This window comes from Streptomyces sp. CB02959 (assembly GCF_002803155.1).
Classification (GTDB): Bacteria; Actinomycetota; Actinomycetes; order Streptomycetales; family Streptomycetaceae; genus Streptomyces.
The window spans coordinates 279,440-368,447 of sequence record NZ_NNBP01000006.1; the positions used below are offsets into that span (position 1 = coordinate 279,440).

Genomic DNA, 89,008 nt, shown 5'->3' on the forward strand with positions numbered 1-89,008 from the left:
CAGATCACCCTGATCGCGCTGGTGCTGCTGCCGGTGTTCGTGCTGCCCGCCCGCCTGGTGGGCCGGCGGCTGGCGGCCCTGCGGCGGGAGGGCGCCGACCACAACGCCGCGATGGGCACCCAGATGACCGAGCGGTTCTCCGCGCCCGGCGCCACGCTGGTGAAGCTGATGGGCCGCCCGTCCCGGGAGTCCGCGGAGTTCGCCGCCCGGGCCCGCCGGGTGCGCGACATCGGCGTCCGCTCGGCGATGGTGCAGACGTACTTCGTCACCGCGCTCACCCTGGTCTCCGCGCTGGCGCTGGCCGTGGTCTACGGGCTTGGCGGATTCCTGGCGCTGCGCGGACAGCTGGAGGCGGGCGCCATCGTCTCGCTGGCCCTGCTGCTGACCCGGCTCTACGCCCCGCTGACCGCGCTGTCCGGTGCGCACATCGAGGTGATGAGCGCCCTGGTCAGCTTCGAGCGGGTCTTCGAGGTGCTGGACCTCGAACCGCTGATCACCGAGCGGCCGGACGCCCGGCCGGTGCCGGCGGGCCCGGTGGCGGTGGAGTTCGACGCGGTGCGCTTCGGCTACCCGGCCGCCGACAAGGTGTCGCTGGCCTCTCTGGAGGAGGTCGCCACCCTCGACACCCGGGGCGGCGAGGAGGTCCTGCACGACGTCTCCTTCCGCGCCGAGCCGGGCCAGATGGTGGCCCTGGTCGGCTCCTCGGGCGCCGGCAAGTCGACCATCGCCCAGCTGCTGCCGCGGCTCTACGACGCGGATTCCGGCGCGGTGCGGCTGGCCGGGGTGGACGTCCGTGAGCTGACCGCCGCCTCACTGCGGGACACCCTGGGCATGGTCACCCAGGACGGCCACCTCTTCCACGACTCGATCCGGCAGAACCTGCTGCTGGCCAACCCGGAGGCGACCGAGGACGAGCTGTGGGACGCGCTGCGCCGGGCCCGCCTGGAAGCGCTGATCGCCTCGCTGCCCGACGGCCTGGACACCGTCGTCGGCGAGCGCGGCTACCGGCTCTCCGGCGGCGAGCGGCAGCGGCTGACCATCGCCCGGCTGCTGCTGGCCCACCCCCGGGTGGTGATCCTGGACGAGGCCACCGCCCACCTGGACAACACCTCGGAGGCGGCCGTCCAGGAGGCACTCACCGAGGCGCTGGACGGGCGGACCGCCCTGGTCATCGCCCACCGGCTGTCGACCGTCCGGGCCGCCGACCTGATCCTGGTGGTCGAGGGCGGGCGGATCGTCGAGCGGGGTACCCACGACACGCTGCTGGCGGCGGACGGCCGGTACGCCGAGCTGTACCGCACGCAGTTCGCCGCCGGGCCGTCCGGGACGGCGGACACCGCGGACGCGGCGGACTCGCCGGTGCCCGCCGGCGCCGCACCGGACGGCGGCCCGGACCTGTCCGCCGAACCTTCGCTGGTGAACTGACGGCACCGGCCGTCCCACGGGCCGCGGCCCCCGTCCTCCCGGGCGGGGGCCGCCGCGTGCCCCGGGCGGGACCGGCAAGACGGGTGCACGAGAAGTGGCGGGAGCCGGGGACGCCTGACAACCCTTGAGCGTGGCAAGAGATATCGACGGGACACCTCGGCGGACGAGGGGACAGGCACGACGACAGGGAGCCCGTATGGACATACCGCTCGGCCACCGGACGCGCCGGTCCGACTCGCTCTGGACGCGCGGCCCGGCCGCCGCGCTCGCCGGTGCGCTGCCGGCCCTCGCCTTCCCCGAGCCGTCCTGGTGGTGGCTGGCGTACGTGGCGCTGGTGCCGTGGCTGCTGCTGGTCCGGTCGGCGCGGACCGCCCGGCGGGCGGCGGTGTACGGCTGGCTGGGCGGCGCCGGGTTCATGCTGGCGGTGCACCACTGGCTGCTGCCGAGCCTGCACGTCTTCATCCTGGTCCTGGCGCTGCTGCTGGGTGCGCTGTGGGCGCCCTGGGGGGTGTTGGTGCGGGCGCTGCTGGGCGGGGCACCGGGTCCGGGGCGGGCCGCCGCCGCGCTGGTGCTGGTGCCGTCCGGCTGGCTGATGGTCGAACTGGTCCGGTCCTGGGAGTACTTGGGCGGGCCGTGGGGGCTGCTGGGCGCCAGCCAGTGGCAGGTGCCGCCCGCGCTGCGCATGGCCTCGCTCGGCGGGGTGTGGCTGCTGAGCCTGCTGATCGTGGCGGTGAACACCGCGCTGGCCGGGCTGATCGCCGTCCGGGCGGCCCGGCTCCCCGCGGTGGCCGGGCTGCTGGTGTGCGCGCTGGCCGGTACCGCGGTCTGGCTATGGGCGCCGCTCCCCCCGCCCGCCGGGACGGTGCGGATCGCGGTCGTCCAGCCGGGCCCGGGCGGCACACCCACCCAGCGGCTCGCCCGCAGCGAGGCACTTACCGGCGCGCTGGCCGGCCGCGGGGTGCGGTTGGTCGTCTGGGGCGAGAGCAGCCTCTACCAGGACCCGGCGGACCATCCGGCGCTCGCCGCCCGGCTGGCCGCGCTGTCCCACCGCACCGGCGCCGACCTCCTGGTGAACGCCGACGCGCCGGACTCCGGCAGGAGGGGCATCTCCAAGAGCGCGGTGCTCATCGGCCCGCAGGGCCCGACCGGGGACCGCTACGCCAAGATGCGGTTGGTGCCGTTCGGCGAGTACATACCGGCCAGGTCCGTACTGGGCTGGGCGACGAAGGTGGGCAAGGCCGCCACCAGCGACCGGCGGCGCGGCACCCGCCAGGTGGTGATGGCGATCCCCGCCGCGGCCGGTCTGCGGGTCGGTCCGCTGGTGTGCTTCGAGACGGCGTTCCCGGACATGAGCCGCCATCTGGCCGCGGACGGGGCGCAGCTGCTGGTCGCCCAGTCCTCGACCGCGACGTTCCAGGACAGCTGGGCGCCCGCCCAGCACGCCTCCCTGGCCGCGCTGCGCGCCGCGGAGACCTGGCGCCCCATGGTGCACGCCACGCTCACCGGGATCAGCGCGGTGTACGGCCCGCGGGGCGAACGGATCGGCGAGCAGCTGGGCACCGACCGCAGCGCGGCCGCCGTCTACGAGGTGCCGCTGGCCCGCGGCACCAGCCCGTACACCCGCTGGGGCGACTGGGCGCTCTACGGGGCGATCGCCGCGCTGCTCGCCTACGGGCTGGTAGGAGCGGGGCGGGCGGCCGGCAGGCGACCGGCGCGGGGGCGTCGGTGACCGCCCGTTCGCACGGCTTGTGGCTGTGCGGTGCGTCCCGGGCGGACAGCCGCCGCCCGGGACGCGCGCTGTCGGGAAGGGGTGCGCGCCCTCGGGCGGGGCAGCGAGCGCAGCGGCGTCCGCGAGCAGCGTGAGCACACCCTCGCCGCCGCCCTCGCCCGCGCCCTGCGGAGATGGTCGTGAGCGTCACCTCATGCGCTTCGCCGGCGCCGCCCGCGCCTGCCGCACGGCGCCTCTCGGCGGCGCGTCGTCAGCCGGGCAGGACCGACCCCGCTCCCGGCCACGAACCGTGTGCGGAGCCCTCGTTCGCGCCTCCTGGCAGGAGTTGCCGTCGTCGGGCTTTCCCCCGCCTCACGACCGGCACCCGTCCGGGCGAGACCGGCGCGGTGTGCCACAGTGGGGCGCTATGACGGGGGAAGCGACGATCGCAGCGGTGGACGAGGTCGAAGCGGTGGCGGCGGATGCTCTGCGCTGGTTGCTGAGCCACGCGCGGGATACCGGCGGGAACGGCCTGGCGTGGGCTGCCACGCCATCCGATGACGAGACCGACCCCACGTTCTACAGCGGGACGGCCGGTGTCATCGCCGTTCTCCTCGAAGCATGGCGGCACTTCGGTGATGAACGGTACGGCGATGCCGCTGTGCGTGCGGCCCGAAGCGTGTCAGCCGCCGTCGACGGCCGGGAGAACAGCTCGCTGTACTTCGGCCTGACCGGCATGGCACTCGCCCTACGGGCGGTCCACGACGAGTTCGGCACTCCGGGCGCCGCTGCTGTCCGGGCCCTGGACCTCGTGCGCGCACGTTTCGACGGGACGCGCTGGGGCGACTGGTTCGATCTGATGGGCGGCAACGCCGGTATCGGCCTCGGTGCGCTGGCGATGGGGGATGTGGACCTGGCCCTGCTCGCGGTGGAGCCCTACCTGCGCACGGCCGAGCAGACCCCGGCGGGCGTTCGCTGGGAGGCGGAAAGGGGCCGGAGTTCGCGGTTCCACCACATCTCGCACGGCACGCTCGGCGTTGTCCACGGGCTGGCCCGCGTCGGCCTGGCCGCCGGGCGGCCGGATCTCGTCGAACTGGCGCAAGCGGGCGCGGCGGATGTCGTGGCACGCAACGAGGCCGGCCCGGCCGGCTTCCTCGTCCCGCACTCCGACCCGCAGGACCATCCCGACCTCACCGCGCGCTACAGCTACGGCTGGTGCCACGGCCCCTCCGGCGACGCCCAGGTCTTCCGACTGCTCGGGGACGTCCTCGACGACGCCAGGTGGCAGACCTTCGCCGACAGCTGCTGGCACACCGTGACCCGGTCCGGCCTGCCTCGCCGCCTGCAGCCCGGATTCTGGGACAACAACGGACGGTGCTGCGGCACAGCAGGCGTCCTGGCACTGGCCTGCGACCGCATCGCCGAGCAGGACGACCGCCCCGGCTTCGCACGACTTCTCGCCGCGGACCTCCTCTCCCGCGCGACCCGCGACACCGACGGAGCACGATGGTCCAACCTCGAAAACCGGACCACCCCCAGACTCCTCGAACCCCGCACCGGCTGGGGTTCGGGAAACGCCGGCATCGTCCGTGAACTCCTGCGCTACATCCGGATATGCCAGGGAGCCGACCCGACGTACGCGGTCACCTGGCCGGACCAGGCACGGGTGCGCTCGATATCCCTCGGCCGGGCCGGCGACGGGCCGTCTGCACCGGCGTGACCACGTGCCTGCGCGACACGAACGCCCCCGCGTCGACGCCCCGGCATCAAGGCCCCGATCGCGGCCCCGTGACGGACGGCGGCGACAGCGCCCCGGCCCGGCGTCTTCCAAGGCGGGCAGGGGCACCGGTACTCAGCCGCCGTGCGTCACCTCGCGCACGATGCGCTCGCAGAGTTCATGAGTCTTCAGGGCGTCGGCGGCGCTCACCACCTCGCCGGCCCGCACCGATGCGAGGAACGCGAGCACGACCTGCTCGATGCCGCGCTGCCGGGCGACCGGCTCCCAGTCGCCGCGGCGTCGGACCGTGGGCTGCCCCTTGTGGTCGACGACCTCCGCGAGGTTCACGACCTCGCGCTTGGTGTCCTGTCCGGACACTTCGAGGCGTTCCTCGGCCGACCCGCTCCGGCGGTTCATGATCCCGATCGCCGTGAACCCGTCCCGCGCCCTGGGGCAGCTGTCGCCGGACAGTTGGAGCACCACCTGGTCCATCAGCCCGTCCCGGAGCCGGGCCCGGACGTCGATGTGCTCGATCTCGCCCGGCGCGAGGAACCGCAGGGTGTCGACGACGTGGATGAAGTCGTCCAGGACCAGCGTGCGCGGGTCCTCGGGCATCCCGGTGCGGTTCTTCTGCAGCAGGATCAGCTCGCGGGGGTGCTCGCGGCACTGCGCGTAGCCGGGGGCGAAGCGGCGGTTGAAGCCGACGGCCAGGCCCACCCCGCGCTGCTCGGCGAGGGCGACGATCCGCCGGGTGTCGGCGATCTCGTAGGCGATCGGCTTGTCCACGTAGGTCGGCACCCCGGCCTCGATGAGCCGGGTCACGATCTCCGGGTGGGCGACCGTCGCGGCGTGCACGAAGACGGCGTCCGGGGCGGCGGCGAGCAGTGAGTCCAGGTCGGCGTGGAGCTGCGGCGCGGTCAGCCGGTAGGCGTCGCCTGCCTGTTGCAGGGCGGCCGGGTTGCGGGTCGCCAGGTGGAGCTCGATCCCGGGTTGGGTGCCCAGCACGGGGAGGTATGCCTTCCGTGCGATGTCTCCGAGTCCGATGCAGCCGACCTTCACGCAACTTCTCCCTTGGTTCCGCGGTCCCGCCGCCCGGTCCCTCCGGGGGCGTCCGGGCATCTGGCCCCCGCAGCTTACGGGGCGACCGGCGGTCGCCAGTCGGCGATCCCGTCCAGACCGCGCAGGGCCAGATCGGGGGCCAGCCGGGCGGTGGCCGCGACCAGGGCGCCGCGCAGGGCGCAGGCGGGCCGGGACCGCCAGGTGGTGAGCCGGCCGATCCGGCCCGACCGGCGGACCACGTCCATCGTGCGGGGCAGCCGCTGCCGGGTGTACGCGGTGAGCGCGGCGGCCAGGGCGGTGTCCGGCGCGGCCGCGTGGGCGAGGACCACGGCGTCCTCGATGGCCTGGCAGCCGCCCTGCCCGAGGTTGGGGGTCATCGGATGCACCGCGTCGCCGAGCAGCGCGACCCTGCCCCGGTGGAAGGCGGGCGGCGGGGCGGCCGCGGCGTACACGTCGTTGCGGAGGACGGCCGCCGGGTGGACGGCGGCCAGCAGTTCGGGGACGGGCCGGTGCCAGCTGCCGAACCGGTGCCGCAGCTCGGCGCGCTGGTCGGCGCCGTCCCGCCCGCCGCCGGGCGGGACGGCCGCGGTGGCGTAGGCGTAGATCCGCCCGTCGTGCAGCGGCAGGGTGCCCCACAGTCCGCCGGGCCCCCAGGTCTCGTGCGCGGTACCGGCGTCGGCGAGTCCGGCGGCGTCGGCGGCGGACACCACGAAGCGCCAGGCGGTGAAGCCGGCGTAGCGGGGTGCCGGGTGGTCGGGGAAGAGCGTCCGGCGGGTGGCGGAGTGGATGCCGTCGGCGGCGACGACGAGGTCCGCGGTCAGCTCCGCCGGTGTGCCGTCCGGGGCGGTGGTCCGCACCCGGGCGGGCCGGTCGGCGTGCAGCGGATCGCCGGGGTCCACGAGGGTGGCCGGGGCGCCGGTGCGGACCGCGGCGTCCGGCAGTCGGTCGGCGAGCAGGGCGATCAGGTCGGCGCGGTGGGCGATCACCACCGGTCCGCCGAACCGTCGGACGGCCGCCGCGTTGTCGGTACGGGCCAGCAGCCGCCCGTCGGGCCGGCGGATCTCGCCGGCCAGTTGCCAGGAGGCCATGTCGCGGACCGCGTCGCCCACTTTGAGGGTGTCCAGTGCGCGCTGGGCGTTGGGGGCCAGCCCGATGCCCGCGCCGACCGGTTCCAGGGCGGCGGCCCGTTCCAGGACGGTGACCTGCCAGCCCTGCCGGTCCAGGGCCAACGCGGCGGTGAGCCCGCCGATGCCGCCGCCGATCACGATCGCGGTGCGCTGCCGCATGTCGCCGCCTCCCCGCCGCCGCCGGGCGCCGATGCACCCATGGCCGCGACTACACCTGTAGTTCCCGATGACGTCAGACTACACCTGTAGTTACGCGACTGCGCACGACACTACGGCCGTAGTCACCGGTGTCCGGTCCCACTAGGCTCACCTGCATGAACGTCCGAAAGGCCACCGCGTCCCCCGCCCCCCTCCCCCGGCACCGACTGATCGCCGACACCGCGCTGGAGCTGCTCGCCGAACGCGGCATGCGGGGGCTGACGCACCGGGCCGTCGACGAGGTGGCCGGGCTGCCGCAGGGCTCCACGTCGAACCTCGCGCGGACCCGGGCGGCGCTCCTGGAGGCCGCGGTGCGGCGGCTGGCCGAACGCGAGACCGCGGTGCTCGCCCCGCGTGAGATGCCGGGCGTCGCGGACCCTGCGGCAGTCGCCCCGGCGGCGCTGGCGGACGCCCTCGCGCTCGCCCTGCACCGCTATCTCTCGCACCACCGCGCACTGCTGATCGCCCGCTACGAGCTGGCGCTGGAGGCCACCCGGCGGCCGGAGTTGCGGGAGGTGTACGACCGCGCGGGCCGGGCCTTCCTGGAGCCGGTGGTGGCGCTGCTGACGGCGGCCGGCTCCGCCGCGCCGGAACGGCATGCGCTGAGCCTGGTGGCCTGGTGCGACGGGGTGCTGTTCTCCTGCGTCGCTGGGCAGTTCCACGCCGCGCCGCCCACCCGCGACGCGCTGCGGGCCTCGTGCGCGGAACTGGTCGACGGGATGCTGCGGAGCAGTTAGCGGGGAGCAGTTGGCGGCGGAGCAGCTGGCGATCGACCGGTGCGGGCCCGTCCGGACCGGCCCAGACCGGGCCGGACGGGCCCTGAGGCGACGGCCCGCGCAGCACCGCTCCTACCGGGAGGAGCCCGCCGCGCCTTCGATCCGCAGCTCCAGGCGGATGATCGCGGCCGTGAGCCGCCGGCGGTACTCGCCGTCGGCGAGGGCGCGTACCGAGGCGCGGGCCCGCCGGAGCTGGGCGCGGGCGTCGGCCGGGCGGTCGAGTCCGGCGTAGTCGGCCGCGAGGTTGACGTGGAGTGCGGGGAAGAACGCCCGGAGTGCGGCGAGCGGGTGGCGGGGGCCGGCGCCACCGGCCGGTCCGGCGCCGGTGGGCTGGGGGCGCGCGGGCCGCTCCGTGACGAAGCCCTCCGCCGCCTCCAGGGCACGCAGGTCCCAGTCCAGTTCGTCCCGAGGGTCGTCCTGGGTGTCGGCCATGTAGTGCGCGAGAGCGCAGCGGTGGAAGGCGTCGCCGCGCGGGCCGATCTCGTGCCAGAGCGCGGCGAGGCGGTTGCGGGCCTCTTCGCGGTCGCCGGCGCGGTGCAACATGATCGCCTGGCCGAGTCGGGTCGGCACGCCGTCCTCGGGCTCCGCCGCCCGCCGCTGCTTCGCCACCGCGCACTCCCCGTCGTCGCTCGCCACCACCGGCTCCCCCCGACGCTAACCGCCGGGGGGACGCTCCGCGCGGTGTGCGCGACCTGCCGGGCGGCCGGTCAGCCCAGGTCGGGGACGCGCCAGTCGATCGGGGCGTGGCCCTGGGCGGCGATCGCCTCGTTGATCTGGGTGAAGGGGCGGGAGCCGAAGAACTTCTTCGCGGAGAGCGGGGAGGGGTGCGCGCCCTGGACCACCGCGTGCCGCTCCTCGTCGATCAGCGGGAGCTTCTTCTTGGCGTAGTTGCCCCAGAGGACGAAGACGGCCGGGTCGGGGCGGGAGGCGACCGCGCGGATCACCGCGTCGGTGACCTTCTCCCAGCCCTTGCCCTTGTGCGAGTTGGCCTCGCCCTCACGGACCGTGAGCACGGCGTTCAGCAGCAGGACGCCCTGCTGGGCCCAGGGCATCAGATAGCCGTTGTCCGGAACCGAGTGGCCGAGCTCCTCCTTCATCTCCTTGTAGATGTTGCGCAGCGACGGCGGCGTCTTGACGCCGGGCTGCACCGAGAAGCACAGACCGTGGCCCTGGCCGGCGCCGTGGTACGGGTCCTGGCCGAGGATGAGCACCTTGACCTGGTCGTAGGGCGTGGCCTCCAGCGCCGCGAAGACCTGCTCGCGGGGCGGGTAGACGGGTCCGGCGGCCCGCTCCTGCTCGACGAAGTCGATCAGCTCCTTGAAGTAGGGCTTCTCCAACTCCTCGCCCAGGACCCCGCGCCAGGACTCGGGCAGCATGTCGGTGACCACGTCAACAACCTCCGGTGTGCGTTCCGTTCTCATCGCAAGAACCTACCGGCGACCACTGACAGTCCCCGCCACGGGCCGCCCGCCGGGGCCCGCACGGCAGGATCCCCCGGCTCCTCAGGCGGTGTCCAGCCGGGCCCGCTGGTACGGGTCCAGGGCGAGGTCCAGCGCGGCCAGGCACTCGTCCAGCTGTGCCACCGAGCTGACCCCTAGCACCGGCACCACCGGCACCGGGCCGCCCATCAGCCACGCCAGCACCACCTGGTTCACGGTGGCCCCGCACTCCGCCGCCACCTCCGCCAGCACCCGTATCCGGACCACCGTCCCGTGGTGGTCGTAGCGTTCCGGGAGCGGCTTGTCGGCGCGGGCGTAGGCGCCCTCCATCAGGGGCGAGTAGCCGAGCAGGGTCAGATCGGGGTGCGCGGCCGCGTAGTCGAGCAGTTCCTCGTCGGTCTCCCGCTGGAGGCCGGCCGACGGCTCGGGGCGCGGCCGCAGGTAGGTGTGGCGCTGCTGTACGGCGCGGAAGCCGGGCAGCCCGTGGGCGGCGGCGTGCTGCCGGGCCTCGGCGAGCCGCCAGGTCGCGTGGTTGCTGGCCCCCAGGGTGCCGACCCGGCCGTCCCGGACGAGCTCGGCCAGCGCCCCGACGGTCTCGGCGAGCGGGACGGTGCGGTCCTCGACGTGTGCGTAGAAGAGGTCCACCCGGTCGGTGCCCAGGCGGCGCAGGCTGCCGTCGAGGGCGGTGCGGAGCGCGTCGGCGCCCAGGCCCTCGGCATTGGCGGGCCACTGGGCGCCGCGGGCCGGGTCGGGCCGGGCGCCGGCCTTGGTGGCGAGCACCGTGCGGTCGCCCGCGCTGCGGCTGCGCAGCCAGCGTCCGAGCACCGTCTCGCTCTCGTCGCCGGTCGCGCCGGGCACCCAGCAGGCGTAGTTGTTCGCGGTGTCGACGAGTGTCCCGCCGGCCTCGGCGAAGCGGTCCAGGAGGGCGAACGAGGTGCGCTCGTCCACGGTGGTGCCGAACGGCATCGCGCCCAGGCAGACGGCGCTGATCCGCGGCCCGTCGCCGCCGCCGAGCGTGCGGTAGTGCATGGCATGTCTCCCTGGCAGGTCCGCGGATACGAGTGGTGCCGGCCCCCTGAAGGGACCGGCACCACGGACTCTGCCTCTTGGAGCGCACACGAAGGCAAGCCCGCTCACGGGCCGCCCGGAGCGGCGGCCCCGCGGGCGGTCACACCCCGGCGTTCAGGAACAGCCCGCCGTCCACGACGAGCGTCTGCCCGGTGACCCAGCCGGCCCCGTCGGACAGCAGGAAGGCCGCGGCCCCGCCGATGTCCTCCGGGACGCCCAGCCGCCCCATCGGGTAGCCGGCCGCCGCCTCCTCCTCGCGGTCCTCGTAGAGGGCCGCGGCGAACTTGGTCTTGATCACCGCGGGGGCGATGGAGTTGACTCGTACCACCGGGGCGAATTCGTGGGCCAGTTGGAGCGACAGGTTCACCATCGCCGCCTTGCTCATCCCGTAGGCGCCGATGAACGGCGAGGGGCTGACGCCGGCGATCGACGCGATGTTGACGATGGCGCCGCCGTGGTCCTTCTGCCAGGCGTGCCAGGTGCGCTGCGCGAAGCCGAGTGCCGAGACGACGTTGGTCTCGAACACCTTGCGCGCCACGTTGAGGTCGAGGTCGGCGATCGGGCCGAACACCGGGTTCGTCCCGGCGTTGTTGACCAGGTAGTCGATCCGGCCGAAGGTCTCCATGGCCCGCTCGACGGCGACGGCCTGGTGCGCCTCGTCGTGTGCCTTGCCGGCGACGGCGAGCACCCGGTCGGCGCCCAGCTTCCCGGCGGCCTCCTTGAGGGCGTCCTCGTTGCGTCCGGTGATCACGACCCGGTCGCCGCGGGCGACCAGGGCCTCGGCGATGCCGTACCCGATACCGCGGCTGGCCCCGGTGATCAGTGCCACCTTGCCGGAGGGTGCGGGGAGCCCGCTGTCCTGCTCTGTCATGTCCGGTTCTCCTGCTCCTGTGGTCCTGCGGTCGGTACGGCGGTCAGCAGAGCGGGCCGCCGGCGACGTACAGGACCTGGCCGGAGACGAACCCGGCCGCCTCTCCGGTGAAGAAGGCGACGGCGTTGGCGATGTCGTCGGGGTTGCCGACGCGCTGCACCGGGATCTGGGTGGCGGCCGCGGTCTTGAACTCCTCGAAGTCCATCCCGACCCGCTCGGCGGTGGCGGCGGTCATGTCGGTGGCGATGAAGCCGGGGGCGACGGCGTTCGCGGTGACACCGAACTTGCCGAGCTCGATGGCGAGGGTCTTGGTGAAGCCCTGGAGACCGGCCTTGGCCGCCGAGTAGTTGACCTGGCCGCGGTTGCCGAGCGCCGAGCTGGAGGAGAGGTTGACGATCCGCCCGAACGTGGCGTCCACCATGTGCTTCTGACAGGCCCGCGACATCAGGAACGCGCCGCGCAGGTGCACGTTCATGACGGTGTCCCAGTCGCTGTCGCTCATCTTGAACAGCAGGTTGTCGCGGAGCACGCCCGCGTTGTTGACGAGGACGGTGGGTGCGCCGAGCTCCGCCGCGACCCGCTCGACCGCGGCCGCCACCTGGTCGCTGTCGGAGACGTCGCAGCCGACCGCGAGGGCCTTGCCGCCGGCCGCGGTGATCTTTTCGACGGTGTCCTTGCAGGTCGCCTCGTCGAGGTCGAGTACGGCGACGGCGCGGCCCTCGGCGGCCAGGCGGACGGCGGTGGCCGCGCCGATGCCGCGGGCCGCGCCCGTCACGATGGCAACACGCTGCTCGGTGGTGGACATGCGGGTTCTCCTCACCCTCGATCGTCGAAAGCTCGAACACCTGGACCGGCGGTCCGCTCCCGATCCGGGTGAGCAACCGCTTAGTAGCCTCAGCAGAGCTGACGCTAGAAGCCCGGCCACCCCCTGTCAACGCCCCACCACCGCACACCGGCCGCAAACAGCGCGCGGGGCGGGCCTCCCTCAGGAAACCCGCCCCGCGCACCGCATGCCCGGCCCGCTCTCACCGCACCAGCAAGTCCAGCAGCCGCTCCGCCTCCACCGTGGGATCGGCGGTCAGTCCGGTGTGCACCGGGCCCGGTTGCACGATGGTGCTGCGCGGCGCGATCAGCCAGCGGAAGCGCTGCCCCGGGTCGTCCCCCGCCGCCTGCCCGGCTCGCGCGCCGCCCTCGCAGATGCCCTCCACGGCGCACAGCGCGGCCCGTACACCGGCCAGGTCCACCGTGGGGTCCAGCGCCAGCAGCCGGGCCTCGTCCAGGTGCGTACGGGCCTCGACGAACCGCCGCGCACGGCAGTACACCACCACCCCCGCGTTGATCATCTCTCCGCGCTCGACCCGCGGGACGATCCTCAGCAGCGCGTACTCGAAGACGTCGCGCCCGTTGTGCAGTCCGCTCACTTCACAGCCCTCCGCGGCAACTTTCCCGCCAGCCACTTCGGTGCCTGCGACGGCTTGTCCTTCGTCGGCTCGCCGACGGTGATGTGATCACTGATGGTCCGCGCCCGGGCGAGCAGCGTGCGCACGTACGCCCGGCGCAGTTCGTCCGGCGAGTCGAAACCGGGCTCACCGTCCAGCCACTCGTCGGGAACGTCCGCGGCGATCTCGGTCAGCAGCTCCTCGGTGATCCGCGGGGCGAACTCGTCGGCCGCCGCCGCGACATCCGGACCGAACGTCGCCAACGCGTGATCGGAAGCGTCGTACGGCCGGGCCGAAGCCCTTTCCGCGGTCGGCCAGTTGTGGTGCCAGATCATCGCCGCGCCGTGGTCGATCAACCACAACTCGCCGTGCCACACCAGCAGGTTGGGATTGCGCCAGGACCGGTCCACGTTGTTGATCAGCGCGTCGAACCACACCACCCGGCCCGCCTCGCGCGCACTCACCTCGAACGCGAGCGGATCGAACCCCAGCGACCCCGGGAGGTAGTCCATGCCCAGGTTCAGTCCCCCGCTGGCCTTCAGCAGCGCCTGGACCTCCTGGTCCGGCTCGCTCAGCCCGATGACCGGGTCGAGCTGCATCCGCACCAGCTCCGGCACCCGCAGCCCGAGCCGTCGCCCCAGCTCCCCGCAGATGATCTCCGCAACCAGCGTCTTGCGCCCCTGCCCGGCACCGGTGAACTTCATGATGTAGGTACCGAGGTCGTCCCCCTCGACGATCCCGGGGAGCGACCCGCCCTCACGCAAGGGCGTAACATAGCGGGTCGCAACCACCTCTCTCAACTCTTTCCTAGGTTCCACGGCTTACATTCCTTAGATTCAATGGTCGACTTCAAGGAGGCACTCACCCCGAGATCGCCCCCGATCGGCCCTGGGGAGAATCGACAGGCGCACAGATCACCCCTCCCGCCCGAGTAGCCCGTCGACGGCGGTTCGACCTTTGCTTCCGGCCTCCGGCATGAAGTGGGCATAGTAACCGAGCGTGATGGCCGGCGATGAGTGCCCGAGCCACCGCGCGACAGCCACCACGGACTCCCCCGCCTCCGACGACGGGGAGGCGTAGGTGTGCCGTAGCACGTGAAACCCGTCCTTCGGCGCCGCCTGCCACTGCGTCCCACTGCCGGACACGCCAGACATGAGACACCGGCAGTCGGTCCACACGGTTGAGCCCTCGCGCACGGCTGCGGCCCGGACGGCTCATCACGGCATGACGACGCGCCAAGACGTGAAGGGGTTGATGCGTCGGCGGGAGGCTGGGATCCACGGCATGCGGATCAGGGAGATGAACGGCGGATCTTCGGGTTGCCGTGCGAAGCGGAGCTGTAGGCACTGATGACGCTGCTGCGAGCGGCGGTTGGTGTGGGGTGCGGCTGCGGTGAGCGGTCTTGTCGTACGTCCGCCGTATGGTGGGTTGCGGCAGGATATTTAGTTACCGTCACAGGGAGAACGCGAGAATCATGATGTCGTTCCTGAGCAAACTGAAGCGCCAGCGTGCCGAGTTGATGGAACAGCGCCGCATGGAGGCCACCATGGCGGCGGCCTCCCGGGGTGCCGGTCTTGAAGAGGCCAAGCGCGCGGGCGACCGGGCGGCGCGGCGCAACACCGACGTCGCCATCACCTCGTCGATCGCCTCGACCACGGCCTCGGGCGGCTGCTGACACCTGACCTGCCCCCGCACGCCCCGCAGTAGCGGCAGGCTCCGCCGCGTCCGGCCGTCACTCGGCATGCGCACGAACAGCTTGGCCACGGGCATGCCCTGAGCCGCCAGCTTCACGTAATCGAAGGTCGGCTCCTCGGCCGAGGGATGGTGGCAGGCGCGTCAGCTGATGCCGAAGTCCGCCGGATGACGGCACGCGAATCCCGCCAGCGCGGTGCCCATCACATAGCGGTGAAGGCGCTGCCAGAGCGGGTGCCGGCCGAAGACCCCGGCGACGGAGCCGGCCGTCACGATGAAGAACGCGTTGCCCGCGACCCCCACCGCGATCTGGGTCAGCCCCAACAGCAGCCCCTGCAGGCCGACATGGCCGCGTGCCGGGTCGACGAACTGCGGCAGCAGGGAGATGTAGAGGATGGCCACCTTGGGGTTGAGCAGGCAGGTGAGGAAGCCCATCAGGAAGAGCTTGCGTGGTCCGTCCTGCACCAGTTCCTGGGCCGCGAAAGCGGATCGGCCGCCCGGACGGACGGCCCTCCAGGCCAGCCAGAGCAGGTAGCCGGCTCCGGCCAGCTTGATCGCCAGGTAGATCTCCGGCACCAGCGCGAAGACGGTGGCGATACCGGCGGACACCGCGAAGAGGTAGACCAGGAAGCCGAGGGCGACTCCGGCCAGCGAGACCAGCCCTGCCCGGCGGCCCTGGGCGATCGAGCGGGAGACCAGGTGGATCATGTTCGGGCCCGGCGTGAGCACCATCCCAAGCTCCACCAGTGCGATCCCCGCTATTGCTCCCAGCCCGATCACAGCACAACCTCCGTACGCACGTCCGCTCGGGCGCAACTCAGCGGCCCCCAGCCATGTACGACTCAGCGCGGGACAGGACGTCGCCTCCTCACGCCAACGGTCACCAAGATCGAGAACGGCGAAGTCGCGGCACGAGTTGACCGTTACACAGTGGAAGACATTGCAACCGGAACCCCAGCTGCACGGAGGGGGTGCCCATCTCGGTTTCTTCCACCGCTCGTTGAGGAGATCGTGGGGAAGGGACCATCGTGGCTTGTGTCGGACGAGCTGTGGGGACGTGTTGAGCCGTTGCTGCCGGTGCAACAGCGACGGCTTCGCAAGCTCGGTCGTCCACCTCTCGATGACCGGGGATGCCTGCAGGGGATCCTGTTCGTGCTGCACACGGGGATCCAGTGGGAGTGGCTGCCACAGGAACTCGGTTTGGGCTCGGGAATGACCTGTTGGCGCCGACTGCGGGACCGGCATGAGGCCGGGGTGTGGGACCGGTTGCACCGGGTGCTGCTGACCGAGTTGCACCGTGCCGGCCAACTGGACCGGTCTCGGGAGGTGATCGACGGCTCGCACCGCCAGGCCCGTCGCGGCGGCCCGAAAACGGGGCTGAGCCCAGTCGACCGTGCCCGGCCAGGCTCGAAGCACCATGTGATCACCGACGGCCGGGAACTCCTCCGGCGATCGCGTTGAGCGGCGGCAACCGCCATGACGTCACCCAGCTTCTGCCGCTCGTGGACGCCATCCCTCGCATCCGTGGCAGAAGGGGGCGGCCACGCCACCGGCCAAGGCAGGTGTTCGCCGACCGGGGCTATGACTTCGACAAGTACCGCCGTCTGTTGTGGAAGCGGGGCATCAAGCCGGTGATCGCCCGCCGAGGTGTGCCGCACGGCTCCGGACTGGGGACCGTGCGGTGGGCCGTCGAGCGGACGAACGCATGGATCCACGGCTTCCGGCGCCTGCGAATCCGCTGGGACATCCGGGACGACACCCACGGGGCATTCCTTAAACTGGCCTGCTGCGCAATCACCTACCGACGCGTCCGAACCTTGTGTCAGCTCCTCTTGGGCAGCCACGCCCACAGCGTGCTCTTCACCGCAATGCCTGCCGTTGCTCTCCCCAGCCCGAAGGCGCGTGCGACGGACAGCACCTGGCTCAATGTCGCACTGGACAAGGCGCGGCCCGAAGCGCCGGGGCTGACTGCCTCCTACTTGCACACCCTCATCGAAAATTGCCCCCGGCCCCAGCACGCCACGGCGTACGCGGGCATGGTCCGTGCCGATCACGCCCGCCGGACGCTCCGCGAGCACGCCGACCGGCTGTGCCAGACCGCCACCGACACCACCCTGCCCAACCCGGCAGCCACCGCCCTCGCGCAAGCCGACGCCCTGAGCCGCTACTCGACGAACTCGCCCCCCAGTTCGTCCCGCACCCCGGCTCCATGCCCTGCACTCCTGCCACACCGCCGCCGCGGCGGGGGACCTTGGACGAAACCCTCGACGAGGAACGCCTGCTGCTCGCCACCGCAACCGCCCACCCGGACGAACTCAAGGCGATGCGGTGGCTGCAGCCAGGCGACTTCGCGCTACCGCAGCATGGGCAGCTCTACCAATGCCTGACGGCCCTCGCCCGCCGCGGTGACGCCATCGATCCAGTGACGCATCCCGCCGCTGACGGACGCCACAGTCTCAAGCCCGAGCAGGTCGCTGCCGAAGAGTCTGTAGCGGACCAGGTCGATCGACCTCCGGTGCTCGCGCACGGCGTGGACGTCGTAGGGCGTGAAGTCGCCAGCGACACAGATCAGGCGCGGTACGTTCCACAGCACCTGGCCAGGACGCCGGCGGCGTGACCTGCCCCACGCTCCGAGCGCAGTTCGGGCACTTGGCCGCTGGCAACGCCATGAGGATCGGCCCCTCTCCGCGAGGCGACCCCTGCCCGGCCTCCTCACTCATCCGATGCCCCACACTCGGCCACAGGCCCATCGCACCTTCCCTTTCGGGCAGTCTTTGTAGGGCATTCCTTGTCAGGAATTCCTCGTCGTGCATTCCCTGTCATACATTCCGTGCCGGGCGCCGAACCCTGGAGACGATTCGGGAGAGCCGTAGCACGCACGCGCTCCCCTTCGGGCCCGGGCCGCCGGGCGCGAGCCGGAGCGTGTCCTTGCATGAGAGTTACGCCACGGCACCACCACACCGGGTGTTGAGTTCAAAACTTGATGACAGCGGCGTGCGTGTCCCGGATCGGCGCTCGCCACACACAAGTGGCGAAATGGCGTAGCGAAGGAGCGAAGGTTGGCAGGTCACGCGGCGATCAGGAGCGGCTCACCTTTCCGGATGCCAGCAGGGCCGCAGCCCTGTGACGAAGTTGCAGAAAGCTGCACCTTAAGGGCATGTCAACCTGGATGGCTAAAAAACTTCTAGTACTGACGTGGCTGTGTACCGACTTGACCGCGGCAACGTCCTGACCGAGGGGAAAACGGTGGGAGACGGGTTCAAGGCCGACATCGCGTCATTGCGTAAAGGTGGCGGAGATTTCGACACGATCGGCAAGGACTATCAGAGCCTTGTCGACAAGCTACAGACTGCCCTGACCTCTTTGGAGGGCCAGGACACACCTCCGTGGGGGGACGACGACCTGGGAGGGAAGTTCGGCGTCGTCTACGAGGGGTTGCGGGACGGCATGTACGAGTCCATGGGCCACCTCGCCACGAAGCTCCAGGACATCGGGAGCGGGTTGAACAACATGGCCGAGAACCACGAGGCCGACGAGAGCTTCAACGATTCCATGATGAAGCAGCGAACCGCATTCGCCCTGGCAGAAAGCCGGGTACTCGGCCAGTTCAAGCGCCCCGACGTCGCAAGCGCTGCGGCGGACAGTCCCGTGCTGGGCCAGCCCCAAGGCCCCCATGGCGCGGGCGCTGCGGCCGACAGTCCAGTGCTCGGCCAGTTGAAGAGCCCCAACGCGGATAGTCCCGTGTTGGGCCAGTCCCAGGGTTCTCATAACCCGGGCGCCGTAGCGGACAGCCCGGTATTGGGCCAGTCCCAAGGCCCTCATAACCCAGGCGCCGTAGCGGACAGCCCCGTGCTCGGCCAGCCCCAAAGTCCTCATAACCCAGGCGCCGTAGCGGACAACCCCGTGCTCGGCCAGCCCCAAGGCCCTCATAACCCAGGCGCCGTAGCGGACAACCCCGTGCTCGGCCAGCCCCAAAGTCCTCATAACCCAGGCGCCGTAGCGGACAACCCCGTGCTCGGCCAGCCCCAAGGCCCTCATAACCCAGGCGCCGTAGCGGACAACCCCGTGCTCGGCCAGCCCCAAGGCCCTCATAGAGCAAACGCCGAGGCGGACAGTCCGGTGCTCGGCCAGTTGAAGAACCCCAACGCATGAGACCGCATACGTAGCGTTCTGACCGTGTACGCATCGAGTGGCCCGAATTTGGAGTTCGACCGCTCACCCTTCTTCGCTGTTATGCCTTTTCGTTTCCTTTGTCCCTGTACATATCTGAATTATTGCCAGTCGGGGGAACGCAGCCGTGTCGTTGATGCTGCCGGGCGCACTTGAATGGGTCCTTGAAATGGTGGGCTTCAACTGGCCCACGGCAGACGAAGACAAGTTGATGGAGTGCGCCCAGCAATGGCGTGACTTCGCGTCCGGAGTAGAGAGCCTCCAGCAACAGGGCGTCACAGCTGCCGGCAATGTGATCTCCCAGAACACCGGCGACTCCATCGATGCTTTCAACAGCACGTGGGAGAAGTTCACCGGTGGCTCGGGCTATTTCTCCGACGCGCGCACCGTGGCGGAGGTCATCGCCGTCGCGCTGGATGCCGCTGCCGGACTCGTCATCGGCATGAAAGTCGCGGTGATCGCCCAGTTGGCGATCCTCGCAGCGGAAATCATCGCGGCTCAAGCGGCGGCACCGTTCACCTTCGGATTGTCCGAGTTGGCAATCGCTGGCGCGACGGCCGCGGCGCGGGTCATCGTACGAAAGCTCCTCAAGGTAGCCGAGAAGCAGATCCTCGACGCGATCCTCGAGACGGTCAAGGAACCGGCCGTCTCGGCACTCGAGGCCATGATCTCGGACATCGTCGCGCAGTCCGTGAACATCGGCTTCGGCGCGCAGAGCGGCTTCGACGCCGGCCGTACGCTGAACACGGGCGTAGAGGAAGGCGCCGAAGCGCTCAAGAACTCGGGCCAGACGTTCGGCGAGTCGCTGCGCGACGGCCTGGGCGCCCAGGCCGGAGGTCACGTCCGGAACGGACTGGATTCGGCGGCGGGGCACAACTCCGGCGGGGATTCCGAGCCCGGCTCCGGAAGCGGCTCCGAGAACAGCTCCTCCGGTGGGGGTGAGACGAGCGGCGGCACCGGGAGTTCCGGGGCCGGATCGCCGGCAGGTGGGTCTTCGTCACCCGGTGGGTCTTCGTCGTCGGGCGGGTCATCGTCATCGGAGGGTTCGCCCTCCGGCCACGGGGACTCCGGTGATTCCTCTGGCGGCAATTCCTCCGGCGGTTCCGACGGTTCTTCCACTGGGGCGGGTGGCTCGTCCGGTGGCCCTTCGCACAGCGACAGCTCCGGCGGCAGCGGTACGGGCGGTGGCCCCTCGCCTTCCACGAACTCCGCCGGAGGAAACACGGGTTCCTCCTCGTCGAGCGGCGGTCCGTCCGCAGATGGCGGCGGCCCGTCGCCGGATGGCAGCGGCCCGGAGTCCAGCCCCGCGCGAGCCGACTCCCCGCCCCCGAATCAGCTGACCCCGTTCGACGCGGGTTACCACGACGCTCCGCCCGGCGGCGACTCGCCGTCCTCCTCTGACGCGGGTCCCTCCCCTGACGCGGGTCCCTCCCACGACTCCGGGTCGGGGCCGACCACGGACTCGGGACCGCGACCGGACACGAGCAGCGGCCCGGAGTCCGGCCCCGTGCAGAACGGCGGCCCTGCCCCGGATGGGCCGGCGCACACCGAATTCTCCGCCACGCCTCAACCGGACGCCACACCAGACGGCACCCCGGACTCCACGCACACGGCACCCGACTCCGGACCCAACCCCACACCAGACTCCTCCGCGCCCGGCAACCCCCCGGTCTCGGAGTCGCACCACCCGGACAACTCGCCGACGCCGGACGCGGGTCCCCGTCCCGACAGCGTGTCGTCTCCGACGCCCCACCAGGTGGACGGCCCGCCTGCTGCGGGCCCGGAACACCACACCCCCGCCGTGGACTTGAGCCCCGACTCGAACTCAACGCCGCAGCATTCCCCGTCGTCCCCTCAGCCCTCCGACTCCTCGCCCTCCCCTGCGGCACCACATGACGCGGGCGGCCCGTCCCAGACGAGCACTAGCGACCCCTCGGTGGACCCCTCTCTGGGTGGCCCCTCGGCCGACCCCTCCCAGACGAGCACGAGCGACCCCTCGTCGTCGCCCACGCCGGACGGCACCCCCGCCACGGCCTCGGGCTCCGACCACTCGGCATCGCACAACGGCGACGGCAATGGCAACGGCAACGGCGCCGGAGTGGGCGGCCGAGGCGGCATGCCCCCGGTCGCAGTACCCCATGCCACTTCCACGAGCCACACCAGCCCGTCCTCGTACGGCTCGCCTCAGCAGCACTCACCCAGCAGCTCGGACGACGGACCGATCACCATGGAGACGGAGGGTGCCACGCTGGCTCCCCCCGCTCCGCACGTGTCTGCGCCGTCGCAGGGCGGTGGAGACGTGGCCGGCGCCGCAAACACTCCCCCGACCTCCACTCCGCAGTCCCCGCCGCCCGGTGTGATGATGGGTGGCGGCCCCATGCCCGGTCCGAGTGCGCCCGCCGGCGCATCGTCCGCCGCTGCGCCGCCGCGCTCCATGCCGACCGGCAACGGCGCGCCGGACCGCGGTCATACAACGGCCCGGGACTCTCGCAGCGCGTCCTTCGGCGGTACGCGCAATGCTCCCCCGCGCCAGCGCCCGGGCGCGCCTGACCAGGCATCGCGTCCGCGGCCCACGCCTCCGCGCGCCGAACCTCCGCGCGCCGAACCGCCTCGCCACGAGAGGCCGCTTCCCGAGCAGCCCGCCGGCGATGAGTCGTCGCAGCACCAGCCTGTGTCGTCTCCGCCCAACGAAGGGCCGGAGCACACCACTCCCGACCAGCATGGTCCGGAGCAGAGCACTCCGGATCAGCAGGTTCCACAGCCGAGTGGCCCCTACCTCCTCCGACTCCAGCGACTTCTCGGTATCCGACCCCATGTCAAGGCGGAACCCGACCAATTCGCCGGCCTCTCACCCAACCCCCCATACGGCAACGCCTCAACAGGCGATCCCGCAACCTCCCCCCCGACCGACACCTCGGCAGACGACACCCCAGAAGCCGACCCGTTCGCCGGCCTCTCACCCGACCCCGCACACGGCCTCTCACTGGGCAACCCCGTCCCCGCCCCCCCCGGCCGACACTTCGGCAGACGACTCCCCAGAACCCGACCAATTCGCCGGCCTCTCACCCAATCCCCCATACGGCGACGCCTCAGCACCGCCGCGGCCCCACGACGGCCAGAACCAGCCGACGTCGGGTCGGCCCGACACCCCCGTTCCCGGCACGCCTGACGACCACGGCACGGAGGAGCCCGATTCCGGCACTCCGGCGGACAATGCGGAGGACCGTCGCGGCCGTCACAGCGGTGGCCGAGACTCCTCGCCCGACCGCGGTCGGAATGACAGCTCCACGCCCGATGACGAGGCACGCCCTGGCCGACAACATCGTCACGGCCGTTACCACGGCGACCGACCGAATGAGCCCGCCGGCGATGAGTCGTCGCAGGACCAGCCTGTGTCGTCCCCGTCCAACGAAGGGCCGGAGCACACCACTCCCGACCAGCATGGTCCGGAGCAGAGCACTCCGGATCAGCAGGTCTCGCAGGGCGACAATTCGCAGCTCTCGCCCGATCAGGGTACGGAGAAGCCCGATTCCGGCACTCCGGCGGACGATACGGCGGACAAGCCGGATTCCGTTCCGAACGACAGCTCCACGCCGGATGCCGAGCTGAACCCCGACGGCCAGCCGAAGCCCGACGGCCAGTCCGACTCCGCACAGGACCAGGCCCCGGGCAAGGATCAGGTTCCGAACGACCTGCCCTCGGACCAGAAGCCGGAGAATTCGGACCAGAAGCCAGACGACAAGCAGTCGGACGGCAAGCAGTCGGACGGCAAGGACGAGCCGGAAGCACACAAGCCGGATGCCGAGCACGGCAACGGACCGAGCCCTGACAGCACAAAGCCAGAGTCGGAAAGCCCCGACGCGAGCAAGTCGGACGACGGCACGCCCGACAACAACCAAGCCGACGACGACCAGGCCGTCGGCAACGCACCGGGTGGCAACAAGCCTGACGGTGACAAGTCGGAGGACGGTGGCCCCGACGACGTCAAGAGCGGCGCTGACAATAAGGACGACGACTCTTCGGCTGACGATTCCAACGCCGACGACAAGGGCTCGTCGGACACTGGCACTGACGACCGGCCCAGCCTCGATGAGATCCGGGACAGCATCCCAGAGGGGCCCGGCGGTCTGCTGCCACCCGATGCCGCGGACCAGCACGCTCTGGAGTCCGCCGTCCCGAAAAACGACGACGGCACCCCGCAGCGCTTCCCCGACCCGTTCGGCAAGTGGTCCCAGTTGCAGAACGACGGTGGCCCGGGCGTGCCCGGCCGTTCCAACAACTGTGCCGACTGCAGCCGTTCGTTCCTAGAGACCTGGTACGGAAATCCGCAGGTCTCGGCGCCCCGCACCCAGGACCTCAACCCGGACGGAAGCCTCGACTACTGGTCCCCGGAGACGAACGCCAACGAAAACTTCATCGACTGGACGGGAGCCCCGCACACCTACATGGGCAGCGGCCCCGACGGCCATGACCTGATCGCGCAGAACCTCCAGGACCTGGGTCCGGGCTCCTCCGCGATCGTTCAGGTCAGCTGGGCCGACGGCGGAGGCCATGCGTTCAACGCCGTCAACCACAACGGCAATATCGTCTGGGTAGACACCCAGAGCGGTGAGGTGAGCTACCAGCCCATCAACACCGAGGGCGCCACGGACGTCTGGTACATCCCGCTCGACGCCAACCGGAACCCGGTGCCCAACGATTCGGATCCGGACACCGGCTCCCTCGGGCCGGATGACGCCCACTCCACCAAGTCAGATCAGTCCACCGACTCCCAACAGTCGTACGACAACAACCAGTTCGCCGACCCCCACCTGTCGAACGACACACAGCCCAAGTCCGCGCCCGACGATCACGGTCCGACCCCGGACGCGAACGATCCCGCCAAGCAGCCGCAGCACGAGGCGGACCCCGGCGAGGGCTCCGGCCAGGGCAACGACCGCGGCGACGGTCCGGCCAACACCAGTACCGACCCGAACAGTTCGCCGGACGGCACGCCGCACACCCCGGACGGCGATCACACCACCCCGCCCAACCCCAACACCAACCCCCACTCCGCGAGCGCTCCGGACACCCAAAGCCCCACGAACGATCACCAGCAGTCCACTTCACTCGCATCGGACGCTCCTACCGGCCGCCCTGCCGAAGGACCGCCGCCGCACGGCGACACCCCCGCGCGCGACGCCGACTCGACCCGCGACGGCCAGAACCAGCCGACGTCGGGTCGGCCCGACGCCCCCGTTCCCGGCACGCCTGATGGACGGCCTGGCCAGACGTCCCCTGACGCCCGAGCGAATGACGCCCGGCCGAATGACGTCCGGCCGAACCAGACGCCCCCGGCCGCGCGTCCCAAGCCGCCGGCTCCCGAGGCACCTGCCGGGAAGCGGAAGGCGAGCGGGCCGCCGGCCCAGGACAACTCCGACTCCAACCCCGACTCCAACCCCGTCCAGAACAAGAAAAGGAAGAGCGAGCCGGACCACGAGGGCCTCGCCGCACTGCACCTGAACGATGCGAACGTTTCGTCCTCGGCGTCCTCGGCGTCCACGTCGGCCTCGCCGCCGAAGCACGACGACGACGCGATGGACGTCGACAAAGTGTCTTACTCCGACCCGCAGGACCGGGGCGACAGCGACACCTCCAAGCAGGAGCAGGAGGGCAAGCACACCCTCGACGCGGAGAAGGAAGGCTCCAAGGAGTACGGGATTCCGCCGGACCGGCTGCAGAACGAGCTCCGCCGGGACCGCGACGTACACCGGATTCCGCTCGACCGCGTCCACGGCAATCTGGACCGTTGGGCGAACGACGGGAGTCTGGCGCAGGTGCTGCGTGCCTCGACCGGCGATGCCAAATCGCCGTCGCCGGACGCGGGTAAGGGTCCGCGCGCATTCCCCCAGAGCGATCTTGAGAAGCGGCTACCGGGATTCAAGGACCTGGATCGCGGTGAACGACTCGCGGTGGTGTCGTCGCTGGCCCGGCTCAGCGTCGGATTTCACGATCAGCACGGTGTGGGTAAGAACCCTGAGCACATCGACAAGCCGTACCGAAACAAGGGCGAAGGCGACCTCCAGGAAAAGACGAAGGACAGCGTCGCCAAGAACTCGGACGAATCACTGGGTGTGCGGGGACACCGCAAGAGCAGCGAGAAGTTCCTCGACAACCTCAAGGTCACCGGAAATATGCCGCCCAGCCTGCGACACAACAGCCCGGACCTCACGGATCGCAATTATGCGGTGCTCGAGGTCGAGGGTCCGCCGCCCGAGCGCGAAACGCACTACGTCAGCGACTCATCCGTGCCGGTCGGTGAGAAGTACGTCTCGGGCCGGCACTCCGAAAAGCACCTCGTCGATTGGCTGAAGCGCGTCAATCAGGGCGACAAGCAATACGCGCTGAAGTCCGTCTATACGGAACGTGAGCCCTGCGGAAACGGACAGGGACACGCGAAGTGTTCCACGGTGCTCCGGAGCCAGGGTCTCGACGGCACGAAGGTGTACTACAGCACGACGTATCGCACCGACCCGGAAGATGTCGCGGCGAAGAAGAGGCTCGACATCGAGAAGAAGGTGGAGAAGAAGAAGGTCGACGGGATGGTCTCGACCGAGGTGCGCGAGAACCTGGAGGACCGGATCAACAGCCGCACGGACAGGTCGGCCGAATGGAGGGCCAAGGAGATCGCGGCCGCCAAGGAGAAGAGCGATGCGGCCGTGCGTGAGGATCTCAGGAAGGACGTCGAGCGCGAGTTCAAGAAGCGGAAGGAAGACGCGACGACGGACGCGAAGCATGCCATGGTCCGGGAAATGGACCGGCATATCGATCACCTGGACTCGCTCTGGACCAAGATTCAGCCGAGCCTGATGTGACCGGTCGACCGGATCTCCTGGCGGGCCCACCCATATTCGGGCGCCGGACGCCAGGAGATCCGGTCGGTTCCTCAGATATCGAGGAGGCCCCTGAACCGGCGTCCGTCCGCCTGCGTATGCATTAACATAAAACGAAGGAGTTCGCATGACTTCGGACAATAACTATCCGATGGATCAGCAGGCCGCGCCCACGAACGCCGAAGAGGCGCTGGAGTCGGTGCGCAGGCAATTCGGCCAGCCCCGCTCCTTCGACGGCACGCTCGCGCCGATGCATGTCCAGGAATTCGACCTCGGATATCTGGTGTACGCCACTTTCGCGAAGCCCGTCGACCAGAACGGCCGGCCGGTCCCCGCGCCTCCCGGCGGCAGTAATTTCGTGGTGGCCAAGGACACGGGCAAGATCTCGACCGTCCCCAATTATCCGCCGGATCAGGCCATCACGCTTTACCGTAAGCAGCGCGCAAAGGCGAACGCCTCGAAAGGATGACGAAGTCGATGCCGGGCTGAGGACTGTCCCGCAAACGGTCTTCTACGGGGCGGGGGCGCTTCGACAGCGGCTCGAACCCCTTCGCCCGCGACCGCTGCACGACCTCCACGTCGACACCGAGTCCGGCACCATGATTGAAGACGATGCTCTGGTAGCCGCCGTCCACCCAGACCTTGGAGACATGGGGATGTGCCACGGCCAGGTCATCGAGCAGCAGCTTGCCGCCGATGGAGTCGTGCGCGGAGGCGGCGGTGACAAGCCTGGGCTCAACTCAGCGGCAGGCCTCGGAGATGCCTTCGAGCCAGTCGCGGGCCGCGCCTCTCTGCTCCGGCGTGAACGCAGCTTCCAGTTCGGCTTCACGGCGGTCGACGGCGATGCGAGCTTCGGCCAGGCGGGCCCGCCCGGATTCGGTGACGTGAATCTGGTGGCTGCGCCGATCGGTCGGATTCGGGCGCCGTTCGATCAGGCCGTCCAGTTCGAGACTGGCGAGCATCTCGTTGGCGGCTTGCCGAGAGCTTGCCACTTCCCGGGCGACCTCCGCGGCCGACATCCCAGGCTGCGCCTCGGTCATGAGCAGGGTGGCGTACTGCGGGGTCGACAGCCCAAATGCCTTGAGTTCTGCGGCAATTGCGGACCGCATGTTCAGCCAGACCTTGCGGACCATGAAGGTCAGCGACCCGACCTCATCCTGGTGGGGATCCAATGCTCAGCCTTCCTCAGGGATCGACAGGTTCCTGACGATTATGCCATGATCTGATCGTCAGGTTCTTGACGATCTAATTGAAGGTTCCCATGACGACGCTTCCAACGTTGCCGAAGTCCAGGCAGCAGTTGATCCTCGCCGTACTCCTGTTGTCCTCGCTGCTGATCTGGCTGGACAACACCATCCTCACCACCGCCTTCGAGACCCTCGCCGATCCGGTCCGCGGACTGGGTGCCAGCCCCGCCCAGCTGCAGTGGGCCACCGGCTCGTACACCTTGGTCTTCGCCACCTTGATGTTCACCTCCGGCGCCCTGGGCGATCGCTTCGGGCACCGGAACATACTCGCCATCGGGATGGCGGTCTTCGCCGGCGCCTCGGTGTGGGCGGCGTACGCGGGCGACGCGGACCAGCTGATCGCCGCGCGGGCCGCGATGGGCATGGGGAGCGCGCTGATCATGCCCGCGCAGATGGCCATCCTCATGTGGACCTTCAGCGGTCCCGCCCGGGCGACCGCGATCAGCATCTCCTCGGCGTCCGCCGGTGTCGGAGTCGCCGCGGGCCCGCTGCTGGCCGGCGTCCTCCTCGACCACTTCTGGTGGGGCTCGATCTTCCTGGTCAACATCCCGATCGCGGTGCTGTCGCTGATCGGAATCGCCACCCTGGTCCCGAACTTCCGCAGTCCCAGCCCGCGTCCGCTGGACCTTGCCGGGCTGCTGCTGTCGATCAGCGGGCTCGCCTTCCTGGCCTACGGGCTGATCCACGCGGGGCAGGTGGCCTCCTGGAACCCGGTGTCGGTATGGGGCACGATCGCCGTCGGAGTGGTCCTGCTGGCCGGCTTCGTGCTCGTCGAACTGCGCCGCCGACAGCCCAGCTTCGACCCCCGGCTGCTCGCCCAGCGCATGTTCGGCCTCGCCAACGTGGCGCTCGGGCTGCTCATGCTTGCCATGACCGCCGCCAGCTTCTACAGCGCCTTCTACCTGCAGGGCGCACGCGGCTTCTCGCCGCTGCAAGCGGGCCTGGCGTTCGCCCCGAGCGCGCTCGGGACGATAGTAGGGGCGCCGCTCGGCGTCCGACTGGCCCGCCGCTGGACGCTCCGCGTGGTCACCGCGACGGCGCTGACCACGGCGGGGCTGGCCATGGGCTGCAACATGCTCTTCGGGCTGCACACCCCGCTGCTCTTCAACGAGATCGCCTTCTCGATCCAGGGCCTGTCGATCGGCATGGTGATCGGTCCGGTGACGGGGGGCCTCATGAGCGCCCTGCCGTTGGAACGGGCCGGCGCCGGATCGGCCGTCATCAACACCGCACGACAGGCCGGCAGCCTGTTCGGAATCGCGGTAGGCGGCACGATCATGTCGATCACTTACCGGCACGCGATCGAAGGCTCCCTGCATGAGTACGCCGGCCCGGTGCAGGACCAGGCGCGGGTCTCCGCGGAACAGGCCCGGCACACTGCCGCCGCGATCCACCAGCCCGCCCTGGCACACGCCGCCGATGACGCGTTCATCCACGCCATGCACGTCAGCGCGGTCTGGGCCATGCTGTTCGCACTCTCCGGAGCAGTCCTGCTGGCGACCGCCTTGCGTCCTGACAAAAAGCCCACTGCGGTGCCCCCGAGGTGCGAAAGGTTGCCGGACATGGCCGCCGGTGGGCAGTAGGGAGCCCTGGTGGCGGTCGCCGTCGGCACAGTAAAGGGCGAAGCCACACCTGCTGGGTGCCGTCGTATGCAGGCGCATCAGCTTTACCACCTCGCGGCCGGGGCCCACAGGCTGGAGAGTACGACCTCTTCTGCGGCCTGACCGGCATCGGCGCCTACCTCCTCCGTGCGGACCCGACCAGCAGCGCACTGGAAGAGGTCCCGCACCATCTCGCCGCCCTCACCCCACCCCGCGAACGTCGACGGCCACCAGCTACCCGGCTGGTGGGTCGCACACGACCCCAACCGTGGCACCAGCGCGGAACTCACCCAGAGCCACGGGAATGCCGGGTGGCGCACGGCATCGCCGGCTCCCTGCTGCTGCTCCTCGTGCAAGCCCTACGCCGCGGCGTCGGCGTCGACGGGCGGCACGAAGCCATTCACACCCTCTGCTCCCACCTCGACACCTGGCGACGGGATGGGGGGCGCGGCCCCTGGTGGCCACCGCACCTCACCCTGACCGCACAGTGATGCGCGGTGCCGGCCTGGAATGGTGCAGAACCGGCGACGTCCGGGATCGTCCCATCGGCGACGAGGGCCGTTCCGCAGCCGGGCAAATCCCCGAACAGCGACGCCTGCAACCGGTCCAACAGCTCCGCACTCTGCTCCGGACCGACATCACGGTACGGGGTTGGTCACGCCGACGCGTTGCATCCGGTCCTCCGCGGATACGGGCGTGAGGTCCCGCAACGGCGCTGCTGTGCCGGTGCGGGACCTCACCCCAGAAGGGGTGGCTCATCCCGCGGATTGATCTCGGAAAGCACAAAACCCCAGGCCACGAGCTATGTGACCTGGGGTTTTCTGATCCGCACTGCCGCCGGCGGTTCCGGGACCGGCAGGCGCGGTGCAGACCGGCCGGTCCGGGCCGCTGGAGGCCCGGCCCCCGGTGGATTCGGTACCGGCCGCGGCGCACGTTCCCGGCCGCTGGCCGCGTGTCGGATCAGGCGGCCCCGGATGCCTGTGAGGCGGTGGCGGAGAGCGCGGGCACCGTGGTGAGAACCGTGTCGCCGATGGTGTCGGCCACCTCCTTCCATGTGGTGAGTGACATCGTGAGCGGTGGCATCAGCTTGAGCACGTGTCCCTGTCCGGAGGTCTCGGCCACGATCCCGGCGCGGAACAGGGCCCGCCGCACCCCGTCGGCGTTCTGGGCGTCGGTGAACCTCAGGCCGCTCATCGCTCCCTTGCCGACGACGTCGGCGACTCCCGCCGGGAGGGCCGTGGTGATGTTCCCGAGGCTGGTGCGGATCGCGGCGGCCAACTCTGCGGCGTGGTCGGTGAAGTGCGGGTCGGTCCAGTGGTCCAGGGCGGCGGAGCCCGCCACGAAGGCGAGGTTGTGGCCGCGGAAGGTGCCGTTGTGCTCACCCGGCGCCCACTGGTCGATCCCGCGCCGGATCAGCAGGGCCGCCATCGGCAGTCCCATGCCGCTGAGCGACTTCGACAGGCACACGAGGTCGGGGCTCAGTTCCGGGGCGTCCTCGAAGCTGAAGAAGGTCCCGGTGCGTCCACAGCCCGCCTGGATGTCGTCCACGATCACCAACGCGCCTACCGAGTCGGCGAGTTCGCGGATTCTGGCGAGCCAGGGGCGAGGCGCCGTGTGCAGTCCCCCCTCACCCTGGACCGTCTCCAGCAGGATCGCGGCGGGCGGGGCCGCCCGGCTGTCCGGGCCCAGAGCGCGCTCCAGGGCGGTGACGGGGTCGGTCCCGTCCGGGCCGGCGGCGTCGCCGTACGGGAGGACGGTGACGTCGGCCAGGGGCACCCCCGCCGCGCCGCGCAGCAACGGGGAGGCCGTGGCGGCCAGTGCTCCCAGGGAAGCGCCGTGGAAACCTCCGGTGAAGGCGATCACCTCGGTGCGTCCGGTGACCTTGCGGGCCAGTTTCAGAGCGGCCTCGACCGCGAGAGTCCCGGCCGGGCCGGGGAACTGCACCACGAAGTCGCCGAGCCCGCGCGGCTCCAGGACCAGGCCCGTGAAGCGTTCCAGGAAGTCGGCCTTGGCCACGGTGTGCAGGTCCAGTGACTGCACCGGTCCACCGGCCGCGAGGTAGGCGATCACCCGTTCGACGATCCTGGCCGGATTGTGGCCGTAGTTCAGAGCCCCGGCCCCGCACAGCAGATCCACGTAGCGACGCCCGGTGCTGTCCCACAGGTGGTGCCCGGCGGCTCGTTCGAACACCACGGGGAAGTCACGGCAGTAGCTGCGTACGTTCGACTCGTGACGTTCGAACACGGCGAGGGGCGACCGGTCGGTCTTGGTCATGTCAGCGCATACCTTTCATCGATTCTCGTAACGCCCCGCAGAGCAGCGTCACTTGACCAGGACGGTTCCGTCACCGGGGCGGTGGTCGCGGGATCGGCGGAGGTCACTGAACGCGAACGTCCGCTGGAGCCAGCGGTCACGGCCGTCGTAGCGCGGCGTGAACGCCGAACGGCCGTGCAGGGTGACCCGGTTGTCGACGATCGCGAGGTCACCGGGACGCAGCCGCACCGCGGTGTACGTCCGGTGGGCGACCTCGGCGAGTTCGGCGAGGGCCGCGCGGGCCTCGGGGGTCACGGCCCGGGTGGCCGCCTCGTCGAAGCACCAGTCCGGGTCGGCCGGGTCGCCCGTGAGCACGGCGTGCGCGGTGCCCTCGCCGGCCGGGCCGAAGGAGGGCGGTGCCTCGGTCACGAACTCGGGCCTGCCGAGCGTCTCCCGGGTGCCGGGCGTCAGCAGCGGCAGGACGCGCCGGGCGCAGCTGGTGCGCAGTTCGGCGACGCCCTCGTGATCGGAGCGCAGGCACAGCAGCATGACGTAGTCCGGCCGGTGGGGGTGGAAGGCGTTCTCGGTGTGGAAGGTGAGTTCGACCGCGCCGACGTTGCCCTGCACCTCCTCCTGGCCCGGCACCGGCACCACGTCCTGGACGAGGGCGCCGGACTTCTCCGCGGCGAACGCGGCCGGGTCGCCGAGCCCGCCCGCGAACAGCAGCAGCATCGCCGCCGTGAGGGACGGGTGGTGCTGGACCGAGCCCTTCACCATGGGGGTCGGCGGCAGATGCCTGGCGTCGATGGGCAGCCCTCTGAGGACGAGGGCGCCGTCGGCCCCCGAGTACCTGCGGAACTCCCGCACCGTGCGCCGCACTTCGGGGGAGACGTCCTCCCAGGCGTGCCGGGCGCAGGCCACCCAGTCGGGGTCGTCGACCCGGTCGCCCGCCTGGTCCAGCAGTAGCGCGGCGACCCGGCCCAGCCCGGCCAAGGTGCCGCTGTCGTACCGCACCGTGCCGTCGGCGGTCGCCGGGGCATACCGTGCCTGCGCCATGTCGACGCTGCTCATGTGCGTGTTCCCTTTCGTCCGCGTCACTCGCCCATGGCCCGGACGAGGCTCTTGGGGCGCAGGTCGGTCCACTCGCGCTCGACGTACTCCAGGCAGGCGGTGCGGCCGTCCGGGCCGAAGACGGTGGTCCAGCCCTCGGGGACGTCGGCGAAGTCGGGCCACAGGGAGTGCTGGCCCTCGTCGTTGGTGAGGACCCGGTAGATGCCGTCGGGGTTCTCGAAGGGGTTGGTCATCGTTGGTTCCTTTTCTTTGTGGTTGAGTCGTTCGGGAGGTTCGATCGGTTCGACCCGGTTCAATTGCTCCGGTCGGCCTCGCGAAGAAGGTCCGCCAGCAGACGGCCGATCTCCGCGGCTGGACGGTCGGCGAGCATGCCATCGTGAGTGGCGTGGACCGGGTGGACATCTATTCGGCCGGTGATGTGGGGCCGCCACAGGTCGGGCTCGCGCAGCCGCTCGCCGTCCGCCAGCTGCAGGGCCCGGCAGAAGACGAGGTCTCCATGGAAGACACGCGGCACATGGCGGCCGGCGATGCGGTCGTTGTTCACCAACGTCTCTTTCACAGCGCCGAGTTGCGTCGGGGTGAGCGTCATCAGCTCCTCCGGCGGCGTCAGGCCGTCGAGGAGTTCCGTCTCTGTGCGTCCGGGCTCCTCCGAGTCCCTCGGATAGGTGTCGAGCAGCATGAGCAGCTCGACGTCCTCGCCCGACTCCTGGAGCTGGACTGCCATCTCCTGGGTGACGAGCCCGCCGAACGACCACCCCACCAGGCGGTAGGGCCCGTGTGGCTGCACCTCCCGGATCCGGGCTACGTACCGTGCGGCCATATCGGGAAGGCTTCGTGCCATCTCCCCATGGCCGTCCAGCCCTGCCGCCTGGAGGCCGTAGACCGGCCGGCGGTCATCGAGGTGCCGCGCAAGATTGGCGTAGATCCAGCTCAGTCCGCCCAGGGGATGCATACAGAACACCGGGGTGCCGGGGCCACCCGTCCGCAACGGCAGCAGCATCGCCAGCGGGTCCTGCTCGGCTTTGTCCCCGGACCGCAACCGTACGGCCAGAGACGCGACGGTGGGTGCCTCGAACAAGGCCCGTACAGACAGCTTGACGTGCAGTGCGTGCTGTATGCGGGGAATGAGCCGGGCGGCCAGGAGCGAGTGACCGCCGAGCGCGAAGAAGTCGTCGTCGATCCCTACCTCGGGCAGGCCGAGCACGTCGGCGAAAAGGTCACACAGGGTGTGCTCGTCCTCGGTGGCCGGTGCCCGGCCGGTGCCGCGGGGTGTCCTGTCCGGGGCAGGCAGGGCGCCACGGTCCACCTTGCCGTTGGAGTTGAACGGCAGCTCCTGCAACCGGACGATGAATGCCGGTATGAGGTGTGCGGGCAGACGGGGCGCGAGTTGACGCCGCAGTTCGTCCGGATCGACGTCACCGGTGACGTAGGCGACGAGCGCCTCCTCGCGCAGCACGACCACGGCTCGGCGCACGCCCGGCCGTTCGGCGAGCGCCATCTCGATCTCGCCCGGCTCCACGCGGATGCCGCGGACCTTCAGTTGCTGGTCGGCGCGGCTGACGAAGTGCAGCCGTCCCTCGCGGTCCCACTTGACGAGGTCGCCGGTGCGGTACATCCGGGCGCCGGTCTCGTAGGGGTTCGGCACGAACCGCTGGGCAGTGAGGTCCGGCCGTCCTGCGTAACCACGGGTCACCTGGCCGCCGGCGATGTACAGCTCCCCCGGTACGCCTGGCAGGACGAGCCTGAGATCGGCGTCGAGCACGTACGCGCGGGTGTTGTCGATCGGCCGGCCGATAGTGACCAGGGGCCGGTCTCCTGGGTCCGTCTCCGGGTCCCAAACGGTAGCGTCGCAGGTCACCTCGGTGGAGCCGTACTTGTAGTGCAACGGGACGCCCCAGGCGGCCGTGCACCGGTCGTACAGGTCCCGGGACAGGGCTTCGCCGCCGACGAAAATCCGGCGCAGGCTCGCGAGCTCTTCCCGGCGGCCCTCGGCGAGCAGGGCCTCCAGCATCGAGGGCACGAAGTGCACGGTCGTGATGGAGTGCTGGGCGATCGTTCGGGCCAGGTAGTCCGGGTCGCGGTGCCCGTCGGGGTCGGCCACCACCGTGGTCGCACCCGCTTGGAACGGCCAGAACAGCTCCCACACAGACACCGTGAAGGCGGTGGGTGTCTTGTGCAGCACCCGATCGTCGGAAGTCAGTTGGTATGCGCGCTGCAGCCAGCGCAGGTGGTTGACCACCGAGGCCTGGGAGACGACCACGCCCTTTGGCCGGCCGGTCGAGCCGGAGGTGAACATGATGTACGCGGCGTTGTCCTGCCGCAGCGGGGCTGTCCGGTCGGCGTCCGTCGGGTCGGTGTCCGGGGCCACGGAGATGCGGGCGACGGTCGCCGGGTCGTCCAGGACCAGAACGGGTGCCTCCGGTGAGAGGCTCCTGGATTGCGCCACCGTGGTGATCACGAGGGCTACGTCAGCGTCCTGAAGCATTCCGGCCGTCCGCTCTGCCGGGTTGTCCGGGTCGACGGGCGTGTAGGCGGCGCCTGCCTTGGCCACCGCGTGTGCGGCAACCAGGAGTTCGAGCGAGCGCGGAAGGGCCAGAGCAACGACTGACTCAGGTCCGACTCCCTCGCCGATGAGCACGTGCGCCAGCCGATTCGCGTGGCGGTTGAGTTCGGCGTAGGTGACCGAGGTGTCTCCGGCGATCGCCGCGAGTGCATCTGGGCGGGCGGCGGCCGTTCGCTCGAACAGGCTCGCGAGCGTGGCGGGAGGGCCTTCGATCGCGGTGGCGTTCCACTCGCCGAGCAGGGCACGATGCTCGTCCGGCAGGAGAACCCCCAACTCGCCGATGGCCGTGTCCGGATCGTGTACCGCCCCCTCCAGCAAGAGCTTCAGCCGCTCACCCAGGCGGGCGACAGTCTCCTGGTCGAACAGCGCGGTGGCGTACTGGATCTCGCCGTGCACGCCGGCCGGGGCACCTTGTGCGTCGAACCGCTCGGTAAGGCTGAAGGAAAGGTCGAACTTGGCGGACGGAAGGCCCGCCGGGAGTGGCTCCACAGTCAGGCCGGGGAGTTCGAATGTGGCCTCGGCGTTGTTGCGGAACGACAGCATCACCTGGAACAGCGGGTGCCGGGCCGGAGACCTGGCCGGGTTCAGGGCCTCCACAATGTGCTCGAACGGCAGGTCCTGGTGTTCGAAGGCGTCCAGCGCGGTGCGGCGGACGCGGGCAAGCAGTTCAGCAAAGGCCGGATTGGCTGAGGTGTCGGTCCTCAGTACCAGCGTGTTGAGGAAGAACCCCACGAGGCCGTCCAGCGCCTCGTCCACGCGGCCCGCAGTGGGGACGCCGATGGGCAGGTCCTCGCCCGCGCCGAGCCGGGTGAGCAGTGCCGCGAGGCCGGCTTGGAGTGCCATGAACACGGTCACGCCATGCGCCTCGGCGACTTCGGCGAGCCTCTGGTGCAGCGCTGCACCGATCTCCAGGGGCACGGCCGCGCCAGTGCCCGTGGCGAAGGAGGTGCGGGGTCGGTCGACGGGCAGGTTCAGCTCCTCGGGAACACCCGCCAAGGCTTCGCGCCAATAGGCAAGTTGACGGCCGCCGTGGCTGTCGGGGTTGGCGGTGTCGCCGAGGACCCGGTGTTGCCACAGGGCGAAGTCGGCGTACTGCACTTGCAGGGGCACCCATCGCGTCGGTATCCCCTTCAACCGGGACTCGTAGGCGGTGGTCAGATCGCCGGCCAGCGCCCGCAGAGATTCGGCGTCCCCGGCGATGTGATGGAGAAGCAAGAGCAGTACCGCTTCATCGGCACTCTGCTTGAACAGCGAGATCTGCAGGGGAATTTCGGTGGTGAGGTCGAAGGCGTACGCCACCGCCTCCGCAATCAGATCCGGGACCTTCTCAGCGGTCGTGGGCCGTACAGTCAGCGGCGCCTCGATGCCGTCGGCCGGAAGGACGATCTGGTACGAGCCGTCCACGTCGTCGGCGAACACCGTGCGCAAGGTCTCGTGCCGAGCGATCACGTGGGTCAGCGCGGCGGCCAGCACGTCCGTGTCCAGCGGCCCGGTCAGGCGCAGGGCGAGCGGGATGTTGTACGTCGCCGACGGGCCCTCGTACTGGTGCAGGAACCACAACCGCTGCTGGGGGTAGGACAGCGGCAGTCGTTCGGGCCTGGGCCGGGCGGGCTCGACGGCGGGCCGCGCCACGGCGGCTCCGTCCAGTCGGACGGCCACGCCGGCTGGGGTGGCCGCCTGGAAGACCGCGCGCAGCGTCAGGTCGACACCCAGCACCGAACGAATGCGGCCGACCAGCCGGATCGCCCCGAGGGAATTTCCGCCGTGCTCGAAGAAGTCGTCATCGACCGAGACCTCGGGCACGCCGAGAACCTCGGCGAACAGCCGGCACAGAATCTCCTCACGCGGCGTCCTCGGCGCCCGGACAGTCCGCGGACCGTCGTCGTCCCCGTACGGTGCCAGATCGGTCGGCAGCGCCAATTCATCAGCCACGAAGATCTGGGCCGGTACTTGGTAGCCGGGCAGAGTCTCGGCGAGACGCGAACGCAGCGTGGATGCGCTGACGCGGTAGCCGGGAGCCGGGACGACCTGGGCGACCAACTGCCGACGGTCCGTGCCGCCGTCCACAGCGACTGCGGCCTCCTTCACCTCCGGTAGGCCCAGCAGGGCAGTACGCACCTCATGCAGATTCACCCGGAAGCCGCGCAAGGTCACCAGATCTTCGGCGCGGCCGAGCGGCTCAAGGCGCCCGTCCGCCGTGTACCGGGCCAGCTCACCCGTCCGGTACAGCCTGTCTCCGGACAGGTCGGCCGTGAACCGTGCGGCGTCGCCGGTGGCCTGTGCGCACAGGGCGAGGGCCCCCTCAGGTCCTGCAAGGTACAGCTCGCCGGGCACACCCGGCGGCACCGGGCGCCGGGAGGCGTCCAGAAGGTGCACCCGGACGTCTTCGGGCAGGCCGGGCCGGTCCTCGGCCGCCAGAAGCAGGGCGCCACGGTCCTCGACCGTCAGCACAGAGAGCTGGCTCAGCTGCGCGTCGGCGTCCGTCGCGACCTGGGAGAGCAGCTGGGCCAGCCGTTCTGCCAGCCGCTCCACCGAAATGCGGTTGAACAGGTCCACCGCGTAGACGAACTCGCCGTCGAGGGTGCCGTCCGGCCGATGGAGAAAGGACAGCGACAGGTCGAACTTGGCGGTGGGTACGGACAGCGGTTCCCCGGCCACCGCGACACCGGGCAGGTCGAGCGCGACCGGACCCCTGGTGTTGTCGAGCGTGAGGATGACCTGGACGACCGGCTCCTGCGCCGTGGAGCGCTCCGGCTTCAGCGCTTCCACGACCCGTTCGAACGGCACGTCCTGATGGGCGAAGGCATCCAAGTCGGTGTCGCGGACCCGGCGCAGCAGTTCGGCGAAGGTGGGGTCACCGCCGGTGTCGGTGCGCAGCGCCAGGGTGTTGACGAACAGACCGACGAGGTCGTGCACGGCCGCGTCTCCGCGCCCGGCCACGGGGGTGCCGATGACGACATCACCCCCCGCGCCGTGCCTGGCCAGCAGCGTCGCAAATGCGGCATGCAGGACCATGAACAGCGTGGCGTCGTGCCGACGGGCCAACACGGTGAGCCTCTCGTGCAGTTCTGCGGGGATCCGGAAGCTCACGGCCTCCCCTCGGCGGGAGGCGACAGCGGGACGGGGCCGGTCGGTCGGCAGCGGCAGCTGGGCCGGGGCACCGGACAGCGCCTCCGTCCAGTGCCGCAGCTGGCGCGCGATTTCACTGCCGTCGTCACTCTCGGACCCGAGGGCTCGGCGCTGCACGAGCGCGAAGTCGGCGTAACCCACCTCCATCGGCGCCCACTTGGGGGCACTTCCGGCCAGCCGTGCCGCGTATGCCTGGCTCAGGTCGCGGGACAGTGGGGCCATCGACATCGCGTCGACGGCGATGTGGTGCACCACCAGGACCAGGACGCGCTCGCTCGCGGAGAGAGTAAGACACCAGGCCCGCAGCGGCCCGGTGCGTACGAGGTCGAACCGATGCCGAGCGGCTTCGGCCAGCTCTTCGGGCAGCTTCTCCTCCGTGACGGTCCGCACGGTGAGCTCTGGCACGGCGGCGTCAGCCGGCAGGACGACCTGCCGGGGGCCTTCGGCGTCGCTCGTATAGACCGTACGCAGCGGCTCATGCCGGGCGACGACGTCGGCCAGTGCGGCGCGCAGTGCCGCGAGATCCACCTCGCCGGTCAGACGCAGTGCCACAGACACGTTGCAGGCGTCGGACGGCCCATCAAGGACGTGCAGGAACCACATACGTTCCTGGGCGTACGACAGCGGCAGCCGGTCGGGACGCACGGCGGCGGTGATCCGTTCGGGCCGCGCGGCCTCGGGCAGCGTCTCGGCGAGCGCGGCCACGTTCGGCGTGTCGAGGAGCTGGCGGAGTGCGACGCGGACCCCGAGTTCAGCACGGATGCGGTTGGCCAGGACAGTGGCCAGCAGCGAATGGCCGCCGAGCGCGAAGAAGTCGTCGTGGACCGACACCTCAGGCATGCCGAGAACCTCGGCGAACAGCCTGGACAGAGCCTCCTCGCGGGCAGTAAGCGGACCGCTTCCCGGCGTGTGCACGGCCTGGGGCGCCGGCAGGGCCCTGTGGTCGAGCTTGCCGTTGGGGGTCAGAGGAATCGCGTCCATCTCGACGAACGCCGACGGGACGAGGTATTCGGGCAGCGAGGCGGCGAGCGCCCCCCGGACCGAATCGACCGACAGGGCCGGCCCGGCGGGGACGATGTACGCGACGAGCCTCAGGTCGCCCGGCCGGTCCTCGCGTGCAACCACCGCCGCGGCGGTGACCTCGTCGAGGGCGGTCAACGCTGCCTCGATCTCACCCGGTTCCACCCGGTAACCCCGGATCTTGACCTGGTCGTCGACGCGTCCGGCGTACTCCAGCACCCCGGCCCGGTTCCAGCGGGCCCGGTCGCCCACCCGGTACATCCGGGCGCCGGGCGGGCCGTACGGGTCGGCGACGAACCGCTCGGCGCTCTGACCGGGCCGCCCGGCGTAGCCGCGGGCGAGTCCGGCGCCGGCGAGGTACAGCTCGCCCCACACCTCGTCGGGGACCGGCTGGAGGTGCTCGTCGAGCACGTACACCCGCGCGCCCCCGATGGGGCGGCCGATGGGCACCGGCCCCGCGGCGAGGTCGTCGTACGGTTCGAGCCGGTGGACGACACAGCCGACGGTCGCCTCCGTGGGACCGTACTCGTTGATCACCACGGCCTTTGGGTGCCGGTCGCGCCACGCCTGCAGGGCGGTGCCGTCGAGTGCCTCGCCGCCGACGACCAGGTTCCGGGCGTCGCTGACGTGGTCGGGCAGTGATTCCAGCAGCCGCAGATGGCTGGGGGTGACCTTGAGCAGGTCGGGGGTCGGTGTGTCGTCGTCCAGTTCCCCGAGCCGCACCCGGCCGCCCGTGACCAAAGGTGTGAACAGCGTGGTCACCGGCATGTCGAAGGCGAGGGAGGTGTGTACCAGGGACTCGCCCGTCGCGGCCGGGTACATCGCCGCGGCCTCGCTCAGATAGGCGGCGAGCGAACCGTGTTCGACGACCACTCCCTTCGGGCGGCCGGTCGAACCGGAGGTGTAGATCAGGTAGGCGGCCTGGTGGGGGTGGACGGGCAGGCCCAGGTCGCTGTCGGGGAAATGGTCCAGGCCGGCCGGGAAGGTCTCCGCGTCGAGCACGATCCGCGCGCCCGCGTCAGCGACCAGCGCGTCGATCCGCGCCTGCGGGTTGGCCGGGTCGACCGGCAGATAGGCCGCCCCGGTCTTCAGGACCGCGAGCAGCGCCACGACCACCTCCGGGCGGCGCGGCAGCACCACGGCGACGACGGTCTCCGGTCCGGCGCCGAGCGCGATCAGGTGCCGGGCGAGCCGGCTCGCCCGGCGGTTCAGCTCGTCGTACGTCAGCTCGGTGCCGTCCGTACCGTCCTTACCGTCCGAGACGACGGCCACGGCGTGCGGGGTGCGTGCCACCTGCGCCTCGAACATCTCCGGCAGCGACACCTCCGGCAGCGGCCGGGCGGTGCCGCCCCGCCGGACGAGCGCGTCCTCGCGTTCGGCGGGGGTGAGCAGGGGCAGGGCGTGCAGGGGACGCGCCGGGTCGGCGGTCGCCTCCTCCAGCAGGCGCAGATAGCGGGCGGCGACGCTCTCGGCGGTGGCGTGGTCGAACAGGTCCGAGGCGTACTCGACCCATCCGGACCAGCCGCCCTCGCGGCTCTCGGTGAGCGTCAGCGACAGGTCGAACTTGGCACGGTCACCGGGCACGTCCCCGACGGTCACCTCAAGTCCGCACAGCGTGGGTGCGATCGCCTCCTGATTGACCGTCAGCATGACTTGGAACAGGGGGTGCCGGGAGCGTGAGCGCGCCGGGTTGAGGACCTCGACCAGCTGCTCGAACGGCACGTCGTTGTGGTCGTACGCCGCCACGTCCGCCGCTCGCACCCGGTCGAGCAGTTCCTCGAACGTGGGGGCGCCGGAGGTGTCGGTGCGCAGCACCAGTGTGTTGGCGAACAGCCCGACAAGGTCTTCGAGCGCGGTGTCCGGGCGGCCTTCCACGGGCGTTCCGATCACGATGTCGTCGCCGGCGCCCAGCCGGGTCAGCAGGGTGACGAGCGTGGCGTGCAGCACCATGAAGGCACTGGCGCCCTGGTCACGGCCGAGCGAGTCGATACGGTCCCGCAGTGCGGCCGGCACCGTGAAGGGCACCGTGCCACCGCGCTGGGACGCGAGGGCGGGCCGGGGCCGGTCCGTGGGCAGCTCGATCTGGTCCGGGATCCCGGCCAGCTCCCTCGTCCAGAAGTCGACCCGGTCGGCGGGCAGTTCCCGCTCCCACAGCGCGTAGTCGGCGTACTGGACGGGCAGCGGAACCCAGTCGGGGGCGCGGCCTGCGAGGCGGGCGGCGTAGGCCGTGGAGAGGTCCTCGGCGAGGGGCCGCATGGACGCGCCGTCGCCCGCGATGTGGTGCAGGACCAGCAGCAGGACGTGTTCACGTTCCCCGTCGGTGAACAGCACGGCGCGGACGGGCAGCTGGTGGTCCAGGGAGAACGGCATCCGGGCGGCCTCCGCCACCCCCGCGTCGAATTCGGCCGGGTCGAACGACCGGATCGCGAAGCGCGGCTCCGTGTCGACGACGACCTGGTGCGGCCCCTCCGGCTCCTCGGCGATCACCGTGCGCAGCACTTCGTGCCGCCGTACCAGGTCTCCGAAGGCGTCCCGCAGGGCGTCCCGGTCGAGGGTGCCGGTCATCCGCAGGACGACGGGGATGGTGTACGTCTGCGACGAGCCGTCGAGCCGGTCGAGGAACCACATCCGCCGCTGCGCCGCCGACAGGGGTATCCGGTCGGGGCGTTCGCGCCGGACGAGCGGGGGCCGCGCGGCCCCCGTCGGCCGCCCCGACAGCAGCCCGGCGAGTCCGGCGACGGTCGCGTGCTCGAAGACCTCCCGGATGGACAGCTCGGCACCGAAGTCGGCTCGGACGCGGTTGACCAGCCGGGCGACGAGCAGGGAGTGGCCGCCGAGGCGGAAGAAGTCGTCGTCCGCGCCCACCTCGGGTACGCCGAGGACGGCGGCGACGAGGTCCGCCACGCGCCGCTCCGTGCCCTCGGCGGGCGGTCGGCCCGAGCCCTCGGCGCTGAGGTCCGGGGCCGGCAGCGCCGTGCGGGCGATCTTGCCGTTGGCGGTCAACGGCAGGGTCTCCAGCACGACGAAGGCGGCGGGGACCATGTAGTCGGGCAAGGCCCGCGCGGCAGCGGCGCGCAGGGCGGCCGGGTCCGCCGGGCGATCCCGCTCCGGCACCACGTAGGCGACGAGACGCTTGTCGCCGAGGGTGTCCTCGCGGACCACGACGGCGGCCGCGTCGATCCCGGGCTGGGCCGTCAGGACGGCCTCCACCTCGCCGAGTTCGATGCGGAAGCCGCGGATCTTCACCTGGTCGTCGACCCGGCTGACGAACTCCAGCAGTCCCGCGGCCGTCCAGCGGGCGAGGTCACCCGTGCGGTACATCCGGGATCCGGGCGGGCCGAACGGGTTGGCGACGAAGCGCCCGGCGGTCAGGCCGGGGCGGCCGTGGTAGCCGCGGGTGACGAGGTCACCGGCGACGTAGAGCTCGCCGGCGGTGCCGACGGGCGCCGGGCGCAGCAGTGCGTCAAGCACGTACATCCGCGTGTTCCATGCGGGGGTGCCGATGGTGATGACGCCGGGCGGGACGGGGTCGCCGGGTTCGATACGGAACAGGCTGCACCCGACGGTGGTCTCGGTGGGGCCGTACTCGTTGAGGACGGTCGCCCCGGGGTGCCGGGCTCGCCAGGCGTCCAGTACGTCGCCGAGCAACGACTCGCCGCCGAGGACGAGTTGGCCTCCGGGCGAGTACTCCTCCGGCACCACGCCGAGCAGGTGCAGATGACTGGGGGTGGCCTTGACGAAGTCGGGCCGGGTGACATGGGCGTCCGGGTCGGGGCCGCTCGCCGTCCAGCGGACCAGTTCCACGGTGCCGCCGGAGATCAGCGGGCCGAACATGCCGGTGGCGGTGAGGTCGAAGGAGACCGGCGAGTGCACCAGGACGCGTCGGCGCAGGCTCTCGTACTCGTGCGTCGCCCAGGCCAGGTAGGCGACCAGCGAGCGGTGCTCGACGACGACCGCCTTGGGGCGCCCGGTCGAGCCTGAGGTGAAGATGACGAATGCGGCGTGCTCGGGCCGCCGGACCACTCCGATGAGCGGGGCGGACGGCTGTTCCGCGATCGCCGGGGCGTCCGGGAGCACGACCGGGGTATCCGTCAACGACCGTACGATGTCCGCGAGTTCAGCCGTCGTGACCACGGCCGCCGGCGCGATGTCCCGCAGCATGAAGCCGAGCCGGTCGGCCGGGTGCGCGGGGTCGAGCGGCAGATAGCCGGCGCCGGCCTTGAGGGCGGCCAGCAGGGTCACCGGGAGGTGTTCGGAGACCGGCATCAGCACGGCGACGTACCGCTCGGGACCGGCACCGAGGCCGGTCAGGTGCCGGGCCAACCGGTTGGCCCGGGCGTCGAGTTCGGCGTACGACAGCTCGGTCGTGCCGAAGACGACGGCCGGGGCGTCCGGGGTACGGGCGGCCTGGGCCTCGATCAGCTCGGTGAGGGTCTGCGACGGCACCTCGTGGTCGGTGGCGTTCCACTCGGTGAGCAGCAGGCGCCGTTCGTCGTCGTGGACGAGGTCGAACTCCCTTACCGGGCGGCCCGGTTCAGCGGTGACGGCGGTGAGCAACCGGGTGAAGCGCTCCGCGACACGGGCGGCCGAGTCGCGGTCGAACAGGTCGGTGGCAAACTCCAGGAGCCCGCTCACCCCGCCCTCGGGCCGCTCGGTGAGGAAGAACGACAGGTCGAACTTGGCGGCGGGCGAGGCCACCGGCTGCACGCGCGCCGACACTCCGGGCAGGTCGACGGCGAGGTCGAGAGCCGTCTGCTGGTCGGCGTTGTTGAAGTTCAGCCCCGTCTGGAACAGCGGGTGCCGGGCGGTGGAGCGCACCGGGTTGACCGCCTCCACGACCCGCTCGAACGGCACGTCCTGGTGGGCGTAGGCCGCGAGGTCCCCGGCCCGTACCCGGCGCAGCACCTCGGTGAAGTCGGGGTCGCCGGTGAGGTCGGTGCGCAGGACCAGGTTGTTGGCGAAGAAGCCGACGAGCGGCGCCAGGGCGTCGTCCGTGCGGTTGGCGACGGGTGAGCCGATAACGATGTCATCGCCCGCGCCGAGCCGGTGCAGCAGGGTGGCGAGGGCCGCGTGCACGACCATGAAGGCGGTCGTGTGGTGCTCCCGGGCAAGCCGGACCAGGGCCTCGTGGACCTCGGGTGCGACGGCGAACGGCACCGTGTCGCCCCGGTGGGTGGGAACGGCGGGCCGAGGCCGGTCGGAGGGCAGCTCCATCTGCTCGGGCAGCCCCGTGAGCGTGCTGCGCCAGTGGTCGAGCTGCCGGGAGAGAACGCTGTCCGGGTCGTCGGCCGCGCCGAGTGTCCGCCGCTGCCATACCGCGAAGTCGGCGTACTGGAGCGGCAGTTGGGCCCAGTCGGGACCTTCTCCCCGGGTCCGGGCCGCGTAGGCGGTGGCGAGGTCGCGGGCGAGCGGGGCCATGGAGGCGCCGTCGCCGGCGATGTGGTGCAGGACAAGTAGCAGTACGTACTCGTTCGCGCCGAGGTCGAACAGGGCGGCACGGAACGGAGCCTGGGTGGTGAGGTCGAACGGAGTGCGGACCGCCTGCGCCAGGCGGGCGGCGAGCCCCTCCTCGTCGATGTCCATGACACTCAGCGGCGGCACGGACGGCAGGACGACCTGGTGGGGCCCCTGTCCGTCCTCCGCGAAGACCGTGCGCAGTGCCTCGTGCCGTCGCGTCAGGTCGTCCAGGGCGGCGGTGAGCGCGGCGACGTCGAGGTCGCCGGTCAGCCGCAGCGCGACGGGCAGGTTGTAGGTCGGGGACGGGCCCTCGAAGCGGTGCAGGAACCACAGCCGTTCCTGGGCGTACGACAGCGGCAGACGCCCCTCCCGCGGTTGTGCCGTGACGCCGGAGCGACGCGGTCCGCTCCCTGCCAGCCGGGTCGCGAGCTTGGCCACGGTCGTCGCCTCGAACAGCACCGACAGTTCGATGTCGGTGTCGAGTGCCGCGCGGATGCGGCCGGCCAGCCGGGTCACCAGCAGGGAGTGGCCGCCGAGTGCGAAGAAGTCGTCGTCGATCGAGACCTCGGCCACGCCGAGCACCTCGGCGAACAGCCCGCACAGGATCTCCTCCTGCGGGGTCCGCGGCCCGCGCCCGCTGGTGTGCGCGAGGTCGGGGACCGGGAGGGCGTTGCGGTCGAGCTTGCCGTTCGGGGTGAGCGGCAGCACGTCCAGGGGGACGATCTGGGCCGGGACCATGAACTCGGGCAGCCGGGCGGCGAGCCGGTCGCGGATGTCGTCGGCGGCGTCGAGCGGGGCGCTCGGGTCGGTGGGGACGACGTAGCCGACGAGCCACTGGCCGTGTACGGCCGCGGCCGCCTGGGCGACGGCCGGGTGGTCGGCCAGGGCGTCCTCGATCTCGCCGAGCTCGACGCGGAAACCGCGCAGTTTGACCTGGTTGTCGGCGCGGCCGAGGTATTCCAGCTCGCCGTCCGCCGTCCAGCGCGCCACATCGCCCGTGCGGTACATGCGGGATCCGGGCGGGCCGTAGGGGCTCGCGACGAACCGTTCGGCGGTCAGGGCGGGCCGGTCGAGGTAGCCGCGCGCGAGCTGGACGCCGTGGCAGTACAGCTCGCCGGGCACGCCCGGCGCGACCGGGGCCAGGTCGGCGTCCAGCACGTACATGCGGGTGTTGGGTACGGGGCCGCCGATCAGCACGGTGCCGGTGTCCTGGCCGGCCGGCCAGGTGGTGACGTCGACGGCGGCCTCGGTCGGGCCGTAGGCGTTGAGGAGCACGGCGTCCGCGTCCTCGTGGAAGCGCCGTACCAGCTCGGCGGGGAGTGCCTCGTCACCGGAGACGACCAGGCGCACCGAGTGCGGCAGCCGGGTCTCGGCGAGGTAGGCGCCCAGCATCGAGGAGCTGAGGTGGACGACCGTGACGTGTTCCTCGCTCATCAGCCGCTCCAGGTAGAGCGGGTCGCGGTGGCCGTCGGGGCGGGCGACCACGAGGGTGCCGCCGTGGGTGAGGGTCCAGAAGACCTCCCACACCGACACGTCGAAGCTGACGGGTGTGGACTGCAACACCCGGTCGGCGGCCGTCAGTTCGTGGTCGCGCTGCATCCACCACAGGCGGTTGGCCATGCCTGCGTACGTGTTGACGGTGCCCTTGGGGCGGCCGGTGGAGCCGGAGGTGTAGATGACGTAGGCGGCGTTGTCGCCGTGGCCGGGCACCCGCGGGTTCTCCTCGGTGTCCCCGCAGTCGGGACCGATCCGGTCGAATCCGTCCACGTCCCGGTCGGAGACGAGCAGGGTCGCGCCGGAGTCGGCGAGGATGTACGCGATCCGGTCGGCCGGGTAGCCGGTGTCGATGGGCACGTACGCGGCGCCCGCCTTCAGCACCGCCCACAGGGCCACGATCAGGTCCACCGAGCGCGGCAGCATCACCGCGACCCTGGACTCGGGGCCCGCACCCCGGCCGCGCAGGGCGTGCGCCAGACGGTTCACGCGGGTGTTCAGCTCGCCGTAGGTGAGGCGCTCGCCCTCGAAGGAGACCGCCTCGGCGTCCGGGTCCTGCGCCTCGAAGCGCTCCACGATCGAACGCCCGTCGTCCCACGCGAGGCCGGTGTCGTTCCAGCCGTGCAGCACCAGGGCGCGGTCCTCGGCGCCCAGCACGTCCACCTCGGACAGCCGCTGCGCGGGGTCGGCGGTGACGCACTCCAGTACCCGCACGAAGCGGGCGGCGAAGCTCTCCGCCGTCCGGCGGTCGTACAGGTCGGTGGCGTACTCCAGGCGGCACAGCAGCCCGCCGCCTTCGTGGACGTGGCAGTCGAAGTGCACGTCGAACTTGGCGTTGCCGCTGGTCACCGCGCCGGTTTCGGCGGTCAGACCGGGCAGCTCGAAGCGGGCCTCGGTGAGGTCCAGCCAGGCCAGCATCACCTGGAAGAAGGCATGCCGGGAGCGGGAGCGCTCCGGGTTCAGCTCCTCCACGAGCCGCTCGAACGGGACGCCCTGGTGGGCGTAGGCGGCCAGGCCGGTCTCTCGGACGCGCACCAGCAGCTCCTCGAAGGCCGGGTCCCCGGAGGTGTCCATGCGGTAGACGAGGGTGTTGATGAACACGCCGACCACGTCGTCGAGCACCGAGTCGGGCCGGTCCGCGATCACACCGCCGAGCGGGATGTCGTCGCCCGCTCCGAGCCGCGTCAGCAGCAGGGACACGGCGGCCTGGAGGATCATGAACGGCGTGCTGCGGGTACGGCCGGCGAGGTCCAGCATCCGCTGATAGAGGTCCGGGCCGACGTGGAACTCCACGTGGTCGCCGCGGTGGGTGGCCACCGCCGGGCGCGGCCGGGCGCCGGGGAAGCTGACCTCGGGCGGCAGACCGTCGAGGCGCTCCTTCCAGTAGTCGATCTGGCGCGGCAGGTCCGCCGCGAGCGTCTCCCGCTGCCAGATCGCGAAGTCCGGGTACTGGACGGCCAGTTCGGGGAACTCCGGCGCGTCGCCGTCGAGCCGGGCCCGGTAGGCGGCGGACAGGTGCTCGGCGAGCGGGCGCAGCGAGGCTCCGTCGGCAGCGATGTGATGCACCACGAGCAGCAGGACGTGGGTGTCGGGTCCGGTCGGGTAGAGGGTGGCCCGCAGGGGCAGGTCACGGGTCAGGTCGAAGGGGCGGGCCGCGGAGGCGGCCAGGTCGGGGGCGGGGCCTGCGTCGCTTACGACTTCCATGGCGAAGCCGGTGTGCGGGGGCAGGACGATCTGGTGCGGACCGTCGGCGTCCTCCGGGTACACCGTGCGCAGCGCCTCGTGGCGGGCGACGAGGTCGGCGAGCGCGGCGCCGAGCGCGTCCGCGTCGAGGGAACCGGCGAGCCGGATCTGGATCGGGATGTTGTACGTCCCCGAGGCGCCCTGGAGCCGCTGGAGGAACCACATGCGTTCCTGGGCGAAGGACAGCGGGACGCGGCCGGGCCGTTCCTCGGCCGTGATGCGTTTGGCCTGCGGGGCCTGCCCGGTCAGCCGTTCGGCGACACCTGCGACGGTCGGCCCTGCGAAGACGTCCCGCAGGGACAGGTCGACGCCGAACTCGTCACGCACCCGGTGGACGAGGCGGATCATCAGGATCGAGGTGCCGCCGAGCGCGAAGAACTCGTCGTGGAGGCCGACCCGTTCGACGTCGAGCACCTCGGCGACGAGGGCGCACAGCTTCCGCTCCTCGGGCGATCGGGGCTCGCCGCCCGTGACGGCGGTGGCCGCCTGCACGGGAGCGTCGGCCGTGCGGACGCCGGTGACCAGCAGCCGGTCCGCTTCGCTCAGCGCGGTCAATTCACCGGCCGGGACGTCGAGTCCGGTCGCCGCGCTGCCCACCAGGTCGGCCAGATGAGCGGCGATCCGGGTGACAGCCGGCGTGTCCAGGGCGCCGGTGAGGTAGGAGAACCTCAGCCGCAGCCGCTCCCCGGGGAAGACGGACAGGCTTACCGGGTAGTGGGTGCGCTCGACGAGTTCGGCGTGGGCGAGGCGCAGTCCGCCGGCCTCGATGCCGTCTTCCATCGGGTAGTTCTCGAAGGCGACGACGGTGTCGAACAGCGCGTCGAAGCCGGACGAGCGGGTCATCTCCGCCAGTGATGCCTGCTGGTGGGCGTCGAGCGAGCGCTGCTCGTTCTGGAGCCGGGCCAGCAGCGCCGCCAGCGGCTCGTCCCGGTCGATCCGCACCCGGACCGGCAGGGTGTTGACGAACAGCCCGACCATTGAATCCGCGCCGGGCAGCTCGGGCGGGCGCCCGGAGACGGTCGCGCCGAACACGACGTCGTCGCGGCCGGTGAAGGCGCTCAGCAGCAGGCCCCACAGGCCCTGCACGACGGTGTTGAGGGTGAGCCGGTGCGCACGGGCCGTCGCCGACAGGGCTTCGGTCAGCGTCTCGGACAGGACCAGCTCATGGACGTCGTGTCCGCCGGGAGCGCGGTCGGCGGGGGTGCGGTCGGCGGGGGTGCGGTCGGCGGGGGCGAGCCGGGTGGGCGCGGCCAGGCCACCGAGATGCTCGCGCCACGCCTCCGCGGACGCGGCGTGATCCTTGCGGTCGAGCCAGGCCAAGTAGTGGCGGTACGGGGCGGCCGGTGGCAGTTCGGTCCCGCCGTACAGGGTGAACAGCTCGCGTACCAGCAGCGGCAGGGACCAGCCGTCCAGCAGCAGGTGATGGTGGGTCAGGACGAGGCGGTTCCCGAGAACGGTGAACCGCAGCAGGGGCGGCCGTACGACACTGAAGCCACGCTCCCGGTCACGGGCGAGGAACGCCTCCAGGTCGTCCTCGTCGCGCTCCTCCCAAGGCACCCTGACGTCGGCGGGGACCACCTGCACGGGGGCGCCCGCCGAGCGGCTGCGGAAGGCGGCGCGCAGGTTGGGGTGGCGGTGCAGCAGTGCGGTGGCGGCGGCCCGCATGCGAGCGGGGTCGAAGCCGCCGTCGATCTCCAGGACGAGCTGCCCGACATACGGGTCGTCGGACTCGTACAGCGCGAGGAAGAGCAGGCCCTCCTGGAGCGGGGAGAGGGGCAGGACGTCGGTGGCGCCGCGGAACCGGTCCAGTTCCTCCTGGGTGATCCGGACGTGAGGTACGTCGGAGACGGTGAGTCCGCCTCCCGTGTGCGCGGCGAGTTCGGCGAGGGCGGCGGTCCATGCCTCGGCGAGGGCGCGTACGTCGGTCTCCGTGAGGACGCCCGAGGGGTAGGTCCACTCGGCGGTGAGTTCGCCGGCCCGGACGTGGAGGTCGATCTGGAGGGCGTGGGTGAGTGCGAGAGAGTCGTCGGCGAGCAGTTCCACGGCCGTCTCGCCGTCGGCGAGGCGCCAGCCGCCGAGGTCCTGGGCGTCCAGGCGGCCCAGGTAGTTGAAGGAGATCTGGGGTGCGGGCAGCCCGGTGAGCCGGTCGCGGAGCAGGTCGTGGCCCCGGCCGCCGTGCGGGATGGCGCGCAGCTCCTCCTTGGTGCGCTTGATCAGCGCGGGACCGGTCCCGGTGCCGGGGGCGAGGCGCACCGGGTGGATGCGGGTGAACCAGCCGACGGTGGTGGACAGGTCCATGCCGTCGGGCAGGTGGTCGCGGCCGTGGCCCTCCAGGTCGACCAGGACCGGTCCTTCGCCCCGGTGGCGCTGTACGGCGGCCGAGAGCGCGGCGAGCAGGATGTCGTCCGGGGTGGCCCGGTAGGCGGTCGGCAGGGTGGTCAGCAGGGTGGCGGTGAGGTCGGCCGGGACGGTGACGGTGACCGAGCGGGCGGTACCGTGGACGTCCTGGGCGGGATCGAGGCGGCGGGCGCCGAGGACGGGCTCCGGCGTGGCCAACACCTCGGTCCACAGCGGGAGTTCATCGGCTGATGCCTCCAGGTGCGCGGCCCAGCGGCGCAGGGAGGTTCCGGCCGGGGACAGTTCGCCGCCGGCGAGCGCCTCGGCGAGGTCGGCCAGCAGGATGCGCCAGGACACGCCGTCGACGACCAAGTGGTGGAGAACGAGCAGCAGTTGACCGGACTCGAACCACACGGCCCGGACCATCACACCGTCGTCGGGGGACAGCGCCTGGCGGGCGGCCTCCTTGTGCGCGGCCACGTCCTCGCCGCCTTGGGCCCGGGTCAGGCAGTCCCCGGCCCGTACGGCGCCCACGGGCCGGGTGTGCCGGCCGCGCATGCGCAGGGCGTCGTGGCGGTCGAGGACGAGCTGGAGAGCCGTGCCGAGGCGCTCGTACGACAGCTCGGGCCCGGTGGCGAGGAGGAGGGACTGGGCGAACCCGGCGGTGGGGCCGCCGCGTTCGGCGAGGCGTCGGGCCATCGGCGTCTCGGGGAGCTCGCCGACCGGGTCGTCCTCGGCGGACGCGGGTGCCGGTGCCGTGGCGGCTACGGTGGCGAGCCGGGCGACAGTCGGGTGGTCGAAGACGTCCTGGGCGGTGAGGTGCAGGCCCTGGCGGCGGGCGCGGCTGACCAGCTGGATGGCGTGGATGCTGTCGGCACCGAGGGCGAACAGGTCCTCGTCCACGCCCAGGCCGGGACGGCCCAGCAGGTCGGCGGCGAGGGAGTGCAGCGCATGCTCGGTGGCGGTCCCGGGGGCGCGGCCGCTGACCGGCTGGGCCGGGGCGGGCAGGGCGCGCCGGTCGATCTTGCCGTTGGGGGTCACCGGGATCGACGGCAGGACACGCACGTCCACGGGCACCATGTGGGCGGGCAGCCGGTCCGCGCTCCAGGCCCGCGGGGCGGCTTCCGGGGTACCGGTCACGTAGCCGAAGAGCTGGCGGGCGCCCGCCGCGGAGTCCTGGACGAGGACCACGGCCTGTGTGACGCCGGGCACCGTCGCCAGAACGGCCTCGACCTCGGCGGGTTCGACGCGCTGGCCGTTGATCTTGATCTGGTCGTCGGCGCGTCCGACGAACTCCAGGTCGCCGTCGGCCCGTCGGCGCACCAGGTCGCCGGTGCGGTACATGCGGCCGCCGGCCGGGCCGTGGGGGTCGGCGACGAAGCGCTCGGCGGTCGGGCCGGGGCGGTCGAAGTATCCGCGGGCGAGCTGGACGCCGGCCAGGTACAGCTCGCCGGTCACGCCGTCCGGGACCGGTTGCAGGGCCGGATCGAGCACGTAGGCCCGGGAGTTGTGGGTGGGCGTGCCGATCGTGACGGGCACGCCGGGGGCGGTGGCGTGGGAGGTGGCGGTCACCGAGAACTCGGTGGGGCCGTAGGAGTTGTGGAGCCGGGCGCCGCACTCGCGGTGGAAGCGGTCGGCAAGCCCGGCGGGCAGGGCCTCGCCGCCACAGCTGACCATGCGGAGGGACTCGACGGGAACGTACTCGTCGAGGAACGGGCCGAGCATCGCCGGGACGAAGTGGAGGACGGTGATCCGGTCGTCGCGGACCAGCCGGGCCAGGTAGGCGGGGTCGCGATGGCCGTCGGGGCGGGCGACGACCAGGGTCGCGCCGCGGGTGAGGGTCCAGAACACCTCCCATACCGACACGTCGAACCCGACCGGGGTCTTGTGCAGGACCCGGTCCGCCGGGGTGAGCCGGTACTCGTCCTGCATCCAGGCGAGCATGTTGGCGATGCCGGCGTGGGTGACGACGGCGCCCTTGGGGCGGCCGGTGGTGCCCGAGGTGTGGATGACGTAGGCGGCGCTGTCCCCCCGCGGGGCGACGCCGGGGCCGGTCTCGGGCTTGCCCTCGCCGAGGGTCCGTACGTTCTCCTCGTCGATCACGAAGCACGTGCGGGAGTCGGCGAGGACGTACGCGATCCGGTCGGCCGGGTAGCCGGTCTCGACGGGCACGTACGCGGCGCCGGTCTTCAGCACCGCCCACAGCGCGACGACCAGGTCGAGCGAGCGGGGCAGCCGTACCGCCACCCGCGACTCCGGTCCGACGCCCTGCTCCCGCAGGGCGTGCGCGAGGCGGTTCACCCGGGCGTCGAGTTCGCCGTACGTCAGCCGCTCGCCCTCGAAGACGACGGCCTCGGCGGCCGGGTCCTGCGCCTCGAACAACTCCACCAGGGAGCGCGGGTCGGTCGGGTGGGCGGTGTCGTTGCGGGCGTGGAAGCGCTCCCGTTCCGTGTCGTCGAGCAGGTCGAGGGCGCCGATGGGCAGGTCGGGGTGCTCGGTGGCGGTGGTGAGGAGGCGTAGGTAGCGGTCGCGGTGGGCGGCGGACGTCTCGGGGGTGAAGCGGCCGGGGTGGGCGTTCACGGTGAGTTCGATGCCGTCGCCCGCCTCGGGGTCGCCGTACGCGTGCAGGGCGAGGTCGCGCACCGGGCCGGCGGCCAGCTGGTGTGCCTCGGCCCGGACGGTCCCGAAGGGCAGGCGGGCGGCGGCGAAGGAGAGGACGTTCACGGACGGGCCGCCGAGGCTGCCCGGGTGGGCGGTGGCTGCCAGGTCGCGGCGGAGTCGGTCGTGCGGGTACCGCTGGTGCCGGGTGGCCTCGGCGAGGCGGGCGGCGACCCGGTCGAGCAGTTCGGTGAAGGTCGTCGAACCGTCGACGCGTATCCGGAGCGGGACGTCGTTGACGAGCATGGCCGGTGTCGCCAGGGCGTGCGGGCTGAGGCGGCCGGCCATGAAGACCCGGACGAGGACGTCGTGGGCGCCGGTGACACGATGGGTGTGGGCGGCCACGGCGGCGATCACCGGTAGGGACCAGCGGGACCCGGTGAGCCCGCGCACGCGCAGGGCGGTCTCCTCGGGCAGCCGGGCCCGCGCGCCGGGCAGGCTGAGCGCGAGGCCGGTGGCGCCGGAGCCGAGGTCGGTGGATTCCGGCAGGTCGGCGAACTCCCGCTGCCAGTAGGCGCCGTCGCGCTCCCCGCGGACGGAGCCGAGGTAGGCGTTCTCCTCGTCCAGGACCTGGCCCAGGGTGCCGAAGCCGCTCGCGGGCGGTTGCTCACCGGCGGCGAGTGCCGTGTAGACCTCCAGCAGGCGTCGGCAGTGCAGGACCTGTCCGTAGCCGTCGAGCAGGATGTGGTGGTAGCGGAAGTGGAACCAGTGCCGCTCGGGACCGAGCCGCAGCAGCGTGTACTGGAACAGCCGGTCGCCGGTGACCGGGACGGGCCGGGCCTGGTCGGCGTCGATCCAGGCCCGGGCGGCCCCGTCCGGGTCGGTCTCGCCGCTCAGGTCGACGTACGCCAGCTCCCCCGTGACGGACGGGTCGACGGTCTGCCCGACCGTTGCTCCGTCGTCGCGGAAGCGGACCCGCAGGGCCTCGGTCTCGGCCACGGCCTGCTCCACCGCCCGGGCCAGCAGGACGCGGTCCACCGGTCCGGGGACGTCGAAGTAGATGCCGCAGGTGAACAAAGGGCTGTCGGGGGCGAGGCGCTGGGCGACCCACACCCCGTGCTGGGCAGCCGTCAGGGGGAGCGCAGTGTTCATCGTCAGACCTGCTTCGCACTCGTGCGTGCCGCCTCGGCCAGCACGGACAGCGCCGCGCCCAGCGCGTCGATCGTCGGGTGGTCCCAGATCAGGGCGTCGTCCACGGTCACCTCGAACTCGTCCTCGATGTCGGCGGTGATGGCCAGCGCGGTCAGCGAGTCCAGGCCGTAGTCGGCCAGCGGTACGGACGTGTCGATGTCCTCCGGCGAACGGCGCAGGTAAGCCGCCACTCGCTCGGTCAGCCAGGTGTGCACGTGACGGTTGCCAGCGATCATGAGGGAGGGTTCTCTTTCTCGATCGAGCGGAGGGGAAACGGGAGGCCGGGGCGCGCGCAGCACCTGCGAGGTGAGCGGTGTCGGACGGCGTACGGACTTGAGGTGGCCGGCCGGCCTCAGACGGCGAGCGGTCGTGCGGTCAGGCCGAAGGAGCGGCCGGTGTCCCGGCGGTCCAGGAGTTCGGTGAGGAGCGCGTCCTCGACCTGGGCGGGCAGCGGGCCGGGATCGTGCGGCCCGGGGGCCGAGCGGTGCAGGGCCGCGCGCAGCCAGGCGGGGTCCGCCTGGAAGCTCCCGGGCCGGGCATGCCGCCAGACCTGGACGCAGGCGGTGCGGGACAGCAGGCGTACGTAGCGGGTCACGAGATCGTAGTGCTCGGGGCGGGCGTCGACGCCGAGTTCCACGGGCGACAACTGCGCGCACACGGCGGCCAGTTCGGCCAGTTCCGCACGGTCGGCGGCGAGGGCGGCCCGCAGGTCGGCGTGCTCGGGGCCCCAGGGCGCGTCGGGCAGGGCGTGGAGGGAACCGGCGATCGGGTCACGGCCCGCGGCGTGCAGGGCGAGTCGGTCGTACGGCAGTGGTGGCAGCGCCTCCGCGAGGGCGTACAGGCCGGCGGGGGCCTCGGTGCCGGGCCGGTCCCAGGTGCGGCGGGCCAGCAGGGGAAGCTGCGGCAGCAGGCTCATCTGGCAGGCGGCGCGCGCGATGTGCCCGAAGCCGACGGGGGCGAGGTCGCGCAGCAGCTTCTGGAACAGCGCGGTCGGTCCCTCACGCAGGTAGAAATGGGCGCCGAGGAGTTCCGCGAGCCGGTCCATGGCCTCCAGCAGCAGCCGGGACACCTCGAACTTGACCGCCGAGGCGTACACGCTCGCCGCGCCGGGCACCAGGTGCAGCGCACGGGCACCGACCGCGCCGAGCGCCTCGGCACGCAGCAGGTCGGCGAAGACGCCGGCCAGCACCGAGCGGACGTGCGGGAGGGCGAGGGCGGGTCCGCCGTACAGGCGACGCCGGGTCAGGTGGTCCACGGTGATCCGCAGTCCGGTGTCGAGGATGCCGGTGGCCATCGCGGGCAGGACCGTCCGGGTGATCTGGAGGGCCTTCAGCGCGGTCTCCAGACCGGAACCGACCGGGCCGAGCACCGCCGAGCCGGGCACGGGCAGATCGTCGAAGCGCAGGCCGCCGAGCTGGACTCCGCGCATGCCCACGGTGCCGAAGCGCGGCAGGTCGGTCAGGTGCGCGGGGTCGGCGCTCGCCCGGTCGACAAGGAGCAGGGAGTGGCTGCGCGGACCGGGGCGGGGGTCGGTGCGGGCGAGGACGACCATGGCGTCGGCGCGCGCGATGTTGGTGACGACCTCCTTGCGGCCGCTCAGGCGCAGGCCGTCGGGTGCGGTGGTCGCGGCGAACTCCATGCCGGCCATGTCGTTGCCGTGCGCGAGTTCGTGGAAGGCGATGGCGATACGGCGGCCGTCCAGCAGCAGGCGGGCGGCGTGCTCGGTCTGCCGTTCGTCGCCGGCGGTCCACAGGGTGACTCCGGCGATGAGGGAGCTGGCGCCGTAGCCGAGGCCGAGCGCGGGGTCGCGGCGGTAGAGGGTGCGTCCGACCTCGGCGAGGTGGTCGGCTCGTTCGAGACGGCCGCCCAGCCGGGGTGGCACGAACTCGGCGTTCATCCCGTAGGAGTGCAGCAGTTGCTCCCCGGCGGCCAGCATCTCGGCGCGCTCGTCGGCGGCGAGGACAGCGGTGGCGCCGGTCGGGTTGGCCGGGTCGAAGAGGCTGCCGAGCAGGTGCTCCAGTTCGTCGGCGCGCTGCGGGGCGAGGCCCGTCGTGTCGGTGGTCATACGGCACCTCCCCAGAGGGTGAACTCCGGTGCGGGCATGCCGAGCAGGACGTCGGCGAGGGCGTCGAAGACCTCCGTGTCGTCCGCGCCCAGCAGGGCGGTCAGGCAGGCCCGCAGCCACAGGCCGTCCGTGCCGAGCCGTCCCGTGCGCAGCGGCGGGTTCTCCAGCCACAGCAGCAGGCAGGCAGCAGCGGCGTAGGCGCGTTCGTATGCCTCGGCGATACCGAACGCCGTGCTGGGCAGTCCGCCCGCGACCGGTACGAAGTCCGCCAACTCCGTTTCCAGCCGGGCGAATTCGGCGATCAGCCGGTCGATGAGCGGGCCCGCCTGCGGTGGTCCTTGCGCCCGTATGCGCTCCGCCGTTTCGGGCAGGACCTGCACGGCGCTGCATCCCGTGACCGACAGCATCGTCAGCCGGTCCCGGTCGAACGGGGGCAGTGGGGCGCCGAGGTCGGCGGCGGCCCGCAGGCCCTCGGTGTCGGCCCGGCGGCGGCTCAGTTGGCGGGCCAGACGTGGCATCTGGTTGAGGAGCGCGGCGCGGTTGACGACCGTGCTGCCGTCGAAGATCGCGCAGATGCGGTGGTCGCGTTCCAGTTTGGCGAAGCCGCCGCCGGGCGGTGAGGTGAGGAAGCCGCGTACGCCGAGCAGCTCGCCGAGGGAGGTGAGGGTCTGCTGGGTGAGTGTCGGGACGTATGCCTTGGTGAGCGCCGAGATCGCGCTCAGTTCCCCGGGCAGGGTGTGCACCGAGCGGGCGGAGAGCACGCTCACCGCCTCGGCGGTCAGTGCGGCGGCGGCCGCCCGGCCGAGGATGCGCCGTACGTGCGGGACGTCGGCGAGGCGACGGCCGTACAGCTCGCGTCCGGACGCGAAGTCGCGGGCCAGCCGCAGGGCGTGGTCGGCGGCGCCGAGGGAGAGCGCGGTGCAGGCGGTGCGGGTGAGCTGGAGCGTCTTGAGGACCACCGGGATCCCGCCGCCCTCCTCGCCGACCAGGGCGTCGGCGGGTATCGGGGCATCAGCGAGGGTGAAGCCGCTGATGTCGGCGCCGCGGATGCCGTGCGTCCGGACCTTCGGCAGGTTCCGCCAACTGCCTTCGGGCAGCCGCTGCTTGTCCACGAGGAAGAGGCTGAAGCCGCGTCCGCCGCCCGCCGGGTCGGTACGGGCGAGGACGCAGGCGAGGGTGGAGCGGGTGGCGTTGTTGATGAGCCACTTCTCGCCGGTGAGGCGCCAGCCGCCGGCGCCGCCACCCTCGCCGGCGTCCGTGTCGGCCACCGCGGCGAACTCGCTCGCGAGCAGGTCGGCGCCGTGGTCGCGCTCGGTCAGCCCCCAGCAGACCGGCTCACCCGCACGTACGCGCTCGGCGAGCCGGGCCGCCTGGTCCGGGGTACCGGCGACCCACACCGGGGCCGATCCGAGGAACGTCTTGCCGTGCGCGATGGCCACGGTCAGGTCGCGGCGGGCGACCGTGCGCAGCAGCCGTACCGTCTCGCTGAAGTCCCCGTCCGGGGGCAGGACGTAGTGGGCGGGCAGCCCCGCGTCGTCGAGGAGGCGGACAGCGTCGTCGGGGAACTCCTCGCGCTCGTCGAGCCGGGCGAGCGTGCCGGGCAGGAAGGCGTCGTCCTCGTGGGCGGCGAGCAGGGTCTCCAGATCGGCCATGGTGGTCATCGTGCGGTCACCCGCCGCGGACGTGCCTCGTCTTCTTCTCGGCCTTTCAGCCACCCGGCTGTGACGCGGGCGACGATCTCCGGGGTCATGAGCGCGGAAGGATCGTCCAGCATGTTGGTCACGCGCAGGAAGGCGGTGACGAGTTCCGCGTCGCTGTGTGCGGCCACGCGGTACCGCGTGAGGTATTCGGAGAACTGCTCCGTCCGAGCGGTGCGTACCCCTTCGGCCTCGGGGAACCGGAGATCGCCGCCCGCGACGACTCCCCACGGAGTGTCCAGGAGCCTCGCCGCCTCGTTGAGGAACCGGCGGCCCAGCTCCTCCCGTGTTTCTGCCAGCAGATCCCTCAGGAGGAGCCCTTGCATGGCGGCGATCGCCATCCCTTGACCGTAGACGGGGTTGAAACTGCACATCGCGTCGCCGAGGACCAGGTAGCCCTCGGGCAGACGGTCCATTTCCTCGTAGTGCCTGCGGATGCTCGCCGGGTGCTGCATTTTCACGGGGTCGGCCAGCGGTGTCGCCGTTCGGATGATCTCTGCGTAGTCCTGGGTGGCCAGCGTGCCGGCGTAAGCGAGCATTCCCTCGTGATCGGTGGGGGCCTGGGTGCCCAGGTACCCGCCCAGCATGATCACGACGCGGCCGGCCTCCTGCACCAGCGCGAACCCGCTGCGCGGTGTGCCGGGGTAGGCGGCACACGCCGTCCCCAGACGACCGTCGAAATGGTGGGGTTCGTGCCGGTAGACCTGCGACATGTATGTGGCCCGTACGCGGATGCGTTCCTCGCGCGGGCGCCCGTATCCGAGGTCTTCGAGCCACGCAGGGCTCCGGGACCCGCGGCCCGTGGCATCCACGACCAGGTCCGCATCCGCGACCGCTTCCGTAGCGCCCGGTGCCCGATCGCGCAGCCGCACTCCCGTGATCCGGCGCCGGTCTGCTGTGGCCGTGAGGGTGAGTGCGTCGCACCGGTCGACGATCGTCACGCCGGGGAGGCTCGCCACGTGCGTGCGTACGACGTGTTCGATGAGAGGACGGCTGGCCCCTGCTCCGATCAGACCCGACACACCGGGCTTGAGCAGAAGTCCGTCCTGGTACCAGTGGAGGTCCGACTGCAGGTCACCGAAGCGCGCTCCGGCCTCGGCCAGGTCGTCGGAGAAGCCGGGGAAGAGTTGCTCCAGAACTTCCATGCCTCTTGCCAGAAGACCGTGGATCTGACGGCTCTGGGGAACACCGCGCCGCGCGGCGGGAGAGCGGGGCAGTTCGTCCCGGTCGAAGACAGTGATGTGCTCGAAGGTCTCACTGAGCGCCCGTGCGGCCAGGAGACCAGACATCGATCCCCCGATCACGATGGCATGACCCTGCCGTTGTTGTAAGTCCACTGACTGCTCCTCGTTCACGATGCGACCGGCGACTGCCGTTGACCGCCGGATCCCCGGACGGGGGAACGGCCACCTGCTCCGACGCAACCCCGCTGACAGGGGCGTCTCAGCGAGGCGTTGAAGTCCGCGTCCCGGCCCGCGCACGGGCGACCTGCGGGCGAAGTTGTCCGTCCCGCCTCCGTTTCGAGGCTAGGCCGTGCGGTGAGTGGCGGCCATGTCATCCGAACACAGGCGGGGCCGCCGAGCCTGGGGCCGACGCACAGGTCGTCGCCTTCCCGCGGGTGGTGTGCCGCCCGCGGTCGGGGACCGGATCCGAGCGGCGCATGCCTGAATCACCCACTCGGCGCGCACCGGCCGGGCCGCTCACAGGAAAGTGCGGCCCTCGCCCCGGTAGGTGGGGACGGAGGCGGTGATCCGGTCGCCCTCGACGAGGTGGAGTGCGTCGAAGCGCTCGCACAGCTCGCCGGCCTTGGCGTGGCGGAACCAGACGCGGTCGCCGATGCGGAGGCCGTCTGCGGGGGATCCGAGGAGCGGTGTCTGTACCTCCCCGGCCCCCTCCTGGGGGTCGTAGCGCAGCCCCGCGGGCAGGTAGGGCGCGGGCAGGCGGTCACGGCCGGCCGCGCCGGAGGCCGGATAGCCGCCGCCGAGCACCGTCGCCACGCCTGGCCCGGGCCTGTGCACCACCGGCTGGGCGAAGAGTGCTGCCGGACGTCCCCGGTAGGACGTGTAGCTGTCGAACAGGTGGGGCTGGTAGAGGCCGGAGCCCGCGGCGATCTCGGTCACCGCCTCCTCGGCAGCGGTGTGCTGCACGCTGCCCGTGCCGCCGCCGTTGACGAACTCCAGGTCCGGGGCGACGGCGCGGACCGCGCGGACGGCCGCCGCGCGCCGCCGGGCGAGTTCTTTGCGGGCGATGCCCTGCATGGCGCGGACAGCGCCGGAGTGCAGCGCGCGTCCGGCCACCTTGTCCCCGACGCCCGCGATGTGCGCCTCGTAGGCCATGATCCCGACGAGCCGGAAGCCGGGGCGGCGGACCACGGACTGAGCGACGTCGGCGATGCGGTCCGGCTCGTGCAGTGGGGAGCGCAGGACACCGAACCGCAGTCGGCCGCCCAACAGCCGCAGGGACGTGTCCAGTTCGAGGCAGACCCTGATTTCCTCGGTGCCACCGTCGCGGGAGGCGTCGATCAGATCCAGGTGGGCGGGGTCATCGATCATCACCGTCACCGCGGCGGCGAGTCCGGGGTCGCGGGCCAGGTCGGCGTACGCGGCGCGGTCCACGGAGGGGTAGGCCACCAGCACGTCCCGGGCGCCCGCGCGGACCAGCCACACTGCCTCGGGCAGCGTGAACGCCATGATCCCGGCGAAGCCCTCATGCGCCAGCGCGCGCTCCAGCAGGGCCCGGCAGCGCACCGACTTGCTCACCACACGCACCGGCCTTCCACCGGCCCGCCGCACGAGGCCCTCCGCGTTGGCGTCGAACGCCTCCAGGTCGACGATCGCGAAGGGCGGGTCGAGATGCGCGGTGGCCCGGTCGTAGCGGGTCCGGTCCCCAGCGCGCGACGTCGTGCAGCCGTGACCGCCGGCGCTCCCGCCGGTCGCGGTGCTCGGGGGGAGCGTCCTGCCCTTGCTACTCATGGTGCGTTCTCCTTCCGTACGGGACGTGGCAGCCAGGAAGCGGTGGTCGCGGGCACGACGAGGACACGATGAACGCACCGGCCCCGGTCTCCGCCCGGCAACGGGCAAGGGAACGTACGGCGTCCCTCACGTCCACGCCGAGCTGCGGGGCTTCGGGCACGCCGTCAAACGCACGCGCGTTGAGCGCCATAGGTGCCGGCACGGTGTCGAGTGCCGTCACCCATGGCGCCGCATGCGCACCGCGGTCATCGGCATCTGGTCACGCCGCGTGCTCGGCTGGTCGATGGCAGAGCGCTCCCCCAAAACCACCGCTCCGTCACATCAGCTCAGCGGCTTGTCCATCACCGCCTTGAGGTGGCTGAACGTGTCGATGGAGAACTCACCGTGGTAGCGGCCGATGCCGCTCTCGCCCACGCCGCCGAACGGCAGCTCGGGGACGGACAGGTGGGAGAGGGTCAGGCCGAAGACCAGGCCGCCGGAGGAAGTCTCCTTGGTCAGCCGCTGCTTGGTCTGCTCCGAGGCGGTGAAGGCGTACAGCGCGAGCGGCTTGTCCCGCTCGTTGATGAAGGCGATCGCCGCGTCGAGGTCGGGCATGGCGAAGATCGGCAGAATCGGCCCGAAGATCTCCTCCTGCATCAACGGTGCCTCGGGGGAGACGTCGGCGAGGACGGTCGGCTCGATGTAGCGCGCGGCCCGGTCGTGCGCGCCGCCGGTGACCAGGCGGCCGTCGCCCAGCCGCGCGGTGAGCCGGTCGTGGTGGCGCTCGTTGACGACCTGGCCGTACTCGGAGCTGACCGCCGGGTTCGGGCCGTACAACGTCCGGACGGCGGCGGTCAGTTCGGCTTCCAGCGCGGCGGCGGTGTCGCCGATCGCGAGGATGTAGTCGGGGGCCACGCAGGTCTGGCCGGCGTTCTGGAACTTGCCGCGGGCGATCCGCTGCGCGGTGACCGCAAGGTCGGCGCCCGGCTCGACCACCGCGGGGCTCTTGCCGCCGAGTTCGAGGGTGACCGGGGTGAGGTGCTTGGCGGCGGCCGCCATGACGATCCGTCCGACCACGCCGTTGCCGGTGTAGAAGATGTGGTCGAATCGCTGCTCCAGCAGCGCGGTGGTCTCCGGCACGGCGCCCTCGACCACGGCGACGGCCTCCCGGTCGAGGTAGCGCGGCAGCAGCCGGGCCAGTGCCGCCGAGGTCGCCGGGGCCAGCTCGCTGGGCTTGAGCAGCACGGTGTTGCCGGACGCCAGGGCGCCCACCATCGGGGCCAGGGCGAGGTGCAGCGGGTAGTTCCACGGCGCGATGAGCAGCACCACGCCGAGCGGGTCGCGGACCACCCGGGCCTCGGCGGGCTGGAAGGTGTCCGGGACGGCGGCGGGGCGCGGGGCCAGCCACTGCTCCAGGTGCGCCACCGTGTGGTCCACCTCGTTCAGCAGGAAACTGACCTCGCCGTAGGCCTGGGTCTCGCCCTTGCCCAGGTCGGCGTGGAGCGCGGCCATGAACTCCGTGGACTGCTCGGTGAGCAGCGTGCGCAGGGCGGCCAGCTGGGCCAGTCGCCAGGCCAGCGGCCTGGTGCGCCCGGTGTCGAAGGTGCCGCGCAGCCGCGCCACCACGTCAGCCGGGTCCGTGGCGGCGGCCCGGACCAGCAGCTGGGCCAGTTCGGCGGAGGAGCCGGGGTTCTGGCCGGTGTAGAGGTTGCGGTCGACGACGGTGTGCGGGGTGAACGGCGCGGCTGCCACGAAGTCGGCGCCGAGCTCGACCAGGCGGTCCTGGAGCAGCCAGTGGGCCTTCTCGGCGAGGCCGGCCACGGCCTCCTCGGCGTTGCTGAAAGCGGTCATCCGGTAGCCGTCGAACAGCCAACTGCCGTCCTCGTGGCGGGCGGTGAGCAGCGCGGCGAGTCCGTGGCAGACCACGCCCAGCGGCCGGCCCGACTCCAGAGTGCGGGTGAGGATCCGGCCGGAGTCCTCGTCCACCGCGAGGTCCTCCATCGGGCCGTGGCCTCCCGGGTAGAACACCAGGTCGTAGTCGTCCGGGTCGACCTCCGCCAGCTTGGCCGGATGCGCCAGCACGTCGCTGATGCTCTCCAGGTAGGCGGCGAGGCGGTCGGCCCGGTGCCGGCCGCCGTTGACGGTGGCGCTCAGGCTGCCCTGGTCGACCGGGGCGGCGACACCGCCGGGGGTGGCGACGGTGATCCGGTAGCCCGCCTCGCTGAAGATCCGGTGCGGCTCGGCGAGTTCCTCGGCCCAGAAGCCGGTGGGGTGCGCGGTGCCGTCGGCCAGGGTCCAGTGGGTGGCGCCGGTGACGACGAACAGAACGGAGGTCATGAGTGATGCTCCAGGTTTGGCAGTGGTTGAGGTCCGGCCGCGCGGGCCGGAGGCTTGAAGTCCTAGATGGTTGAGACGGCGCGCCGAAGTGGCGTCGAAACGGTGATGAGGGCGCGAGTGGTATCGATCGCGGCCCCACAGGGAGTAAGGGCGTTCACATCGCCGCGCAACGCAGCAGACGAGCTGAGGGCCCTTGAATGAGCTTGAAGCTCAGTCCTCCATCAATCCCCGGTTGAGCTGGCCTGGTCGGGGTTACCCAATTCCATTCACAGGCGAGAGGCGAGCCGGCTGCTGCTGATTATCGTTCCGGCGTGGGGGTCGAATGAGCCCGATCCCGGGTTCTGGCCAGCGAGCAGGACGAGCCTCCTGATAACCCACGCCTAGCCGAAAGGCAAAGGTGTGTGGGCACTGCTAAAACGCATCGGGCTGCGACTCCTTGGTGAGCTGGAATGCGGGATCGGTAGTCTCTTGAACCCTATGCAAACCCTTGCAGGTTTTGACTGTGCCGATCCCACATTCCCTGGCTCCGGTGATGTGCGCTTCCACCCCTCAGAGCCTGTCGGGTGGCTATCCATAAGCAGTACGTGATCGGTGCCTGTGGGCGCCCACCGGAGGAGCTCGATACGCGCCCTAGGCCGCAAAAGTCCTGACGATTTCCCGGAGGGTCGGATGGCGGTAGATCTCCCGCAGCCGCAGCGACGGCAGGCCCTGCGCGCGCAGGGCCGCGCCTATGCGGACGGCGAACAGAGAGTTGCCGCCCAGCTCGAAGAAGTCGTCATCCAGGCCGACCGGCACGCCCAGCACATCGCTCCAGATCTCACGCAGCCGCTCGGTGAGGTCGGCGTCGGCCGTGCGGGGCACGGTGTCCCGCGCCGACGCACGGGGTGCCGCGGGTACGGGGAGTTGCGCCGTGTCGAGTTTGCCGTTGGCCGTGAGCGGCAGCGCGTCCAAAGAGGTGACCGTGGTGGGGAGCATGTAGTCGGGCAGGATGTCGGCGGCCCGCTTGCGGACTGTGCCGGGGTCGCCGCCGGAGAGGACCACATAGGCGTCGATCCGGGCGGTCGCGGCATCGGCCGTGTCGACGCGGCGCACCACGACGGCCGCCGTCCGCACGTCCGGGTCCTCCAGCAGGACCGCGCGGATCTCGTCCAGCTCGATCCGGAAGCCGCGGATCTTCACCTGACTGTCGATCCGCCCGAGGTGTTCGAGTCGGCCGTCCGGGCGGAGGCGTCCCAGATCGCCGCTGCGGTACATGGTGCCGCCGGTGAACGGATCCACCACGAAGCGCCGGGCGGTCAGTTCCTCCTGGCCGAGATAGCCGAGCGCGACTCCGGCGCCGCCGACGCAGATCTCGCCCGCCACTCCGGGCGGCAGCAGGCGTCCGGCCGGATCCGTCACGTACAGGTGCCAGCCGGGCAGCGCATGCCCGACGGAGCGGGTGGCGGCGAGCGCCAGTCGCCGAGTGAGGGTCTGCGCGGTGACGTGGACCGTCGTCTCGGTGATGCCGAACATGTTCACCATCCGGCACACCGACTCGGGATGCCTGTCGAACCAGGGCAGCAGCACGCGCGCGTCGAGCGGTTCGCCGCCGAACACGACCAGCCGGACCCCGACCTCGGTGTGGTCCACGTTCAGCAACTGGGCGAAGGCTGACGGGGTCTGGCTCAGCACGGTGACCTTCTCGGACACCAGCAGATCGCGGAAGCGGTCGGGTTCCCGGGAGACGAAATACGGCACCACGACCAGCCGGCCGCCGGTCAGCAGACAGCCCCAGATCTCCCATACCGAGAAGTCGAAGGCGGTGGAGTGGAACCAGGTCCACACGTCCTCGGTCCCGAGCCCGTACTCGTCGCGGGTGGCGTCGATCAGGGCGATCACGTTCTGGTGCGGCACCTCGACGCCTTTGGGGCGGCCGGTGGAGCCGGACGTGTAGATGACGTAGGCGGCGGCGTGCGGCGCGACCGCGGTCGGCGGGACCGGGGCGACGCCGGGCCCCGCGGCCGTTTCCAGCAACTCGTCCGGCGTCACGGGCACACAGCCCGCCACGTCCGGGAACTCGGGAAGACGGGTGATCACCACGCCCAGTCCCGCGTCCCGTGCCGTGTGGGCGAGCCGGTCCGCCGGGTAGGCGGGGTCGACGGGCACGTACGCCGCGCCGGCCTTCAGCACGGCGAGCAGGGTGACGACGAATTCGGCGGTGCGCTCCAGACACACGCCCACCCGGTCGCCGGCCGTGACACCTCGGTCGCGCAGGCCGTGCGCCAGGAGGGCGGACCGTGCGTCGAGTTCGCGGTAGGTCAGGCCCGCGCCGCCGTCGGCCACGGCGATGCGGTCCGGTGTCGCCGCCGCGATCCGCGCGAACGCCTCGGGCACGGTCACCGGGGTGGTGACCAGGGGGCGGGACGGGCGGCCGAGAGCCGCCACCCGGTCGCGTTCGGCCTCGTCCAGCAGATCGACGTCGTCGACGGCGGTCCGGGGCGAGTTCAGGATGAGCCGGTGCACCCGCACCAGGTGCCGGGTGAACTGCGCTGCGACCTCCGTGGAGAGGTGTCCACCGGCATGGTCGCAGCGCAGCCGCCAGCCGCCGGAGTCCCTGAAGACCGACAGGGTGAGCGGGAACGGCGGTGCGAGGCAGGGCACGTACGCGCCGGGCAGCTCCGTCTCGTCGAAGAGCAGGCCGGCGAGTGCGGGACCGTCCGCCGGGGAGGGCTTGAGCTCACCGAGCGTGGGGGCCTCCGCCACGGTGAAGGAGCCGTGGTCCGTGCCGATGACCGGCGTGGTCTCGGGGTCGTAGCGGCGCAGGGTGACGGCGAGGGCCGCGAGCCAGCCGGCCTCGTCTCCCCCGTCGTCCAGGGAGAAGAGGTGCGGGACGGCGGAGCCGTCGTCGCCCAGTCCCCACATGGGAGCGAGCGCGGTCGCGGGTGCCCCGGCGACGGGGCGGCCCGTTTCCGTCGCGACGGACTCGCCGGCCGCCAGCCGTCGGAGGGCCGTGCGGTCGAACCGGTCGCGCGGAGCCACCAGGATCAGATCGCAGAGGCCGTCGGCATAGCGCAGCAGGACCCGGCGCAGTTCGGTGGCCGGGCGGCCGAGTTCGGCGGCCCGTCGGCGCTCGGCGAGCAGGTCCGCCGCCGGCACGGGAACGTCCTCGGTCCACAGCCCCGAAGCGGTCGTCGGGAACGGGGAACGGTCTGCGCGGACACGCACCGCATGGCAGCGGGCCGCTAGTTGGAGAGGGCCTGACACGGTCGTGCTCCTTGTCGTTCAGGGGAGTTGTTCAGGGGACGGCGGACACGGGGCGCGAGTTCAGCGGACGCTGAATCCGCCGTCCACGGTCAGGACCGAGCCGGTGATCTGCCGGGACTCGTCCGAGGCGAGGAAGACCACCGCGGCCGCGACGTCCTCGGGCTCGATCAGCGCGTTCATCGGCTGCGCCTCGACGAACGTCCTCTCGTGCTCGTGCACCGGCACGTCGAGCGCCCTGGCGATCTCGGCGAGCATCCGGCCCTCGGCCTGCGCGTCGTCGCGCACCGAGCCGGGACAGACCGCGTTCACTCGCACCTTCGTCGGCGCGTAGTCGAGTGCCGCCGCCTTCGTCAGTCCGACGACGGCGTGCTTGGCGGCGACGTACCCGGCGAAGTGCCGGTAGCCGACCAGGCCCGCGGTGGAGGCCACGTTGACGATGCTGCCGCCGCGCCGGGCGCTCATCGCCTTGCCGACCTCGCGGATCACCCGCCAGGCACCGGAGAGGTCCACGTCGATCATCAGGGACCACTCGTCCTCGTCGATCTCGTGCACCGATTTGCCCGAAGGGGCGGCGATGCCCGCGTTGTTCACGGCGACGTCGATCCGGCCGAACCGGTCCTCGGCTCGGGCCACGGCCTCCCGTACGGCCCGGATGTCACGGATGTCCGCCACGGTGGTGAGCACGGCGGCGCCGGCTTCCCGGCACAGCGCGGCGGTGTGCTCCAACTGCCCCGGTGTGCCCAGCGGGTAGGGCACACCGGGCAGATCGGCGCAGATGTCCAGCAGGGTGAGATCGGCGCCCTCGGCGGCACAGGCGAGCGCGGTGGCCCTGCCGAGTCCGCGGGCGGCGCCGGTGACGAGGACCGACTTGCCGTGCAGACGCATCGGGAACTCCTTGAAGAATCGGGTGCGGTGGGGGAAAGGGCGGAAGGTGCTACAGCACGGTCGAGACGATCAGCCGGACCAGTGCGGGGGCGGCGTCGGTGAGGTACATGTGGCCGCCGGGGACCTCGACGTGCTCGAAGTCGCGGCCGGCCACCTTGCTCCAGGACTCCGCGTCGTCGTAGCCGACGAGCTCGTCCTCCTCGCCCCGGACGACCGTGAGGGGTGCGTCCAGCGGGAGGCCGGTGGAGGGCACGTAGTTCTCGTGCATCTCGACGTCCGCGCGCAGGGCGGGCAGGATCATCTCGCGCATCTCCGGGTCGTCCAGCGCGGGATGGTGGTAGCCGGCGAACTCGCCGACGCGCGCCAGGAAGTCCTCATCGGACAGGCCGGTGGCCTGACGCTCGCGTTGCCGGGCGGGTTCCGGCGACCCGCTGACGAACAGATGGACGAGCTCAGTGCCGGACTCGGCGGCCAGCCGGTGGGCGAGTTCGTAGGCGAGCACCGCGCCGAGGCTGTGCCCGAAGAGGGCCACCCTGGCGCCGTCACCGAGCCGTTCCGGCAACTCGGCCATGAGGCCGTCGACGGCCTGGGAGACGTTCCGGTACGGGTCCTCGTCGATCAGCCGCTCGCGGCCGGGCAGTTGCAGGGGCACGATCTCCAGCGCGTCCCCGGCCAGGGCCGTCCAGGGGCGGTAGAACGAGGCTCCCGCCCCGGCGTACGGCAGGCAGATCAGCTTGGTCGTGTCATGCGTGGTCATGGGTAGGGGGTCTCCTTGTGAGTTCTGTGTTTCGTGCCGGCCTTGTGGGCGAGGGGCGTCAGGAACGGGGCCCGACGCGAGCAACCCGGCGAGTTCTGCCGCCCCGGCGGCCGTGCGCAGCGCGTCGGCGGCGCGGTTCGGGTCGGGCAGGCCGGGGCCGCCCGGCCGCGGTCGCGGTCGCGGTCAGCGGCTCGTGCGGGTGCGGTAACGCCATGTCGACAGCGTGACGAAGACGGCGATGAGCAGCACTGAGCAGCCCGCGGTGTACAGCACGGCATGCTGGGCGGGCCAGGCGTGCTGCACCGGGAAGCCCGGCGGGGGAACGTTGCCGAAGAGTTGGCGCAGGGCGTTCGCGAGCGACGTGATCGGGTTCCAGTCGGCCACGGTGGGCAGCGGGCCCGGGAGGGTCGCGCCGGAGACGAACCCGGAGGAGATGAACGTGGCCGGGAACAGCCAGATCAGCCCGAGGCTGGCGGCCACCTGGGTGTTCGGCGTGACGAGGGCGACGCACACGCCGATCCACGACATCGCGAAGGAGAACAGCAGCACCAGGAGGATCCCGGCGGCGACCTCGGCGGGTCCCGTGTGGGGCCGCCAGCCCATCAGCAGCCCGCACGTCGTGGTGACGGCGACGCTCGCCACGCAGGTGGTGAGGTCGGAGGTGGTCCGGCCGAGCAGCAGGGCCACTCGGGAGACCGGCAGGGCGCGGAAGCGGTCGACCATCCCCTGCTCCAGGTCCCTGGCGAGCCCGACCGTGGTGAAGGAGGTGGTGAAAGCCACCGTCTGGGCGATCAGCCCGCCGAACATGTACGAGCGGTAGGCGGGGCCGCCCAGGCTGTTGCCGAAGACGTACCCGATGAGCAGGGCGTACATGACCGGCTCGACCAGGCAGGAGATCAGCAGTCCGGGACTGCGCCGCAGGTGCAGCAGGTTGCGCAGGGCCAGGTCCGCGCTCTCGGCGAGGATGCGGATGACCGGATTGCGCCGGGCGCGGGTCGGGACCGCGGTCGGGGGGAGGCCGGTGCGGGCCGCGCCCCGGTGCGCGGAGTCGGCCCGCTGGGCGTCCGTGAGCACTGTCATCACGCGGCCTCCCGCCGCGAGTGGCTGGTCAGGCCGAGGAACACGTCGTCGAGGGTGCAGCGGCTGAGCCCGATCTCCAGTACCTCGACCTGCTCGCTCTCCAGCGCGGTGAGGGCGCGTCCCAGGGCGGCCCGGCCGTCGGCGGCGGCCGCCTCCACGCGCCGGGCACGGCGGTCCACCGTCGGGGTCGTGCCGGTGGCCTGTGCGGCGGCGCGCGCCGCCGCGTCGACCTGGTTGTCCTCGGCGACACATACGACGAGCCGGTTGCCGGCGGCCGCCTTCAGCTCGTCGCTGGTGCCCTCCGCCACCACCCGGCCCCGGTCGATCACGGTGATCCGGTCGGCGAGGCGGTCGGCCTCCTCCAGATACTGGGTCGTCAGCAGGATCGTGGTGCCGCCGGCGACCAGTTCACCGACTGCCTCCCAGGTGTCCAGCCGGCTCTCGGGGTCGAGCCCGGTCGTGGGCTCGTCCAGGAGCACCAGGGGCGGCGAGCCGACCAGGGCGGCGGCCAGATCCAGCCGTCGGCGCATACCGCCCGAGTAGGTGCCGGCCGGGCGCCCCGCCACATCGGTGAGCCGGAACCGGGACAGCAGGTCATCGGCGACGCGGCGGGCCGTGCGGCGGCCGACGCCGCGCAGTTTCGCAATGAGGTACAGGTTCTCGAAGCCGGTCAGCATCCCGTCGACCGTTGCATATTGGCCCGCCATTCCGATCGTGGACCGCACTCTCTCCGGTTCGGCCGCCACATCCCATCCATTCACGACGGCGCGCCCGGAGTCCGGCTTGAGGAGCGTCGTAAGAATCTTTACCAGAGTGGTTTTCCCGGCTCCATTGGGGCCCAGGAGACCCAGCACCTCACCCGGCTTTACATGTAGGTCGATGCCATCCAAGGCTCGATTTTCTTTAAATCTCTTGCGTAGGCCGTCGATAACGATGGCCGGCATGGTGGGGGTACGCGCAGCCCCACGTTGTACACCTGACCGGAAGCCCCCGTCCATAAAGGAGGATTCAATCTTTATTGACTTTTCCATGGCGCTCCACTCTGCTTGTTGAAAATTTAACTACCTTATTCGTGTGTTTTACCGGCCGAGATCATGTACGGTTTTTTTCGTGACAGAACTCATCACGAAGCTGAGGGATCGAGCCGCGAGCAATCCGCAGCAGCCGGCCGTGACCTTCGTCTCAGAATTCAACGAAATCAGAAGTACGGTGCGCGACCGCGCGGAACTTGATCTGCATTCCCGGAGAATTGCCTCATGGCTCCAGGAGCGATTCGCTCCAGGGGACCGGGCGCTACTCCTCTATTCCCCTGGAATCGAGTTCACAACAGCCTTCTGCGCTTGTGTCTATGCCGGCGTCATCGCCGTACCCGCCCCGCTGCCCGGCCGTTACCAGCATGAACGCCGCAGGCTCGCCGCCATCGCCCGCGACGCCGGGGTGCGCGCCATCCTCACGCAGCGCACCGACCTGGCGGACGTCGAGAAGTGGGTGGCCGAGGAGGGCATCACCGGAGCGGTCTGCCACCCGACCGACGCCGGTGACGGCGACCCGGACGCCTGGACCGCCCCCGAGGTGTCGCCGCAGACCCTGGCGCTGCTCCAGTACACGTCCGGTTCGACCGGCGATCCCAAGGGCGTCATGGTCACCCACGGCAACCTGGTCGCCAACGTCGAGCGGATGGTGGACACGTTCGGCAACGACAGCAGCACGACGTACGGCGGCTGGATACCGCTCTACCACGACATGGGGCTGATCGGCCTGATGCTGTCCGGTCTCCTGAGCGGGAACGGGTACGTCGCGATGGACCCCATGTCCTTCCTGCGCCGCCCGTACCACTGGCTGCGCATGCTGGACGCCTGTGACGTCGACTTCACCGCCGCGCCCGACTTCGGCTTCGAGATGTGCGTCCGGCGGGTCACCGACGAGCAGCTCACCACCCTGGACCTGTCCCGGGTCAGGGCCTGTAACGGCTCGGAACCCGTCCGCGCCGACGTGGTCGCCGCCTTCACCGACAGGTTCGCCGCCGCGGGACTGCGATCCGACGCGCTCATCCCCGTGTACGGCCTGGCGGAGGCGACGCTGCTGGCCTCCGGCACCGCCGGGCGGCCGCCCCTGCTCACCACGGTCGACGCCGCCGCGCTGGAGAACCGGGAGCTGCGACCGGCCACCGGAACCGCACCGCCGCGTGTGGTCGTCGGATGCGGGGCGCCGACCGGGTCCGACGTGCTGATAGTCGACCCCGGCACCGGCGACGCACTGCCCGACGGCCGCATCGGCGAGATCTGGCTCGACGGCCCCTGCGTCACCGCGGGTTACTGGGAGCACGATGCTGCCACCGCCACCACGTTCCGGGCGTACACGAGCGACGGACGCGGCCCGTTCCTGCGCACCGGAGACCTCGGTGGCCTGCTCGACGGCGACCTGTACATCACCGGCCGCCGCAAGGACGTACTCGTCCTGCACGGGCGCAATCTGCACCCCGCGGACATCGAGTACGAACTGCGGTCCCAGCACGAGGAGTTGGGGGGGATGAACGGGGCCGTCTTCATGGTCGGGGGCGACGACCGGGTCGACACCGCACCCGCGATCGTCGCCGTGCACGAGATCCGCGCCCACTGGGGTGCCGACCGGCTCGGGCAGATCGCCGTCGACATGAAGCAGACCATGGCCCGGGAGTTCGGAGTGCCGGTCGCGGCCGTCGCCCTCGTCAGGCCGGGCGGCGTGCGGCGCACCACCAGCGGCAAGGTGCAGCGCTCGGCGATGCGCGCCATGTACCTCGCCGGCGATCTGGACACCCTGCACCTCAGCGAGGACCCGCTGCTCACCGCTGCGCTGGCCGACCACCGCCGGCGGCCCGACATGCCTGCCGTGTAGCGCCGCCCTGCCGGATCCGCTCTGCCACGGCCGTCTCGGCCTCCGCGTCGGCCGTGGCGGGGCGCAATAACGTCGGCTCACCGACCTCACGCTCTGCCACCAGGAATTCGTCCGGCCCCCGGAAGGCGCAAGGCGTCGCCGACCGCGGCCGGGGCGTTCTCGGCCTGTGATCTCCCGGCTTCCTTCGACGTCTTTGCGATGTCCCGGGTATAAAACCGCGTGGCCCGGATATTCCGCGGCCAGGCCGCCGGCGCCGTCGTGGCGCGGGCTGCCGGGCCGCGACCCGTACACCGATCGTGTCACGAGCAGCCAGCTGCCCGATAGGCGGCGAGGTCCTCGTCGACCTTGTTCATGAGGGCCTGGACCTGGTCCTTCGGCGCGCCCTGCTGCTGGGCCTGCATGGCCGCCTGCCGGTCGCGCTGGTACTGGTTGTAGAGGTCGTTGCAGGAGGTGAGCGAGTGCAGGGGCTGAGCCTCGGCCGTGGACGCCGTGACCGCCCCCGTTCCGATGAACGCGACGGCGAGAGCGGCTCCGGCGAGAAGTCGTCGAAATGGCATTGTTCCCCTTCGGTGGATGGACCTTGCGATGTGCGGACGAGCCCGTCCCTCGACGCTATGGACGCGCTCTGGATGCCGCCACGTCTGGTGGGGACAGGAACGCGCGCGGGAGCTGTCGGCCGAGCACAGCCGAGGCGGGCGGACAGTGCCGCTCGGGTCAGGTGACGAGCGGGCGTCCGGAGTGACGCGCTGCCTGGAGGCACGTCGGACTCCCCCATCGGCTGCGCATTCGCATGTGGGCCGAGCACATACGGTGAGCCGCACCTCCCACCTAGGCTCGATGACGAATGCACACGCCCGTGCGCACCTCCGGCCGTCACCTGACGGGCCCTCAGCCGCCTTCCACCACCCGGCCCAGGCAGGGCCGGTGTCGCGACGCCGGGCCGGTCGCGGGCCCGGACGTCGGACTACAGGAAAGAACGAGATGAGTACCACCACTTGCGACTACGTCATCGTCGGCGCCGGCACGGCGGGCTGCGTACTGGCCGCCCGGCTGACGGAGAACCCGGGGACCCAAGTGGTGCTCCTGGAGGCCGGCGGGAACGGCGGGCCGCAGGAGATGGCCTCCCCCGATCCGCTGGCCTCCTTCAGCCTGTGGGGCTCCTCCGTCGACTGGGCGTACTCCACCACCAGGCAGGCCGGGACCGGGGGCACGGTGCACGCGTGGCCGCGGGGCAAGGTGCTCGGCGGTTCGAGCGCCATCAACGGGATGGTGCACCACCGCGGCCATCCTGCGGGCTACGACGCATGGGAGGCGCAGGGGGCGACCGGCTGGAACTACCGCGAACTGCTGCCCTTCTTCCGCCGCAGCGAGACCGCAGAGGGCCGCGATCCGCAGGTGCGCGGCACGGATGGCCCCATGCGCATCGAGACCCCGCCGGCACCGAGCGCGCTCGCGGAGGCCGCGTTCCGAGCCGCCGTCGAGTCGGGACACAAGCCGCTTGAGGACGGCAACGGCTGGGAGTCCGAGGGGGTTTCGTGGCGGGAGACGAACGTCGTGGCCGGTCAGCGGCAGAGCGCGGCCGACGCCTACCTGCGCCCCGTCCTGGACCGTCCCAACCTCCGCGTGGTCACCGGCGCCCTCGTCCGGCGGCTCCTGATGGACGGCACGCACTGCCGGGGAGTGGAGTTCACCGCCGGCGGCGAGGTTCACAGCGCACTGTCCGAGCGTGAGACCGTCCTCGCGGCGGGGGCGATCGGCTCGCCGCAGCTCCTCATGCTCTCCGGTATCGGGCCCGCCGATCACCTCAGGGACACCGGCATCGGGGTGGTCGCCGACCTGCCGGGGGTCGGCGGCAACCTGCACGACCACGTGACGAGCCACGTGGTGTACAGCACCCAGGAGCGGCCGCGGGCGGGCGGGCACGGGGCCGAGGCCCAGGTGCTCGCCGGCAGCAGCCCCGACGTGGCACCCGACCTTCTGCTCCTGTTCGTCGAGGCCGCACTGCAACCCCGCTGGACAGGGGCGGGCCCCGGCGGCTACTCCATCCTGTTCTCCCTCATGGATCCGGCGAGCAGGGGCACCCTGCGGCTCCGAAGCGGGGATCCGGCCGTGGCTCCGCTGCTCGATCCGGCCTATCTCAGCGACGAACGGGACCTCGACCGTCTGACCGCCGGTCTCCGGATCGCCCGTGAACTCGGCCGGACCGACGCACTCGGCCCCCGGGGCACCGCCGAGCTCCACCCGGGGCCGGCCGTCCGGGACGGCGACGCCTGCCGCGCCTATCTGCGGGCCACCGCGAGCACCTACTTCCATCCCGTGGGCACCTGCCGGATCGGCACGGACGACCTCGCCGTGGTCGACCCGGGTCTGCGCGTGCGGTCGACCACAGGGCTACGGGTGGCCGACGCCTCGGTCATGCCGTCCCTGGTGTCCGCACCGACCAACGCGACCGTTCTCGCCATCGCCGAACGCGCGGCCCATCTGATGACGACGCCCGCCCGCGCGTGAAGTCCGAAAGAGCCGGCGGCGGGATCGAGACGCCGCGGGCGAGGCCGAGACGTGGATCATTGTTCTCCGCTTCAACACCGCGACGGTCAGCGACCGTATGCCTCCCGCCAACCGTCACAAGGAGGAAAACGTGAAGGATCACGATCAGACGGGCCCGCCCGAACCGACGCGGCCGGAACCGCGGTCGCGCCGCGAGATGCCGACCCGGCGCGCGGTCCTGGGGGCGGCCGCGATCGGGGGGATCACCGCGGCCGGCGCGGGGGCATACGCCTGGGCCGGGGGCCGGCTGCCGTCCGACCGCCTGACGCCGGCGAAGTTCGCCGACCGGTTCGAGCAACTGTCCGGAGTCCACGACGGCTTCCGCCGCAACCACGCCAAGGGCGTGAGTGCATCAGGGACCTTCGTCAGCAACGGGGCGGGCGTCGAACTGTCGAGCGCCGCCGTATTCGCCTCGGGCTCCACGCCGGTGACCGCGCGCTTCTCCCTGTCCGGCGGCCTGCCCACGGTCGCGGACGCGAACGCCACCACCCGGGGCTTTGCGGTGCTCTTCCACCTGACCAACGGCGAGCAGTGGCGCACCGCGATGGTCAACCTGCCCGTCTTCCTCGACAGCGTGCCGCAGGGCTTCTACGACCGAGTGCTCGCCACCGCGCCCGTGCCGGCGACCGGGCAACCCGATCCGACGAAGGTCGCCGCGTTCCTCGCCGCATACCCCGAGACCGCGCGCGCGATGGCGCTGGTCAAGAAGACGCCGCCGGCCAGCGACTTCTCCAACAGCACCTTCCGCGGCCTCAACGCCTTCTCCTTCACCAACCAGGCGGGCAAGTCGATCCCGGTCCGCTGGAGCCTCGTACCCGAGGAACCCTTCCGTCCCGGCCCGAAGGCCCCTCAAACCGACCATGACTACCTGTTCAACGCGCTGATCGAGCGCGTACGGTCCGGCCCCGTGCGCTGGCACCTGATGATCACGCTCGGCGCGCCCGGCGACCCCACCCACGACGCCACCTTGCCCTGGCCCGCCAACCGGCCCCGGATCGACGTCGGCACGCTGACCATCGACGCCCTGCAGACCGAGGAGGCGGGAAACGCGCGGGACGTCAACTTCGACCCACTCGTTCTTCCGCAGGGCATCAGTCCGTCCGACGATCCGCTGCTCACCGCGAGATCGGCCGTCTACGCCCAGTCCTACCGGCGCAGAACCCGCGAGGCACACCAGCCCAGCAAGGTCGACGTTCAGGAAGTCGAGGCCGAACATGACCACTGAGTCGGCGGATCCCGAGACGACGTACACGATCACCGCCCGCGTCCTGCACTGGACCATGGCGCTACTGGTACTCGCCATGCTGTTCATCGGCGTGTTCATGGTCACCTCCGTCAGCGACTTCCACCTGCTGGTCACCCTCCACGAACCACTCGGCTTCGCGATCCTGACCCTGGTCCTGGTACGGATCGGCTGGCGACTGACCCACACCCCGCCGCCATTGCCGACCGGCATGCCCAGGCTCGAACGGCTGGTCGCCATGTACTCCGAGCGGCTCATCTACCTCTTGTTGCTGCTCCAGCCCTTGTTCGGCTGGGCGTTGGTCTCCGCCTCCGGACAGCCAGTCGTCTTGTTCTGTTCCTGGCACCTGCCGGCCATTGCGCCGATGAACATCACGCTGTTCGCCGGTCTGCTCCGCGCCCACGAGATCGCCGCGTACGTCCTCTACGCTCTCTTCCTCGCGCACCTCGCCGGAGTGCTGTGGAACACGCTCGTGGTCAGGAACCGCGTACTGCACCGCATGACCTTCCGGCTTCGGCCCAAGCCGGCGGCACCACCCACACCGGCACGCAAACCCGAGGCCGACCCCACGTAAGCCCGGCCCCGCGTGAAAGCCCCGGTCCGGGCCCCTGATCCGGACGTATCGCCGCGGGACGCGTGTGGGCAAGCTGTCCGCAGTGGGAGATGTGGGTGGTGCCGAATGGAGTTCCGGTCCGCCGGCGTCGCGGCATCACCCCGCGGGGCGACGGCACCGCCGACGACGCACCCTCGTATGTCACTGCGGGAGTCGTCCTTACCGGCCCGCCGGTGTGCCGGTCCCCCTGTGGAGGGCCCGTCAACTGTGGCTCCGCGCCATTGGACGACCTCGCAAACCCGTGAAAACTGTCGGAGCAGTGCCGTGGACCAATCGCACACGGTCATTCGGGGGCTTGCGCCTGCGGTCGGCAGACGCTGAGTGCGTTCAGGTTCCGCCCGGTCTCCGTCATGTGGTCCCGACCTGTACCCATGACATTCGACATCCGAACGGAACCCTCAATGACCAACACCGTCTCCACGAGACACGCTTCGCCCAAGACCTCGCGTCACAGGTGGAGCTGGACCTGGGTCATGCTTTCCTCACTGGCGATAGCCGGTTACTTCGTCGGCCAGTACGGCCAAGGCACGCTCGCCGAACTCGCCCCCCGCAATGTCGGACTGGCCACCACGTATGCCGATCGGAGCTGGCCGGTCCAGGTCGCTTTCTACGTGCACATCGTCAGTGCCGGGCTCGCTCTGGCACTTGGGCCGTGGCAGTTCTCCAAGCGCCTGCGCGCCCGGTGCCCGCGCGTTCACCGGTGGATCGGGCGGATCTACATGATCACGCTCGCTCTCGGGTCGGTGGCGGCGTTCATCATGTCGATGTTCAGCTCGGTGGGCATCAGTGGGTTCTTCGGCTTTGCTGCTCTGGCGGTGCTCTGGGGATGGACGGCCCTGCGGGGCTACAAGGCCGCGCGTGCCCGACGGTTCCGTGAGCACGAGGCATGGATGATCCGCAACTTCGCTCTCACCTACGCCGCTGTGACTCTCCGGCTGTGGCTGGGCGTGCTGATATTGGTGCAGTTGCCGTTCTCCGACGGCCGCGAATTCACGGACATCTTCAGCCAGGCATACGGCCCGCTTCCCTACCTGTGCTGGATACCCAACATCGTGGTGGCCGAGTTCATGGTGCGGCGCCGGAACCTCCCCTCCCTGCACATGACCACCTCCACGCCCGACCCCCGGCTGACCATCTGATCCACCTACGGCCGCTCTGAGCCATCCCACCACCGCGGTTGCACACGCCCGGCGGTGGCCCGCCCGCTGGACAGCCTGTCCACCGGGAATCCGGGCCGCCGCCGGGCACACTCATGCGTGGGAGCGGCCAAACCCTGCCGCCCGGCCCCTTCCCGGCCGCTTCCCGGCCGCTTCCCGGTCCCGTCCCGGTCCCGTCCTGGCCCCTTCCCGGTCCGGCCGGCACCAGGCCGGAAGACCCGTCGGCCACCGAAGTCGCGGAGACCGCGCGCCAGTATCCCGTTTCGCCACCGCCCCCAAGGCACCGTACGTTTCAGCGGAGACGCCGCGCGGAAGACGCGTCCCCGGGGCCCCGCGCGTTCCATGGCGCCCCGCACACGCCGCGGCTGCCGCCCCGCCCGCAGCGTGCATCCAGATCGTCCATCCGTCGAGGAGCGGCACTTGGGGGTGTCCGGATCACCGGCTCACCTTGGGGTCCCGCGCGGCTGACGGCGGTCAAGCCCGATCATCAGCGCAGGTGGGAGCGGATCGTGTCGCCGCGGCAACGCCGCGCTCGATCAAACCTGTTGTATGTCCGGCGTCGCTCGCTCCGGCTCCGCACGACCGGGCGGGGCGCACGGGCCGGCACCGGAGCGACGTGCGAGCCGTCCGGCGCCCAACGGTCCAGGACGGCGCAACCAACGAGGAGACGCACCTGTTGACGGGCCGTTCGTACGGCGGGGCTTCGCGCACACGCCGACGGCCGTCGCCGCGACACCGCTACAGGGATGTCGCCACGACGGCCGCTTTCGTCCGGCTCACCAGACGTGTGGGGATGGTTGCGGGCCCGCCATCCGATAGGGCGGGCCCTGCACTGTCACTCGTCCGGCAGCCAGTTGCCGTGGAATCCGAACGGGACACGACGGGGCAGGTGAATCGTGGCCACCGGCGGTGCCACGACGTCCTGAGCGTCCAGGATCACCAGGTCACTCTTGTTGGTGCTCGCGTCGTAAACGAAGCTCAGGAGCCATCCCGGGCCACCAGGTGTGCCATCGGCCGCAGCGAACGCTGCCTCGTTGGCAACCCGGCCCGCGGGAAGCTCGTGGCGCGTCGCGTTACCCGTCTGCAGGTCGTAGCGGATCAGGTAGGAGTGGGAGAGCCCGGTGCCGATGTTCGGGGTGTCCGACACCGTGACGTGTCCGAAACGGGAGTCCAGACCGGCGAGGCGATCGTCCACGCGAGGGAACTCGCAGGGCGTGTCGTCGATCTGGGTTTCGACGACCTTGCCCGAGTCGAGGTCGAGTTCCCAACGCCACAGAGTGGCATGGGTCTCGTTGTAGACCGGGTAGCGGGCCACGAACATGACGATCCGGCCGCTGTCCGGCCCCTCGTCGAACGCGTTCATCGGGTGGAACACGAAGCACGGTTCGATGGGCAGCCAACGGACCGCGCCGAACGGGTCGTTGCGCCGCAGCACACCGAGCCGGGCCCCGTAGGTCGGGCGCCACTTGTACGGAAGGTCATCGCCGCGGAGAGCCGTCTCCTGGTCGAAGACGACCGGCAGGTCCATGAAGACGACGTAGTTGGCGGTCAGGTGGAAGTCGTGCATCATCGTGTGCGCCGGCACATCGATGGGGCGGCTGAGCGTCAGGGCACCTGAGGCGTCCGCACGATGGTAGGTGAGGAAGGGGGGCTTGAAGCCGCCGTACCCGAAGAAGTGCAGCTCACCGGTGGTCGGGCAGATCTTGGGGTGGGCGGTCATGGCGGTGTGCAGACGCCCACCGAAGTCGTAGGGGCCGATCGTGTCGAGTTCGCGGCCGGGACGGAGGTCGAGTTCGTACGGAAAGGACCCCTCCACCAGGGCGAACGTCCGCCCGGCGTGCCGGACCACGTGGGTGTTGGCGGAGCCTGCGGCCAGGTCTTCCTCCCCGTCGCCGAAGGTCGTCTTGCCATCCGTGTACTTGGTGGTGCGGACCCAGCGGTTGCGGTAGGAGGTTGCTCGGCCGCCTTCCAGGCGGACGCCGTGCACCATGCCGTCACCGAAGAACCAGTGGGGGGAGTCGACGTCCTGAGGGTTGGGGCCGTTCCGCACGTACCAGCCGGTGAGCTCCGGGGGAATCGCCCCGGTGACCTCCAGGTCCTGGACGCTCATCTCGTCCATCACCGGCGCGTAGTTCTTCGCGAGGTGCGGGACGGGTGGGTTGTTCATCAATTCAAACTCCCTGAGGCATGGTTGCGTTCATGCGTGCCTGAACGCGCTTCGGGTACTGCACTGTGACGATGGCCGGAATGATGAGCCCGGCGGCCTGGAAGAAGATCCTGAATCCGACGTTCAGATGAGCGGCGACGACCACGCCCAGGGTGCAGGTGCTGATCGAGAAGGCGATGGCCCAGACCCTGGTCAGGATCAGGTTGACCCGGAGGAAGCCGGGGTCATTCCACATCTCCCGCGGGACGTCCCGCTTCGCGATGCCGGTGGTGAACGGGTGACCGACGAGGATCGACCCCCACGCCGTGGCGGCCAGCCAGGCCATGGACACCGGGCCGTCCAGGTGTTCGGCCGGACTGGTCGGGTCGGCGAAGGCCAGCCCGGTCCAGAGCAGGAAGAACACCGTGTTGCTGTATTCCAGCACGAGAGCTTCGGCCTTGAAACCTGCCTTCACTCCCGCGAGCAGGATCCAAGCGCTGACGACGAGTGCGCCCAGAGATGCCCACTGCCATCCGACAGCGGAGAGCCCGCCAAAAGCCACCCAGGGAAAGAATCCCTTAGCGAATTGCATTTTCCTTCATTCCTCATTCATTCGAAAGAGTCGATGACGTTCCCGCTCCGGCACGTCGGATACGAACGGGGATCTGGTCCCACGGTGGGCGATCCTGCCCCACCGCCGTTCCGCATCTCCTGCACGAAGTCGGCCAGCTGTTCATCGTGGGCTTCGGATGCCACGCCACCTTTGTCGCACGGTACGGCGCGGCCGATTCCACCGGCCGAAGCGCGTAACCGCTGGGTTCATCCGGACTGTGGTCCCGGAACGGGAGACCACTCGCCGCCACGGCCGCACGGGGTTCCCGGCGACCGTCACCTATTCCGACCGAAGATCAAAGTCCGATTTCCGCCGGCGCCGGAAATCCGAATGCATTCCCGAGGTCAGCGAGCGCCGGAAGAACAGCGGACTCCCCGACGGCGATACCGTTCACTGGAACTGATCTGCCGTTGGAACAACAATAGACCGATCAATGGAAAGGTCGCGCCACTCTTGGGCCTTTCGGCCCCAGCCATATGCCCTTTGGGACACCCGTGCACATGTTCTTCAATTTTTCTCCGCACTATGCCCCGGAGAAAGGGCATAGGCACCCGCCCGCCCGAGAATCTCCGCCTCGCGCCAGGAGAGGGATCGAGGACTGCGAAGCCGGCCGCGGCACTGTGCAGCGTGCGCGGGATACGCAACCGGTCGGCGTTCCAGGTCGGATAGGCGCGCGCACCGGCACACAGCGTCCGTAGAACCGGAGCGTCATCGGCATACGTAGTAAGCGCCACCACCGCCGCCTCCGGATGCACCGCCACCAGCCGTCGCGCGGCCTCGGCCCCATCCGTCACCGGAATGTGCAGATCCGGCAAGACCGCATCCGGCCCATGCTCGGCAACCATGGCGTTTCTTCGGGGCGGGAATGCCGTGGATGTCCACCGGCGAGACCTCACACCCCGCGTGGTGAGGGCGACGGTCTCACCATCGCCCATCCCCATCTCGCCAGTCGTCAGTCGTCAGTACCTGCGTGCCCGGCGCTGCCGCCTGCGGCTGCGAACAGCGTCCAGTCCGTCGCCCTGCGGGTAACCGGTGTACTGCGGCGGCTGGTTGACCCCGTACACCTGCCCGTGAGGCTGGTTGTCCAGCGGCGGAGGGGTGAATCGCTGTGCCATCTGATCCGGGAACGTCCGGCCGTCCCGCTCCGGGGCGAACTCCATGCCGGAGGACAGCAGGCGTGGGACGAGAACGGCGGCCTGGCCGAGCCGGTTGATGCCCAGTGTCAGGAAGATGGTCGCCGAGGACGCCGCCACCTTCGCGTCCAGATTGTGTGCGACGACCGTCATGCCCAGCCGCGTGACCACCAGCAGCGCCCACAACCACAGCCCGGCGGCAGGCGTGCGGGCCCACGTCACACCGGCCCGCGGCTCCAGCCGGGTCATCGCACCCTGCCCGGCTCCGATGCCAAAGGCCAGCAGTCCGCCGGCGACGAGGCACATGACGTCGGTGGAGGTCGGGTGCTCATTCCTCAGCAGCGCGAGGCCGATCACCGCGAGGACGATCGGCAGCACCATCAGTCGCCGGCCCGTGAGCGCCTCTCCCCGCAACTGACGTGCGATGACGGCCACCACGATGACTATCGCCACCAGGATCTGGAGGTAACTCATACTTCTTTCCTGTCCGTGGGTTGGAATTGGTGTCACCGAGACCGGACCGGCCCCCAAGGTGTGGGCTGAGGTCTCGGGCGTCCACGGCCAACCGGATGGGCGGTTCGGCCGGTGCGCTCGGATGCCGGGCGGTACAGGCACCCTGGAGGTCGTCGCCACCGTCGCGGGACTGCTGCTCGGCTTGCCTGCGGCGGGACCGACGACGGTGTACGCCAGTCCGCACACCGGCCGGCCGTCAGCCGGGCCGGGTGGACCTTCGCGTTCCTGTGCATCGTCGTGGGAGGGACCCCCGTACTGCGTTCTCCTACGACTCCGTCCACTGGTTCCACGACGAGCTGGAACAGTGGACGGCCTACGACGGCGTGGCCGCGGCCACGCTCGCCGGCTCTCTCCTGCTGACGGCTGCGGCCCTGACACTCACCCGCACCGTCAGTCTTGCGGGCCGCGCCTCCGCTGCCCGCCACCGTGCTGTCCGACACCCTGCGGCGTGCCGCGTCACCGGCCTGGCTCCCGAGCAACGACGGCCGGCCGCAGCGCCGTTCCGCATGCCTGGCCGGCGGAACGTCATCCACGGCGAAGACCGCCTTGGAACCGGTTCGAGCCGGCCCGACGCCTGTGTCAGAGAGCGCCGGATCGCATCGCGTAAGCGATGGCGTGGGCACGGTTGCGCAATCCCAGGCGGTCCGTCATTCCCGCCAGGATGTTCTTGATGGTGCGCTCGGAGTAATTCAAGGCGTCCGCCACCTCCGCGGTGTCGAAACCCTCGGCGAGCAGTTTCAGGACCTCCACCTCGCGTTCCTTCAGCCGAGCCATGTCGGGGCCTTGCGAATCCTGGGGCCCGTCCCGGAGGGTTCTGATCTGATCCATCAACGACTGTACGAGCACGTCGGGCGGCTCGGCCCGTCTCTTCCGGCTGTCCAGCACGGCCTGAAGCACGCTCTCCATACCGGCCCGCGTGCGCGGCACGAAGCCCACCAGGCCGTACCGCACGGCCCGCAGCAGCCTGGCCTCGCTGATGCCGTCAGCGCTGAGCACGATCCACGTCCGCGATCTCGATGGCGCGGCCGACAACCGCCGCATCGACACGAGCGTTTCATCTGTCACCTGAGTGGCGAACATCGCGACCACTTCGGCCTCTGATGGACGACCGGGCTCAAGAAGTCTCACCTGGCTGCACGCCTGGAAGTACGACCGGGCCCCTTCGCTGGTGATCGGGTCGCTGGCAAGCACCGCCAAGGGTATTCCGGCCATGACGTCTCCCCCGCGTGACACCGCGCATCCCCTCAGGCCTCCGCCACGCACAACCCCCTGGATCACATTCGAACTCCTCGGCCGCTTCATCCATGCCGACGGGTTCGACTGCCACGAGATCCGGCAGCACCTGCATCGATTCCATGGCCGGAAGCTTACATGTCAGTTCCGACAGGTCAAGGTCGACACCCTGCGCGTACCGTCGCGTGGCACCACGACCGGGAATCCCCGACGGGCGGAGCAGCGGGTGACCTCGGACGCAGCCTCGCGCACCTCCCGATCAGAGCGCACACACTCAAAGCCTCAGCCGCCGGCACGGCAGAAGACGATCACTCTCAGGTCACCCCTGGCGCCGTTCCGCAGCCACGAAGACGCCGACCACCGAACCCTCGACACTCCGGCCGGGAGGATCTCCGCAACATCATCACGAAACACACTATGAAATTGACATGTTGAGATCACCAGGTACAGAGTCCCTTCGAGCAGCGGCCGGAACGGCCCCGAGCGACCGCGCCTCGGGCCGCGCGCCGCGCCTACCCCGCACCGAGAGCGAGGCCCGCATGGGCTGAGCACGGAGAAGAACCAGGAGTCCTGCCAGTGAGACCTCTGCACGGAATCGACGTCGAGCGAGTACGAGCGTTCGCCGACGCCGTTTTCGCCATTGCCATCACGTTCCTCGCGCTGGAAATCACCGTCCCGGAGCACCTGCCTTCCGCCGAGCTCGGACATGCCCTTGAGGAAGCGCTCCCGTCCGTCGCCGGCTACCTGCTGAGTTTCATGGTCGTCGGGGCACTGTGGATCGCCCATCACCGCCTGTTCCGGGCAGCGGAACAGCTGGACGGCCCGCTGATGTACCTCGATCTGGCACTGATGGCCCTCGTCGCCGTACTGCCGTTTCCCACGAAGCTCATCACCAGGTACCACAGCAACCCGCTCGCAACGACGCTGTATGCCGGCACGATCGCCTTGTCCGCTCTGCTGATCACGGTGATGGCACTGTGGCTGCGCAGCCGCCCGGCCTTGCGCAGCCCCGGGGCCCCGTACGAGCTGATCGCCAAGCCGCTCCGCAGCGCTGTGGGTGTCATAGTCATCTTCGGAAGCTCGCTGCCGGTGGCCCTGATCTCGCCCGACGCGGCGGAGTACTGGTGGGTCGGGGTGGGCATCCCCGTCCGGCTCTACAACGCATGGCGCCAGAGCAGGGCGGCCAAGCACGCGGCGGCGATGCCGCCTTCCGCCCCAACCGCCGACTACTGGTCGCGTACTGGGCCCGGTTGGCCACAGCCGTGACCTCCAGGGGCCCGTTTTGCCGACGTCGCGCCACTGCCCCCTGGGCAGTGGCGCGATTCGGTGTGGGCGGATCACCACAGCAGGTTGACCGATGAGTACACACCCATCGCATGGGGGCTGCCACGCGAGCAGACCAGGCCGCTGGGGCATATCGAACCGTTGAGGACACGGGCGCCCCCGCGAGGGCAGCGCACTTCACGACACCGCTCGCACACCGCTGCCTCACGGTCGCACGCCCGCTGACGTCGATTCCGCCGCACCACGAATCCGATCTCCCGTGCTGTCCGCGCACGCCCCCTTCCCCAGGTGACGCCGGGGCGAAAAGGACTGGGCGGATTGTCGTCGTGCTCGCGCAGCGAACGTCGTGGCAAGTCGCACCTCGCGACGGTCAGATCACACCGGCTCGCATCGCGTACACGATGGCCTGGGTCCGATTGCGCAGGCCGAGGCGGAACACCAGCCCGGCCAGGATGTTCTTGATGGTGCGCTGCGAGTAGTTCAGCTGCCGTGCGACTGCCGCGGTGTCCATTCCCTCGGCCAGAAGCTTCAGGACCTCGATCTCTCGGTCCTTGAAACCGGCGATGTTCAAGCCGTGCGGTTCCAGAATGTCCTCCTGCAGGCTCCTCATCTGGTCGATCAAGGACTTGACGAGTACGTCCGGGAACTGGACCCCTCCCTCCCGGCTCCTCAGCACGGCCTGGAGAACCTGGTCCATGCACCCCTGCGAGCGGGGCACGAAGCCGACGAGACCGTACCGGACCGCACGTATCAGCTCCACCTCACTGATGTGGTCCGCGACCAGCACGAACTTCATCGCCGGCTTCGCCGCCTGTTGCACGAGCTGCCGCATGGTCGCCAAGGTGTCCTCGGCCACCTGATGGGCGAAGAGAACAGTGACATCGGCATCAGCCACTGCACCGGGCGGGAGCAGTCTCACCAAGCCGCTCGCACGGAGCCAGGAACACACTCCGTCGCGCGTGATCGGGTCACTGGCAACGACAGTCAGCGCCGGTGGAGGCACGGCTTCTCTCCCTGTTCGGTTCCATGCCGTTCCACGGGACCGTCCTTGCGATCCCGTCCGCGCCACCGGTCGCTCCCGGCAGCACCGACATGGCTGCTCACTGCCCGAACGGTATGCCGCATCAGAGCCGGGCATCATGTCGCCGACGCACAGAAGCCAGGCCCGCCGGTGTCAAGTCCCCACCGACCAGCCCCCGTAGCGGGTGTGAAGGTGTCTCTCCACGGAACGGCAAGCCGGGTCGGCCCAGGGTGCCCCGGGACCGTGGAGACAAGACTCCTGGACCAGGTTCTCCCGGCTCGGATCCTCGCACGATGGCCCGGATTCGCGTCAGGCATGGCTGAATTGACGCGCCCAGGGTGAACATTCTATCTTCGACATGTCGGCTTTATAGTATCGGATATGAGGTGTCGACGGTGGGCGTGCTTGCTGGCGCAGAGTTGCTCAAGGAGGCATGCGGGCCGAAGGATGCGCCTGGTACGCAGGACTTCGGGATCAGCTGGATCGATCGGCTCTGCGACGAGATCACCCGGGCGATCACGAAGGACGTGTTTCCCACCCGGCAGGGCAGCGTGCCGTTCCACACCGGGCTCAGGCGATTCGTCCGGACGAACGTGCTGTCGGTCGCGAAGGCCCACAACGTCGCGTCCCCTCCCATGGAAGATGTCACGAGCCAGGTTCGCGACTTCGGCGTATGGGTCGCCGAGCAGGGGTTCTCGCAGGTCTGCGTACGGCAGGCCTACTGGACCGGCACGCGCGAACTCATCGACCGGTGGGGCAGGATGGGCTGGCCCGGGCTTGCACCGGAACCTGCCGCCGACGGCGGGCGTATCGCGGTGTCGGGCGAGATGGTCTCCCGGGTGGCGCACTGCACCTTCGACTTCGCCGAGCGCGCCATGCGCCAGTCATTGCTCGCTCACCAGGAGGCCACGGCCGGCCTCCGTCTCGGTGGGGATCTACGCCGACGTGACGTGATCACCACGATCCTCGCCGCCGACGACGGACCCGTGAACCCGGCCTGGGACGCCGCGCTCGGCTACCGGTTGGGCGGCACTCACATCGGTCTGCTCATCAATGCGACCGACCGGGCACACGCCGAGAAGGTCCTTCAGCGCGCGATGACCGCCACCTCGGCACGCGAGCACCTGTTGCTGCCGCCGCTGGCGACCCACTGGACCGCCTGGCTGGGGTACCGGAAAGCAGTCTCGGCGGGTGTCCTGGACACCTTGCGCCGGACGCTGCTGGGGTCGGATGCGCAGACGGCGATGGGCAGGCCCCGACCGGGGATCGCGGGCTTTCGCGCGAGCCATCGTGAAGCCGTGCGAGCCGAGGGCATCCGCGAGAAGTTCCATGACGCACCCCGCTGCCTGTCCTTCCACGACCTCTCGCTGGAGGACCTGTTGCTGCACGATCCGTCGTCCGCCGCCATGTTCGTCCGGGACGAGTTGGGCCCACTCGCGGACAGCACCGATCGGGCGGCCCGCATGCGGGAGACCCTCTCCGTCTGGTTGTCCTGCGGCACTCACACGGCGACGGCGGCCAGGCTCAGCATCCACGAGAACACCGTCCGGCTGCGACTGAACTCGGTCACCGAAATGCTGGGCGCCGGGTACCTCGAAAGGAAGGCGGAACTGCTCGTCGCCCTCCGCCTCTGCGATGTGCTGGCCGCTCCACGACCGTGACCTGCGTGCCGCGCCGAGCGCCGACGTGGTGGCCCCCTGCACAGGGGGCTGTCCCCGACTGGGCAGCCGCTCCGCCTGGCAGCGGTGCCTGAGAGGTGCCGGCTCCGGCGTGCTGCGCCCTTCGCATACAAGGGGAGCCGGTGCCCCGAAGGGCCGAGCGGACACCGACAGCGCGCCACCGTGGATCGATGCCTCACTGTCGGTGCGGGTCCTCCTTACGGAGCGTCCTGGTGCCGGGAAGATCCGCGGGCCCGGGCTGTCCGAGTCCGAGTGTGCCCTGGGCGAGGGCCGGGCGAGATCGTCAGCCCGAAGCAGCCGTGCGGCGCCGGTTCAGGTGGTCGAGCGCCCACAACGCCCAGTCGTGCATAGCCTGGTACTGCCGCAGGCCGTACTCGGCCGCCAGCTGCCCCAGCGCATCGCGGCCGTAGGGCGGCTCGTCCTCCCGCCTGGCTCGGTGTTCCCGAAGTGTGGAGACATTGCGTTCGGCGTACTCGATGACGCCGCGCAGCGCGGTGGCCGCCTCCTCCGGCTCCAGCGCCTCCAGGAGGAACATGCGCAGGACCTGCTCGTTGCGTACGACTCCCTGCCCCCAGGGCGCCTGTAGCCACGCTCGCAGTTCCTCGCGCCCCTTGGCCGTCACCGCGTACGTCTTTCGCCGGCGAGGGCCTTCTTCAGTGACCTCGACAAGGCCGCGTTCAGCCATCCGGACAAGCTCCGGATACACACTCGGGTGTGCAGCCTGCCAGGCCCACTGCCCGAGGTCCCCCTCGAACTCCTTCGTCAGCTCGTACCCGCTGGCGGGCTCCACAGCCAGCAGCCCTAGTAGTGCCTGAGTGAGTGACATGTCAATACCTTACATGTCACTCACAGAGTCTCCACGGCCCGGCCTCGTCACGGGGGATCGGATCGCGCCGAAGGCTGAGGCCTCGCGAAGCAGACACGGCGCCGGGCGCGGACCGCGTCCGCGGGCGTTCAGGCCGGAAAGTTCCGCCCGGAGAAACCGGCAGCCACTCCCGCGGCCGGGACGGACGAAGGCCTCACGCCTCCACGGCAGGCAACCACTGAGATGCCAGACCAGGTGGAGCATCGCGGACGGCCGCATCGGACCGGCGCGGTGCAAGAAGTCCCCCAGGCCGGCGGCCACACCCGTCCCGCATCCGGCCGGCCGGGACCCCACCCCCACAGCGGCCTCATGCACCGTCGGTTGAGGTTTTCGTGCCCGATGCACACCCAGCGCCGCGTACGCGCGACGCGCCGTCACGTCGATCACGCCGCCGGAGTCCGGGACCGGCGCTCGCACTCACTGGAGTCGTCCGCCGTTCCGGCCGGACCGCTGGTCTGCGCGACGGCCCAGAGGGCCCAGTCCTCCTCCATGGCACGTAGCCGCATCCCGTACTCCAGGGCGAGCCGGCCACTGACGCTGAACGGGGCGCCGTCGCCCCAGTCGATCGACGCTTCGAGGTCGACAAGTGCCGCACGCTCCTCGGCAGCGATCTCAGCTTGCCGAGCAAGGCGCTGGACGACCTGTTCCTGTGGGAGCAGCCCGAAGAAGAAGACCTGCAGGAGCATCTCGTGGCGTTGCGGCTTTCTGCCTTCGGTGCGGGCGAGCCATTTCAGCAGCTCCCCTTCACCCAACGAGGTGAGGACGTACTCCTTGCGACCACGGGGACCTTCCGAAGTGATCTCGATCGCCCCGGTATCGGCAAGGCGATTCAGCTCACCGTAAAGCTGACTCTGCGAAGCGACCCAGACGTTGCCGAGCGAGCGCCGGAAGCGCTTCATCAGGTCGTAACCACTGCCGGGGCGGTCCATGAGCAGGCCCATCACTGCGTATCTGAGAGACATACCTCTAGAATATGTCACGTTCGACATGTCGACACTATAGTAACGTGCAATTATCCGGGTTGAAAGCCTCATCGAATACAAAAGGGGCTTTCCAGAAGAACCAAGAGCGCCGAGAGTCGCCCTGCGCAGACCGCAACGCCTCCGCCACCTCGGCCGCCGCTGCCACCCCCGGCCCATCGCCTGGCACACCGCATCACTCCCCACGAAGCCACCTGGCGGAATGTCACCTACGGGTGATGGCACTCATGTCGGTGGGAGGCCGAGGGTAGGGCTGTCTTCGTGAAATCTCTGCCGCACCGGCGTGCTTCTCGTGTCGCCCCCACCGCGATCCTGCTCGTTGCCGCCCTCACCAGCTGCGCGGGGCAGGGCAGTTCCTCCGATGCGAAGCCCTCCACACCAGCCGGCTCGTCGCAGGCCGAGGCACCGTCCGGCTCGGATGCCAAGCCCGGCTCCATCACCGCAGCGCTCGCGAGACTGCCAGTGCAGACCGGAGCCCAACCCGCGGCAATGGTGGCTCCCGGGTCTCAATTCCGGCCCCTCTCTCGCCCGAGTAGCCCGTCAATGGCGGTTCTACCTTTGCTTCCGACCTCCGGCATGAAGTGGGCATAGTAACCGAGCGTGATGGCCGGGGATGAGTGACCGAGCCACCGCGCGACAGTCACCACGGACTCCCCCGCCTCCAGCAACAGGGAGGCGTAGGTGTGCCGTAGCACGTGGAATCCGTCGTTCGGCGCCGCCTGCCACTGCCACAACTTCGCACCCTTGGGGCGCGGCGGGATGATCCCGGCCTTGGCCAACGCCGGCTTCCAGGTGTAGGTGTTCCATGAGCCGTTTCCAAGCTGGCG

53 protein-coding genes and 2 pseudogenes (1 of these 55 only partly in view) are annotated in these 89,008 nt (G+C 70.8%); 19 read left to right on the forward strand and 36 right to left on the reverse strand.

Annotated elements, in window-relative coordinates:
• The 3 genes from CG747_RS12885 to CG747_RS12895 form a co-directional block, all read left to right on the forward strand.
• Positions 1–1,425, forward strand: partial view of an ABC transporter ATP-binding protein gene (locus tag CG747_RS12885; protein ID WP_100601834.1) — the 3' portion only. Its footprint begins 543 nt before the window's first position; only the last 1,425 of its 1,968 coding nucleotides appear in the window; the start codon falls outside the window, past its left edge; it ends in the stop codon at positions 1,423–1,425.
• A 196-nt stretch (positions 1,426–1,621) separates the two neighbouring features.
• On the forward strand, positions 1,622–3,154 hold the full coding sequence (lnt, locus tag CG747_RS12890; protein ID WP_100601835.1) for an apolipoprotein N-acyltransferase: 1,533 nt from the start codon (positions 1,622–1,624) through the stop codon (positions 3,152–3,154).
• Between the two features lie 406 nt (positions 3,155–3,560).
• On the forward strand, positions 3,561–4,853 hold the full coding sequence (locus CG747_RS12895; RefSeq protein WP_100601836.1) for a lanthionine synthetase LanC family protein: 1,293 nt from the start codon (positions 3,561–3,563) through the stop codon (positions 4,851–4,853).
• Positions 4,854–4,985: 132 nt separating this feature from the next.
• Here the strand turns inward: CG747_RS12895 and CG747_RS12900 are convergent, their stop codons facing one another.
• Positions 4,986–5,909, reverse strand: a complete 924-nt coding sequence (locus tag CG747_RS12900; RefSeq protein WP_100601837.1) for a Gfo/Idh/MocA family protein — start codon at positions 5,907–5,909, stop codon at positions 4,986–4,988.
• Positions 5,910–5,983: 74 nt separating this feature from the next.
• Positions 5,984–7,195: an FAD-dependent monooxygenase gene (locus tag CG747_RS12905; protein ID WP_100601838.1), complete on the reverse strand. Its 1,212-nt coding sequence runs from the start codon at positions 7,193–7,195 to the stop codon at positions 5,984–5,986.
• A 155-nt stretch (positions 7,196–7,350) separates the two neighbouring features.
• Here CG747_RS12905 and CG747_RS12910 point away from each other — a divergent pair, with 155 nt between their 5' ends.
• A complete protein-coding gene (locus CG747_RS12910; RefSeq protein ID WP_100601839.1) occupies positions 7,351–7,971 on the forward strand; it encodes a TetR/AcrR family transcriptional regulator in 621 nt (206 codons plus the stop codon).
• A 111-nt stretch (positions 7,972–8,082) separates the two neighbouring features.
• On the opposite strand, the gene CG747_RS12915 is transcribed toward CG747_RS12910, so the two are convergent.
• From CG747_RS12915 to CG747_RS12945, 7 genes are all read right to left on the reverse strand, one after another.
• Positions 8,083–8,649 carry a hypothetical protein gene (locus CG747_RS12915; RefSeq protein ID WP_100601840.1) on the reverse strand — a complete coding sequence of 189 codons (567 nt, stop codon included), beginning with the start codon at positions 8,647–8,649 and terminating at the stop codon, positions 8,083–8,085.
• A gap of 68 nt (positions 8,650–8,717) precedes the next feature.
• The gene (locus tag CG747_RS12920) at positions 8,718–9,431 is read right to left on the reverse strand and encodes a uracil-DNA glycosylase (RefSeq protein ID WP_100601841.1); all 714 of its coding nucleotides are present in this window, start codon (positions 9,429–9,431) and stop codon (positions 8,718–8,720) included.
• 81 nt (positions 9,432–9,512) lie between these two features.
• Positions 9,513–10,478, reverse strand: a complete 966-nt coding sequence (locus tag CG747_RS12925) for an aldo/keto reductase (protein ID WP_100601842.1) — start codon at positions 10,476–10,478, stop codon at positions 9,513–9,515.
• Positions 10,479–10,617: 139 nt separating this feature from the next.
• Entirely contained in the window at positions 10,618–11,388 is a 771-nt protein-coding gene (locus tag CG747_RS12930; RefSeq protein WP_100601843.1) for an SDR family oxidoreductase, read from the reverse strand.
• Positions 11,389–11,431: 43 nt separating this feature from the next.
• Positions 11,432–12,193 (reverse strand): 3-oxoacyl-ACP reductase FabG, encoded by a 762-nt coding sequence (gene fabG / locus CG747_RS12935; RefSeq protein WP_100601844.1) that lies wholly within the window; start codon positions 12,191–12,193, stop codon positions 11,432–11,434.
• Positions 12,194–12,413: 220 nt separating this feature from the next.
• The gene (locus tag CG747_RS12940; RefSeq protein ID WP_100601845.1) at positions 12,414–12,809 is read right to left on the reverse strand and encodes a DUF3037 domain-containing protein; all 396 of its coding nucleotides are present in this window, start codon (positions 12,807–12,809) and stop codon (positions 12,414–12,416) included.
• A complete protein-coding gene (locus CG747_RS12945; RefSeq protein ID WP_100601846.1) occupies positions 12,806–13,627 on the reverse strand; it encodes a HipA family kinase in 822 nt (273 codons plus the stop codon). Before CG747_RS12945 ends, CG747_RS12940 begins: the two co-directional genes overlap by 4 nt.
• 674 nt (positions 13,628–14,301) lie before the next feature.
• Here CG747_RS12945 and CG747_RS47160 point away from each other — a divergent pair.
• Positions 14,302–14,502 carry a hypothetical protein gene (locus tag CG747_RS47160; protein ID WP_146022076.1) on the forward strand — a complete coding sequence of 67 codons (201 nt, stop codon included), beginning with the start codon at positions 14,302–14,304 and terminating at the stop codon, positions 14,500–14,502.
• A 161-nt stretch (positions 14,503–14,663) separates the two neighbouring features.
• Here the strand turns inward: CG747_RS47160 and CG747_RS12960 are convergent, their stop codons facing one another.
• Positions 14,664–15,299, reverse strand: a complete 636-nt coding sequence (locus CG747_RS12960; protein WP_100601848.1) for a LysE family translocator — start codon at positions 15,297–15,299, stop codon at positions 14,664–14,666.
• A gap of 231 nt (positions 15,300–15,530) precedes the next feature.
• Here CG747_RS12960 and CG747_RS12965 point away from each other — a divergent pair.
• The 3 genes and pseudogenes from CG747_RS12965 to CG747_RS49290 all read left to right on the forward strand — a co-directional run.
• Positions 15,531–16,333, forward strand: a pseudogene (locus CG747_RS12965) (IS5 family transposase); the annotation flags it as partial.
• Between the two features lie 395 nt (positions 16,334–16,728).
• A pseudogene (locus CG747_RS49285) lies at positions 16,729–16,887 on the forward strand (replicative DNA helicase); the annotation flags it as partial.
• A gap of 827 nt (positions 16,888–17,714) precedes the next feature.
• The gene (locus CG747_RS49290; RefSeq protein ID WP_257980377.1) at positions 17,715–18,671 is read left to right on the forward strand and encodes a hypothetical protein; all 957 of its coding nucleotides are present in this window, start codon (positions 17,715–17,717) and stop codon (positions 18,669–18,671) included.
• 79 nt (positions 18,672–18,750) lie between these two features.
• On the opposite strand, the gene CG747_RS47165 is transcribed toward CG747_RS49290, so the two are convergent.
• Positions 18,751–19,530, reverse strand: a complete 780-nt coding sequence (locus CG747_RS47165) for a hypothetical protein (protein WP_146022077.1) — start codon at positions 19,528–19,530, stop codon at positions 18,751–18,753.
• Positions 19,531–22,081: 2,551 nt separating this feature from the next.
• On the opposite strand from CG747_RS47165, the gene CG747_RS12985 reads away from it, so the two are divergent.
• Positions 22,082–25,543, forward strand: coding sequence for a toxin glutamine deamidase domain-containing protein (locus CG747_RS12985; RefSeq protein ID WP_180985504.1), 3,462 nt, complete (start codon positions 22,082–22,084; stop codon positions 25,541–25,543).
• A 145-nt stretch (positions 25,544–25,688) separates the two neighbouring features.
• A complete protein-coding gene (locus CG747_RS12990) occupies positions 25,689–26,030 on the forward strand; it encodes a hypothetical protein (protein WP_100601851.1) in 342 nt (113 codons plus the stop codon).
• Positions 26,031–26,301: 271 nt separating this feature from the next.
• Here the strand turns inward: CG747_RS12990 and CG747_RS13000 are convergent, their stop codons facing one another.
• Positions 26,302–26,733, reverse strand: a complete 432-nt coding sequence (locus tag CG747_RS13000) for a MarR family winged helix-turn-helix transcriptional regulator (protein ID WP_100601852.1) — start codon at positions 26,731–26,733, stop codon at positions 26,302–26,304.
• A gap of 89 nt (positions 26,734–26,822) precedes the next feature.
• Here CG747_RS13000 and CG747_RS13005 point away from each other — a divergent pair, with 89 nt between their 5' ends.
• Positions 26,823–28,391 (forward strand): MFS transporter, encoded by a 1,569-nt coding sequence (locus CG747_RS13005; protein ID WP_257980378.1) that lies wholly within the window; start codon positions 26,823–26,825, stop codon positions 28,389–28,391.
• 329 nt (positions 28,392–28,720) lie between these two features.
• A complete protein-coding gene (locus CG747_RS47940; RefSeq protein ID WP_180985505.1) occupies positions 28,721–28,900 on the forward strand; it encodes a hypothetical protein in 180 nt (59 codons plus the stop codon).
• A 469-nt stretch (positions 28,901–29,369) separates the two neighbouring features.
• Here CG747_RS47940 and CG747_RS13020 read toward each other — a convergent pair whose 3' ends face one another.
• From CG747_RS13020 to CG747_RS13090, 15 genes are all read right to left on the reverse strand, one after another.
• Complete coding sequence (locus tag CG747_RS13020; RefSeq protein ID WP_100601854.1) at positions 29,370–30,683, reverse strand: diaminobutyrate--2-oxoglutarate transaminase; 1,314 nt, start codon at positions 30,681–30,683, stop codon at positions 29,370–29,372.
• A gap of 48 nt (positions 30,684–30,731) precedes the next feature.
• A complete protein-coding gene (locus CG747_RS13025) occupies positions 30,732–31,733 on the reverse strand; it encodes a TauD/TfdA family dioxygenase (protein WP_100601855.1) in 1,002 nt (333 codons plus the stop codon).
• 23 nt (positions 31,734–31,756) lie between these two features.
• The gene (locus CG747_RS13030; RefSeq protein WP_100601856.1) at positions 31,757–31,966 is read right to left on the reverse strand and encodes an MbtH family protein; all 210 of its coding nucleotides are present in this window, start codon (positions 31,964–31,966) and stop codon (positions 31,757–31,759) included.
• Between the two features lie 59 nt (positions 31,967–32,025).
• Positions 32,026–53,226: a non-ribosomal peptide synthetase gene (locus CG747_RS13035; RefSeq protein ID WP_100601857.1), complete on the reverse strand. Its 21,201-nt coding sequence runs from the start codon at positions 53,224–53,226 to the stop codon at positions 32,026–32,028.
• Positions 53,227–53,228: 2 nt separating this feature from the next.
• Positions 53,229–53,501 carry an acyl carrier protein gene (locus CG747_RS13040; protein WP_100601858.1) on the reverse strand — a complete coding sequence of 91 codons (273 nt, stop codon included), beginning with the start codon at positions 53,499–53,501 and terminating at the stop codon, positions 53,229–53,231.
• Between the two features lie 116 nt (positions 53,502–53,617).
• Positions 53,618–55,330 (reverse strand): acyl-CoA dehydrogenase, encoded by a 1,713-nt coding sequence (locus tag CG747_RS13045; RefSeq protein WP_100601859.1) that lies wholly within the window; start codon positions 55,328–55,330, stop codon positions 53,618–53,620.
• Complete coding sequence (locus CG747_RS13050) at positions 55,327–56,982, reverse strand: acyl-CoA dehydrogenase family protein (protein ID WP_257980379.1); 1,656 nt, start codon at positions 56,980–56,982, stop codon at positions 55,327–55,329. Before CG747_RS13050 ends, CG747_RS13045 begins: the two co-directional genes overlap by 4 nt.
• A 5-nt stretch (positions 56,983–56,987) precedes the next feature.
• Positions 56,988–58,382, reverse strand: coding sequence for an NAD(P)/FAD-dependent oxidoreductase (locus CG747_RS13055; RefSeq protein ID WP_180985506.1), 1,395 nt, complete (start codon positions 58,380–58,382; stop codon positions 56,988–56,990).
• Positions 58,383–58,727: 345 nt separating this feature from the next.
• A complete protein-coding gene (locus CG747_RS13060) occupies positions 58,728–59,999 on the reverse strand; it encodes an amino acid deaminase/aldolase (protein ID WP_100601861.1) in 1,272 nt (423 codons plus the stop codon).
• Positions 60,000–60,320: 321 nt separating this feature from the next.
• A complete protein-coding gene (locus tag CG747_RS13065) occupies positions 60,321–62,315 on the reverse strand; it encodes an aldehyde dehydrogenase family protein (RefSeq protein WP_100601862.1) in 1,995 nt (664 codons plus the stop codon).
• A 630-nt stretch (positions 62,316–62,945) separates the two neighbouring features.
• Positions 62,946–65,216, reverse strand: coding sequence for an amino acid adenylation domain-containing protein (locus CG747_RS13070; RefSeq protein WP_374701771.1), 2,271 nt, complete (start codon positions 65,214–65,216; stop codon positions 62,946–62,948).
• Between the two features lie 402 nt (positions 65,217–65,618).
• A complete protein-coding gene (locus CG747_RS13075; RefSeq protein WP_100601864.1) occupies positions 65,619–66,443 on the reverse strand; it encodes an SDR family oxidoreductase in 825 nt (274 codons plus the stop codon).
• Between the two features lie 49 nt (positions 66,444–66,492).
• Positions 66,493–67,200, reverse strand: coding sequence for a thioesterase II family protein (locus tag CG747_RS13080; protein ID WP_100601865.1), 708 nt, complete (start codon positions 67,198–67,200; stop codon positions 66,493–66,495).
• Positions 67,201–67,383: 183 nt separating this feature from the next.
• Positions 67,384–68,283 (reverse strand): ABC transporter permease, encoded by a 900-nt coding sequence (locus CG747_RS13085; RefSeq protein WP_374701766.1) that lies wholly within the window; start codon positions 68,281–68,283, stop codon positions 67,384–67,386.
• Positions 68,280–69,311, reverse strand: coding sequence for an ATP-binding cassette domain-containing protein (locus CG747_RS13090; protein WP_308303774.1), 1,032 nt, complete (start codon positions 69,309–69,311; stop codon positions 68,280–68,282). The genes CG747_RS13085 and CG747_RS13090 overlap by 4 nt, the downstream gene beginning before the upstream one ends.
• A gap of 79 nt (positions 69,312–69,390) precedes the next feature.
• Between CG747_RS13090 and CG747_RS13095 the strand changes: the two genes are divergently transcribed.
• Positions 69,391–71,154, forward strand: a complete 1,764-nt coding sequence (locus tag CG747_RS13095; protein WP_100601867.1) for a fatty acyl-AMP ligase — start codon at positions 69,391–69,393, stop codon at positions 71,152–71,154.
• A gap of 299 nt (positions 71,155–71,453) precedes the next feature.
• Here the strand turns inward: CG747_RS13095 and CG747_RS13100 are convergent, their stop codons facing one another.
• Positions 71,454–71,711, reverse strand: coding sequence for a hypothetical protein (locus CG747_RS13100; protein WP_100601868.1), 258 nt, complete (start codon positions 71,709–71,711; stop codon positions 71,454–71,456).
• 424 nt (positions 71,712–72,135) lie between these two features.
• Between CG747_RS13100 and CG747_RS13105 the strand changes: the two genes are divergently transcribed.
• The 4 genes from CG747_RS13105 (at position 72,136) to CG747_RS13120 (ending at position 76,696) form a co-directional block, all read left to right on the forward strand.
• On the forward strand, positions 72,136–73,662 hold the full coding sequence (locus tag CG747_RS13105) for a GMC family oxidoreductase (RefSeq protein WP_100601869.1): 1,527 nt from the start codon (positions 72,136–72,138) through the stop codon (positions 73,660–73,662).
• 130 nt (positions 73,663–73,792) lie between these two features.
• Entirely contained in the window at positions 73,793–74,926 is a 1,134-nt protein-coding gene (locus CG747_RS13110) for a catalase family peroxidase (RefSeq protein ID WP_257980380.1), read from the forward strand.
• Positions 74,916–75,518: a cytochrome b gene (locus tag CG747_RS13115; RefSeq protein WP_100601870.1), complete on the forward strand. Its 603-nt coding sequence runs from the start codon at positions 74,916–74,918 to the stop codon at positions 75,516–75,518. The genes CG747_RS13110 and CG747_RS13115 overlap by 11 nt, the downstream gene beginning before the upstream one ends.
• Positions 75,519–75,958: 440 nt before the next feature.
• Positions 75,959–76,696 carry a DUF2306 domain-containing protein gene (locus tag CG747_RS13120; RefSeq protein ID WP_100601871.1) on the forward strand — a complete coding sequence of 246 codons (738 nt, stop codon included), beginning with the start codon at positions 75,959–75,961 and terminating at the stop codon, positions 76,694–76,696.
• An 853-nt stretch (positions 76,697–77,549) separates the two neighbouring features.
• Here the strand turns inward: CG747_RS13120 and CG747_RS13125 are convergent.
• From CG747_RS13125 to CG747_RS13145, 4 genes are all read right to left on the reverse strand, one after another.
• On the reverse strand, positions 77,550–78,881 hold the full coding sequence (locus CG747_RS13125) for a carotenoid oxygenase family protein (RefSeq protein WP_100601911.1): 1,332 nt from the start codon (positions 78,879–78,881) through the stop codon (positions 77,550–77,552).
• A gap of 4 nt (positions 78,882–78,885) precedes the next feature.
• Positions 78,886–79,452 (reverse strand): hypothetical protein, encoded by a 567-nt coding sequence (locus tag CG747_RS13130; protein ID WP_146022079.1) that lies wholly within the window; start codon positions 79,450–79,452, stop codon positions 78,886–78,888.
• 980 nt (positions 79,453–80,432) lie between these two features.
• Complete coding sequence (locus CG747_RS13140) at positions 80,433–81,080, reverse strand: hypothetical protein (RefSeq protein ID WP_100601874.1); 648 nt, start codon at positions 81,078–81,080, stop codon at positions 80,433–80,435.
• Between the two features lie 618 nt (positions 81,081–81,698).
• Positions 81,699–82,331 (reverse strand): response regulator transcription factor, encoded by a 633-nt coding sequence (locus CG747_RS13145; protein WP_180985508.1) that lies wholly within the window; start codon positions 82,329–82,331, stop codon positions 81,699–81,701.
• Positions 82,332–82,928: 597 nt separating this feature from the next.
• On the opposite strand from CG747_RS13145, the gene CG747_RS13150 reads away from it, so the two are divergent.
• Positions 82,929–83,618 (forward strand): TMEM175 family protein, encoded by a 690-nt coding sequence (locus tag CG747_RS13150; RefSeq protein WP_100601876.1) that lies wholly within the window; start codon positions 82,929–82,931, stop codon positions 83,616–83,618.
• A 388-nt stretch (positions 83,619–84,006) separates the two neighbouring features.
• On the opposite strand, the gene CG747_RS47945 is transcribed toward CG747_RS13150, so the two are convergent.
• Complete coding sequence (locus CG747_RS47945; RefSeq protein WP_180985509.1) at positions 84,007–84,468, reverse strand: response regulator transcription factor; 462 nt, start codon at positions 84,466–84,468, stop codon at positions 84,007–84,009.
• A 575-nt stretch (positions 84,469–85,043) separates the two neighbouring features.
• Between CG747_RS47945 and CG747_RS13160 the strand changes: the two genes are divergently transcribed.
• Positions 85,044–86,318 (forward strand): CdaR family transcriptional regulator, encoded by a 1,275-nt coding sequence (locus tag CG747_RS13160; RefSeq protein ID WP_100601878.1) that lies wholly within the window; start codon positions 85,044–85,046, stop codon positions 86,316–86,318.
• Between the two features lie 301 nt (positions 86,319–86,619).
• Here CG747_RS13160 and CG747_RS13165 read toward each other — a convergent pair whose 3' ends face one another.
• From CG747_RS13165 to CG747_RS13175, 3 genes are all read right to left on the reverse strand, one after another.
• Positions 86,620–87,162 (reverse strand): PadR family transcriptional regulator, encoded by a 543-nt coding sequence (locus CG747_RS13165; RefSeq protein WP_100601879.1) that lies wholly within the window; start codon positions 87,160–87,162, stop codon positions 86,620–86,622.
• Positions 87,163–87,584: 422 nt separating this feature from the next.
• Positions 87,585–88,163: a PadR family transcriptional regulator gene (locus CG747_RS13170; RefSeq protein WP_100601880.1), complete on the reverse strand. Its 579-nt coding sequence runs from the start codon at positions 88,161–88,163 to the stop codon at positions 87,585–87,587.
• 524 nt (positions 88,164–88,687) lie between these two features.
• On the reverse strand, positions 88,688–89,008 hold a 321-nt coding region (locus tag CG747_RS13175; protein ID WP_180985510.1), incomplete at its 5' end, for a tyrosine-type recombinase/integrase.

Bases quoted from the DNA above. Each gene is read 5' to 3' on its own strand.
- lnt (WP_100601835.1), top strand. From the start codon at position 1,622: ATGGACATACCGCTCGGCCACCGGACGCGCCGGTCCGACTCGCTCTGG.
- CG747_RS12895 (WP_100601836.1), top strand. From the start codon at position 3,561: ATGACGGGGGAAGCGACGATCGCAGCGGTGGACGAGGTCGAAGCGGTG.
- CG747_RS12905 (WP_100601838.1), bottom strand. From the start codon at position 7,195: ATGCGGCAGCGCACCGCGATCGTGATCGGCGGCGGCATCGGCGGGCTC.
- CG747_RS12910 (WP_100601839.1), top strand. From the start codon at position 7,351: ATGAACGTCCGAAAGGCCACCGCGTCCCCCGCCCCCCTCCCCCGGCAC.
- CG747_RS12920 (WP_100601841.1), bottom strand. From the start codon at position 9,431: ATGAGAACGGAACGCACACCGGAGGTTGTTGACGTGGTCACCGACATG.
- CG747_RS12925 (WP_100601842.1), bottom strand. From the start codon at position 10,478: ATGCACTACCGCACGCTCGGCGGCGGCGACGGGCCGCGGATCAGCGCC.
- CG747_RS12930 (WP_100601843.1), bottom strand. From the start codon at position 11,388: ATGACAGAGCAGGACAGCGGGCTCCCCGCACCCTCCGGCAAGGTGGCA.
- fabG (WP_100601844.1), bottom strand. From the start codon at position 12,193: ATGTCCACCACCGAGCAGCGTGTTGCCATCGTGACGGGCGCGGCCCGC.
- CG747_RS47160 (WP_146022076.1), top strand. From the start codon at position 14,302: ATGATGTCGTTCCTGAGCAAACTGAAGCGCCAGCGTGCCGAGTTGATG.
- CG747_RS12990 (WP_100601851.1), top strand. From the start codon at position 25,689: ATGACTTCGGACAATAACTATCCGATGGATCAGCAGGCCGCGCCCACG.
- CG747_RS13005 (WP_257980378.1), top strand. From the start codon at position 26,823: ATGACGACGCTTCCAACGTTGCCGAAGTCCAGGCAGCAGTTGATCCTC.
- CG747_RS13020 (WP_100601854.1), bottom strand. From the start codon at position 30,683: ATGACCAAGACCGACCGGTCGCCCCTCGCCGTGTTCGAACGTCACGAG.
- CG747_RS13025 (WP_100601855.1), bottom strand. From the start codon at position 31,733: ATGAGCAGCGTCGACATGGCGCAGGCACGGTATGCCCCGGCGACCGCC.
- CG747_RS13030 (WP_100601856.1), bottom strand. From the start codon at position 31,966: ATGACCAACCCCTTCGAGAACCCCGACGGCATCTACCGGGTCCTCACC.
- CG747_RS13035 (WP_100601857.1), bottom strand. From the start codon at position 53,226: ATGAACACTGCGCTCCCCCTGACGGCTGCCCAGCACGGGGTGTGGGTC.
- CG747_RS13040 (WP_100601858.1), bottom strand. From the start codon at position 53,501: ATGATCGCTGGCAACCGTCACGTGCACACCTGGCTGACCGAGCGAGTG.
- CG747_RS13045 (WP_100601859.1), bottom strand. From the start codon at position 55,330: ATGACCACCGACACGACGGGCCTCGCCCCGCAGCGCGCCGACGAACTG.
- CG747_RS13050 (WP_257980379.1), bottom strand. From the start codon at position 56,982: ATGGCCGATCTGGAGACCCTGCTCGCCGCCCACGAGGACGACGCCTTC.
- CG747_RS13060 (WP_100601861.1), bottom strand. From the start codon at position 59,999: ATGAGTAGCAAGGGCAGGACGCTCCCCCCGAGCACCGCGACCGGCGGG.
- CG747_RS13065 (WP_100601862.1), bottom strand. From the start codon at position 62,315: ATGACCTCCGTTCTGTTCGTCGTCACCGGCGCCACCCACTGGACCCTG.
- CG747_RS13070 (WP_374701771.1), bottom strand. From the start codon at position 65,216: ATGTGGGGACTGGGCGACGACGGCTCCGCCGTCCCGCACCTCTTCTCC.
- CG747_RS13075 (WP_100601864.1), bottom strand. From the start codon at position 66,443: ATGCGTCTGCACGGCAAGTCGGTCCTCGTCACCGGCGCCGCCCGCGGA.
- CG747_RS13080 (WP_100601865.1), bottom strand. From the start codon at position 67,200: ATGACCACGCATGACACGACCAAGCTGATCTGCCTGCCGTACGCCGGG.
- CG747_RS13090 (WP_308303774.1), bottom strand. From the start codon at position 69,311: ATGGAAAAGTCAATAAAGATTGAATCCTCCTTTATGGACGGGGGCTTC.
- CG747_RS13100 (WP_100601868.1), bottom strand. From the start codon at position 71,711: ATGCCATTTCGACGACTTCTCGCCGGAGCCGCTCTCGCCGTCGCGTTC.
- CG747_RS13105 (WP_100601869.1), top strand. From the start codon at position 72,136: ATGAGTACCACCACTTGCGACTACGTCATCGTCGGCGCCGGCACGGCG.
- CG747_RS13115 (WP_100601870.1), top strand. From the start codon at position 74,916: ATGACCACTGAGTCGGCGGATCCCGAGACGACGTACACGATCACCGCC.
- CG747_RS13120 (WP_100601871.1), top strand. From the start codon at position 75,959: ATGACCAACACCGTCTCCACGAGACACGCTTCGCCCAAGACCTCGCGT.
- CG747_RS13125 (WP_100601911.1), bottom strand. From the start codon at position 78,881: ATGAACAACCCACCCGTCCCGCACCTCGCGAAGAACTACGCGCCGGTG.
- CG747_RS13130 (WP_146022079.1), bottom strand. From the start codon at position 79,452: ATGCAATTCGCTAAGGGATTCTTTCCCTGGGTGGCTTTTGGCGGGCTC.
- CG747_RS13140 (WP_100601874.1), bottom strand. From the start codon at position 81,080: ATGAGTTACCTCCAGATCCTGGTGGCGATAGTCATCGTGGTGGCCGTC.
- CG747_RS13145 (WP_180985508.1), bottom strand. From the start codon at position 82,331: ATGGCCGGAATACCCTTGGCGGTGCTTGCCAGCGACCCGATCACCAGC.
- CG747_RS47945 (WP_180985509.1), bottom strand. From the start codon at position 84,468: ATGCGGCAGCTCGTGCAACAGGCGGCGAAGCCGGCGATGAAGTTCGTG.
- CG747_RS13165 (WP_100601879.1), bottom strand. From the start codon at position 87,162: ATGTCACTCACTCAGGCACTACTAGGGCTGCTGGCTGTGGAGCCCGCC.
- CG747_RS13170 (WP_100601880.1), bottom strand. From the start codon at position 88,163: ATGTCTCTCAGATACGCAGTGATGGGCCTGCTCATGGACCGCCCCGGC.